The 115,343-nt window shown below is 60.0% G+C and carries 101 protein-coding genes and 1 tRNA gene (2 of these 102 running past the window's edge); 58 read left to right on the top strand and 44 right to left on the bottom strand.

Annotated features, from left to right (window positions below):
- On the bottom strand, window positions 1-23 hold the beginning of the coding sequence (locus ACQZ60_RS12670) for a LacI family DNA-binding transcriptional regulator (RefSeq protein WP_448735369.1). It extends 1,021 nt beyond the left edge of the window; only the first 23 of its 1,044 coding nucleotides appear in the window; its start codon is at window positions 21-23; the stop codon falls past the left edge of the window.
- Window positions 24-383: 360 nt separating this feature from the next.
- On the opposite strand from ACQZ60_RS12670, the gene ACQZ60_RS12675 reads away from it, so the two are divergent.
- The 12 genes from ACQZ60_RS12675 to ACQZ60_RS12730 all read left to right on the top strand — a co-directional run bounded on the left by ACQZ60_RS12675 (window position 384) and on the right by ACQZ60_RS12730 (window position 15,661).
- The gene (locus ACQZ60_RS12675) at window positions 384-1,295 is read left to right on the top strand and encodes an HNH endonuclease (protein ID WP_448735370.1); all 912 of its coding nucleotides are present in this window, start codon (window positions 384-386) and stop codon (window positions 1,293-1,295) included.
- 452 nt (window positions 1,296-1,747) lie between these two features.
- A complete protein-coding gene (locus ACQZ60_RS12680) occupies window positions 1,748-1,984 on the top strand; it encodes an acyl carrier protein (protein ID WP_448735551.1) in 237 nt (78 codons plus the stop codon).
- Window positions 1,985-2,331: 347 nt separating this feature from the next.
- Window positions 2,332-3,345 carry a substrate-binding domain-containing protein gene (locus tag ACQZ60_RS12685; RefSeq protein ID WP_078052169.1) on the top strand — a complete coding sequence of 338 codons (1,014 nt, stop codon included), beginning with the start codon at window positions 2,332-2,334 and terminating at the stop codon, window positions 3,343-3,345.
- Window positions 3,346-3,415: 70 nt separating this feature from the next.
- Window positions 3,416-4,936, top strand: coding sequence for a sugar ABC transporter ATP-binding protein (locus ACQZ60_RS12690; protein WP_448735371.1), 1,521 nt, complete (start codon window positions 3,416-3,418; stop codon window positions 4,934-4,936).
- Between the two features lie 12 nt (window positions 4,937-4,948).
- Window positions 4,949-5,950, top strand: coding sequence for an ABC transporter permease (locus ACQZ60_RS12695; RefSeq protein WP_035264951.1), 1,002 nt, complete (start codon window positions 4,949-4,951; stop codon window positions 5,948-5,950).
- A 41-nt stretch (window positions 5,951-5,991) separates the two neighbouring features.
- Window positions 5,992-6,966 carry a sugar-binding transcriptional regulator gene (locus ACQZ60_RS12700; protein WP_059757988.1) on the top strand — a complete coding sequence of 325 codons (975 nt, stop codon included), beginning with the start codon at window positions 5,992-5,994 and terminating at the stop codon, window positions 6,964-6,966.
- Complete coding sequence (locus ACQZ60_RS12705; protein ID WP_448735372.1) at window positions 6,963-7,961, top strand: aldo/keto reductase; 999 nt, start codon at window positions 6,963-6,965, stop codon at window positions 7,959-7,961. The genes ACQZ60_RS12700 and ACQZ60_RS12705 overlap by 4 nt, the downstream gene beginning before the upstream one ends.
- Before the next feature lie 120 nt (window positions 7,962-8,081).
- Window positions 8,082-9,803 carry an FAD-dependent oxidoreductase gene (locus ACQZ60_RS12710; RefSeq protein ID WP_448735373.1) on the top strand — a complete coding sequence of 574 codons (1,722 nt, stop codon included), beginning with the start codon at window positions 8,082-8,084 and terminating at the stop codon, window positions 9,801-9,803.
- A 2-nt stretch (window positions 9,804-9,805) separates the two neighbouring features.
- Window positions 9,806-10,648: a class I fructose-bisphosphate aldolase gene (locus tag ACQZ60_RS12715; RefSeq protein ID WP_269831165.1), complete on the top strand. Its 843-nt coding sequence runs from the start codon at window positions 9,806-9,808 to the stop codon at window positions 10,646-10,648.
- The gene (locus tag ACQZ60_RS12720; RefSeq protein ID WP_448735374.1) at window positions 10,641-12,140 is read left to right on the top strand and encodes an FGGY-family carbohydrate kinase; all 1,500 of its coding nucleotides are present in this window, start codon (window positions 10,641-10,643) and stop codon (window positions 12,138-12,140) included. The genes ACQZ60_RS12715 and ACQZ60_RS12720 overlap by 8 nt, the downstream gene beginning before the upstream one ends.
- A gap of 285 nt (window positions 12,141-12,425) precedes the next feature.
- Complete coding sequence (locus ACQZ60_RS12725; protein WP_448735375.1) at window positions 12,426-14,630, top strand: methyl-accepting chemotaxis protein; 2,205 nt, start codon at window positions 12,426-12,428, stop codon at window positions 14,628-14,630.
- Window positions 14,631-14,755: 125 nt separating this feature from the next.
- Window positions 14,756-15,661: a LysR substrate-binding domain-containing protein gene (locus tag ACQZ60_RS12730; RefSeq protein ID WP_059757973.1), complete on the top strand. Its 906-nt coding sequence runs from the start codon at window positions 14,756-14,758 to the stop codon at window positions 15,659-15,661.
- A 63-nt stretch (window positions 15,662-15,724) separates the two neighbouring features.
- On the opposite strand, the gene ACQZ60_RS12735 is transcribed toward ACQZ60_RS12730, so the two are convergent.
- Together ACQZ60_RS12735 and ACQZ60_RS12740 are read right to left on the bottom strand one after the other, a co-directional pair.
- Entirely contained in the window at window positions 15,725-16,417 is a 693-nt protein-coding gene (locus ACQZ60_RS12735; RefSeq protein ID WP_448735376.1) for an SDR family NAD(P)-dependent oxidoreductase, read from the bottom strand.
- Between the two features lie 10 nt (window positions 16,418-16,427).
- Entirely contained in the window at window positions 16,428-17,630 is a 1,203-nt protein-coding gene (locus ACQZ60_RS12740) for a pyridoxal phosphate-dependent aminotransferase (RefSeq protein ID WP_035225097.1), read from the bottom strand.
- A 448-nt stretch (window positions 17,631-18,078) separates the two neighbouring features.
- On the opposite strand from ACQZ60_RS12740, the gene ACQZ60_RS12745 reads away from it, so the two are divergent.
- From ACQZ60_RS12745 to ACQZ60_RS12760, 4 genes are read left to right on the top strand one after another with little or no spacing between them, the layout of a single operon-like run.
- A complete protein-coding gene (locus tag ACQZ60_RS12745; RefSeq protein ID WP_245285064.1) occupies window positions 18,079-18,993 on the top strand; it encodes an ABC transporter permease in 915 nt (304 codons plus the stop codon).
- Window positions 18,990-19,793, top strand: a complete 804-nt coding sequence (locus ACQZ60_RS12750) for an ABC transporter permease (RefSeq protein WP_035264929.1) — start codon at window positions 18,990-18,992, stop codon at window positions 19,791-19,793. Before ACQZ60_RS12745 ends, ACQZ60_RS12750 begins: the two co-directional genes overlap by 4 nt.
- A 25-nt stretch (window positions 19,794-19,818) precedes the next feature.
- On the top strand, window positions 19,819-20,895 hold the full coding sequence (locus tag ACQZ60_RS12755) for an ABC transporter substrate-binding protein (RefSeq protein WP_059757965.1): 1,077 nt from the start codon (window positions 19,819-19,821) through the stop codon (window positions 20,893-20,895).
- A 9-nt stretch (window positions 20,896-20,904) separates the two neighbouring features.
- Window positions 20,905-22,008, top strand: coding sequence for an ABC transporter ATP-binding protein (locus ACQZ60_RS12760; RefSeq protein ID WP_035225084.1), 1,104 nt, complete (start codon window positions 20,905-20,907; stop codon window positions 22,006-22,008).
- 152 nt (window positions 22,009-22,160) lie between these two features.
- Here the strand turns inward: ACQZ60_RS12760 and ACQZ60_RS12765 are convergent, their stop codons facing one another.
- The 6 genes from ACQZ60_RS12765 to accB are packed head-to-tail and all read right to left on the bottom strand — an operon-like array spanning window position 22,161 to window position 26,948.
- Window positions 22,161-22,928 carry a 5-oxoprolinase subunit PxpA gene (locus tag ACQZ60_RS12765; protein ID WP_080819634.1) on the bottom strand — a complete coding sequence of 256 codons (768 nt, stop codon included), beginning with the start codon at window positions 22,926-22,928 and terminating at the stop codon, window positions 22,161-22,163.
- 25 nt (window positions 22,929-22,953) lie between these two features.
- Window positions 22,954-23,952: a 5-oxoprolinase subunit C family protein gene (locus tag ACQZ60_RS12770; protein ID WP_448735377.1), complete on the bottom strand. Its 999-nt coding sequence runs from the start codon at window positions 23,950-23,952 to the stop codon at window positions 22,954-22,956.
- A complete protein-coding gene (pxpB, locus tag ACQZ60_RS12775) occupies window positions 23,949-24,662 on the bottom strand; it encodes a 5-oxoprolinase subunit PxpB (protein ID WP_035264918.1) in 714 nt (237 codons plus the stop codon). Before pxpB ends, ACQZ60_RS12770 begins: the two co-directional genes overlap by 4 nt.
- Window positions 24,659-25,099 (bottom strand): acetyl-CoA carboxylase biotin carboxyl carrier protein, encoded by a 441-nt coding sequence (locus ACQZ60_RS12780; protein ID WP_448735378.1) that lies wholly within the window; start codon window positions 25,097-25,099, stop codon window positions 24,659-24,661. Before ACQZ60_RS12780 ends, pxpB begins: the two co-directional genes overlap by 4 nt.
- Entirely contained in the window at window positions 25,096-26,487 is a 1,392-nt protein-coding gene (gene accC / locus ACQZ60_RS12785; protein ID WP_448735379.1) for an acetyl-CoA carboxylase biotin carboxylase subunit, read from the bottom strand. Before accC ends, ACQZ60_RS12780 begins: the two co-directional genes overlap by 4 nt.
- The gene (gene accB / locus ACQZ60_RS12790; RefSeq protein ID WP_448735380.1) at window positions 26,484-26,948 is read right to left on the bottom strand and encodes an acetyl-CoA carboxylase biotin carboxyl carrier protein; all 465 of its coding nucleotides are present in this window, start codon (window positions 26,946-26,948) and stop codon (window positions 26,484-26,486) included. Before accB ends, accC begins: the two co-directional genes overlap by 4 nt.
- A 193-nt stretch (window positions 26,949-27,141) precedes the next feature.
- Here accB and ACQZ60_RS12795 point away from each other — a divergent pair, with 193 nt between their 5' ends.
- Complete coding sequence (locus tag ACQZ60_RS12795; protein WP_448735381.1) at window positions 27,142-28,068, top strand: DMT family transporter; 927 nt, start codon at window positions 27,142-27,144, stop codon at window positions 28,066-28,068.
- On the opposite strand, the gene ACQZ60_RS12800 is transcribed toward ACQZ60_RS12795, so the two are convergent.
- A complete protein-coding gene (locus ACQZ60_RS12800; protein ID WP_448735382.1) occupies window positions 28,037-28,978 on the bottom strand; it encodes a DMT family transporter in 942 nt (313 codons plus the stop codon). The two genes, ACQZ60_RS12795 and ACQZ60_RS12800, sit on opposite strands and share 32 nt — an antisense overlap.
- Before the next feature lie 186 nt (window positions 28,979-29,164).
- On the opposite strand from ACQZ60_RS12800, the gene ACQZ60_RS12805 reads away from it, so the two are divergent.
- From ACQZ60_RS12805 to ACQZ60_RS12875, 15 genes are all read left to right on the top strand, one after another.
- Window positions 29,165-30,052, top strand: a complete 888-nt coding sequence (locus tag ACQZ60_RS12805; protein WP_448735383.1) for a LysR family transcriptional regulator — start codon at window positions 29,165-29,167, stop codon at window positions 30,050-30,052.
- A gap of 94 nt (window positions 30,053-30,146) precedes the next feature.
- Complete coding sequence (locus tag ACQZ60_RS12810; protein WP_448735384.1) at window positions 30,147-31,100, top strand: tripartite tricarboxylate transporter substrate binding protein; 954 nt, start codon at window positions 30,147-30,149, stop codon at window positions 31,098-31,100.
- Between the two features lie 96 nt (window positions 31,101-31,196).
- Window positions 31,197-31,865 carry a 4-carboxy-4-hydroxy-2-oxoadipate aldolase/oxaloacetate decarboxylase gene (locus ACQZ60_RS12815; RefSeq protein WP_448735385.1) on the top strand — a complete coding sequence of 223 codons (669 nt, stop codon included), beginning with the start codon at window positions 31,197-31,199 and terminating at the stop codon, window positions 31,863-31,865.
- A 71-nt stretch (window positions 31,866-31,936) separates the two neighbouring features.
- Window positions 31,937-32,389, top strand: a complete 453-nt coding sequence (locus ACQZ60_RS12820; RefSeq protein WP_003519679.1) for a tripartite tricarboxylate transporter TctB family protein — start codon at window positions 31,937-31,939, stop codon at window positions 32,387-32,389.
- Complete coding sequence (locus tag ACQZ60_RS12825) at window positions 32,386-33,897, top strand: tripartite tricarboxylate transporter permease (RefSeq protein WP_448735386.1); 1,512 nt, start codon at window positions 32,386-32,388, stop codon at window positions 33,895-33,897. The genes ACQZ60_RS12820 and ACQZ60_RS12825 overlap by 4 nt, the downstream gene beginning before the upstream one ends.
- A 43-nt stretch (window positions 33,898-33,940) precedes the next feature.
- On the top strand, window positions 33,941-34,927 hold the full coding sequence (gene denD, locus ACQZ60_RS12830; RefSeq protein WP_448735387.1) for a D-erythronate dehydrogenase: 987 nt from the start codon (window positions 33,941-33,943) through the stop codon (window positions 34,925-34,927).
- On the top strand, window positions 34,924-35,679 hold the full coding sequence (locus tag ACQZ60_RS12835) for an SDR family oxidoreductase (RefSeq protein WP_448735388.1): 756 nt from the start codon (window positions 34,924-34,926) through the stop codon (window positions 35,677-35,679). Before denD ends, ACQZ60_RS12835 begins: the two co-directional genes overlap by 4 nt.
- A 9-nt stretch (window positions 35,680-35,688) precedes the next feature.
- Window positions 35,689-36,624, top strand: a complete 936-nt coding sequence (locus ACQZ60_RS12840) for a 2-hydroxyacid dehydrogenase (protein ID WP_448735389.1) — start codon at window positions 35,689-35,691, stop codon at window positions 36,622-36,624.
- 169 nt (window positions 36,625-36,793) lie between these two features.
- Entirely contained in the window at window positions 36,794-37,594 is an 801-nt protein-coding gene (locus ACQZ60_RS12845; protein ID WP_059757916.1) for an SDR family oxidoreductase, read from the top strand.
- Window positions 37,591-38,298, top strand: coding sequence for an amino acid ABC transporter permease (locus ACQZ60_RS12850; protein ID WP_448735390.1), 708 nt, complete (start codon window positions 37,591-37,593; stop codon window positions 38,296-38,298). The genes ACQZ60_RS12845 and ACQZ60_RS12850 overlap by 4 nt, the downstream gene beginning before the upstream one ends.
- Window positions 38,295-39,056 (top strand): amino acid ABC transporter permease, encoded by a 762-nt coding sequence (locus ACQZ60_RS12855; protein WP_035225052.1) that lies wholly within the window; start codon window positions 38,295-38,297, stop codon window positions 39,054-39,056. Before ACQZ60_RS12850 ends, ACQZ60_RS12855 begins: the two co-directional genes overlap by 4 nt.
- The gene (locus ACQZ60_RS12860) at window positions 39,053-39,817 is read left to right on the top strand and encodes an amino acid ABC transporter ATP-binding protein (protein ID WP_035264886.1); all 765 of its coding nucleotides are present in this window, start codon (window positions 39,053-39,055) and stop codon (window positions 39,815-39,817) included. The genes ACQZ60_RS12855 and ACQZ60_RS12860 overlap by 4 nt, the downstream gene beginning before the upstream one ends.
- Window positions 39,818-39,848: 31 nt before the next feature.
- On the top strand, window positions 39,849-40,685 hold the full coding sequence (locus tag ACQZ60_RS12865; protein ID WP_035264884.1) for an ABC transporter substrate-binding protein: 837 nt from the start codon (window positions 39,849-39,851) through the stop codon (window positions 40,683-40,685).
- An 89-nt stretch (window positions 40,686-40,774) separates the two neighbouring features.
- On the top strand, window positions 40,775-41,449 hold the full coding sequence (locus ACQZ60_RS12870; protein ID WP_003519667.1) for a 4-carboxy-4-hydroxy-2-oxoadipate aldolase/oxaloacetate decarboxylase: 675 nt from the start codon (window positions 40,775-40,777) through the stop codon (window positions 41,447-41,449).
- Between the two features lie 65 nt (window positions 41,450-41,514).
- Window positions 41,515-42,546, top strand: coding sequence for an L-idonate 5-dehydrogenase (locus ACQZ60_RS12875; protein WP_035264882.1), 1,032 nt, complete (start codon window positions 41,515-41,517; stop codon window positions 42,544-42,546).
- 73 nt (window positions 42,547-42,619) lie between these two features.
- Here the strand turns inward: ACQZ60_RS12875 and ACQZ60_RS12880 are convergent, their stop codons facing one another.
- Window positions 42,620-43,561, bottom strand: a complete 942-nt coding sequence (locus ACQZ60_RS12880; RefSeq protein ID WP_448735391.1) for a bifunctional helix-turn-helix transcriptional regulator/GNAT family N-acetyltransferase — start codon at window positions 43,559-43,561, stop codon at window positions 42,620-42,622.
- A 235-nt stretch (window positions 43,562-43,796) separates the two neighbouring features.
- Between ACQZ60_RS12880 and ACQZ60_RS12885 the strand changes: the two genes are divergently transcribed.
- Entirely contained in the window at window positions 43,797-44,141 is a 345-nt protein-coding gene (locus ACQZ60_RS12885; RefSeq protein WP_059757900.1) for a hypothetical protein, read from the top strand.
- A 38-nt stretch (window positions 44,142-44,179) separates the two neighbouring features.
- On the opposite strand, the gene ACQZ60_RS12890 is transcribed toward ACQZ60_RS12885, so the two are convergent.
- The 9 genes from ACQZ60_RS12890 to ACQZ60_RS12930 all read right to left on the bottom strand — a co-directional run bounded on the left by ACQZ60_RS12890 (window position 44,180) and on the right by ACQZ60_RS12930 (window position 55,107).
- Window positions 44,180-45,325: an alpha-hydroxy acid oxidase gene (locus tag ACQZ60_RS12890; RefSeq protein ID WP_448735392.1), complete on the bottom strand. Its 1,146-nt coding sequence runs from the start codon at window positions 45,323-45,325 to the stop codon at window positions 44,180-44,182.
- Window positions 45,326-45,375: 50 nt separating this feature from the next.
- Window positions 45,376-47,043 carry an acyltransferase gene (locus tag ACQZ60_RS12895; RefSeq protein WP_448735393.1) on the bottom strand — a complete coding sequence of 556 codons (1,668 nt, stop codon included), beginning with the start codon at window positions 47,041-47,043 and terminating at the stop codon, window positions 45,376-45,378.
- 5 nt (window positions 47,044-47,048) lie between these two features.
- Window positions 47,049-48,914, bottom strand: coding sequence for a DUF2264 domain-containing protein (locus ACQZ60_RS12900; RefSeq protein WP_448735394.1), 1,866 nt, complete (start codon window positions 48,912-48,914; stop codon window positions 47,049-47,051).
- 70 nt (window positions 48,915-48,984) lie between these two features.
- On the bottom strand, window positions 48,985-50,265 hold the full coding sequence (locus ACQZ60_RS12905; RefSeq protein WP_003519651.1) for an ABC transporter substrate-binding protein: 1,281 nt from the start codon (window positions 50,263-50,265) through the stop codon (window positions 48,985-48,987).
- Window positions 50,266-50,313: 48 nt separating this feature from the next.
- A complete protein-coding gene (locus ACQZ60_RS12910) occupies window positions 50,314-51,018 on the bottom strand; it encodes a DUF624 domain-containing protein (RefSeq protein WP_448732405.1) in 705 nt (234 codons plus the stop codon).
- A 19-nt stretch (window positions 51,019-51,037) separates the two neighbouring features.
- Window positions 51,038-52,147, bottom strand: a complete 1,110-nt coding sequence (locus ACQZ60_RS12915) for an ABC transporter ATP-binding protein (RefSeq protein ID WP_425645862.1) — start codon at window positions 52,145-52,147, stop codon at window positions 51,038-51,040.
- Window positions 52,148-52,160: 13 nt separating this feature from the next.
- The gene (locus ACQZ60_RS12920) at window positions 52,161-53,333 is read right to left on the bottom strand and encodes a glycoside hydrolase family 88 protein (RefSeq protein WP_448735395.1); all 1,173 of its coding nucleotides are present in this window, start codon (window positions 53,331-53,333) and stop codon (window positions 52,161-52,163) included.
- Between the two features lie 4 nt (window positions 53,334-53,337).
- Entirely contained in the window at window positions 53,338-54,174 is an 837-nt protein-coding gene (locus ACQZ60_RS12925) for a carbohydrate ABC transporter permease (RefSeq protein WP_080854175.1), read from the bottom strand.
- Window positions 54,175-54,177: 3 nt separating this feature from the next.
- Window positions 54,178-55,107 (bottom strand): carbohydrate ABC transporter permease, encoded by a 930-nt coding sequence (locus ACQZ60_RS12930; RefSeq protein WP_416172225.1) that lies wholly within the window; start codon window positions 55,105-55,107, stop codon window positions 54,178-54,180.
- Between the two features lie 247 nt (window positions 55,108-55,354).
- Between ACQZ60_RS12930 and ACQZ60_RS12935 the strand changes: the two genes are divergently transcribed.
- Both ACQZ60_RS12935 and ACQZ60_RS12940 read left to right on the top strand, forming a co-directional pair.
- Complete coding sequence (locus tag ACQZ60_RS12935) at window positions 55,355-57,142, top strand: heparinase II/III domain-containing protein (protein ID WP_448735396.1); 1,788 nt, start codon at window positions 55,355-55,357, stop codon at window positions 57,140-57,142.
- Window positions 57,143-57,152: 10 nt separating this feature from the next.
- Window positions 57,153-57,950 (top strand): hypothetical protein, encoded by a 798-nt coding sequence (locus tag ACQZ60_RS12940; RefSeq protein WP_059757881.1) that lies wholly within the window; start codon window positions 57,153-57,155, stop codon window positions 57,948-57,950.
- Window positions 57,951-58,005: 55 nt separating this feature from the next.
- Here the strand turns inward: ACQZ60_RS12940 and ACQZ60_RS12945 are convergent, their stop codons facing one another.
- On the bottom strand, window positions 58,006-58,758 hold the full coding sequence (locus tag ACQZ60_RS12945) for a FadR/GntR family transcriptional regulator (RefSeq protein ID WP_020808597.1): 753 nt from the start codon (window positions 58,756-58,758) through the stop codon (window positions 58,006-58,008).
- 88 nt (window positions 58,759-58,846) lie between these two features.
- A complete protein-coding gene (locus ACQZ60_RS12950; protein ID WP_020808596.1) occupies window positions 58,847-59,761 on the bottom strand; it encodes a LysR family transcriptional regulator in 915 nt (304 codons plus the stop codon).
- 128 nt (window positions 59,762-59,889) lie between these two features.
- On the opposite strand from ACQZ60_RS12950, the gene ACQZ60_RS12955 reads away from it, so the two are divergent.
- Genes ACQZ60_RS12955 through pyk form a run of 4 tightly spaced genes read left to right on the top strand, consistent with a single transcriptional unit; the run spans window position 59,890 to window position 65,015 of the window.
- On the top strand, window positions 59,890-61,197 hold the full coding sequence (locus ACQZ60_RS12955; protein ID WP_031233358.1) for an MFS transporter: 1,308 nt from the start codon (window positions 59,890-59,892) through the stop codon (window positions 61,195-61,197).
- A gap of 27 nt (window positions 61,198-61,224) precedes the next feature.
- A complete protein-coding gene (locus ACQZ60_RS12960) occupies window positions 61,225-62,298 on the top strand; it encodes a tartrate dehydrogenase (protein ID WP_020808594.1) in 1,074 nt (357 codons plus the stop codon).
- A gap of 11 nt (window positions 62,299-62,309) precedes the next feature.
- Entirely contained in the window at window positions 62,310-63,578 is a 1,269-nt protein-coding gene (locus tag ACQZ60_RS12965; RefSeq protein ID WP_020808593.1) for a glycerate kinase type-2 family protein, read from the top strand.
- Between the two features lie 27 nt (window positions 63,579-63,605).
- Window positions 63,606-65,015, top strand: a complete 1,410-nt coding sequence (gene pyk / locus ACQZ60_RS12970) for a pyruvate kinase (RefSeq protein ID WP_031233357.1) — start codon at window positions 63,606-63,608, stop codon at window positions 65,013-65,015.
- A gap of 27 nt (window positions 65,016-65,042) precedes the next feature.
- Here pyk and ACQZ60_RS12975 read toward each other — a convergent pair whose 3' ends face one another.
- The 6 genes from ACQZ60_RS12975 to ACQZ60_RS13000 all read right to left on the bottom strand — a co-directional run bounded on the left by ACQZ60_RS12975 (window position 65,043) and on the right by ACQZ60_RS13000 (window position 75,881).
- Window positions 65,043-66,050: a 2-hydroxyacid dehydrogenase gene (locus ACQZ60_RS12975; protein WP_020808591.1), complete on the bottom strand. Its 1,008-nt coding sequence runs from the start codon at window positions 66,048-66,050 to the stop codon at window positions 65,043-65,045.
- Between the two features lie 60 nt (window positions 66,051-66,110).
- Window positions 66,111-67,733 carry an ABC-F family ATP-binding cassette domain-containing protein gene (locus ACQZ60_RS12980; protein ID WP_003519640.1) on the bottom strand — a complete coding sequence of 541 codons (1,623 nt, stop codon included), beginning with the start codon at window positions 67,731-67,733 and terminating at the stop codon, window positions 66,111-66,113.
- Between the two features lie 124 nt (window positions 67,734-67,857).
- Entirely contained in the window at window positions 67,858-69,096 is a 1,239-nt protein-coding gene (locus ACQZ60_RS12985; protein ID WP_448735397.1) for a vWA domain-containing protein, read from the bottom strand.
- 168 nt (window positions 69,097-69,264) lie between these two features.
- Window positions 69,265-70,143 carry a transglutaminase family protein gene (locus ACQZ60_RS12990; protein WP_448735398.1) on the bottom strand — a complete coding sequence of 293 codons (879 nt, stop codon included), beginning with the start codon at window positions 70,141-70,143 and terminating at the stop codon, window positions 69,265-69,267.
- A gap of 4 nt (window positions 70,144-70,147) precedes the next feature.
- Window positions 70,148-72,553, bottom strand: a complete 2,406-nt coding sequence (locus tag ACQZ60_RS12995) for a circularly permuted type 2 ATP-grasp protein (protein ID WP_448735399.1) — start codon at window positions 72,551-72,553, stop codon at window positions 70,148-70,150.
- Window position 72,554: 1 nt separating this feature from the next.
- The gene (locus ACQZ60_RS13000) at window positions 72,555-75,881 is read right to left on the bottom strand and encodes a transglutaminase family protein (protein ID WP_448735400.1); all 3,327 of its coding nucleotides are present in this window, start codon (window positions 75,879-75,881) and stop codon (window positions 72,555-72,557) included.
- Window positions 75,882-76,173: 292 nt separating this feature from the next.
- On the opposite strand from ACQZ60_RS13000, the gene ACQZ60_RS13005 reads away from it, so the two are divergent.
- A complete protein-coding gene (locus tag ACQZ60_RS13005; RefSeq protein ID WP_035260780.1) occupies window positions 76,174-77,982 on the top strand; it encodes an ABC transporter ATP-binding protein/permease in 1,809 nt (602 codons plus the stop codon).
- A 31-nt stretch (window positions 77,983-78,013) separates the two neighbouring features.
- On the opposite strand, the gene ACQZ60_RS13010 is transcribed toward ACQZ60_RS13005, so the two are convergent.
- Window positions 78,014-78,247 (bottom strand): hypothetical protein, encoded by a 234-nt coding sequence (locus ACQZ60_RS13010; RefSeq protein WP_078052121.1) that lies wholly within the window; start codon window positions 78,245-78,247, stop codon window positions 78,014-78,016.
- Between the two features lie 134 nt (window positions 78,248-78,381).
- On the opposite strand from ACQZ60_RS13010, the gene ACQZ60_RS13015 reads away from it, so the two are divergent.
- The 4 genes from ACQZ60_RS13015 to ACQZ60_RS13030 all read left to right on the top strand — a co-directional run bounded on the left by ACQZ60_RS13015 (window position 78,382) and on the right by ACQZ60_RS13030 (window position 83,171).
- A complete protein-coding gene (locus ACQZ60_RS13015) occupies window positions 78,382-78,771 on the top strand; it encodes an acyl-CoA thioesterase (RefSeq protein ID WP_035260778.1) in 390 nt (129 codons plus the stop codon).
- Window positions 78,772-78,941: 170 nt separating this feature from the next.
- Window positions 78,942-81,185, top strand: a complete 2,244-nt coding sequence (locus ACQZ60_RS13020; protein WP_035260776.1) for a polysaccharide deacetylase family protein — start codon at window positions 78,942-78,944, stop codon at window positions 81,183-81,185.
- 233 nt (window positions 81,186-81,418) lie between these two features.
- Window positions 81,419-82,459, top strand: a complete 1,041-nt coding sequence (locus tag ACQZ60_RS13025; protein ID WP_035260784.1) for a four-carbon acid sugar kinase family protein — start codon at window positions 81,419-81,421, stop codon at window positions 82,457-82,459.
- A 4-nt stretch (window positions 82,460-82,463) separates the two neighbouring features.
- Window positions 82,464-83,171, top strand: a complete 708-nt coding sequence (locus ACQZ60_RS13030) for a FadR/GntR family transcriptional regulator (RefSeq protein WP_035260774.1) — start codon at window positions 82,464-82,466, stop codon at window positions 83,169-83,171.
- Between the two features lie 45 nt (window positions 83,172-83,216).
- Here the strand turns inward: ACQZ60_RS13030 and ACQZ60_RS13035 are convergent, their stop codons facing one another.
- From ACQZ60_RS13035 to ACQZ60_RS13045, 3 genes are read right to left on the bottom strand one after another with little or no spacing between them, the layout of a single operon-like run.
- Window positions 83,217-84,344: an iron-containing alcohol dehydrogenase gene (locus ACQZ60_RS13035; RefSeq protein WP_035260772.1), complete on the bottom strand. Its 1,128-nt coding sequence runs from the start codon at window positions 84,342-84,344 to the stop codon at window positions 83,217-83,219.
- A complete protein-coding gene (pdxA, locus tag ACQZ60_RS13040; protein WP_059762517.1) occupies window positions 84,341-85,297 on the bottom strand; it encodes a 4-hydroxythreonine-4-phosphate dehydrogenase PdxA in 957 nt (318 codons plus the stop codon). Before pdxA ends, ACQZ60_RS13035 begins: the two co-directional genes overlap by 4 nt.
- Window positions 85,294-86,490: a sialidase family protein gene (locus ACQZ60_RS13045; protein ID WP_035262403.1), complete on the bottom strand. Its 1,197-nt coding sequence runs from the start codon at window positions 86,488-86,490 to the stop codon at window positions 85,294-85,296. The genes pdxA and ACQZ60_RS13045 overlap by 4 nt, the downstream gene beginning before the upstream one ends.
- A gap of 323 nt (window positions 86,491-86,813) precedes the next feature.
- On the opposite strand from ACQZ60_RS13045, the gene ACQZ60_RS13050 reads away from it, so the two are divergent.
- The 6 genes from ACQZ60_RS13050 (at window position 86,814) to ACQZ60_RS13075 (ending at window position 93,053) form a co-directional block, all read left to right on the top strand.
- The gene (locus ACQZ60_RS13050) at window positions 86,814-88,322 is read left to right on the top strand and encodes an ABC transporter substrate-binding protein (RefSeq protein WP_035262401.1); all 1,509 of its coding nucleotides are present in this window, start codon (window positions 86,814-86,816) and stop codon (window positions 88,320-88,322) included.
- Window positions 88,323-88,398: 76 nt separating this feature from the next.
- The gene (locus ACQZ60_RS13055; protein WP_035262398.1) at window positions 88,399-89,313 is read left to right on the top strand and encodes an ABC transporter permease; all 915 of its coding nucleotides are present in this window, start codon (window positions 88,399-88,401) and stop codon (window positions 89,311-89,313) included.
- A 15-nt stretch (window positions 89,314-89,328) separates the two neighbouring features.
- Complete coding sequence (locus ACQZ60_RS13060) at window positions 89,329-90,252, top strand: ABC transporter permease (protein ID WP_035262396.1); 924 nt, start codon at window positions 89,329-89,331, stop codon at window positions 90,250-90,252.
- Entirely contained in the window at window positions 90,245-91,888 is a 1,644-nt protein-coding gene (locus ACQZ60_RS13065) for an ABC transporter ATP-binding protein (protein ID WP_448735401.1), read from the top strand. The genes ACQZ60_RS13060 and ACQZ60_RS13065 overlap by 8 nt, the downstream gene beginning before the upstream one ends.
- Complete coding sequence (locus tag ACQZ60_RS13070) at window positions 91,885-92,766, top strand: dihydrodipicolinate synthase family protein (RefSeq protein WP_448735402.1); 882 nt, start codon at window positions 91,885-91,887, stop codon at window positions 92,764-92,766. The genes ACQZ60_RS13065 and ACQZ60_RS13070 overlap by 4 nt, the downstream gene beginning before the upstream one ends.
- Window positions 92,767-92,963: 197 nt before the next feature.
- Window positions 92,964-93,053: transfer RNA gene (locus ACQZ60_RS13075), tRNA-Ser, on the top strand.
- Window positions 93,054-93,150: 97 nt separating this feature from the next.
- On the opposite strand, the gene ACQZ60_RS13080 is transcribed toward ACQZ60_RS13075, so the two are convergent.
- From ACQZ60_RS13080 to ACQZ60_RS13115, 8 genes are all read right to left on the bottom strand, one after another.
- Window positions 93,151-94,866 (bottom strand): AIPR family protein, encoded by a 1,716-nt coding sequence (locus ACQZ60_RS13080; protein ID WP_233282930.1) that lies wholly within the window; start codon window positions 94,864-94,866, stop codon window positions 93,151-93,153.
- Between the two features lie 168 nt (window positions 94,867-95,034).
- Window positions 95,035-95,964: a sugar phosphate isomerase/epimerase family protein gene (locus ACQZ60_RS13085; RefSeq protein WP_448735403.1), complete on the bottom strand. Its 930-nt coding sequence runs from the start codon at window positions 95,962-95,964 to the stop codon at window positions 95,035-95,037.
- A gap of 55 nt (window positions 95,965-96,019) precedes the next feature.
- Entirely contained in the window at window positions 96,020-96,961 is a 942-nt protein-coding gene (locus tag ACQZ60_RS13090) for a sugar phosphate isomerase/epimerase family protein (protein WP_448735404.1), read from the bottom strand.
- An 81-nt stretch (window positions 96,962-97,042) separates the two neighbouring features.
- Window positions 97,043-98,215: a Gfo/Idh/MocA family protein gene (locus tag ACQZ60_RS13095; protein WP_448735405.1), complete on the bottom strand. Its 1,173-nt coding sequence runs from the start codon at window positions 98,213-98,215 to the stop codon at window positions 97,043-97,045.
- Between the two features lie 83 nt (window positions 98,216-98,298).
- Window positions 98,299-99,201 (bottom strand): sugar phosphate isomerase/epimerase family protein, encoded by a 903-nt coding sequence (locus tag ACQZ60_RS13100; RefSeq protein WP_142780802.1) that lies wholly within the window; start codon window positions 99,199-99,201, stop codon window positions 98,299-98,301.
- Window positions 99,202-99,225: 24 nt separating this feature from the next.
- Entirely contained in the window at window positions 99,226-100,047 is an 822-nt protein-coding gene (locus ACQZ60_RS13105; RefSeq protein WP_448735406.1) for an ATP-binding cassette domain-containing protein, read from the bottom strand.
- A 9-nt stretch (window positions 100,048-100,056) separates the two neighbouring features.
- Entirely contained in the window at window positions 100,057-101,061 is a 1,005-nt protein-coding gene (locus ACQZ60_RS13110) for an ABC transporter permease (RefSeq protein WP_031234566.1), read from the bottom strand.
- Window positions 101,062-101,168: 107 nt separating this feature from the next.
- Window positions 101,169-102,134, bottom strand: a complete 966-nt coding sequence (locus ACQZ60_RS13115) for a substrate-binding domain-containing protein (RefSeq protein ID WP_020813501.1) — start codon at window positions 102,132-102,134, stop codon at window positions 101,169-101,171.
- 148 nt (window positions 102,135-102,282) lie between these two features.
- Here ACQZ60_RS13115 and ACQZ60_RS13120 point away from each other — a divergent pair, with 148 nt between their 5' ends.
- Window positions 102,283-103,323, top strand: a complete 1,041-nt coding sequence (locus tag ACQZ60_RS13120) for a LacI family DNA-binding transcriptional regulator (protein WP_020813500.1) — start codon at window positions 102,283-102,285, stop codon at window positions 103,321-103,323.
- 9 nt (window positions 103,324-103,332) lie between these two features.
- Here ACQZ60_RS13120 and soxG read toward each other — a convergent pair whose 3' ends face one another.
- The 4 genes from soxG to ACQZ60_RS13140 all read right to left on the bottom strand — a co-directional run bounded on the left by soxG (window position 103,333) and on the right by ACQZ60_RS13140 (window position 108,437).
- Entirely contained in the window at window positions 103,333-103,881 is a 549-nt protein-coding gene (gene soxG / locus ACQZ60_RS13125; protein WP_020813499.1) for a sarcosine oxidase subunit gamma family protein, read from the bottom strand.
- Window positions 103,874-106,837: a sarcosine oxidase subunit alpha gene (locus ACQZ60_RS13130; RefSeq protein WP_448735407.1), complete on the bottom strand. Its 2,964-nt coding sequence runs from the start codon at window positions 106,835-106,837 to the stop codon at window positions 103,874-103,876. Before ACQZ60_RS13130 ends, soxG begins: the two co-directional genes overlap by 8 nt.
- Window positions 106,834-107,109 (bottom strand): sarcosine oxidase subunit delta family protein, encoded by a 276-nt coding sequence (locus ACQZ60_RS13135; RefSeq protein ID WP_020813497.1) that lies wholly within the window; start codon window positions 107,107-107,109, stop codon window positions 106,834-106,836. Before ACQZ60_RS13135 ends, ACQZ60_RS13130 begins: the two co-directional genes overlap by 4 nt.
- 77 nt (window positions 107,110-107,186) lie before the next feature.
- Window positions 107,187-108,437, bottom strand: a complete 1,251-nt coding sequence (locus tag ACQZ60_RS13140; RefSeq protein ID WP_020813496.1) for a sarcosine oxidase subunit beta family protein — start codon at window positions 108,435-108,437, stop codon at window positions 107,187-107,189.
- Between the two features lie 89 nt (window positions 108,438-108,526).
- Between ACQZ60_RS13140 and ACQZ60_RS13145 the strand changes: the two genes are divergently transcribed.
- The 7 genes from ACQZ60_RS13145 to purU all read left to right on the top strand — a co-directional run.
- A complete protein-coding gene (locus ACQZ60_RS13145) occupies window positions 108,527-109,501 on the top strand; it encodes a GlxA family transcriptional regulator (RefSeq protein ID WP_020813495.1) in 975 nt (324 codons plus the stop codon).
- Window positions 109,502-109,535: 34 nt separating this feature from the next.
- On the top strand, window positions 109,536-110,216 hold the full coding sequence (locus ACQZ60_RS13150) for a helix-turn-helix domain-containing protein (protein WP_020813494.1): 681 nt from the start codon (window positions 109,536-109,538) through the stop codon (window positions 110,214-110,216).
- A gap of 96 nt (window positions 110,217-110,312) precedes the next feature.
- Complete coding sequence (locus ACQZ60_RS13155) at window positions 110,313-111,218, top strand: class II glutamine amidotransferase (RefSeq protein ID WP_035261871.1); 906 nt, start codon at window positions 110,313-110,315, stop codon at window positions 111,216-111,218.
- A 37-nt stretch (window positions 111,219-111,255) separates the two neighbouring features.
- Window positions 111,256-111,942: a GltB/FmdC/FwdC-like GXGXG domain-containing protein gene (locus ACQZ60_RS13160; RefSeq protein WP_448735408.1), complete on the top strand. Its 687-nt coding sequence runs from the start codon at window positions 111,256-111,258 to the stop codon at window positions 111,940-111,942.
- A gap of 16 nt (window positions 111,943-111,958) precedes the next feature.
- The gene (locus ACQZ60_RS13165) at window positions 111,959-113,287 is read left to right on the top strand and encodes an FMN-binding glutamate synthase family protein (RefSeq protein WP_448735409.1); all 1,329 of its coding nucleotides are present in this window, start codon (window positions 111,959-111,961) and stop codon (window positions 113,285-113,287) included.
- Window positions 113,288-113,373: 86 nt separating this feature from the next.
- Window positions 113,374-114,681, top strand: coding sequence for a type III glutamate--ammonia ligase (gene glnT / locus ACQZ60_RS13170; RefSeq protein ID WP_149743296.1), 1,308 nt, complete (start codon window positions 113,374-113,376; stop codon window positions 114,679-114,681).
- A 189-nt stretch (window positions 114,682-114,870) separates the two neighbouring features.
- Window positions 114,871-115,343 carry the 5' portion of a formyltetrahydrofolate deformylase gene (gene purU / locus ACQZ60_RS13175; RefSeq protein ID WP_448735410.1) on the top strand. Its footprint extends 412 nt past the window's final position, so only the first 473 of its 885 coding nucleotides appear in the window; it begins with the start codon at window positions 114,871-114,873; its stop codon lies off the right edge, out of view.

Below are 115,343 nucleotides of genomic sequence, written 5' to 3' on the forward strand. Positions count from 1 at the left end.
CGTTGCGTCAAGCGCCTAACCATCGAAACCTCGTTTCCTGCCGACTGCTAATTCGTATTAGCTGCTTATGCGTATAAACAGGGTTTGCGAGGGGATGTCAAGAGTTGAGGTACTCCGCGAGGATGTGTTGGTTCCGGCACGGAGCATGGTGCCGCTATAGGCGGCACGCGAAATTGCAAGATGCGTGCTGAATGACTCTCGTGAGAGATGTGAAGAAAATTTTCGCTGCTTTTGGCAAACGCCGTCGGGCCTCGATCTATTGCCAAACTCTATCCCGGATACGCTCAGAAACGAGTGATGCGATCTGGAGATAACAGCTGATTTTGATTGATAATACAAAACCAGGTTGCACTTACCCGTCGCGTTGATGCTAATATTCGCACATGGGATTCGGGGTTTTCATTCATCGGTCAGATTCAATCTACGACGACAGTCCGGCGGAGCAATATCAGTTTCCGAGCCAATATCTCGGACGTGTGCAAGCCTGCGTCGGCGATTGGATCATTTATTACGAGCCGCGCAAGGTTGTAGCGACGCGTGGTTATTTTGCTGTCGCCAAAGTAGCCGAAGTCATTGCCGACCCCAAGGCTTCCGGGATGTATCTGGCTTTGATCGAGCCAGGAAGCTACCTCGACTTTGTCAATCCTGTTGCGTTCGGTGGGCAGGATGGAATTGTCGAGCGCGGGTTGCTGAATGATGAGGGCCGGATTTCCGGCCGTGCGCAGGCGGCCGTGCGCTCGATATCATCGGCAGATTTTAATCGCATCGTCTCTATTGGATTGGCGGAGCTTGAAGTGGAATTACCGCGGCTTGGTGAGCCGGAGGAAACGGGAGGCCTACTGGCGTTCGAAGACGAACCTCAGACGCCCTTCGTCTTGGAGGAAGAGCGGGAGCGTGTCACGATGCTCTCTTCGCGCCTTGTTCGAAACCGCCTGTTTCGCCGGCTGGTTTTGCAGGCTTATGACAAGAGATGCGCAATTACAGGCCTGAAGCTTATCAATGGCGGCGGGCGGGCAGAAGTTGACGCTGCGCACATACGTCCTGTCGAGGCAAATGGTCCCGACATCATAAGCAACGGTATCGCCCTTTCAGGCACGGCTCACTGGATGTTCGACCGCGGGCTGATCGGTCTGTCCGATAGCCTCGAAATTATCGTTTCCCGCCAGGCCAATGATCCGGAAAGCATTTTTCATCTGATTAACAAGTCTGGCCGGGCAATCGTGCCAGCTCGGTCATTCGAGAGGCCTCATCCACATTTCTTGCAATGGCATCGGGAGAACTGTTTTAAGGCCTAGGGCTCGGTGCGTGCAATCTGGAGGTTACTGTCCATTGCCCGTTCGGCAGGGCTAGGTCAGATATCGTAGACCTATTTGGTTCAGACCAAAGCGGTCTGCGCTACGTGGTGCCGGACCGGCATCCATTTCATTGTCTATGTCACCGGAGTGCGCCTGCGAGCCGGATACAATTCATGAAAGCCGGAAAAGTTCCGAGACAGAGAGCGGCCTAAAAGCCGGTTACGGGCAACAATAAATTACAAAATCTTCATTGCAGGTCACTCATTCCGAAGCTTAGATTTTATCGGGGGGAGAAATGAGAGAGCAATGTCGAACCTGGGTAGCCTCATATCCCTTTTTGTCTTCGCGATAGGCATTTTCGCCTTCTATCGATGGATGTCCGATGGCATCGGCACGGAAAACAGGAAGTCGGAATCGAGATGGTGAGTTTTTCGGTCCCGACAGACACCGCAGTGTCCGAGATAAGAAAACGGGTGGCGAAAATCATCGGCGAGCAGCTCGGAATAGCTGATGATAAAATAGTCGATACAGCCGATTTTTCCGAAGATCTGAATGCCGATTCGCTTGAGGTCGTTCAGATCGTCATGGAGATCGAAGAGGAATTTGGCATCGAAATTCCCGATGCTGCCGCAGACAGTCTTTCCACTGTCGGTGATGCCATTCGTTTTGTTCAGCTGGCAACGACGTAGTCGATCTGGAAAAGGCGCGTTCGATATGGCGATAATCCATCCCTTCATATACTTTCTTCCCGCCGTTGTCGGCGCCTATGTCCTCTATAAATTCATCCTCTATTTGCTCGGCGCCGATTAGGCGCCGGCCATCGCGTCCGTGCCTTGCGCCCCGGTTTGCGTCGAAGCTCCCTACGAGAAGCCGTATTCTCCATCCTACCGCATGAACTGAAATAAATTTCACGCTATAAAATAAAATTCAAACAGCATTGACGGCCGCTCGGTTTCCGGCTATCCCAAGCCGCATGCAATAAATTACATCGAATAAAATTTATTGCGGACTAAGTCATTGTCCTTGGGAGGGGAATATGTTGGCTTTTCTGAAATCGACCGCTGCCGCGGGTGTTTTAGCCGTGGCGATTGCCGCTGGTGCCGGTTCGCAGGCCGCTGCTGCGGGCAAGTTTGCCTGCGAGCCGGGTGAGACCTATGTGATGAACGTCATGGTTTCCAGTCACCCCTATTGGGTGCCGGTCTTCGAGGGGTTCAAGCAGGCCGCAAAGGCGCTCGGCTGCGAGGCCGTTTTCACCGGCACCCCGGAATATGACATCACCAAGCAGATCGCATCTTTCGAGCAGGAGCTGGTGAAGAAGCCGAAGGGCATCCTGCTGCACCCGATGCAGGCCGATCCCTTTATCGAACCGATCAACAAGGCAATCGGCTCCGGCGTTTCAGTGACGACTTTTGCGGCGGATTCGCCGAAGTCGAAGCGCACCGCCTATATTACCTCGGACAATGTTGCCGAGGCGAAATTTGCGGCTGACGAAATCGTCAAGAAGCTCGGCGAAAAAGGTGAATATGCCGTTCTGGAAAATCCGGGACAAAGCAATCACGATCTGCGCGTCACGGCCCTCATCGACTATATGGGGCGCACCTATCCGCAGATGAAGCTGGTCGGCCGCCAGGCGACCAATCAGGATTCGAACCTTGCCTACCAGGCTGTCGGCGCATTGTTGCAGGCCAATCCCAATCTGGGTGCCCTGTGGATTCCCGAAGCCGGTTCGGCCGAAGGCGCGACGGCTGCGGTCCTTGAGGCGAAGAAGAAGGTCCTGATCCTGCATGCGGATATCACCCCGGCCACGCTGGAGCACATCAAGCAGGGCAATATCTACATGTCCATCAATCCCAATCAGGGCGTTCAGGGCTTCATGGGTTTCATGAACACGTTTCTGGGCGCCCATTCGGACCTGATCGACCCGTTTAACGACTACAAGGTTTCCGGCTTCAACCCGATGCAGGTTCCTTCGATGGACAATGGTTTCGCTGTCATCACCAAGGCGAACGCCGCTTCCTTCGATCTCAACGACTATATGAAAGGGCGCTGACGCGTCGCTCTGGACCCGGCGAGGTTTGCGCCTCGCCGGCCACAAGGGGAAGCAGGTTCGGGAGGGCGTTATGGGTGAGGTCATCCTCAGCATGACGAATATTCACAAGGCGTTCGGCCCCGTGCGGGCGCTCCGCAATGCGGCACTCGAGTTGCGGCGCGGCGAAATCCATGCGCTGGCCGGTGAAAACGGCGCCGGCAAGTCGACGCTGATGCATATCATCGACGGTATTCTGCAGCCGGATGGCGGAGAAATCGTGCTGGATGGCAAACCGGTCAAGATATCCTCGCCCAATGCGGCGAACCGGCTCGGCATCGGTTTCGTGCATCAGGAGATCGCGCTCTGCCCGGAGATTTCGGTCGCCGAGAACATGTTTATGTCGCAGACGGGTCAGAGCCGCTCCTGGTTCATGAACTATCGCGATCTCGAAAAGCGGGCCGCAATTGTGCTGCGGGAAATCGGTGATATCGACCCCGCCCGTCGGGCCGGCGACCTGTCGATTTCGCAACAGCAAATCGTCGAAATCGCCAAGGCGCTGACACTCGATTGCCGCATCCTGATCCTCGACGAGCCGACGGCGGCTTTGACCGAAACCGAAGCGCAGACGCTTTTCAGGATCATGCACCGGCTGGCGGAACGGGGCATTGCCATCATCTATATCTCGCATCGTATGGCCGAGATTTTCGAACATTGCGACCGCATCACCGTCATGCGCGACGGTTGCCATATCAGGACGGAGAATATTGCCGATATCTCCCCCGAGGAAGTCGTCAACAGCATGGTGGGACGGGTGCTCGACAAGCTCTACCCGCCAAAGCTTTCGGAGGATGAAAAATCGGATGACGTCATTCTCTCGGTTCGGGGCCTGAATGAAGGAAAGCGGGTTTTCGATGTCGATTTCGATCTGCACCGCGGCGAAATTCTGGGGCTTGCCGGGCTGATCGGTGCGGGAAGAAGCGAGATCGCCCGGGCGGTTTGCCGGCTGGAGGGGAAGCCGAGAGGCGAGGTTACGCTGCGCGGCCGGCCGCTGAGGCTCAAGGATTATCGCGACAGCATCCGCGAGGGGCTGGTCTATCTGTCCGAGGATCGCAAAGGGGACGGGCTTTTCCTCAATATGTCCATTGCCTCGAATGTCTCCGCGCTCGATATCGGCAGGGTGTCGAACGGCATGGGCTTCATCGAACGGCGCAAAGAAATGAAGCGCGCCGATGAGTTGGGACGCCGGCTGAAATTGCGGGCGAACAGCATCGGCGATGCGGTATCGACCCTGAGCGGCGGCAACCAGCAGAAGGTGGCGCTGGCGAAGATGCTCTCGGTGGAGCCGGAGGTCATCTTTCTGGATGAGCCGACACGCGGGGTTGATGTGGGCGCGAAGGCCGAAATCCATCGCCAGATCCGGGAACTGGCGCGTGAGGGGGTCGGTGTGGTCGTCATCTCTTCGGAGCTGCCGGAACTCATCGGCGTCAGCGACCGCGTGCTGGTCGTGCGCGAGGGGCGCATCACGGGTGAGGTCGAGGGCGACGACATGACGGAGGAAAAGATCATGCAGCTCGCATCGATCAATATTGTGCATAGCCCGGAAAGGGCCTGAGGGAGCGGGAAAATGGCAACATCGGAAACACCTTCGGGCATAGCTGAGACGGCGGTTCGCCGCACCGCCTGGTGGGAGCCGGCGCTCAAGGCGCGGGAAACCGGGCTGATCGTCATCATCCTCGCGCTTTTTGCAGTGATGTCTTTCATATCCCCGTATTTCCTGACCGTGGACAATCTGCGGGCCATGGCCATGGTCTTCGCCATCGAAAGCATCGTCGTGGTGGGCATGACGATCCTGCTGATCTCTGGCGGTATCGACCTTTCGGTCGGCTCCGTCACCGCACTTGCGATGGTGGCGGCTGGCTGGCTGTTTCTCAATGGCGTCGACCCATGGGTGGCGGCGGGACTGGCGATCTGCCTTACGACCTTGATCGGCATGGCCATGGGATTCCTGACGACGGTGATCGGTCTGCATCATTTCATCGTGTCGCTGGGCGTCATGGTGATTGCGCGCGGTGTGTGCCTGCTGGCGACGGGCGGGCGGCCGCTTGGGCTCTATTCCCTGCCGCCGGAATTCAAGTTCATCGGTCAGGGCGCGCTTGGCGGCATTCCGCTGGTGCTGATTATCTTCGCGGTGGTGGTTGTTGCTTTCGATCTGCTGCTGCGGCGCACGACCGCCTTCCGCAAAGTGTTCTATACCGGCAGCAATCCGAAGGCCGCGGCCTATTCCGGTATCCGCGTCGGCCGGGTGGTGTTTGCCACCACCACGCTTTGTTCGATGTTGTGCGGTGTTGCAGGTGTTATCTATATGGCCCGCTTCGGTTCTGCCCAGCCCAGCTTCGGCGTCGGCATGGAACTTAACGTGATTGCGGCGGCGGTCATCGGCGGCGCGAGCCTTTCGGGCGGCTCGGGCACCATTCTCGGCGCGATCCTTGGGGCGATCCTTCTTTCGGTGGTTTCCAGTTCGCTTGCCTTGCTCAATGTGTCTGTCTACTGGCAGGACATCATCAGGGGCAGCATATTGCTGACTGCGGTCCTGTTCGACCACTATCTGGTCAGGCGCCGCCGTTGAGCGCCCTTCGCTCACCCGAGGGTAACTGGAGAAAGACGACCATGCTGGATATCAAGGACGATTTCGATCAACAGAGACAGATGTATTCCGTCCTGGTGCTGCATTTCATCGAGGGTGTGAAGCAGTCGGAAATCGCCGAGCGACTCAATCTTTCCCATACCAAGGTGAACCGCATGATTGCGGCCGGCCGCAAGGCGGGCATGGTGAAGATCACCATCGCCAGTCCTTATCAGAGGTTGGTGGACCTCGAAAACGAGATCACCCGCCGTTTCGGCCTCAGGCAGTCGGTGGTGACGCCGACGGTCTCCGATAATCCGGAAACCGCCTTGCAGATGGTGGGTCGGGTGGCCGCCAACCACTTGCTGGAAACCATTCGTGACGGCGATGTGATCGCGATTACCGGCGGCAAGGCGGTGAGTGCCGTTGTCGACAATCTGGAGGCGGAGCGTCGTTTCGATGTGCGGGTGGTGCCGCTGACCGGCGGCGTGCAGGGCAAGCACTATACGGATGTCAATCATCTCGCCACGCAACTGGCGGAGAAACTCGGCGGCAGCGCATCGCTCGTTCATGCACCGTTGTTTGCCGAGGATGAGGAACAGCGCGATCTGCTGATGAATGTCGCATCGATCCGCGAGGTCTTCGATCTGGCCCGGCAGGCGCAGGTGGCGCTGGTCGGCATCGGCTCCGTGGAGGCTCCCGGCTCCGGTTATTACGATCTTCTGCCGGATGCGGCCCGTGGTGGGCAGGCGCTGGTGGATGCGGGCATTGCCGGCGAGTTTCTCGCCCATCTCACCATGGCGGACGGGCAACTGGCGCGCATCGATCTCAACTCGCGCGTGGTGGCGCTGGACCCCGGGCAGCTTGCCCGGTGCCCGAATATTATCGGTGTGGCGGCAGGCGCCATCAAGGCCGGACCGGTGGCGGCCACGCTTGCCGGCCGCTATCTGACCTCGCTCGTCGTGGACGAGGCGATAGCCGGCTATTTACTGGATCATGAAGGAGGGGAAACCGCGTGACGGACAATGCAATATTGACCCGGACGATCGGCAGAAGCGGCATCGGCGCATCCGCCGTGGGGCTCGGCACCTGGGCCATCGGCGGCTGGATGTGGGGCGGCACCGACGAGCGGCAATCCATCGCCGCCATCCAGGCCTCCATCGATGCGGGTATTTCCCTGATCGATACGGCACCAGCCTATGGCATGGGGCTTGCGGAAACCATCGTTGGCAAGTCAATTGCCGGCAGGCGCGAGAAGGTGGTGCTGGTCACCAAATGCGGGCTCGTCTGGCATGTGAATGAGGGTGCTTATTTCTTCCATCAGGATGGCAAGCCCGTTTACCGTTATCTCGGTGCCGCTTCCATCCGGCACGAGGTCGAAGAGAGCCTGAAACGGCTCGGAACCGACTATATCGATCATTACGTGACCCATTGGCAGGACGCCACGACGCCGATTGCCGAGACGGTCGGGGCTTTGGTGCGGCTGAAAGAGGAGGGGAAGATCCGCTCCATCGGGGCAAGCAACGTCTCGCCCGGCGATCTTGAGGCTTATATCGCCACCGGCGCGCTGGATGCCATTCAGGAAGAATATTCCATGGTGAAGCGCGATATCGAGACGACGCTGCTGCCGCTTTGCCGAAAGAATGATGTCTCGGTCCTCAGCTATTCGTCGCTGGCGCTCGGTCTCCTCTCGGGCAAGGTCGGGCCTGAACGGGTCTTTGCGGAAGACGACCAGCGCCACGGCAACCCGCGCTTCAGCCAGGCGAACCGTCAGAAAATCGCGCGGTTGATGGGCGTGCTGGAACCGGTGGCGGCTGCCCATGGAGCTTCGGTCGCACAGGTGGTGATTGCCTGGACGATTGCCCAGCCGGGCATAACATTCTCGCTGTGCGGCGCGCGCGATCCGGCTCAGGCGGTCGAAAACGCCGCGGCCGCACGTCTTCGCCTCACGGAGAGTGAGCTGGCGCTCATCAGCGCCGGTGTCGCGGAGCATCTTGTGGGGCTCGATACCTGATTATGTAGGCTGAGACGGGACTTCAGGCGAACAGCGCATCATTTTCGTCCCGTCTCTCACGTCGTTTTAAACGGTCAACAACATTGGGACGCTGGTCATCAGCCGGCGAACGGTATTTCTATGCCCAGTTTTCGCGAGGACGCTCTGCGCCGTATCCGGCTCGATGGTGATTTCGATGCCGTCGTTATCGGCGGCGGTATCAACGGAATTGCCGCCTATCGCGATCTCGCCTTGCAGGGGCTGCGGGTGCTGCTGGTCGAGCGCAACGATTTCTCCTCCGGTTGCAGCGCCGCACCCTCACGCATGATCCATGGTGGCCTGCGTTATCTCGAAAACGGTGAATTCGGCCTCGTGGCAGAATCGTTGCGCGAGCGGGATGCGCTTCTCAGGCTTGCGCCGCATATGGTTCATCCGCTGCCGACCACGATCCCGATCTTTTCGACTTTCAGCGGCCTGTTCAACGCGGCGGCAACCTTTGCCGGTTCCGGCGGAAAACCCGCAAGCCGGGGCGCTCTCGCCATCAAGGCGGGTCTGATGCTCTATGATTTCGTCACCCGCAAAAACCGTATCCTGCCCCGTCACGCTTTTCGTGGTGCGCACGGGACTTTGCAGCATTGGCCGGATTTGACGCCGGAGATCAGGTACTCGGCCACCTATTACGATGCGTGGATCAGCCAGCCCGAGCGGCTGGCTCTGGAGCTTCTGATCGACACCCGTGCCGATGCGCCGCAAAGCATTGCGCTCAACTATGCGGAGCTTGTCCGTCTCGGTGACGAGTATCGTCTTCGACTGGAGGGCGTGGATGAAGCCCTGCCCATCCGCCCAAGGATCGTCGTCAATGCGACCGGCGCCTGGATCGACGAGACGATTGGCGCGCTGGCTGCACCCCCGGCGGAGACAGCAAAACCGACCGTCTCCGGAACCAAGGGATCGCATCTGATCATTGCCAACGAGGCGCTTTTGAAGGCCCTGAACGGCCATATGATCTTCTTCGAGAATGACGATAATCGCGTCTGTATCCTCTTTCCCTATCTCGGCCGGGTTCTCGCAGGCTCAACCGATATCAAGGTGGATCGCCCCGAGCGGGTGCGCTGCGAGCCCGAGGAACGGGATTATATTCTGGACGCGATCCGGCAGGTCTTTCCGCAGATTGCCATTACCCATTCCGACATCGTCTTCAGTTTCAGCGGCATACGCCCGCTGCCGCGCAGCGACGCCGCCTTTACCGGAAGAATTTCCCGCAGCCATTTCATCCACCGCGTTGCGGGCGATCCACCGCAGCTCTGCATGATCGGCGGCAAGTGGACCACTTTCAGGGCTTTTGGCGAACAGGTGACCGACGAGGTTCTGGCCTTTCTTGGACGCCGGCGGCTGACCGGCACCATGGACCGCCCGATCGGCGGCGGCAGGAATTTTCCCACCGGTGCCAGCACCCTGCCCGCCTTGCTGTCGGAGGAATTTTCGATTGCCGGAGACCGGGCGGAGCATCTGGCTCTGGCTTACGGCTCCCGTGCCTTCGATCTGATGGGCTTTTGCCGGGGCCGTGCGGATGATGTGCGGCTTTCAGAAAAATCGCCGATCACGGCCGCGGAGGTGGTCTGGCTGATCCGCTTCGAACACGTGCGACACCTGACCGATCTCGCCCTGCGGCGCACGACGCTCGCCATCACCGGCGTCATCGACGCCGATCTGATCGACGCGATCCTCGCCGTTGCGGCCCGCGAGCTTGGCTGGCCGGCCACCCAGGCGGCGGCGGAACGGCAGCGGCTTATCCATGAGCTGGAGACTTTTTATGGGGTCACGCCGGCAATGCTTCAACACAGATGCAAGGAGAATGCATGATGATGCGGATTTCGAAAAAGGCGCGCATGAACCGGCTGTTCCGCAATGGCGGCTGCCTGGATGTGGCCATCGATCACGGGGTTTGCAACGAGCCGAGCTTCCTTGTCGGGCTGGAGGATATGGCGCAGACCGTGGACAGGCTGGTCGAGGCCGGTCCCGATGCCATACAGATGGCCTATGGGCAGGCGGATCTGCTGCAGCAGAGGCCGGAGCGCGACAAGCCGGCCCTCGTCATGCGTATCGACATGGGTAACCCTTACAATTCCACGCGCCACAGAACCATGTGGTCGCAGCTCCAGAACCATCAGGACCCGATCATCGGTGCGCTGGAAATGGACGCCGCCTGCGTCGTCGTGAACCTGTTCATGCTGCCGGATGAGCCGGAGCTGTTTCGTCAATGCGTCGAAAACATCAGCCGCGTGCGGGCAGATTGCCATCGTTTCGGTATGCCGCTGATGATCGAGCCGCTGGTGATGCTGCCCAATGATGTGCGCGGCGGTTATCAGGTGGATGGCGACGCCGAAAAGATCGTCACGCTGGTACGCCTTGCCTCGGAAATGGGAGCCGATATCATCAAGGCCGATCCGACCAGCGATCCGCATGATTTTCACAAGGTGATCGAAGCCGCGCGGTGCCCGGTGCTGGTGCGGGGTGGGGGACGTGAGGACTTGCGTAACGTGCTTACGAAATCGGCGGCTCTAGTGGCCGAAGGTGCGAACGGGATGGTTTACGGGCGCAATATTTACCAGCACGACAATCCCAAGGCCGTCGTTGCGGCGTTGATGGCCATCATCCATCAGGGTGCGGGTGGCGAGGAAGCATGGGATATCTATAATCGTGGCTGACAAAAATCACATACTGGGTCTCGATGTCGGCAACACGGTCATCAAGGCCGTGCTGTTCGACACGGAAGGCCGGCAGGTTGCGCAACACGCCATCGACGGACAGTCGACATTTCCGCAGCCTGGCTACGTCGAGCGCGATCTCGAGGAATTATGGCGGAACGGCTGCGAGGCGATCCGCCAGCTTCTGGTGAAATCGTCCGTCGATCCCCGCAGCATCCTGGCAGTGGGCTGCGCCGGCCACGGCAATGGCCTTTACCTTCTGGACAAGGACCGGCAGCCCCTGATCGGCATCCAGTCGCTCGACAGCCGTGCTGCCGATGTGGCGGCCGAGCTTGACCGGAAAAGCGGAGCGCAATTGCAGGCCCGTTGCCTGCAGCGGCCATGGCCTGCGCAAACACCCAGCCTTCTGGCTTGGGTGAAGCGACATGCCCCCGATCTCTATGCCCGGACCGGTACGGTCCTGTTCTGCAAGGATTTCGTCAATTTCCGCCTGACGGGGTGCCTTGCCAACGATATTTCCGATCTCAGTGGCGCGGGGCTGCTTGCCTTGCCGGAAGCGCGGCTCGACCGCGAGCTTCTGTCGCTTTACGATCTTGAGGACGCGTTCGAGTTCTTCCCCCGTCGCGTGGAATCGGCTGACATCGTTGGCCAGGTGACGGGCGAGGCTGCGGCTATGACGGGACTGTCCGAAGGCACGCCCGTCATCGGCGGTTTCTTCGATGTGGTCTCCAGTGCCATGGGGTCGGGGGTCATCAATGCCGGGGAAGCTTCCATCATCGCCGGCACCTGGAGCATCAATCAGGTTTTCGCGGACAAGCCGGTCATCAGTCCCGATGTCTTCATGGTCACCACCTTCGGCCGTGACCGCTATGTCAATATCGAATCCAGCGCCACCTCCGCCGCCAACCTCGAATGGTACGTGCACCGTGTTCGCGGCGACCATGGCGACCATGCTTTCGAGCGCTGCAACGAATTGGTCGGCTCGGTCACACCGCGCGCCGACGATCCGTTCTTTCACCCGTTCATTTTCGGCTCGCGGCTGGGTGCGGAATTTCGTGGCGGCTTTTACGGCCTCGCGGGATGGCACGGCGAAGGTCACATGCTGCGGGCCCTGTTCGAAGGGGTGTGTTTCGAACATCGCCGCCATATCGGCGTCCTGCGCGAAGCGGGATTGCCGGTGGAAAGCGCCGTGATGTCCGGCGGCGGTTCCCGCAGCCAGCATTGGCCGCAGATCATGGCGGATGTTCTGGAAATTCCCCTGCGTGTCGCGGAAGCCCGCGAGACGGGCGCGCTCGGCGCGGCCATTGGCGCGGCCGTGGCGATTGGGCTTTATCCTGATTATGAGGAGGCGGTTGCGGCGATGACACGGGTTGCGAATGCTTACCGGCCCGATGCTGCGCAAGTCTCGCACTATGGGCGGCGCTACGGTCTCTATGCAGAATTGACCGCGCAGTTGCGTGGCTTCTGGAGCGCTTTGCGGTTACCGCAATAGTCTCCGGTTTCTGCAGGGCGCAATCGCGCGCCCCGCATCAATCAGAGCCCCTGCGCAGAGAGAAAGTATCTGTGCAGGGGGTGAGGATATCGCGCAATAGTTTGTATATACTTTAATATTGCAACTTTATAAAGTATTGATGTTTGTTTATGGCGCTTGAAAAATAGAATTGAAAGTAAATTTTAAACATAACTTCTTAATCTCACCCTCCAGCCCGGTCGCCAACAGTTGCGCACGCACCCGTAACTCTCGCCACCGTCGCAGCATAGTTTTGGGGGATGGGATATGCTTTTTAAATCGACAACGGGTCGGAATATTTTTGCGGTCGCCGCATGCGGCGTCTTTGCGACAATCGCGGCCTCGGCCATGCTGCTTTATCGGTCCATTGAGGATACCAGGGCCAACAATCTCGAGCGTATGCGGCAGATCGCCCATAGCGAAGCCCTGGCGACCGAAAAGAATATCGGCGGCACGATCCATATCGTCAACAGCCTCGCCTCGGTTCTGGAATCGATGAAGCAGTCAGGCGATGCCGATCGTGGTAAGGCCGATCAGATCATTCACCACATGCTGGCAAACAACCCCGATGTGCTCGGTCTCTGGACCGGATGGGAGCCAAACGCGTTTGACGGCAAGGATGCGGATTTCGCCAACAGGGAAGGGCATGACGCGACCGGCCGGTACATACCCTATTGGGTGCGCAGCGGGGGCAAAATAGGCAACACCGCTTTGACGGACTATGCCACCGCAGGCCCGGGCGATTATTATCAATTGCCCTTCACCCTGAAGAAAACGGTTGTCGTCGAGCCCTATTCCTATGCAATCGACGGCAAGGAAGTCCTGATTACCTCGATTGCCAAGCCGGTCATGGTCGATGGTAAACCTCAGGGGGTCGCCGGCCTCGACCTGTCGCTCGATGAAACAAGCAAGGCGCTTTCGGCGGTGCGGCCCATGGGAACAGGTTTCGTCAGCCTAGTCAGCGGCGGCGGCAAGATCATCAGTCATCCCGATGCGGCGATCATGGGAAAAAGCCTCGCGGACGGCGGTGCGCAGACCGCTGGCTGGGACCAGTTGATTGCAAATCCCGGTGCGGAGCGCGAGATCACCGCGCAGGATGGAACGGCGTCCTTCGCCATCGCCTTGCCCGTCATGCTTACCCAGGACATGAAATGGTACGCAATCATCTCGGTGCCGGAAGAAACGGTGTTTGCGCAGCTGCATGCCATGATGCGTGACGCCGCTTTGACCATCGTGACGGCCACCGTGCTGCTGGCCCTGGCGGGATGGTTCATCGCGCGGCGGTTCATCGGGCGCATTGCAAACATCATCGATGAGACCGCCAAGATTGCACAGGGAAATCTTCATCTGACACTGAAGGATATCGGGACAAGGGACGAAATCGGCGATCTTGCCCGCTCTCTCGATGTTCTGCGCGAAAACAATCGACAGAAGGCCTCGCTGGAACAGGAGGCCGAGACCAACCGCACGCTTGGCGAAGAAGAGCGTGCTGCCCGGGAACGCAGGGCCGTCGATGAGGCGGTCAGCATCCGCTTTGCCGTCGACAGCCTGGCTTATGCGCTGGCGAAGCTCGCTGACGGCGACCTTTCCTGCCGTATCGACAATCCCTTTGTCGAGCAGCTCGACGCGGTGCGTGGCGATTTCAACGGCTCGGCCGGGAAATTGCAGGACGCGCTTCTGCGGGTATCGGAAAACGCCTCCGGCATCGACGCCGGCGCCAATGAAATCAAGTCGGCGTCCGATGATCTGGCGCGGCGAACGGAGCAGCAGGCGGCGGCCGTTGAAGAAACCGCTGCGGCCCTTGAAGAGATTACGACAACGGTAAAAGACGCCGCGAACCGTGCGCATGAGGCGGGCCGGCTGGTTTCCCGCACGCGCATCGGCGCGGAACGGTCGGGTGAGGTCGTGCGTCAGGCCGTGATGGCGATGGAGCGGATCGAAAAATCGTCGAACGAAATTTCCAGCATCATCGGCGTGATCGATGAGATTGCCTTCCAGACGAATTTGCTGGCGCTGAATGCCGGGGTAGAAGCGGCGCGTGCCGGTGAGGCGGGCAAGGGTTTTGCCGTGGTGGCGCAGGAAGTGCGCGAGCTTGCCCAACGCTCCGCCGCTGCGGCGAAGGAAATCAAGTCGCTGATCACCAAGTCAAACCAGCAGGTCGAAGAGGGCGTACATCTTGTCGGCGATACAGGCAAGGCGCTCGATGTCATCGTTGCCGAAGTGCAGGAGATCAACCAGCACGTCGCCGCGATCGTGGAATCCGCGCAGGAACAGTCATCCGGCCTCCAGCAGATCAACGTCGCCGTTAACCAGATGGATCAGGACACGCAGAAAAATGCCGCGATGGTCGAGGAGATGACCGCCGCAAGCCACACGCTGGCAACGGAGGTCGATGCGCTGAACCGGCTGCTCGGTCAGTTTGAGCTCGGTCAGGGAACAGGTGTGCATCGGGGGTCTCTGAAGGCGGCCTGATTGGGCGCCCTGAGCGGCTGTGTCCATCAGCACCGATGGGCACGGCGGGGAAATGGAAGATGGACTTTGTCTGCAAATTGAGCATCTTATTTCCTGCAAGCAAGTAATGGGATGATCAACAGCAGATGGATATCAGGCGCCTGAAATCGTTTATCACGATTGTCGATATGGGTAGCATAACAAGAGCGGCCGATGTGCTGCATATTGCCCAGCCGGCGCTCAGCCAGCAATTGGCAAGCATCGAGGAGCATTTCCGCCAGAAACTGCTGACCCGAAGCCAGCAGGGCGTGGTCATGACCGATGCCGGCAAGGTCGTCTACAGGCATGCGCAGGTCATTTTGCGGCAGATGGAGCAGGCGCAGGCGGAGGCGCTCGAAGCGGGCGCTGTGCTTTCCGGCAAGGTATCGGTGGGTCTTGCGCCCTTCAGCAGCGCCGCCACGCTTTCGCTGCGTCTGATGGAGGAAACCAAGCGGCTTCATCCCGGCATTCTGCTGCACATCACCGAAAGCGTCAGCCAGCCCTATAGCCAGATGATCATGAACGGCCGTCTGGAAATGGGTTTGATCCACGGCGTCGGGCCGATCCGGGGTGTCAAGTTCACGCCGCTGTTGCGTGAGGAATTCGTTCTGGTCGTACATCGCAGCTTCGGCGTGGAACCGGGCGATGCGCCGATCACGGTCGCCGATCTGGCGTTTTTGCCCTTCCTTCTGCCGCCGACCTATAATTTCGTGCGCCGCGCCATCAATCTTGCCTTCACCCGCAGCCGCAAAGATCTGATCGTGATGGCGGAGCTGGAATCGGTAAGGACCATCGCGCGCGGCGTGGATGCAGGGCTTGGCGCGACCATAACGCCCAAGGCCATCGCCGACCGTATCGTGGCGGAATCCAATGAGGACATCGTCGTCAGGCAGATCGCCAGCCCGATGATCGAGGAAACGCTGTCCTTCTGCGTATCGGACAATACGCCGCTCTCCGAGCCGGCGCTTGCCGTGAAGGAGATATTGCTGCAACTGGCGGAGACCCTGAAATAGAAGTGTCAGGCCGGTTTTAAAGCCACGCGCAGCATCGTTTGTCGGTGCCGCGCGCAGAAAAGATCAAAGCATTGCTTCCTTGCGGCAATTCACCAGCAATTCCGCCACCGAAAGATTGTTCGGCAGGCGGAGCAGGGTTTCCACCATTTCGGCGAGATCGTCCGGCTGGGTCATATCCTCGCGGCTGACTTCCGTTTCGCCAACGGTCATATCGGTTGCGATATAGCCGGGGCAAAGCGCGGTGGCACGCACGCCGCTGTCCCACAACTCCTGCCGGATACCATGGGTGAGGGCGACGACGGCGAATTTCGTCATCGCATAACCCACATTCGACCCCACGCGGCGTCCCGCCAGCGAGGCGACATTGAAGACCCTGCCCTGTCCGGTTTTTACGAGATGGGGAATGGCGGCACGCGTGACCCTCAGCGGACCCTTGACGTTGATGCGCCACATCTGGTCGAGGCTTTCTTCGCCCGTATCCATGACTTTGACTTTGGGGTTGATGCCGGCGCAATTCACCAGCCCGTCGATCCGGCCATATCTGGCGGCAACCGCCTCAACCCAGGCCTCTGCCGAGCCAGCCTCTTCCGCATCGTAGCGATCGGCCGAAAGCCGGTCCTTCACCGCAACGGCGGCCGGATTTCGCGCTCCCGCCGCGACGGTAAAACCGGCTTCGTGAAGCCTTTTGGCGATCGCAAGGCCAAGGCCCCGCGATGCGCCGGAAACCATGATGACACGGCCACTTCCTCCCAACATGCTGTTCTCCCTATTTCATTCCATTGCAGAATTCGGCGATGCGGGCGCAGCCTTCGGCAAGGTTCTCCATGCTGGTGGCATAAGAAAGCCGGAAGAAGGGGCTCAGGCCATAGGCCGCACCCTGCACTGTCGCAACATGATGTTCGGCGAGAAGCGCCATGACGAAATCGGTATCGTTCTCGATCTTCGTGCCGCCCTTCGTCGTCTTGCCGATCAGCGCGGCAATGTTCGGGAAGATATAGAAGGCGCCTTCCGGCTTGTGGCAGCGAAGCCCCTCGATTTCCGAAAGCTTGCCGAGCACGAAGTCGCGACGCGTCTTGTAGATATCGGCGCGCTCCTTCAGCAGATCCTGCGGGCCGTCGAGAACCGCGACGGCGGCAGCCTGCACGATGGTTGCGACACCGCCGCTGTTCTGGGTATTGACGTTGCTGATGGCCTTGATGAGATCCTTCGGGCCGCCGCAGAAGCCGAGACGCCAGCCGGTCATGGCATAGGCTTTCGATGCGCCGTTGACGGTCAGGACCCGATCATAGAGGCGCGGCTCGACTTCGGCGATGGTGCAGAATTCGAAGTCGTCATAGATCAGGTGCTCATACATGTCGTCGGTCATGATCCAGACATGCGGGTGCCGCAGCATGACCTCGGCGATTTCCTTCATTTCCGCGCGGGAGCAGGCGGCGCCCGTGGGGTTATTGGGGAAGTTGAAAAGCAGCCACTTGGTCTTCGGGGTAATGGCGGCTTCGAGATCTTCGGCGCGCAGGCGGAAACCGTTATTCTCCGGGCAAACCACCGGCACGGGCACGGCGCCCGCGAACTTCACGATATCGGCATAGCTGATCCAGGACGGCGCGGGAATGACGACTTCATCGCCCGGGTCGCAGGTGGCCATGATGGCGTTGAAGATGATCTGCTTGCCGCCGCCCGCCACCAGAATCTGGCTCGGATCGTAATCGAGATTATTGTCGCGCTTGAACTTCCGTTGGATCGCGGCCCGTAGCGCCGGCGTTCCGTCGGCGGGCGGATATTTCGTGTCGCCGGCAAGGGCCGCCGCATGCGCCGCCTCGACCGCGTGGGCAGGGGTCGGGAAATCCGGTTCGCCGGATGACAGGCTGATGACCTTGATGCCCTGAGCGGCAAGATCGCGGGCTTTCTGGGTCATGGCGAGCGAAGCTGACACGGTGACGTTGTTAAGGCGTTGGGCGATGGTGGGCATGGATTATTTCCGATTGTAACGGTGAAGACAGGCATCGTCGCGACGCCAGTGCATGACAAGGAGGTTACGGGAATTTTCGGCCGTTTCCCCAATACGACTTCGATGTGAGGTCATACGGGATTTTGATGCATCGCCACCAAAATGGGGTGGGCAGTCCATATGCGTATGCGATGACCTCAGAGGAATAAAATATTATGCAGCCCGTCGGCTTAGCCCCTAAGCTTGGCGCAACAACAAGGGAACGACGCGTCGGGCAATGTTACCCAAAGAGGTAACCGGCGCGAAAATGCAGAAATATGCGACAGGCGCCGGCAAAAGACCGGATGCCTCGACAGGGAGCACACCCAGCAAATTCTAGTCATAGGGCCTGGACGATCTCGTTCGGCTCAAAGCGATGCCTCGTGCCGTATTCAACGCGACGGGAGTATAGATGTCGGATATTGCGATCATGGAACCACATGCCCCGCCACGCCGTGGAGTTTCCGGCTGGAAGGCCCTCGAGCGTCGGCTGTTTTCGCCCGGCATCCTCATCCTGCCGCTGCTGATCTTTCTGCTGATCTTTTTCTTCTGGCCGGCGGTTCGGCTGATGAGCTTCAGCGTCATGACCCAGAATTCGCAGGGGCTGATCGGTTCCCCCTTCACGCTTGCCCATTATGTCAGGTTTTTCGAGGTGGATCTTTACCAGAAGGTCCTCTGGGCGACGATCCGCATCAGCCTGATCACCTCGGTTCTTGCGGCGATACTGGCCTATCCGGTTGCGACCGTTCTCGTGCGCGGCAATATCGTCACGACCCGTATCATCACGTTGATCGTGATCGCGCCGCTTGCCGTCAGCGTCGTGGTGCGCGCCTATGGGTGGCAGCTCATTCTCGGCAACGGTCCGACCGGCCTTTTGAACTACGTTCTGATGAATCTGGGCATCATAGACAGTCCCATGACGCTGCTGTTTTCGGATGCCGCCGTGGTTATCGGCTCCCTGCACATTTTCTTCCCGATGATGGTGCTGCCGCTGTCCTCGGCTCTCGGAAAGATCGATCCGAATCTGCAGCAGGCCGCCAGGACTTTGGGCGCGCCGGCATGGAAAGTGTTCCTGAGGATCACCTTCCCGCTCAGCCTTCCCGGTCTGTTAGCGGGTTTCACGCTGGTGTTCTCGCTCGCTTCCGCATCCTACGTCATTCCTGCCCTGATCGGCGGTCCCGGCTCGCAGATGCTCGGCAACATGGTCGAACAGCAGGTTCTCGCGGTCTATGACTGGCCGTTCGGCGCCACGATTGCCACCATCCTCGTCTTCATCGTCATTCTGATCAACGCCGTTTCGATGAGGTTGCTCGGCGGGCGTCGTATCAAGGCAAGCGCGTCATGAACAACAAGCTGACCGGCACTCCCGCGATCGTCCTTTATGCGATCACCGCCGCCATGATGGTCTTCATCCTGGCTCCTATCATCCTCGTCGTCGCCATCTCGTTTTCCGACAGTTATTTCGTCACCTTCCCGCCGCAGGGTTTCACGTTCCGCTGGTATGCGGCGGTAATGCAGAACGAGGAATTTACCGCCGGCCTCACCTTCAGTGCAGCACTGGCGGTGGCGACCACCATTCTTTCACTGGCGCTCGGCGTTCCGGCAGCCTTCGCACTCTCCCGTGGAAAATTCATCGGCCGCTCGTTGATGAAGGGGCTGCTGCTTTCGCCGCTGATCTTTCCCGTGCTGGTGACCGGCCTGGCATTGCTGCAGCTTTTCTCCGGCTATGGCTGGATGGATACCAAGCTGAAGCTTCTGATCGCCCACACCGTCGTGACGTCGCCCTATGTGATCCGCACGGTGCTGACCAGCCTTCAGCTCGTCAATGTCAGCCTCGAGGAGGCGGCGCGCACGCTTGGTGCTACACGCTGGAAGACTTTCACGCGGGTGATCTTTCCGCAGATCGCGCCCGGCGTCGCCTCCGGCTCGATCTTCTGCTTCATGGTTTCTTTCGACAATTATCCCGTTTCGATGTGGCTGGCGGATTCCGCGAACCTGCCGGTGCCCATCGTTCTCTATCGCCAGATCGGCACGGTCTTCGATCCTTCGGTCGCGACCATGTCCACCATCATCATCCTTCTGGCGGTGACCGTCGTGCTCGTCCTCGACAGGCTGGTGGGTCTGCGCCGGGCAATGGCTATGTAAATCAACAACAAGAGGGGTACCGGAAATGACAGACAAGACCATCATCATGAAACGGCGCAGTTTCCTGACAGTCACCGCAGGCGCGCTCGCCACACCCTATTTCTACACCGCGGCTTCCGCACAGGACCGCACCATGTATGTCGGCGTCTATAATTCGGCGCAGGGCGGGCTGATCAAGAAGGAAGTGATCCCGGCTTTCGAAAAGGAATATAAGTGCCGGGTGCTGACGACCGAAGGCGCGACGCTCGCCAATATCGCCACGCTGCGCGCCACCCGCGAAAATCCGCAATATAGCGTGATGTCGATGGACGATGTCGGCGTTCCGCAGGCCAAGGAGGAAGGCCTGATCGAGCAATTGCCGGCGGACGAAATCCCCAACCTCAAGAACGTCTATTCGCGCTATCTTTTCGAAGACAATTTCGGCGTCGGTTTTGCAATCTCGATTGCCGGCCTGTTCTATAATCCGACGACGGGCAAGCCGTTCGAAAGCTACGAACAGATGTTCGACAAGAAATATGCCCGCCGCATGCTTCTCAACACACCGAAGAACACCCAGAGCGTTCTGATGCTGATGGTGGCGGCCGCCCTTGCGACCGGCAAGCCGCTGAAAGAGGCGCAATATGATACGGATGCCGGCTGGGCGAAACTCGCCGAGCTGAAGCCGAACGTGCTCTCGATATACGACGCGGAAGCGCAGACGATGATGGTGGCGCAGGGCCAGGCGGATTTCGGCGGCATCGAATATTCCAAGGCGGTTTATCCGCACACCAAGAAGGGCGTGCCGCTGGACATGACCTTCCCGAAGGAAGGCGCATTCACCGGCATCAATTCCATCGCGCTGGTAAAGGGCGGACCGCACCGCGATCTCGCGCTTGCCTATATCAACCGCATTCTCGATCCGGGCGTGCAGAAGATGCTTTCGGAAGCGACGCTGAGTGCCCCCTCCGTCAAGGGCATCGAGTTCGGCGCAGATACGGCGAAGTTCCTTGCCTACCCGGAAGCGAAGATGGAATCGCTCAACCTCTTCACGCCGGACTGGAAATACATCATTCCGCGCCGCGCCCAATGGCTCGAAAAATACAACCAGACCTTTAACGGCTGAGGAACGCTGATGAAATCCGTAGAAGTCCGCCTGGAAAGACTGACCAAACATTACAGCGGTCAGGTCGTTGCTGTCGATGATGTTTCGCTTACCGTCAAGGCAGGGGAAATCCTGGCGCTTCTCGGCCCGAGCGGATGCGGGAAAACGACCTGCCTGCGCATGATTGCGGGGCTTGTCGATCCCACCTCGGGTGAAATCGTGGTCGGCGGCAAGCCGACCACGCGCACCCCGGTTCACCGCCGCAATGTCGGCATGCTTTTCCAGAACTACGCCCTGTTTCCCCATATGACCGTTGCCGAAAACGTCGCCTTCGGTCTGGAGATGCGGGGCATCTCGAAGGCCGATCGTGAAGGGCGCGTGAAACAGGCGCTCGATCTCGTTCAGCTGCACGCCTTCGGCGACCGACTGCCGGTGCAGCTTTCCGGCGGTCAGCAGCAGCGTGTGGCGCTGGCGCGCGCGCTGGTGATCGAACCGTCGATGCTGCTTCTCGACGAGCCGCTCGGCGCACTCGACAAGGGCCTGAGAGAAAGCATGCAGGTCGAGATCCGTAGCCTGCAGCAGCGGCTTGGCCTCACCACCATCATGGTGACGCATGATCAGGACGAGGCCCTTACCATGGCCGACCAGATTGCCGTGATGCGGGATGGCAATCTCGAGCAGATCGCACCGGCTGGCGAAATCTACCAGAAGCCGTTGACACGCTTCGTCGCGGGTTTCATCGGCGCCTCGAACTTCTTCGAGGCGAGCGTGGCGGAGCGCAATGGTCGTTCCGCAAGACTGGTCACCGGTTCCGGCGTGCGGCTCGATGTCGAGGATATGGGGGCGGTTCAGGGCGATAAGGTCGTCGTCACCGTTCGCCCCGAAGCGATCTCGGTCTCACCGCTTGCGGTGGACGCAGGTGAAAACGCCAGCAATTCCACCACGGCGCGGGTGGAGCAGGTCGTCTATCGCGGTTTCATGCTGCATTATTACCTGCGTCTGGACAATGGCGAGCCTATGATCGCCTACCGGCAGACCCAGACGGAAGGTTTCACCAATGCCGTCAGCGCCGCTGGCGACCGGGTGAGACTGAGCTGGACGAGCGACAGCAATCACGTGATCCAGCTGAATTGATGAATTCGCGGCCGGGTCGCTCAGGCGGCCCGGCTGGCGACGGATCGAAATCCGTTTCGTATTCCATAGCCGACAAAATTACGGCACCGCGCTCCTGACATGGAATGCGGTGCCGTGCTTTTTGTGCTTCAGGATATGAGGCGTATGCCGCTTCAGGCGACCACTTCGCGAGCCGGCACGACACTACCGCCGCAGGCTTCCACTTCGCTGCGCACCGTGCGCGCAAGCTCCAGCGAGCCAGGTGTATCGCTATGAACGAGGATCGATCTGGCGCGAACGGGGATGGTCTCGCCCTCGATGGTCGTGACCGTGCCTTTTTCCAGAAACTGGCGCACGCGTGCGCGAACTTTTCCCTCTTCCTTGATGACGGAATTGGGCAGCTTGCGTGGCACGAGCTGGCCCTTCACATCATAGGCGCGGTCGGCGAGAAAGAGGTTGAGCACTTTCAGCCCGCAATCCAGAGCCGCCTTTTCGATCAGCATGTCCGGCATCGAAAAGACGATGAGATCGGGGTCGACCGCTTTGATCTTTTTCATGATCCGCTCCGCAAGCGCCGCATCGCGGTTGATCATGTTGCCCATGGCGGCATGGAAGCTGATATGGGAGAGCGCAACCTCCTGCGCCCTGGCAATCGCCGAGAGCGCGCCGAGCTGGTAAAGAACCTGCTGTTCCATTTCTTCCGCATCGACGGGAATTTCGCGGCGGCCGAAGCCAAGACGGTCGGCAAGGCCCGGATGGGCGCCGACGCCGACGCCGTTCTGTTTGGCGAGACGCACCATGCGCGCCATCATTTCCGGATCGCCGGCATGGAATCCGCAGGCGATATTCGCCGAAGAGACGACTTCCATAAGCTTCTCGTCGTCGCAGACCTTATAGACGCCGAAACCTTCGCCCATATCGGAATTAACATCGATCTTCATGGTTCCCTCTCCGTGTTTTTCAGGATTATCGTTTTGTCAGCGTGCCGAGTGCGGCGGTAACCAGCGGCAGGGTTTTGCGGATACCCGCGAAATAGGCGTCGATCGCCTTTTCGACCTCCAGCGCCTCGTGCACCGTTGCCTGCACGAAGCGGATGCGGCTGCCGATGCGCGCCTGTCCGAGCCGCCAAAGATCGCTGTCGATGATACCCGCCATCTTGGGATAGCCGCCGGCCGTGTTGGCGTCGCTCATCTGGATGATCGGCTCGCCGCCCGGCGGCACCTGAACCACGCCCGGAATGACGCCATAGGAGCGCAACTCGACGGGAGCCGAAAGCATAAGTGGCGTGCCGGCAAGCCGGTAGCCGGTGCGGTCGCTTTGCGAGGTGATTTTCCAGGCTTCGGACCAGAAACGTTCCGCACCTTCGCCAAAAAGATCATGTTCGGCGGCGGGAATGGCTCTCAGCAGCAATTCGCCCTTGTCGGATACCGGAAACATGTCCGGCATCGCCTCGGCAAGCGGCATGACGCCGAGGCCGCTTGCCGGCAGCGCCGGTGGTGCGGATGGCAGAACGGACAGCCTGTCGCCGGTGGTGAGATGGCGTCCCTCATGGCCGCCGAAGGAGCCGCGAAGCGAGGTGCTTCGTGATCCCATGACCACGGGGACGTCTATGCCGCCCTGAAGGCAGAGATAGGCGCGCGCATTTTTCATGGGCGTCGAAAGCTCAAGGGTTTGCCCCTTCTCGGCTCTAACGCACCAATAGGGCGGCAGATCGGCACCATTGAGCCGGGCAGCGCAATCCGCACCGGTTACGGAGAAGGTCAACGCCTCTTCGAATTCAATGCGGAAAGGAAAGGTCTGGATTTCAATCGCGGCGGCATCCTCGCCGTTGCCGACGAGAATATTACCGACCCTGAGCGCGATTGGATCCATCGCGCCCGTGGCGGTGATGCCGATATTGCGGTAACCGGCGCGGCCGAGGTCCTGCACGGTGTTCAGCGGACCGCAGGCAAGAATATGGATCATAGTTCGATCCTTTCAGGAAGGAAACGAACGCGATCACCGGGCGCCAACACCGCCGGCTGTTCGGCGGTGGCGTCGAACATGGTGATTTCGGTGAAGCCCAGCGAGTTCCAGCCATTCGGCCCGGTCAGAACCGAGATGCCGGACTGCATGCCGCCGATCGTCACCATGCCCTTCAACATGCGAAGCGACGGAACTTTTTTGCGAGGCATGAAAATGCGCGGATCGAGACCGCCGAGATAACCGAAACCCGGCGCACTGCCGACGGCAAAAACCGTATAGGTCCGCTCGAAATGCAGGCGCACGACTTCCTTGTCCGGCAGGCCGGAATAATCGCAGATCGCCGCAAGGTCGATGGCGTGTTCACCGCCATAGGTGGTCGGCACCTCGATGGTCTTGCCCAGAAGATCGAGCTCCGCCGTCCTTTGCCAGATGTCGAGAAGCTCGTCCTGCAAACGCCCGGCATCTTCAGGCGTGCTGCGCAGCACGATCAGGAGGTTGGTCATGCCGGGTATGAGTTCCAGCACCTCGGGGCGGTCCTTCAATGCGCGCGTCAGCGCCCAGATACGCCGCTGGGCGGGCAGGTCCAGCTCGCCGGGCGCTTCGATCAGAAAGGTCTTGTTGCCGATCATCGAGATTTTCGGCAGGCCCAGATGGGCGGGGGTGAGGTGGGGCGTTTTCAGCGGGAGGTTGCTCATCGACGTCACCATCATGTTTCGGTCTTGAGAAGGGTGGAGCCATAGCCGACAAGCGCGCCGGCTTCCGTCACGATTTCGCCGACGGTTCCGGCTTTTTCGGCGATGACCGGAACAAGCACGGGTCCGGCCGCGATGAATGCGATGATCTCGCCTTTCGCTACGGATTGTCCTGCCCGAACCGCCCGGTCGGGGCGCTGCGGATGCGCAGGCGTGAAGATGCCGGCCATCGGTGCACGGGCAAGAATATCGCCCGCCTTTACCGGCGCTTTGGCCGCTTCAATGGGCCGCTGTGCGACAGGGGCCTGACCGCCTGCCATGGCGACGATCTTCAATGATCCATCCGGCGTCTCTATTTCAATGGCGGAGATGTTATTGCGTTCGAGGTGAGCGGCAAGATCGGCAATCGTGCCGGGCTCGCTGTAGCGGGATATGGAAACAGGCTGTCGCTTCACTTTGCACTCCGCGCTGCAAGCCAATGCTCGAGGTAATGAATATCCGTGCCGCCTTCGGAAAAGGCCGGGTCCTGCAATATTTCCCGGTGCAGCGGCAGGTTGGTGGAAACGCCTTCGATACGCATTTCGCCAAGTGCGCGCCGCATGCGCAGGATTGCCTGTTCGCGGGTCGGCGCATGGACGATGAGCTTGGCGATCAACGAATCGTAATGTGCCGAAACCCGATAACCTGCCGTCACATGGGTATCGACCCGCACGCCGGGGCCGCCCGGCAGGTGAAGCGCCGTGATCAGGCCGGGGCAGGGAATGAAGCTATAGGGGTCTTCGGCATTGATGCGGCATTCGATCGAATGGCCCTCGCAGACGATATCCCCCTGCGAAATCTCGAGCGGATGGCCAAGAGCGACGAGAAGCTGCTGGCGCACCAGATCCACGCCCGAGGTCATTTCCGTGACCGGATGTTCGACCTGCAGGCGGGTATTCATCTCGATGAAATAAAATTCGCCATTCTCGTAAAGAAACTCGAAGGTGCCGACCCCGCGATAACCGATCTGGCGGCAGGCTTCGACGCAGCGATTGCCGACGAAAGCCGCGACATCCGACGGGATGCCGATGGCCGGGCCTTCTTCGACGACCTTCTGGTGTCGGCGCTGCATGGAACAATCGCGCAGGCCCACCCAGACGCCGCCACCCTGACCATCGCAGAGAACCTGAATTTCGACATGGCGCGGATGGTCGAGGAACTTCTCGATATAAAGTTCCGGCGTCCCGAAGGCCCGGCTTGCCTCCTCGCGCGTGACGAGAACGGCATCCTGAAGGGCGGAGGCCTCGTGCACGACACGCATGCCGCGTCCGCCGCCGCCGCCGGCCGCCTTGACGATGACGGGGTAGCCGATTTCGGCGGCGATTTTCGAGACTTCGGCCATGTCATCCGGCAGGGCGGAATCGGGGCCGGGCACGCAGGGCACGCCGGCCTCCATCATCGCCCGCTTCGCGGCGATCTTGTCGCCCATGGTGCGGATGGCGTCGGCGCTCGGGCCGATGAAGACCGCTCCCGCCGCCTCCACGGCTTCCGAAAAAGACGCTCTTTCGGACAGGAAACCATAGCCGGGGTGAACTGCGCCAGCGCCGGTCAGCTCCATCGCAAGCAGTATGGCCGGCACGTTGAGATAGCTCTGGGCGGGAGAGGCCGGGCCGATACAGATGGCGGTATCGGCCGCCTTCAGATAGTCGGCGTCCTTATCGGCTTCCGAATAGACCATGACGGTCTTCAGACCGAGTTCACGGCAGGCGCGCTGCACCCGCAAGGCAATCTCGCCGCGATTGGCGATCAGGACGCTGTCGAATGCTCGTGTCTCAGCCACCTTTGGGAGTGTCGCATCCATCATTCGAACTCCAGCACCGGCTGTCCGAGTTCGACGTCTTCGCCGTCATTGGCGATAAATCTGGCGATCCTGCCGCTTCGTTCGGCCCTCACGGTGTTGAACACTTTCATCGCCTCGATGATGAAGAGTTCCTGTCCTTCCTTCACCTCGTCACCGGCTTCGGCGAAAGGCGCCGCACCCGGGCTCGGGGCGCGATGGAAAAGACCGAATGAGGGTGCTGCGACGATGCCGGATGACGCCGGTGCGGCTGCGGCGGATGCCGGCGCCTTTTCTTCGGCGCGGGGTGTCTCGGATGCCGTTTCGGCTACCGCAACGGGCCGCGGCAGCGACGATGGCGTCTGCGACGAAACGGTATTGTTTTCGCGAGTGATCCGGACCGTGGTTCCCTCCTGGCTCACGGTCAATTCGGATACTCGCGAAGAGCCGACGAACTCGATCAGTTTCTTGATCTTTTCCAGATCCATATTGGTTTCCAACGTCTTTTTTGTCCCCACGGGGGCAGGCGGGCGGAGCGGAATCCGCACCCTGTCCATCAGCAATAGCTACCATGGGGGCGGGATTGATGGGGTCAGACGAAGTTCCTATGGACATTGCTTTCCGGTTTGATATCCCGCCGCCGCGTGGTGAAACGGTTCGAAGACTCCGAAGGAACGAACCATGGATTCCCGCAAAGGCATTCTCCTCAAAATCTCCGCAGCACTCGCTCTGGTGCTGATGGGCGCCTGCATCAGCAGCCTCAGGGGCGAAATACCCATCGGGCAGGTGGTCTTCTTCAGATCGGCGGTGGCCATGCTGCCGCTCTGTCTGTGGATGGCGGTTCAGGGCGGTTTTCGAAGGCAGGTGGCAACCAGCCATATTGGTGGCCATCTGGTGCGGAGTTTTTCCGGCACCGGCGGCATGGTCTTCAGCTATCTGGCGCTGGCCTATATTCCGCTGGCCGACGCGACGGCCATCAGCTACGCGACACCGCTCTTCACCGTCATTCTGGCGGTGTTGCTTTTGAAGGAAGTCGTCAGGATTTACCGCTGGACGGCGGTGGTCGTCGGGCTCTGCGGCATCGTGCTGATCCTGTCGCCGCATTTTTCCTTCGATGTTTCGGATGTCGCTTCCGGTTCCGGCGTCGCCATGCTCGGCGGCCTGTTCGGTCTGGCGGCGGCTTTTTTCTCCGCTATATCGATGATCCAGATTCGGCATTTGACGCAGACGGAAAATACCGGCGCAATCATCTTCTATTTCACCCTGCTTACAACACTCATCGGCTTTGCCAGCATCGGCATGGGCTGGAAAATGCCGACCGCGTGGCAATGGACCCTGCTGATCGGCACCGGTCTTATTGGCGGGACCGCGCAGATATTGGTGACGCTCAGCCTGCGTTATGCCGAGGCCTCGCTGCTGGCGCCGTTCGACTATACGACGATGATCTGGGCGCTGTTGATAGGTTATGCCTTCATGGATCAGGTCCCGGCCCTGACGACCATTCTGGGGGCTTCCATTGTGGTTGCCGCCGGTTTGTTCACGCTGTGGCGGGAAAGGCGGCTGCACAAAAAGCGTGTCACGGAACAGCTGACGCTGTCGGCTCCCTGACAGCCTGTTTCGCCAGCCGGTTTTCGCGCCACATCGCAAAAAGGCCTGCGGCGATGACCGTCAAGGCGCCAATGATGGTCGCACCTGTCGGCACTTCGGCCATGAAGAGATAACCGAGGGCGATTGCCCATATCATGGTGGTGTAATCGAACGGCGCGAGCAGCGAGGCCTGGGCGTGGCGCAGACTGAGCGTCATGGCGATCTGGCCGATGCCGCCGGCAAGGCCGCCGCCAGCGAGCAGCAGGAACTGGTGAAAATCCGGCATCTTCCATCCAAATCCGAGCGTGGCGAGGCCGGCCACCACACCCGTCAGCGTATAGATGAGCACGATGCGGGACGGCTTTTCGATACTGTTCAGATGGCGGACGGCGATGGAGGAAAAGGCCGCGCAAAGCGCACCGGTCAGCGCCAGTGCGGTTCCGATCATCGCGACGCTGTCGATTTGAGCGGGGCCTGAGGCGGTATCGAAGATCAGTTTCGGCGAGAGCGTGATGAAGACACCGATGAAACCGGTCAGCACGGCGGACCAGCGATATATCCGCACTTTTTCGCCTAGAAGCAGCGCTGCCAGCATGATGGTGAAAAGCGGTGTCGTGTAGCTCAGCACCGTCACATTCACCAGCGGCAGATAGGCGAGCGCCAGAAAGCCGAAGAACATGCCGCCAAGACCGGCCGAGCTACCCGCGAGCAGGCTGCCGATGTTCTTTGCGGCCGGAACGGTTATCCGCTCCGAGGAGGCGATGAACCAGAGACAGAGGGGGATGAGGGCAAAAAATCCCCGGCAGAAGACGACTTCGCCGACGGGTATCGCCCCGTCCAGGCCCTTCACGCAGGCGGACATGACTGTGAATGCCAGCATGGCCGTCAGCTTGAGCAAAATTCCGGTCTTAGGATTCATCCCGCTCCCCATCGCAGCCCAAACCGTGTCATGGGGAAGAAGCGGAGAAAAGCCTTAGCCGGCTGTCATAAGAATCTTGTCTTACCCCATCACTCCCCTGAAGACCGGCAGGACCACCGGACGGCGCTTTTCCCCTAGGCCCCTGCGGTGATTTGGTGTCATGATCGCATCTCGAACCGGCGGGAGGTTTAAGCGGGCATGTTGGATTTGCGCAGGCTGCGATATCTGGTCGCGATTGCCGATTGCGGCTCCATGTCGGCGGCGGCGCGGCAATTGGGGATCGCCCAGCCGGCGCTCAGCCATCACATTACGGAACTGGAGCGGCTGGTGGGTTTTCCCGTGCTGCACCGGCTGGCGCGCGGCGTGAAGGCGACGGAAAAGGGTGAAGTCCTGCTCTCCCACGCGCGGGAGATTACCGAGAAGGTGCGGCAGGCGGAGGCGGAAATCCGGGCCATGGCCTATCTGGATGAGCGGGTGATCCGGCTGAGCCTCATTCCTTCCTGGGCGACCGCCTTTGCGCCGAGCATTATCAGCGAGGTTGCCGCTTCGATGCCCAAGGTTTCGCTGCGGCTGATAGAGGCGCGCAATGACGAATCCCTGCGGCTCATCCGTCTCGGCAAGGTGGATATGGCCGTTGCGCTGGTCGGTGCGGAGGACAAGGCCGACGATCTTATCGTCAAGGAGAGCCTGTTTGCCGTTTCTTCAAGGCCTATCGGTCGGTCGATGCCGCTTGAGACTGCGGCAGGGCTCAACCTGATCCTGCCGCCGAAAGACAATCCGCTCCGCATATCGATCGACGAGGCCGCCGCCCGCGCCGGGATAACACTGAACGTGACCATGGAGATCGACGGGCAGGATACGATCAAACGCGCCGTCAGCGCTGGCATTGGTGCGACGATCCTGTCATGGAATTCGGTGCAGCAGGAACAGGAAGCCGGTCAGCTTCAGGCCGCCCATATCACCGAGCCCGTCATTTATCGCTCCATCCATCTGCTGAAGGGCAGGGAGGTGGATGAGCGAACGTTCAGGCTGTTTCGCGACCTTTTGCGGGCCGTCGCGAGACGCGAACCGGTATCCAACCCATAAACGATCTGTATGGGTAAATTGAAAACTCGGTATTTGTATTGTTGATGGCTTCTTCCTAGCCTCCCCGGTGAAAGCGTATCGGGGAGGAAAAGATATGCGTTTGAAGACATCTCTGTTTGGCATGCTGGCGGCGGCGGGAATCCTGGCTGCGGGAGGGGCGGCGGCGGAATATCCGGAGCGGCCGGTGACGCTCGTCATCGGTTATCCGGCCGGCGGCGGCACCGATATCCAGTCGCGGGCGCTGGTGCCCTATCTCGAAAAATATCTCGGCACATCCGTCGTGGTAGAAAACCGCGAAGGGGCGGGCGGGCTGATCGGCGCGACCTATATCGCCAATGCGAAGCCTGACGGTTACACCATCGGAGCGCTGAATTTCCCATCCATGTATTCGCCGATCGTGCAGGGAAATGCCAGCTATAAGGAGGACGCCTTCACGCCGCTCGCAAACCAGATCGGTGGAGATCTGGCGCTGACGGTCAACAAGGTGTCGCCGATCAAGACCGCCAAGGAATTCGTGGAGGCGGCCAAGGGGAACCCGGTCGTTGTTGGCGTGACGGGCATCGGTCATCCGAGCCAGATCACCGCTTTGCTGTTCGAAGAGGCGGCGGGCGTGAAGCTCAATTTCGTGCCCTTCAATGGCGGCGGGCCGGCACGGCTTGCCATGCTCGGCAACCACGTCACACTCGGTTTCATGAATCTCAACGAGGTCTTCGCCGACAATCGTTCCGGCGCGCTGCGTGTGCTGGCGACCTCCGGTGCCGAGCGTTCGCCGCTTTCGCCTGATGTGCCGACCTTCAAGGAAGCCGGCTACAATGTTCAGTTCAGCCTGCTGGCGGGCTTCGGCGCGCCGAAGGGCTTGCCGGCGGATGTGGAGGCAAAGTTGGTCGATGCCTTCCAGAAGGCGCTGAAGGACCCGGATTATCTTGCCGCTGCCAAAAAGCGCGAGCTGACGATGCTGCCGCTGACACAGGCCGAATTTGCCGAGGCACTCAAGAAGGGCAACGCCAATCTGGCCGAGCTCTGGAAAAGCAAGCCCTGGACAAAATAAGCGGCCGGTACGACCGCTTCTCTCACCCTCAACCAAAATGACGCCTGGGCCGGCCTGCGGCCCGGCTATGACCCACTGTTGAAAGGAATCCGGCCAATGGCCCATGTCATCCGCAATTTCCAGCGCCCTTCCAGAGCCGATATCGAGGCGATCAGCAAATTCAGCCCCGCCACCATTCACGAGGCACAGGGCAAGCTCGGCGCTCTCGATTATCGCATCAAGCCGATCAAGCCCGGCCTGAAAATCTGCGGCCCGGCGATCACCGCGAAATGCCATATTGGCGATAATCTGATGATCTTCGAGGCAATCAATCTGGCGAAGCCCGGCGATGTGCTGGTCATCGATGGCGGCGACAACCCCAATCAGGGCGGCTTCGGCGATGTGCTGGCTGCCGCCTGCATCGGCAAGGGCATTGTCGGTTTCGTGGTCAGCGCCGCCGTGCGTGATGGCAAGGGGCTGCGTGAGATCGGTTTCCCGGTGTTCTCGCTCGGGCTTTGCATGAAAGGCACCTCTAAGGACACGCTCGGCACCATCAACCATCCGGTCGTGGTCGGCGGTGAACTGATCAGCCCCGGCGATATCGTCTGCGGCGATGATGACGGTGTCGTCGTCGTTCGCGAGAAGGATATCCCGAAGCTCGTCAAGGCCTGCCAGGAGCGCGACGAACACGAGAACCACATGATGGAGCTGCACCGGCAGGGCAAGATGGATATCGAGGATCGTTACGACATGATGCGCTCGAAGGGATGTGTCTGGGCCGATTGAGCCAGTGATTAAACGTTGGATACGCCGTGTCGGGAGGCGCGGCGTATTTTCGATGAGGAGGGGAGATAATCATGGCCGAACACGGCTCGAAACTGACGGCGAATATTCTATCCGGGGCTTTCTTTCTGGTGGCCGCCGCCGGGCTTTATTACGGCGCGCGGCCGCTGAGCATGGGCACTAATTTCCAGCCCGGGCCCGGCTATATGCCGACGGTCATCGCGGCATTGATGTTTGCACTGGGTATCGCGCTGCTCTTGCAGGATCTGCTGGGAAAGACACCGTCCGAAGCCTGGGTGGCGCCGAAAATGCGCCCGTTTCTGGCGGTGGCCGGCATTGCCGGTTTTGCGCTGCTGATCGAGCCATTGGGCTTTATCGCCGCTGCCTTCGTGCTGATCGTGCTCGCCTGCATCGCTTATGGCAGGATCCGGCCGGTAGAGGTTCTGCTGCTTTCCGCCGTGCTCATCCTCGCCTGCATCCTCATTTTCGTTGTGGGCCTCGGACAGAGGATACCGTTGCTGCCATGACCGATCTTCTTTCCAATATCGTTCTCGGTTTTGGCGTGGCCGTCACACCCGTCAATCTTTTCTATTGCCTGCTGGGTGTCACACTCGGCACGATGATCGGCATCCTGCCGGGCATCGGCCCTTCCGCCACTGTCGCACTGCTTCTGCCCATCACCTATACCATGCCGGATACGGCGGCACTGATCATGCTCGCGGGCATTTTCTACGGTGCGCAATATGGCGGTTCGACCACGGCGATCCTTGTCAATCTGCCGGGTGAATCCTCATCCGTCGTCACCTGCATCGATGGCTATGCCATGGCCCGGCAGGGCAGGGCGGGTGTGGCGCTGGCCACGGCGGCGCTCGGGTCGTTTTTTGCCGGCACGGTGGCAACCGTTTTGATCGTCGTGGTCGCAAAGCCGCTTTCCGCCATTGCGCTTGCCTTCGGCCCGGCCGATTATTTCAGTCTGGTGATCTTCGGGCTGCTATTTGCCGTGTTCCTGTCCAGCGGATCGCCGGTCAAGGCGGTCGGCATGGTCGCCTTCGGTATCGCGCTCAGCCTCGTCGGCATCGATCCTACATCGGGCGAGCAGCGCTTCACCTTCGGCATGGCGGAACTGTTCGACGGTATCGATTTCGTGGTGCTGGCCATCGGGCTGCTAGGCGTCAGCGAAATCCTCTTCAACCTGCAGCAGGGCGTGGAGCGGGATGCGGGAGCGGTAAAGACAGGATCGCTGATGCCGACGCGGGAGGATTTCAAACAGGCCTTTCCAGCCGTGCTGCGCGGCACCGCGCTCGGTTCTTTCCTCGGCGTGCTGCCCGGCGGCGGTGCGATCATGAGTTCTTTCGCGAGCTACGCGCTGGAACGCAAGATCGCCAAGGATCCATCCCGTTTCGGCAAGGGCGCAATCGAAGGGCTCGCAGGGCCGGAAAGCGCCAATAATGCCGGCGCGCAGACCTCCTTCATTCCGCTTCTGACGCTCGGTATTCCCGCCAACGGCCTGATGGCGCTGATGGTCGGTGCGATGATGATCCAGGGCATCACACCGGGACCGGAAGTCATGCAGTCGCGGCCCGATCTCTTCTGGGGGCTGATCGCCAGCATGTGGGTGGGCAATCTTTTGCTCCTGGTGCTGAACCTGCCGCTGATCGGCATCTGGGTCCGTCTTCTTGGCATTCCCTATCGCTTCTTGTGCCCCGCCATTCTGATGTTCTGCGCCATCGGGGCCTATGGCCTGTCCTACAGTGTCGTGGATGTTCTGTTCTGCGCGGTCTTCGGCATTGTCGGCTTCTTCCTGCGCAAGATCGGCTGCGAGCCGGCACCGCTGGTGCTGGGCTTCGTTCTCGGTCCGCTTCTGGAGCAGAACATGCGTCTCGGGCTGCTGATTTCGCAGGGAAGTTTCTCGACATTCGTCACCCATCCGATCAGCGCCACCCTGCTCGCCTTGTCCGGCATGGTCGTTATCATGATGGCGATGCCGGCGATCATGCGCCGTCGCGAGGTGGTGTTTCAGGGTGATGACGACTGACGATCAATCGAGCCGGCGCGGCCGGCCAAACAAAGGTGAAACAATGCATATTCTGATAATCGGCGCGGCCGGAATGATCGGCCGCAAATTGACGCAACGTCTCGCTTCTGACGGAACGCTTGGCGGTGCGGCGATCACCGAAATGACGCTGACGGATGTTTTCGAGCCGGTTGCGCCGAAAGGCTTCGGCGGCGCAGTGACCGTCGAGCGCAGCGATCTTTCGAATGTCGGCGTCGCCGAAAAGCTGATCGCCAAGCGACCGGATGTGATCTTCAACCTCGCCGCCGTGGTTTCGGGAGAGGCGGAGGCCGATTTCGAGAAAGGTTATCGCATCAATCTCGATGGCGGACGTTCACTGTTCGAGGCCATCCGGCTGGAGCATCAGAAGGATGGATACCGGCCGCGGGTGGTCTTCTGCTCGTCGCTCGCCGTGTTCGGATCGCCATTCCCCAAGGTGATCGGCGACGAGTTCCTGCCAGCGCCGTTGACCAGCTACGGCACGCAGAAGGCGATCGTGGAGCTGTTGCTTGCGGATTATAGCCGTCGCGGTTTCTTCGATGGCGTCAGCATCCGCCTGCCCACCATCTGCATCCGCCCCGGCAAGCCTAATGCGGCCGCCTCCGGCTTCTTCTCCAATATTCTGCGCGAGCCGCTGGTGGGCCAGGAGGCGGTGCTGCCTGTCGCGGATACCGTGCGCCACTGGTTCGCCAGCCCGCGCTCGGCCGTCGCCTTCCTGCTGCGCGCCGCGAGTGTCGATCTCTCCGGGCTTGGCGTTCGCCGCAATCTCATCATGCCGGGGCTTTCGGCCACTGTCGCCGATGAGATCGAGGCCCTGCGTGCCTTTGCCGGGGAAAAGACTGTGGCGCTTATCAAGCGCGTTCCCGATGAGCGGATCATCCGGATCGTCGACGGCTGGGCCGAGGATTACGATCCGCAGCTGGCTCTGTCGCTCGGCTTCAGGGCGGAAACGTCCTTTGCCGAAATCATTCAGGCGCATGTGGAAGATGAGCTGGAGGGGAAAGCAGCATGAGTGATGGAAAGATCGCGCTCGTCACGGGCGGAGGAACAGGAGTCGGCAAGGCGATTGCCAAGGCGCTTCTGGAAGAGGGTTACAGCGTCGCGATTACCGGGCGGCGGCGTGAGGTTCTGGATGCCGCCGTCGGCGAATGGCGCGAACATCGAGACCGTGTTCTGGCCGTCGCGGCCGATATTTCCGTTCCGGCCGATGTCGAACGGCTGTTTGCGGAGGTCACCGAACGTTTCGGCCGCCTCGACCTTCTGGTCAACAATGCCGGCATGTCAGCGCCGGCTGTCCATATCGAAGATGTGCCGTTCGAAACCTGGAACGCGGTGGTCGGGGCCAATCTCACGGGCGCCTTCCTCTGCACCCAGGCGGCATTTCGCCAGATGAAGGCGCAATCGCCGCAGGGCGGGCGCATCATCAATAACGGCTCGATTTCGGCCACCACGCCGCGGCCGCGTTCGGCGCCCTATACCGCGACCAAACACGCGATTACCGGCCTTACCAAGTCGGCCGCGCTGGATGGTCGGGCATTCAACATCGCCTGCGGGCAGATCGATATCGGCAATGCCAGCACCGAGATGACGCGCGCCATGGCGACCGGTGTGCTGCAGGCGGATGGCAGCACCGCCATCGAACCCACCATCGATGCGAGTATCGTCGCCCGGGCCGTGGTGCATATGGCCTCGCTGCCGCTGGAAGCGAATGTGCTGACCATGACGGTGATGGCGAGCGGCATGCCTTTCGTCGGTCGCGGCTAAGGAGCGCGCATGAAGCCCGATCTTCTGCAAACCTACCCGCTTCAGCCACAGATAGAAGCCGAGCTGCAAAAGCGCTTCCGGGTCCACCGCTGGCACGAAATATCCGACAAACAGGCGTTTCTGCAGGCGGAGGCGGCTTCGATAAAGGCTGTCGTCACCGGCGGCCATATCGGCCTTGCCCATGATCTCGCCGCCTGCCTGCCCGCTCTCGAAATCGTCGCCATCAACGGCGTCGGTTTCGACAAGGTCGATCTCGATCAGGCCCGCGCGCGTGGCTTCAGGGTCACGAACACACCGGACGTGCTGACCGAGGATGTCGCCGATCTCGCCATCGGCCTCTCCATCATGTTGCTGCGCCAGCTCGTCAGCGCAGATCACCATGTCCGCTCGGGGGAGTGGAAAAAAGCCGAGATGCCGCTTGGCAACAAGGCCTCGCGGCGGCGTTACGGGATTTACGGGCTTGGCCGCATAGGCCGCGCCATCGCGGCGCGGCTGGAAGCCTTCGACGCGGAGATTTCCTATTTCAGCCGGCGGAAACAGGACGTGGCCTATGGCTATCATTCAACGGCTGTGTCGCTCGCAAGCGCCTGCGATGTCCTGATCGTCGCGGCGGCGGCGACGCCGGAGACCAGACACGCGATCAACCGCGAGGTGCTGGCGGCGCTGGGGCCGGACGGCGTGCTCGTCAATGTCGCCAGAGGATCGCTGGTGGATGAAAAGGCGCTGGTCGATATTCTGATGGCAGGCGGGCTGAAGGGTGCGGCGCTCGATGTTTTCGAGAACGAGCCGCATGTTCCCGAGGCGCTGGTCGGCATGCGCAATGTCGTTCTTGCTCCGCATATTGGCGCTGCGACCCATGAGACGCGGCTTCAGATGGGCGCTCTGGTTCTCGCCAATCTGGACGCGCATTTCGCAGGACAGGACCTGCCGACGGCGGTGGTCTAGAATGTACCGGTGGCCGGCATGGGGGATGCATGCCCCGCCGGCTGGGTTGCCGCATCGCTGAAAGTGGCGCAATCACCATCCATACAAGTTGCTTATTACTCCAAAAAAAATCGGTCTTAGGCAAGCGATGAAAGCTTCACTAATGTTTGCTCAACGATAGGGGACAAACATGCCATTCTCAGACTACAAGACCGCACTCGTAACCGGCGCATCTTCCGGAATTGGCGCCGCCGTCGTGGAGCGCCTTTGCCGCGAAGGGCTGGAAGTGCATGCGGTTGCCAGAAGCGCGGACGCTCTCAACAAGCTGGCGAAGCGCACGGGCTGCTTCGCCCATGCCATCGATGTGACGGACCGGCCGGCGCTTGCAAAGCTCACCAGTGAGGTAGCGTTCGATGTCCTCGTGAACAATGCCGGCGTCGACCGCCCGAAGAAGTTTCTGGAAGCGGATGAGAGCGATATCGATCTCCTGATCGATGTGAACCTGCGCGCCGTGCTGCATCTGTGCCGCATGGTGGTGCCGGGCATGGTGGCGCGAGATCGCGGCCATGTCATCAACATCTCCTCCATTGCCGGCAATTACAATTTCGGCGGCAATTCCACCTATCACGCCAGCAAGGCCGGCGTGGCGATGCTGTCCAACCAGCTGCGTATCGATGCTTTCGGTAAACGCGTGCGGGTGACGGAAATCTGCCCCGGCCGCGTCGCAACCGACATTTTCAACCATGTGCACGGCGACGATCCGAGCATTCGCGAACGTTTCATCGATGGTTTCGAACTGCCGCAGGCTTCCGATATCGCCGATGCGATTGCGTTTGCCATCGCCGCACCCGTGGCCATGAATATCGGTCACATGGAAATTACCCCGACGCTTCAGGTCATGGGCGGGCTGCAGACGGCCAAGCCCCAAACGGTTGAAAATCGGCCGGCTGAAAAGGTCGCGGCGGGCGGAGCCGGAGGAAAAGTCGCGTGAGCGGTTTTGACCTCGGCGCAATCTTGAACAATTCGGACTACGTCTCGATGCTTCTGCATGGCATCCAGATGACGTTCATCATCTATGCCGGCTCGTGGCTGCTCGCCATGTCGCTCGCCATCGTGCTTCTCGCCATCCGCCTCTCGCCTTTCCGCTTCGGCGATCCGCTGGTGGCGGCCTATGTGTCCTATCACCGCAATGTGCCGACGCTGGTGCAGCTGATGCTCTGGTATTTCGGCGTCTTCACGCTGCTGCCGAGCGGGCTGGCCAGCTGGCTTTCCAGCCACAATGCGGAAGCGATCTTCGCCATTATCGGCCTCGGTCTCTGTCAGGCCGCCTATTTCAGCGAGGATCTGCGTTCGGGCGTTCGCTCCATCAATCCCGGCCAGATGGAGGCGGCGCGTGCACTCGGGCATAGCTATGTCTCGGCCATGCGGTTCGTCATTATGCCGCAGGGCGTTCGCAACGCGTTGCCGCCGCTCATCAACCACAGCACCTCGCTGTTCAAGAACAGCAGTCTCGGCGTTCTGATTGGCGCACCGGAACTGACCCATGCGGTCAAGGAAGTCGAAAATCTGAGTTTCCGGACGTTTGAGGTCTATCTGGTCGCCACCGTGCTTTATCTGTTCTTCTCGCTGCTGATCATGGGTCTCGGAGCCTATATCTCCATGCGTGCCGATCCTTTGAGGAGGGCACGCGCATGATCCACGACATGATCGCAATCATCCAGGATTACTGGTTGCTGCTCCTGATCGGCCAATATCCTAACGGCCCGCTCGGCGGCCTTGCCAACACGCTCATCCTGTCGGCGCTCAGCATTGCGCTCGCCTTTCCCGTCAGCATCCTGATGGCGCTGGCGCGGCTGTCGAAATGGCGGGCCCTGCGCTGGCCGGTGACCGCGGTGGTCTATTTCACCCGTGGCGTGCCGCTGCTGATGCTCATCCTCTGGAGCTATTTTCTCGTTCCACTCTGGACCGGCGCCGATGTGCCGAGCTTCGTCACCATGCTCACCACGCTCGTCATCTATCAGGGCGCTTTCATGAGTGAAGTCGTCCGCGCCGGCATCGTATCGTTGGGCACGGGACAGATGGATGCGGCACGCGCGCTCGGCCACGGTTATTTCGGTGCAATGCGTTATGTCATCCTGCCGCAGGCGCTCTACAACATGATCCCGAGCCTGATCTCGACTTTCGTATCCACCATCAAGGATACGACGCTCGGTTACGTCATCAATGTGCCGGACCTGACCTTTGCGGCAAACCAGGTGAACAACCAGCTTCTGACCCAGCCCTTCCAGGTCTTCCTCATTCTGGCGCTGGTTTATTACATCATCTGCTGGTCGCTCACCCATGTCGCCAATCTTCTCGAGCGGCGTATCGCCCGCCGCCGGGCCGGCCCGCGCGGCAAGCTTGCCGCAGACACGGCACCGGCCCCCGCCAATATCGCTACGGAGCAGCTATGACCGCGCCAGTTTCCGCCACTCAGGACTACACCATCACGCTTTCGCAGGTCTGCAAAAGCTATGGCGACTATCAGGTGCTCAAGGATGTCAACGAAAACGTCACCCGTGGCGAGGTCGTGGTCATCTGCGGGCCGTCGGGCTCCGGCAAGTCCACCCTCATCCGCACGATCAACCGTCTGGAAGAGATCAGCAGCGGTTCGATCATGCTGGATGGCAGGAACATCCATGCCCAGATGCGCGCAAAGGAGCTGAACGCGCTGCGCAGCCGTGTGGGCTTCGTCTTCCAGAGCTTCAACCTCTTCCCGCATCTTTCGGTGGTGGAGAATGTCTCCATGTCGCCGATCCGGGTGAAGGGCGTTTCTCCGGCCGTCGCCCATGATAAGGCGCTGAAGCTTCTCGATCGCGTCGGCCTTGCCGATAAGGCCGGTTCCTATCCCGCCCAGCTTTCCGGCGGTCAGCAGCAGCGCGTCGCCATCGCGCGGGCGCTCGCCATGGAACCGCCGGTCATGCTGTTCGACGAGCCGACCTCAGCGCTCGATCCGGAAATGGTCGGCGAAGTGCTCGCGGTCATGAAGAGCCTCGCCGCCGAAGGCATGACCATGCTCTGCGTCACCCATGAAATGGGCTTTGCCCGGGAAGTGGCCGACCGCATCTGGTTCATCGATGCCGGGCGCATTCTCGAAACCGCAAAACCGGACGAGTTTTTCAAAAATCCGCAACATCCGCGTGCCCAGCGGTTTCTTGCCGATCTGAGACACTAGACCCAACCTCTATAATAACGGGAGAACTGAAATGAACTGGAAGTGCATTACTCTTACCGCCATATTGGCAACCTCGGCTGCGGTCATTCCGGCCAAGGCCGACCAGCTCGACACGATCATTGCCAACAAGACGCTGCGTTGCGCGACATTCGCCGATGTGCCGCCTTTCGCCTCGCCGGACCCGAAGACCCGCGAAATGGCCGGCTTCGACGTCGATCTGTGCGGCGCCATCGCCAAGGAACTCGGCGTCAAGGCGGAGGTCAAGCCGGTGTCGGTCGAAGCGCGCGTTCCCGAAGTCAAGCTCGGCCGCGTCGACCTCTCGGTCGCCAACCTCGCTTACACCCAGAGCCGCGCCGAACAGATCCAGTTCAGCGATCCATATTACCTGGCTAAGGAAATGCTGATCGTTCCGGTTGACGACCCCGGCACCAAAAAGTCCGACTTCGTCGGCCAGCGCATCGCGTCCAGCAAGGGCTCGACATCGGAACTTTCCGTCAAGCTCAACAAGTCCGAGCCGCTGACGTTCCAGGATACGGCATCCGCCTATCTCGCCGTCCAGCAGGGCAAGGCGCGCGGCATTGTCGGCAACACCATGACGATGACCAAGTTCGTCAATGAATCCAAGACCAAGGGCAAGCAGATGCGCATGATCGAAGAGCCGATGCTCTTCCAGCCCATCGGCATCGGCATGGCCAAGGACAACCCGGCGCTGACCGCGAAGATCAACGAAATCCTGCGCAAGCTCGATGCGGATGGCGAAATCAACCGCATCTGGGACAAGTGGCTTGGCCCGAACACCGAATACAAGATGACACGCACCGACAAGGTCGTGCCTCTGTCCGAACTGAAGTTCGACCCGATCCCCTGAGCTTCGGCTCAGCCTCGGCAATTTCCAACTCTTCAACACTATCGGTCGGCGAGACGCTCTCGCCGACAGCTTCAACGTGGGAGGTTTTCATGATCCACATTAAAGATATCGCGCAGCGTCCGGCCAAGGCGGATGTCGACGCCCTTGCCAAATTCTCTCCCGCCACGATCCATGAGGCACAGGGACGCCGCGGCGCATTGTCTTCGCGGCTGAAGCCGGTCGATTATCGCATGAAGCTTTGCGGCCCGGCCTTCACGGTCAAATGCGCGCCGCGTGACAACATCATGCTGCAGCTGGCCATCAACTATGCCAAGCCGGGTGACATCATCGTCGTTTCCGCCGGCGAATATGAAGAAGCAGGCTCCTTCGGCGACGTGCTCGCCAATGCCTGCCTTGCAAAAGGCATCGGCGGCCTGGTAACGGATACCGGCGTGCGCGACACGCTGCAGCTGCGGGACCTCGGCTTTCCGGTCTTCTCGCTCAGCGTTTGCATCAAGGGCACGGTCAAGGAGACCATTGCTGCGGTCAACGATCAGGTGATCGTCGGCGGCGAGATCATCAATCCGGGCGATATCATCGTCGGCGACGCCGACGGTCTCGTCGTCGTCAGGCGCGAGGAAGCGCAGGAAGCGGCCAAGCTTTCGCAGGCCCGCGAAGACGCCGAGGCCGGATACATCGAAGCCTACAAGCAGGGCAAGTCGGTGATCGAGGTCAGCAAGCTCGAGCCGGTTCTGAAAGCCAAGGGCCTCGTGGTCGATATCTGAGAAAATCTAGGGAAAGGGCGTGGCGGCAATTGCCGCCACGCCGAACCCTCATGGGAGGAGAGACTATGAAAGCGGTTGTCATCCACGCGGCGAAGGATCTGCGGATCGAGGAACGGGAGACCGAGCAGCCCGGCCCGGGGCAGGTTGATGTCGCCATCGAAGCGGGTGGCATCTGCGGCTCCGATCTGCATTATTACAATCATGGCGGCTTCGGCACCGTGCGCGTGCGGGAGCCGATGATCCTCGGCCATGAGGTGGCCGGCACCATCAAGGCTTTGGGAGAGGGTGTCTCCGGCCTCGCCGTTGGCGACCGCGTTGCCGTATCGCCGAGCCGGCCCTGCAACCATTGCGAATTCTGCCTGAAGGGCCAGCAGAACCAGTGCCTGAACATGCGTTTTTATGGCTCCGCCATGCCCATGCCGCATATTCAGGGCGCGTTTCGTCAGCGTCTCGTCGCCGAGGCCTATCAGTGCCACAAGGTGCGGGATGGCATCTCCATTCATGAAGCTGCCATGGCCGAACCCTTCGCGGTAACGCTGCATGGCGTCAACCGCGCCGGTGCCTTGACCGACAAACGCGTTCTGGTCACCGGCTGTGGGCCGATCGGCGCGCTTGCCATCATCGCCGCCCGCGCCCATGGCGCCCGGGAAATCGTCGCAACCGATGTCATGGATGCGGTTCTGCAAAAGGCGCTCGCCATCGGAGCCGACCGTGTCATCAACGTCGCCAGCGAGGCCGATGCGCTCTCTGCCTATTCGGCAAACAAGGGTTATTTCGATGTGCAATTCGAGGCGTCCGGAAATGAAAGAGCCGTCCGTTCGGGTCTCGAAGCACTGAAACCGCGTTCCACCGTGGTTCAGCTCGGTCTTGGCGGCGATGTGTCCATTCCGCAGAATATGGTGGTTGCCAAGGAAATCGAGATGAAGGGCACCTTCCGGTTCCATGAGGAATTCGGACTTGCCGTCGATTTCATCAACCAGCGCCGTGTCGACCTGAAGCCCCTGCTGACTGGAACCTTTCCGCTAGAAGAGGCAGTTGCGGCATTCGAAGCCGCCGGCGACCGAAGCAGGTCGATGAAGGTTCAACTCGCCTTTTAACGGGTGCCGATATCTGATTTCGAAACGGCCGCAGGAAGATTCCGATTGCGGCCGTTTATATGTGGTTGAAAGATCATTCGGGCCTTGGCCGGACAAAGCGCTGTTCCAGAACCTCGCTTCCCCACTGGCTGCCCGGATGTTCCTCGACGCATGCGAAACCATGGGCTTCATAAAGGTGCCGTGCGGCCAAGAGGCCGTTGAATGTCCAGAGATGGGTTTCGGCAAAGCCTTTTTGATCGACGAATGCCAGTGCGGTTTCCAGCAGCCTGCGTCCGACACCGCTACCGCGCACCCCGTCATCAACGATGAACCAGCGCAGATGCGCAATATCCGCTCCGAGATCTTCGCCATCGATAGCGACGGAGCCGATGATCTCCTGTCCGCGCATTGCGACCCAGATCGCATTCTTCGGGCTTTCGAGCCGATTGCAAAAAGCGGCGAGGCCTTCGGCGACAACGGATTCGAAGCGTTGGCCGAAGCCGGATGTCCGGGCGTAGTAGAGCGCATGCATCTGTGTGATCCGGGCAATGATGCCCGGCCTGTATCCCTCCAGGATCTCTATGGAGGGAGTAACGGCATCGGTCCTGTCTCCCAGCGCATCGGCGTAAAGACGGAGCCCCTGGAGGATCGTGTCGGCATCCGCCGACGTAAGCTGCGTCAGGGCACCGGAAACCTGCCGGTTCGCGAAGCCATGAATGGCGCCCACCTGTTCTTGTCCCTGACCCGTCAGACGCAGCCGCTTGATGCGGCTGTCCCCTTCATCCGTTTCTTCACGAACATCGCCTGAGAGGACGAGCTTGCGCAGCATGCGGCTGACGCTCGATTTTTCAAGCCGCAGAAGTTTTCCCAGATCCCGCGCCGTGATGTCGGGGCGCGCCTCGATCTCGATCAGGGCATGCACGGCGGAGGGCGGCAGATCGGTGCCGGCAAAGTCTCCCCCCATGAAGCCGAGTTCGCGGACGAGTCGGCGGGAGGTGGAACGGATGTCGTTTATGGGGAAGGGTTGTTGGGGCACGTTCAATCCATTATGGTTGCATCATGCAACCATAATCATATTCCGCTTGACTTGCCAAGATTGCTCCCGACGTAAAGGGCTGGCTTTCTCAGCAAAAGCGGGCAATCTGCTCTTCCGGTCGCCGACAATGGCGGCTAAACCGATATTATCGGCAAGATGGATATTCGCTGAGATCGCGCGGCGGGACTTTACCTGCGCCGTTTGCGGCAGTTGATTATCCGGCTATGGAGCAGGCATGCCCGACACGCCCCGATTTTTCCGTTACGCGGTTTTAGCGGCCATGTTTCCCGTGGCCGTCCTCGGCCTGGTGGCAACCCCGAACGAATATCGCGCCATCGGCGTCGAGGCCGTCGATTGCGATGGCCCCATATCCGTTCTGATTGCCGCCGTGCCGGCGCTTGCGGCCTATGCAATTATCGGCTGGATGTTTCTCTCTGGAGCCAAGCGCCATCGCTCGTTGATTTCAGCCTGTTTTTGCGGGCTCGTTTGCCTGGCGCTCGTCTGGAACATCGGCATGGCGCTTCAGGAGCAGCGGCGAAACGCGGCTGAAATGGCATGCGGTTTCAGTAGTCGGTTGTGACCGCGCTCCGCCCCAGCTCTTCCCTAACGCCCGCCTGTTCAACGGAACCGAAGGTTCCGGCGTGTGAGCTGATCGACGGAGGTGCAGCCCATCAGCTTCATGCCGCGCTCGATTTCGATGCGCATCAGTTCGAGCGCCCGTTCCACGCCCGGTTGCCCGGCAGCAGCCAGGGGGAAAAGGTAATAGCGGCCGAGCCCCACAGCTTTTGCGCCGAGAGACAGTGCTTTCAGAACATGGGTGCCGCGCTGCACGCCGCCATCCATCATCACATCGATCCGGTCGCCAACCGCATCGACGATCTCGGCCAGTTGATCGAAGGCGCTGCGGGAGCCATCCAGCTGACGCCCGCCGTGATTGGAAAGCACGATGCCGCTGCAGCCGATCTCCACGGCGCGTCTGGCGTCATCCACCGACATGATGCCTTTTAGGCAGAACGGCCCGCCCCATTCGCGCACCATCTGCGCCACGTCGTCCCAGTTCATCGAAGGGTCGAGCATGTCGGTGAAATAGCGGCTGATGGAAAGAGCGCCGCCGTCCATTTTAATGTGGTCGTCGAGCTGCGGTAGGCTGAAGCGCTCATGCGTCAGGTAATTGATGCCCCAGGCCGGCTTGATGGCAAATTGCGCGATGCCGGCAAGATTGAGCTTGAACGGAATGGCAAAGCCGGTGCGCTTGTCGCGCTCGCGGTTGCCGCCGGTAATACTGTCCACCGTCAGCATCATCGTCTCGACACCGGCGCTCTTGGCGCGCGCCATCATATCGCGGTTGAGGCCACGGTCCTTGTGGAAATAGAACTGATAGACCTGCGGGCCGCCGCTGATCCGGCGCGCTTCTTCAAGGCTCGTGGTGCCGAGCGAGGAGACGCCGAACATCGTACCGTATTTCCCCGCCGCTGCCGCAACCGCCCGTTCCCCCTGATGGTGGAAGAGGCGTTGCAGCGCCGTCGGCGAACAATAGACCGGCATGGACAGCTTCTGCCCCATGACGGTGACCGACATATCCACATCTGCCACGCCCCGCAGCACATCGGGAACGAGATCGCATTTTTCGAAGGCGGCCGTGTTTCGCCGATACGTCACCTCGTCATCGGCGGCGCCGTCTATATAATTGAAGATCGGTCCGGGCAGACGCTGTTTGGCCATGCGGCGAAAATCGTGGAAATTATAGCAGTCTTTGAGTTGCATCTTTTACTCGACCGGTCCGGTTTGAAAGCTTTCAAAAGAGTGTCGGAAACCTATACCGGAGATTTAGAGCGGGCAATCAGGCCACGGACGATTTCCGCAGGCTCGAAGCGATGGATGCCGTGAGGTTGGAACGGCAGGAGATGTTCCGCACCGAGAAGCTTCGCTGAAAGCCAGAGAACCGACATCCACATTTCCGTGCCCTGCAACCCGGCCGGATGCCCCTCGGCGAAGGCAAAACCCCTGTTTCTTTGCCAGCGTCCCTCATTTCGGCGCAGAATTTCGCGGGCGATTTCCTTCGCCTCGTCCTGCCGGTGATCCGTCTGTTTCAGGCACAGAAGAAGCGGATGGATCGTATCGAGCAGGTTGCAGGCATTAAAATCCTCGCCATGGAAACCGCCATAGGCACGATAGTTGGCGATAACGGAGTCAATTGCTGCTTCCGGATAGGGAAGGGGCAGGCCGAACTGTGCGTAAGAGCCGCGGGTAAGCCGGTAAAAGCCGTTGACCGGTTGCAGCAGGCCCTGCGCGGCAGTCGGCTCACCCCAAAGCCCGGTGGTTTTACCCACATTCATCGCCAGCCAGCCGAAGAGAACGGTGAGATTGTCGCCGGATGTGAAATAGCGCCTGTTGAAATAAAGCGCGGTGGCGATGGCGTCTATGGTGGCGCCGCAATGCCATGCACGGCTTTGCCACGGCAATTCTTCCAGCAGGAGGATGAGTTCGTCGGCGCGCAGACGCTCCACGAAAGCGATCGGCTGTTTTGGCGCAGCACCGAAACATTCAAGCGCATATCCGACAGCCAGAATATTATAGAGGACGGCAGGGTCCTTCTCGGGAGGCGTCGAGGTGCGGTGGTGACGGTTAAGAAACAGCCCCGTTTCCTGGGCCTGCAAGTCCTGAAGACTGGCCACGGTTTTTCCGGCATCGAAAGCGATCTTTTCCTGTCCGAAGGCTGCTGCGATCTCGATGGCATCGCACAGGTGCCTGACGCTTTCGACCTCACGTCCGGATGCATCGGCGGAACGATAGATGCCATCCTCGCCATAGGAGCGGATGGCGGCAAGCCAGTCGTCGGCAATCTCCTTACCGAGTTCTTGCAGCAGGTCATCGGGCTCCATCAGCTTCGGCGCGGCCGCTTTTTCTCCGCGATATCGCAGAACCCGGGCGGGAACGCCACCTGCAATGGCCATGGCGGGAATGTCCTTCGCCACCACCGCGCCTGCGGCGATAATTGCGCCGCTCCCTATCTTCACGCCATCAAGCACAACCGCATTGGCGCCGATCCAGACGTCGTCGCCGATCTCTATCCCGCGCGAGGTCAGCGGCTGGCGATAGATCGGAGTTTCAATGTCGTCGAAGCCATGGTTGAAGCCAACGATGCTGACATGTGAGGCGATGCGCACGCCGTTGCCGATTGTCACCTTACCGGAAAGACAGGCATAGGGGTTGATCGAGACATTTTCGCCGAGTTCGATATCGCCGCGCACGATTGCGTAACCGGCGATCCACGACTGCGCACCCATAAGGAGTCTATCCGCATGTACCTCGGCCCTGGCGGCAATGTAGACGCCCTGCCCGAAAACGGCGTTTCCAGAGCGCTCGAGGCCACGCAGCCGCGCCTGATGGTCGGGGCTGTCGATATCCTCCCCTCTCCGCTCCCAGGTCAGGATGTTCAGCCGATCCGGTCTCTGGGAAACACCCGGTGTGTCGTCGGTCATCTCCGTCAGCCTGCGCGGTTTTCATCGAGAGCATAGGCGGAAACGCGCCGCCCCTCCCGCTTGAACATCTCTTCCAACCTCGGGAGATCGGGACTTTCGGGGAGGACAGCCAATGCGGCCTCTGCTTCTTTGCCGGTTGGCAGTGCCATGGCCGCCGTCACGAGCAGCGTTTCGCCGGAGGCGATGGCGCCGCGCAATTGCGGAACAAGCGTTCTGGCGTGAATGAGGTTGGTATTGGCGATTGCCTGATGGCACACGCCTTCGCGCCTTATGTCAGCCGAAAGATCGGCGATGAGGCTGATGTCAGTCTGTCCGTAACAGACAGCGCGACCTTCACTCGCCTCGGTGCGGTCGCGGTTGAAATCGGCGCGTTCTATGGCGAATCCGCCTTCCGACGTTTGCAGCGGGCGCGGGCTGCGGATGCGGTGCAACCTTATGTGCCAGGGGTTTTGCGGCACGAGCCAGGTCTCGATCTCGACATCCGCCCATGGCCGCCAGCGGGAATAGAGGCAATCCCTGGCGATCAACGCCTCTTCCATCGTCTCGCGGGTGCGGAAGTGCACGCCGTCGTCGGAAAGGCCGAGCATGCCATCGAAACTCGCGGCGGCGAAATGCCGGTCATCCGCCTCGACATTGAAGGCATAACGGGTGGAATAGACGAATTTCGAATATTTTTCCTGCGCGCCGCGCATCCTGTCGTGCTGCTGACCGGAGGACAGGACGACGATATTGCCTGGCGTATGAAAGGCCACCATACCGGGCTCCGCCAAGGGAACCGGTTGGGTAAAGTCCTGCGGTTCGGCCTCCTCCGCAGTCCAGAACGGGTGATCGGCGGGCAGCGCCAGCGGCAGGAAAAATTTGAGCGCCCAATAGGGCGAGCAGGGAGAATTGTAGCTCTCGCTCATCAGAAGGTTTGGATAGGCGTATCCGACCGACAGGACGCCGTCGCGGTCCGCGATAGGCCGCTTCGACCACCAGCGGATATGGCGCATGTAATAGCCCTTGATCTCCGGCCACGGCAGCGCTTCCAGACCGGAAAAGGAAAGAGCGCCCCAGAAACCGCCAGCCGCAAAACGGTAGGTCTGGCTGCGCCCGAAGGCGAGCGACGCCCCGTCAGGCCCGAACCAGTGGCGTATGTCACGCGCGAAAATGCGGGAGCGTTCGAGCAAGCGTGTCTTTCGCGTGTCATCACCTTTTGCCAGCACCGTATAGATCAGGCCGTAAAAATGCATGGCGAAGGGAATATAATGGTCGACCCGGCGCACCGGCCCGTCGCGATACCAGCCGTTGCCGATATCGAAAGCCTCGAGTTCATCGAGATAGGTTTGGGTCTTGGTCCGGTCGAATTCCACGCCGACCCGCTCCAGCCCAAGATCGATCAGAACGCGGAAGAATTTCCAGTTATTGTCGACGAATTCCCGCTCGCGGGCGGCCAGAAGATAGGCGGCGACAGCCTGCCTGTCCGTTTCGGCAAGCGGCTCCCAGATATGTTCGGGAACCATGGCGAGCGCAAATCCTATCGCCGCCAGTTCGACCAGCCGCTGGTGCCGATCAGCCGTATCGCCCCAATATTCGGAGTGGGCGGGGTTGGCGCCATTGGCCAGTCCACGCCTGTAGAGATCCCAATGGGGAAAGTCATAACCGCCGGCGGCAAGCGGAACGATGCCCCATAATGGCCGGGCAAAACCCTCCAGTTCCGCCGCAGGAAAATCGAAAATCGCCCCCGTTGCTCCGAGTCGGACGCGCGCGCCGCCCGGTGAAAAACAGGCAAGCAGCGGGTTGAAGAGATCGATCACCGCCTTTGCGAGATCGTCCCTGCCGAGAAGCGGATTGTGAAAGAGCGGATTGGCTGTGGCGGTGTCGTGAGGCACGGGTACAAATGTCCGGAATTCATGATCTAAGGAAAGGGCCGCAGGCTCATCGCCCGCGGCCCTGTGGCAATTATTTGATGGCCTTGACGCCGTCATTCATGTCCTTGATGCCGTCATCGATGGAAATATTGTCGGTCATCAGTGCGTCATGCACGCGGTTCAGAACGACTTCGATCTTGGCCGCATTCGGGTTGACCGCCATTTCCAGATAGGCCTTGCCCGCCTGCAGCGCGTCCTTGCTGTTCTGGTCCTGCGGGAAGCCCGGCAGCGCCGCGATCTTCTCGGCCACATCATCGGTTCTGAGCGCAGGGAAAGTGCCGGTGGAGGCGATGATCGCCGCACCCTCAGGCCCGGTGACGAAGTGGATGAAGTCCAGCGCCGCTTCCTTGTGGCCGGAATTGGCATTGACCGACAATCCGGCAATCTGCGCGGCCGTCGCGCCGGCCGCCACCCCATCCGGATGGGGGAATTTCACGATACCCCAATTGACGCTTTTCGACTCGCCGGATTTCACCTTGGCGATCTGGGTGCCGACAAACCATGTGCCCATGGGCAACATGCCGATCGTTCCGTTGAAGAACAGAGCGGAATAATGGGTGTTCGAGGTTTTCAGCGAGGCGTAGGACGGTATCGCGCCGCTCTTCTGCAGGGCAAGCGCACGCTCATACCAGGGTTTCAGGAATTCATAATTGCCGTCCACCAGCGTGTGCTTGCCATCCTGAATACCGGGCAGCTGCACCGTCGAACGCCAGGTGTGCAGCAGTGCGCCATAGGTGCGGTTGGCACCCATGCCGCCCTTCAGCTTGCCGGCGATTTCATCGAACTGCGCCCAGCTCATGTCGTTGGTGGGGTAAGGCACGCCGGCCTTGTCGAAAATATCCTTGTTGTAATAGACCACCCAGAAATCCGAGCGGAACGGCAGGGCGTAAATCTTGCCGTCGATGGTCAGCTCCTCGATCAGGCCGCCATAGGGGGCCGTCTCGATCTTCTGGTCCTTGATGAAGCCGCTGAGATCGGTGATGTTGCCGGCGCGCACCAGATTGGCGTAGCCGGGCACATCCTTGATGGTGACGACATCGATATCCTTGGAGCCACCCGTGAGCTGCGTGGATATCATCTGCGTATAATCCTGCGAGCCGAGATCCACCACCTCGAACGTCACATTCGGATGCTTCTGCTTGTAGGCCTCCATCAAGGGCTTGAAATAAGCGCCCTTGTCCAGATCCCACAGCGCCCATTTCAGCGTGACGGGCGCATCGCCCGCAGCGAACGCCGTTCCTCCCATGCCCATGGCAATGCCGAGACCGGCGGTTGCGAGAGCGAATGCACGTCTGGTTGTCTTAAACTCCATAGCCCGTTTCTCCTTCCCTGACTGATGTCGTTTTGATTTCGGTCTGTTTTAGGCGCCGCTCCCCGCCGGTTCGGGCATCCGCGCGCGTGTTTTTGCGGCGGCGTTTCTCGCTGCGAAACAGAGGGCGAACATGCCGAGCGAAAAATTGATGGTGGCCGGCATGAACACCGACACCGGATAAAATAGGATATGCGCGAGCCAGAGCGCTGCGACGAAGCCGAGCGCCGCAAGCATCGGCAATGGCCTGGTGAGCGCCAGAAACGCCGCCTGCCGCAGGGTTTCCGAAAGCGGCAGGTCCCGCTTGGCTAGAACAACGCTGGCATAGGCGCTGAGGAGGATGAGAAACAGCGTGACCGCCAGGCTGATCGCAAAAGGCAGGCTATAGGCGAGCTGAAGCCGCGCGGCCCCGGCATAGCTGACAGTCGCGTAAACACCGGCGCTCACCAGCAGCGCGCTTAAAACCACAAGCGCGGTGCCGCGCAGGGCGAATTTCTGCAAGGCCTCGAGAAAGTCGCGCAGCAGATAGGTATTCTCGTCATTTGCGAAGGAAATAGAGACACGGGCCATGGCCAGCATCGCCGCCGGCATCGTCACCACCGGCAGGCTGACGATGATGAAGAGGAGGTTGAGCTTCACCATCTCCCACCATTCGCGCTTGATGATATCGAGGAACAGGGCAAGGCCGGTCAGCGGCGGGGCGTTCTTGTCGATCCCGGCCCCTTCCTTTGTCCATAACCCTTCCAGCCATTGCATCGCGTTTCTCCCCGTCGCCTCAATAAAGGATCGATCGCTCGGTGGCGGGATCGAAAAGCTGCGCATTCGTCAGATCGGCCACCAGTTCGACGGGATCGCCGATCTTCGCCCTGAAACGCGGTGAGACGCGCGCAACAAGGTTTCTGCCGCCGGAGACGAGGTTGAGATGCACTTCCGATCCCATCGGTTCCGCCAGTTCCACCGTCGCCCGGAAGGGTGCGACATTGGCGGCATCGATATCCGCCGGGGCGAATTCGTGGAAGTTTTCCGGACGGATACCGAGAACGATGTCCTTTCCTTCATGGGGGAGCAGGCTTGCGGTATCGATGCCTGCCGGCAGAGGCAGCGGATTGCCGTCGAACAGGGCGGTGAAGCGGTCACCGTCGCGGCGCAGCGTGACTGGCAGCATGTTCATCTGCGGCGCGCCGATGAAACCCGCAACGAACATGTTGATCGGCCGGTCGTAAAGATTTTGCGGCGTATCCACCTGCTGGATATGGCCGTCCTTCATCACCACGATGCGGTCCGCCATGGTCATGGCTTCCACCTGATCGTGGGTGACGTAAATGAAGGTGGCGTCCAGCCGCTTGTGCAGCTTGGAGATTTCCGAACGCATGGTGCCGCGCAGCTTGGCGTCGAGATTGGAAAGCGGCTCATCGAGCAGGAACACTTCCGGATTGCGCACCATGGCGCGGCCGAGCGCAACACGCTGGCGCTGGCCGCCGGAGAGCGCTTTCGGCTTGCGGTTCAAAAGATGGGTGATGTCGAGAATTTTCGCCGCATCCTTGACCTTGGTGTCGATGAGATCGCGCGGCGCCTTTCTGAGTTCCAGACCGAAGGCCATGTTTTTGTAGACCGTCATATGCGGATAAAGCGCATAGTTCTGGAACACCATGGCGATGTCGCGATCCTTGGAGGGCACATCGTTCATCACGTCCTCGCCGATGCGCAATTCGCCGCCGGAAATTTCCTCCAGCCCGGCGATCATCCTGAGCGTCGTGGATTTGCCGCATCCGGAAGGGCCGACCAGAATGATGAATTCCTTGTCGGCAATATCCAGATCGATATCGTGAACCACCTTGAGCGCGCCGAAGGTCTTGTTGAGTTTTTTCAGGGAAATGCTAGCCATCTGTTCCTCGCGCTCACCAATAGGAAGACCAGTTGCGCGAAAGCCGGATCAGCGCTTCCAGATAATAATAATCGCCCCAGGAGACGCACTCATCGACGCCTTCGCCCCGGCAGGTATTATGGGGCGTCTTCTTGGAATAGGTGCCGTGCAGAAGCTGCCCGTTGGAGATCGCGGGATCGCGAACCGAATAGATATCGGCGAGGCTTTTCACCATGCGGCTTGCCAGATCGCGATATTCCGCCGCCTTTTCCGGCGTCTCCAGCTCCGCCATTTCCAGAAGGCCGCAGGCGACGATGGCCGCTGCCGAGCTGTCGCGCGGTTCGCCATCGCCATCCGCAAAAATCAGATCCCAATAGGGTACGAGATCGTCGGGCAGGCGTTTGAGATAGAAGGCGAGAAGCCGCTCGAAGGTGTCGCGATAGGCGGGCAGGCGCTCATATCGATAGGAAATGGCCATGCCGGCAATGCCCCAGGCCTGTCCGCGGGCCCAGTAGCTCTCATCGCTGTAACCCTGTTTTGTGACGCCGCGCACCGGCGCGCCGGTCTCCGGGTCCATGTAAAATGTATGATAGGTGGAAGCGTCCGGCCGGACGGAATGGGCAAGCGTGGTGCGGGCATGGGCAAGCGCCACGGTGCGGTAGTCTTCCCGGCCCGTTTCGCGGCTCGCCCAATAGAGCAGCGGCAGGTTCAAAAGGCAGTCGATGATATAGCGATATTCGTTGGGATTATCCCTGCGGCCCCAGGCCTGGATGAATTGCCCGACTGGCTGGAACCGCTCCATCAACTGGTCCGCCGCCATCAGCGCCGCGCGTCTTCCATCCTCATCGCCCACCAGTTTCCATGCGGCGATGCAGGAGGGCGAGTAGAGAAAGCCCATATCGTGATGATCGGTCTCGATGCGGTTTTCGATACGGTGCAGGAAACTCTGCACCTGAATTTGCGCCGCATGCTGAAAGGTCCTGTCGCCGGTGTGTTCGAAGGCGAGCCATATCTGGCCTGGCCAGAAACCGGCGGTCCATTGGTCGTTGGCGACTGCCGGGTAAAAGTTCTTCACGCTCGAATGGTTCTGCGCCGCATAGGTAAATTGCGGCAGGTTGCGCCTGACCTGCGCGACGGCCACGGCCAGCGCCGCGGCGATTTCGGCGTCTGTGATCGCGGTTGGGAGAGACGTGGTCAAATCGAGCATGAAATCAACCCTTGAGGCCGGTGGAGGCGACGCCTTCGACGAAGAAGCGCTGCAACGCCAGGAAAACGACGAGAACCGGGATAAGCGCCACGACCGAGGCGGCCATGATCAATCCGTATTCCGCCGAATATTGCGAAATGAACATGCGCAGGCCGATCTGGATGGTCTTCAGCTCGGTCTTGGTGAGATAGATCATCGGGCCCATGAAGTCGTTCCAGGTCGTGACGAAGGTGAAGATCGTCAAGGTGGAGAGCGCCGGTTTGGAAAGCGGCAGCATGATCTTCGCCCAGATCTGGTATTCGTTCATACCGTCGATGCGTGCCGCCTCGCAGAGCTCGTTCGGGATCGACATGTAAAACTGCCGCATCAGGAAAACGCCGAAGGCGGTGAAAGCCTGCAGGAAAATCAGGGCGAGATGGGTGTTGTTGAGCCCGAATTCGCGCATCAGCAGGAATTGCGGCACCATATAGACCTGCCAGGGCATGGCGATGGTGGCGATATAGCCGAGAAACAGCGTGTTCTTGTAGGGAAAATGCAGCTTGGCGAAGGCGTAGGCCGCAAAGCTTGAGGTCAGCAATTGCAGCAATGTGACGATGATCGTCAGCTTCGACGTGTTGTAGATGAATAGCGCCAGCGGGATTTTCGTCCAGATTTCCACGTAGTTTTCCCAGCGCGGCTGCGAGGGGATCCATTCGATCGGGAACGCGAAGACATCGCGGCTGAGTTTCAGCGACGCCGACAGCATCCATGCGAAAGGCAACAGCATGACGATGGTGACGACGATCACCGTCAGATAAATACCGATCGTGGCGGCGGGGATTTTGCGGCCCATGATGCGCATGGATCAATCCTCCCGCTGCCGTTTGAACTGGACGATGGTGACCATCAGGACGAGGAAGAAAAGGACGAGCGCGATCATGCTGGAATAGCCGAGATCCCAGGAGATGAAGGCCTCATTGTAGATGTGATAGACGAGAACCAGCGTCGAAGTGCCGGGACCGCCCTGCGTGATCATATAGACCTGATCGAAAACCTTGAAGGACTGGATCGTCAGCATGACGGTCACGAAAAAGGTCGTCGGCGCAAGCTGCGGCAGGGTGACGTGGATGAATTTCTGCCAGGCATTGGCGCCATCCAGCCCCGCGGCTTCATAAAGCTCCGAATTGATGCCCTGCAGCCCGGCGAGATAGATGACCATGTAATAACCCATGCTCTTCCACACGCCGAAGAGAATGACCGTGACCATGGCCCAGTGCCGGTCCGCCGCCCATCCCGGCATGTCGGCGGGATCGAGGCCGAGCGTATAGAGCAGCATGTTGACCGGACCCATCTCCGGATTGAAAATCATGTTCCAGACGACGGCCACGGCGACCAGCGATGCGACATAGGGAAAGAACATGGCCGTGCGGAAGAAATTGCGGCCGCGGATTTTCTGGTTGAGCAGGATCGCAAGGCCGAGTGCGCAGGCGAGCGTGGCCGGCACCGACGCGACGGTGTAGATGACCGTGTTCCAGAAGGCCGCGATGAAGGCCCTATCCTCGAAAAGCCGCCAGAAATTATCGAGACCGGCAAAACGCATGGCATTGGAGCCGTCCCAATGCATGAAGGCCAGCGCAAAGGCAAAGAGGATCGGTCCGAGCGTGAAAATCGCAAAGCCGAGAAAATTGGGCGCAATGAAGGAATAGGCGACGAGCGCATTTTCTATTCTGCGCCGCCGTTTGGAGACGATGCGGAGTTTTTTCCTGCGATACGGAGTCGCCTGCTTGTCGGACATGGTCGCGGTTGCGATTGCCACAGCATATCTCCCATTGCCGCCGTTTCACTGTTTCATCGGTGCCGGCTGCCTGCATTTTCCATTGCGGTCCGGGTCTTCGCCCTGCCGCCTCCCGCGCTCTGGATAACACAATATCGATATTGGTCAAACAACTTTGCATAAAGTCAGACAAATTTTCTGGTTTTTCAAAAATACGTATGATAGGAGGCCCATATCGGATTGCGGAACGCGCGGGAGGTTTGAGGGCGTGTTTGTCGAAATGATGCGGCTTCTGCCAGAACGGTTCGCCGATTTCGGCGCGGAACTGACGGCGCAGAAAATACGGTCTTCAGCACCGGGCGCGGTTTCCCGTAGTCTCATCGAGGCGGCGGAACAGACGCTTGACGAGCCTTGGTCCACAATTCTGGCGGGCGACTACCGGGAATATAGCCGCACCGGCAATCGCGATCGTTTCGAGGCGCTTTATTTTTCCCGACGACTGAAGCTGAACGCGCTGGTTCTTGGAGAATGCGCCGAGGGGCAGGGTCGCTTTCTCGATGCCATCATCGATGGTCTTTGGCTGATATGCGAGGAGAGCGGCTGGCAATTGCCCGCCCATAATTCCCATATTCGCGGCGGCCCACGAGATCCTCTGCCCGATCCGCGAGACCCGGTGATCGACCTGTTCGCTGCCGAAACGGGTGCCAATCTCGCTTTGTGCCTGCATTTGCTGGCACCGGAACTGGAAAGGGCAAATGTAAACCTCGTTTCCCGCGTCCGCGCCGAGATCGACCGGCGCATTACAAAGCCCTATCTCGCCCGGCATTTCTGGTGGATGGGGAATGGCGACGAGCGGATGAACAACTGGACGGCCTGGATCACCCAGAACGTCCTTCTCTCGACCCTGCTATTGCCCACCGACCAGTCGACGAGGCGTACGGTCGTGGAAAAGGCGCTCAAGAGTCTCGATGCGTTTCAGAAGGATTATGCGGAAGACGGCGCCTGCGAAGAGGGCGTTCTTTATTATGGCCATGCGGCACTTTGCCTGTTCGGGGCGATGAGCATTCTCGAAGCCTCAGCGCCCGGCTTCATGGCGCCGCTCTTTCATGCGTCGAAGCTGCGCAGCATGGCCGAATTCATTTTCAACATGCACGTGGCGGAAGACCGGTTCTTCAACTTCGCCGATGCGCCGGCGAAGGTCGATACATCCGGCGTGCGGGAATATCTTTTCGGCAAGGCCGTTTCTTCGCCACGGCTTCAGGCTTTCGCTGCCGCCTGCTGGAACCGCTCACCGGACCGGCTGATGTGCAGGGAATGGAATCTCTGGTATCGGGTCCAGGCGGTTCTTACCATCCCGGGATTGTCCTCGCTTATTCCTGCGGAACCGGCAAAGACCGACATCGCCTATCCCGGCATCGGTCTGGCGATTGCCCGCGATGGGGTTTTCGATCTTGCCGTGAAGGCGGGCAATAATGGCGAGAGCCACAACCACAACGATGTCGGCAGTTTCACGCTTTATAAGAACGGCCGGCCGTTCATCATCGATGTCGGGGTGGAAACCTACACCGCAAAAACCTTCTCGCCGCAGCGCTACGACATCTGGACGATGCAATCGGCCTTTCACAATCTGCCGACTTTCGGCGGCGTCATGCAGGCCGCCGGGGCAGAGTTTACGGCGAGAGATTTTATGACAGAATTCTCTGAAGAGCAGGCGGAAGTCTCTTTCGATATAGCCGGAGCCTATCCCGCCGTGGCTGGCGTTGAATATTATCGTCGCTGCGTCCGATTGCTGCGTGGCAGCCATGTGGAAGTCCTTGACGACTATCAGGGCGGGCAGGAGGCGGTTCTGTCGCTGATGGCTGCCGAGAAGCCCGTCGTCACGCCGGGCGGCCTGATCTTTGCGGGGCTGGGAGAGATAGCCTGCGAAGGTGCAGGAGAACCCGCCATCGAAGCCATAACAATCGACGATGCCCGCCTTCGCCAGTCTTGGCCACCGGTGATCTATCGCATTCTCATCCCCATCGCAGCCCAGCGTCTGTGCCTGACGATCAGTTAAGGAAGTGCCGATGAAGCTTATACTCAAGGTCGTCAATGCGGTGGGTGATGTTCTGGCGAAAGCCGGAGCGGAGGACGAAGCTTTGCTCGTCTATCGCGCGGAATATTGCGAGGGCGACAGGCTTGTCGTTGAGGTTTCGCAGCCCGGTCATATCTGGCTTGCGCTCGACGCCGGCATGCCGCCGACGCTGGTTTTCCTGCACGGAAACGAATTCATCCTGCCCATTCCTTCCGCGGCGAAACGCAAATCCTATCCGCCGCAGGCTTTCAGCGGTAACCTTCACCGGATCGCCGCGCGCCGCACACTTGCCGGTGAAATCGGAGTTCGCAGGAATCTGGCCCTCAACCCGTTTGACGATCATGAAAACACCTCGCTGTTTCCGCACGTTTATGCGAGCACGGAAACGCGCGGGGAGGCGGCTTTCGCAGCCCGCAATGTCATCGATGGTGAAAAGGCGAGCGCGGGCCACGGCTTCTGGCCCTATACAAGCTGGGGCATCAACCGCGATCCCGAAGCTTCGCTGACCCTCGTATTCGGCCGCGCAGTCCTCATCGACCAGCTGACTTTTTACCTGCGGGCGGACTTTCCCCATGATGCCTGGTGGGAAAAAGCGAGCGTCACTTTTTCCGACGGCGAAAGCGCAAGCTTTTCCCTGCAAAAAACCGGAGCTGCCCAGAGTTTCCCGGTCGCACCGCGCCAGGTGGAATGGATTCGTCTGCATGATCTAAAAAAAGCCGACGATCCTTCGCCTTTTCCCGCGCTGACGCAGATCGAGGTCTGGGGAGCGGATCTGCGGGAAGCGCCGTAGCTCCTGATCGCCCCTTTCGGGCACAGAGCTACGACCCGGTTTTACTGAAAACCCTTTAGCTGTGCGCGATGCCGCGCAGATCGCGCATCATGTCGCGGTAGCGGTGCTGGCTGCCGCGCAGATGCGCCTGCATCGCCAGCTTCGCGGCCTGTTCGTTCCGGTCCGATATGGCGATGACGATGGCTTCATGTTCCTTGTGGATCAATCGCCGGTAAGCTGTCTGGTCGTTCTCGCCGGTTTCGGAAACCACGCGCGATTGTGGAATCACGGCCTGACCGTGCAGCTCGAGGAACTGGGTGAAAAGCGGATTGTTGGTGGCGGCCGCAATGGCCAGATGCAGCGCCAGATCCGCCTCGCGAATGGAGCGGTTCTCCTCGATACATTGCAGAAGCCGGGCGTGACAGTCGAAAATCGCTTCCTCCTGCGATGGCGAACGACGAAGGGCGGCGAGCCCCGCCGCTTCGATTTCGAGCGGCGTTCTGATTTCCAGCACCTCCAGATCGGAAGAGAGCCGGGCGCGGTCGATACCGGGTGTGGGCGACGCGTCCTTTTCACGCTTCAGCACGAAAATGCCCGCCCCCTGACGCACCTCCACCAGCCCGTCGCAGCGTAGCGCCGTCACCGCCTCGCGCACCACGGTGCGGCTGACGCCATGGGTTTCCGTCATCTCGATTTCGCTGGGCAGGCGGTCACCGGGTCCATATTGCCCGGAGGCAATCGCATTTCTCAGGCTGAGGCTAACTCTGCTGACCAGAGAACCGGAGGATTTGCTGCGCTGTTTTTGCTGTTCAGGCACGTCGGTCACCATGCATTGAAATCGAGGCAGGCGTGAAGCCTGTCAAATATGTATGATGAATTTCAATAAAACTCAATGATCATACCAATTTTACCCACTTTCATGCAAATGTTTCATATCTTGCAAGATTGGCGTTGAGCACCTCCATGATGGCGTCTCGTGCCGGATCGCGCGCATTCTTCAACCAGGCGACCGAAAGCGGCAATTTGCTGATCATGGTTCCGGGTTCGACCGTCAGGGGAATGAAGCAGACGCCGCTGACTGCCAGCCGCGAGGTCCATTGGGGAACGATCGCGATGCCTATTTCCGCCGCCACCAGATTGACGATGGTCTGTTTCTCATCCGCCAGCTGGGCGATACGCGCCTGAAGCCCCGCTTCGGTGAAAAGCTTGATCGTCAGATCATGGCTGTGCGGCCTCGACCGGCGTTCCGGGACAATCAGCGGTTCGTCCGCAAGTTCCCTGATGCACAGGCTTTCCCGTTTCGCCAGCCGATGATTGACGGAGACGGCGACAACCGCCGTTTCGTGAAACAGCCTCTGCGTCTTGATATGGCGGTCGATGATATCAGGCGGACGGATGAAGGCTAGGTCTATCCTGCCGGAAAGCAGGCGCGGAATGAGGCGTATCGTCTTGTCCTCGATCAGCTGGGTGGCGATTGAGGGATGGAGAACGCGCAGATCGTGCAGCAGCATGGGCAGAAGCCCGGCGGCAGCGCTGTCGATGGCTCCGATCCGGACGACTTTTTCACCCTCGCCGCCGGAGGCGCGAAAGCGCGCCACCAGTGCATCGGCCTTTTCCACGAGCTGCCGCGCTTCCGGCAAAAGCATCGCGCCATCCGTGGTCAAGCCAACATTGCGCGTGGTTCGCAGGACGAGCTTGGTGCCGAGCGCGTCCTCAAGCAGCCTGATGTGCCGGCCGAGAGAGGCCGGCAACATATCTAGCTTTTGTGCGGCCCGTCCGAAATGCAATTCTTCCGCAACGCAGACGAAGCATCGCAACTGGCCGAGTTCCATGGCGTTCTCCTTATTATATCAAAAAATTATATAATTTTCTGTCGATTGAGGTCAACGGCGTCCAGGAGGAAAAGGGTTGATCAGCGCAGGAGGTGCGCTCATCGATTTCAAACTGGGAGGAAAATGCCGTGGCCAGCGAGCTGGAAACGCGCGTCTTGCGCAAAATTACATTCCGCATCGTACCCTTCATCATGCTGCTCTACTTCATCGCGTTCCTGGACCGCGTGAACATCGGTTTTGCGGCCTTGACCATGAATCAGGATCTTGGTTTCTCATCCACCGTGTTCGGCATCGGCGCCGGCATTTTTTTCCTCGGCTATTTTCTGTTCGAGGTTCCCTCCAACCTGATCCTGAACAAGGTCGGCGCCCGTATCTGGATCGCGCGGGTAATGATCACCTGGGGGTTCATTTCGGGGGGCATGGCCTTCGTCCAGGGCATTCCGAGCTTCTATACGCTGCGGTTCCTGCTCGGAATTGCCGAAGCCGGCTTTTTCCCCGGCATCATTCTGTATCTGAGCTTCTGGTTTCCTGCCCGCCGCCGCGCCGCCGTGACCGCGATCTTCATGGCGGCCGCGCCGCTATCGACGGTGCTCGGTTCGCCGATTTCCGGTGCGCTGATGGAAATGCACGGGTTGCTGGGTCTTGCCGGCTGGCAGTGGATGTTCCTGATCGAAGCCGCACCCGCCGTCATTCTCGGCGTTGTCGTCCTGTTTTATCTGACGGACCGCCCGGAAAAAGCCAATTGGCTGACGACGGAGGAGCGGGACTGGCTCGTCAAGACCATGAACGAGGAACAGGCATCGAAGGCCGCCAAGTCGAGCTATAGCATCTGGGCAGGTCTTGCGGACATGCGTGTCCTTGCGCTTTCGCTCGTCTATTTCGGCACGTCCGCCGGGCTTTATACGCTTGGCATCTGGGCGCCTCAGATCATCAAGCAATTCGGCCTTTCGTCACTTCAGGTCGGCTTCATCAATGCCATTCCCGCCATTTTCGCCGTAGTGGCGATGGTTCTCTGGGCACGCCATTCCGACAGGACAGGCGAACGCACATGGCATGTCGTCGGTGCATGCCTGTTGGCGGCGGTGGGTCTTGCTTTTGCAACCGGCGCCGCCTCGGTCTTTGCCGTCCTCATCGCGCTGACGCTGGTCAATATCGGCATCAGCTGCTCGAAGCCGCCTCTCTGGAGCATGCCCACGCTGTTCCTGTCCGGGCCGGCTGCGGCCGCCGGCATCGCCACCATCAATTCCATCGGTAATCTCGGCGGTTTCGTCGGCCCCTCCGTCATCGGCTGGGTCAAGGACCAGACCGGAGGTTTCAGCGGCGGCCTCTATTTCGTCGCCGGCCTTCTGCTTCTGTCGGCCGTTCTTACCCTCATCCTGTCGAAGACAAGCCAAAAAAGCGCCGAAGCCGCCAATGCGGCAAGCCAGCGCCCTTAACCAGCAATATCGTAACGGAGACCAGACATGCGCGAATATTCCATAGCCACCATCCCGGCCGACGGCATCGGCCCTGAAGTCATCGCCGCCGGCACCCGGGTGCTTGCGGCCATCGAAAAGCGGGACGGCGGCATCAAGTTCAATTTAGAGAATTTCGATTGGGGTTCCGACTATTACAAGAAGAACGGTGTGATGATGCCGTCCGACGGCCTGTCGAAGCTGAAGAAGTTCGACGCGATCTATTTCGGCGCCGTCGGCGCGCCGGATGTGCCGGATCACATCACGCTGTGGGGCCTTCGCCTGCCCATCTGCCAGGGTTTTGACCAATATGCCAATGTCCGGCCCACGAAGATTCTGCCGGGCATTACGCCGCCGCTGCGCAATTGCGGTCCCGGCGACCTTGACTGGGTCATCGTCCGTGAAAATTCGGAAGGTGAATATTCCGGACATGGCGGTCGCGCGCATCGCGGCCTGCCCGAAGAGGTCGGCACCGAGGTCGCGATCTTTACCCGTGTCGGCGTCACCCGCATCATGCGTTACGCGTTCAAACTGGCGCAGTCGCGGCCGCGCAAGCTGCTGACGGTCGTGACCAAATCCAATGCGCAGCGTCACGGCATGGTCATGTGGGACGAGATCGCGGCGGAAGTCGCCGAAGAGTTTCCAGATGTGACCTGGGACAAGATGCTGGTGGACGCCATGACGGTTCGCATGACGCTCAATCCGAAGAGCCTCGACACCATCGTCGCCACCAATCTTCATGCCGATATCCTGTCTGACCTTGCGGGCGCGCTGGCCGGCAGCCTTGGCGTGGCGCCAACCGGCAATATCGATCCCGAGCGGCGTTTCCCGTCGATGTTCGAACCGATCCACGGTTCCGCCTTCGATATTACCGGCAAGGGCATCGCCAATCCGGTCGCCACGTTCTGGACGGCGGCGCAGATGCTGGATCATCTCGGCGAAGCCGACGCATCCGCCCGGCTGATGCGGGCGGTGGAACGGGTGACGGGCTCGGGCATCCTGACCCCGGATGTCGGCGGCACGGCAACGACAAACGACGTGACCGACGCCGTTGTCGATGCCATTTATTCCTCCAACGTGTGACCGGATCGACCATGCGCTGGACGGATGAGACCGCGAGAGACCTGCTGCGCCGGATGTTCGACGCGGCCGTGGCAAGCGCCAATCCGCAGGAAGCGGTGATGCGGCACCTGCCGCCGAAACCGCAAGGGCGGTGTATCGTGGTCGGCGCCGGAAAAGCCTCGGCGGCGATGGCGGCGGCACTCGAGGCGGCATGGCCCGACGTCGACGTTTCCGGCGTTGTCGTCACGCGATACGGCCACGCCGTCCCGGCTGGCCGCATCCGCATCATCGAGGCGTCTCATCCGGTTCCCGACGAGAGCAGCCTGGAGGCCGGGCGCGCCGTGCTGGATGCGGTTTCCGGACTGTCGGAACGCGATCTGGTCATAGCCATGATCTCCGGCGGCGGTTCCGCCCTCCTCGTTGCGCCCGCTGGCGATATGTCGCTTGCGGACAAGCAGGCGGTGAACAGGGCGCTGCTGGCAAGCGGGGCGACCATCCGGGAGATGAACGCGATCCGCAAGCATCTGTCCATGATCAAGGGTGGACAGCTCGCCAAGGCGGCCGAGCCCGCCCGCCTTGTGACCATGGTGATTTCCGACGTGCCGGGCGATGATCCTTCCGACATTGCGTCGGGTCCGACCGTTGCCGACGACAGCACCATCGCGGAGGTCCGGGAAATCGTTCGCCGGCACGGCATAGCCTTGCCGCCATCGGCACTAGCCGTCCTCGAAAGCGGCCATGAGACGCCCAAATCTCACGACATGGCAAGCGATGTGCGGATGATCGCGACACCTTCGCTTGCTCTTGAGGCGGCGGCGGAGGTGGCGGCGGCGGCCGGACTGCGAACGCTGATACTGGGCGATGCGCTGGAGGGTGAGGCGCGGGAACTCGGCACGGTATTGGGCGGCATCGCGCTTTCCGCCGTTACCAGGGGGCATCCGCTGAAAGGCCCCGCGGTTATCCTCTCCGGCGGTGAGGCGACTGTCACCATCGGTTCGGGCGGTGCCGGTCGCGGCGGGCGCAACACGGAGTTTCTTCTCGCCCTTGCGGCCACCTTGAATGGTCGGACGGGACTATGGGCCATCGCCTGCGATACGGACGGTATCGACGGGACGGAAGATGCGGCGGGTGCGATCGTTGCGCCGGACACGCTTGTAAGAGCGGCGGCCCTGAACCTCGACGCGAAGGCCTATCTCGCCTCTCACGACAGCTATCGTTTTTTCGAGCACCTCGGTGACCTGGTGAAAACAGGTCCCACCCTGACCAATGTGAATGATTTCCGCGCAATTCTCGTATTTTAAAGGGCGGCGAAAGCCGATTGATTGATCATGCATCGTAAACGCCAAGCAAAAATTGTTGCGACGGTCGGGCCTGCCAGCGCATCGCCTGAAATGCTGAAAGCCCTGTTCCTGGCGGGCGTCGATACGTTTCGCCTGAATTTCAGCCATGGCTCGCATGAGGATCATGCCCGGGTTTTCCACGCGATCCGGACGATCGAGCGGGAAATGGCGATGCCCATCGGCATCTTGCAGGATTTGCAGGGTCCCAAGATAAGGCTCGGACGGATCGCGGGCGGGTCGGCCAGCGTGTCGGCGGGGGATGTCGTTCGTTTCGTTCTCCGTTCAGAGAGTGGGGAAACGTCGGCGATTCCCCTGCCTCACCCCGAAATATTCGCCGCCGTAAAGCCCGGCGACGATCTTCTGATCGATGACGGTCGCATACGTGTCCGTCTTTTGCGCGTGGGGGCGGATGAGCTGGAGGCTGAGGTGATCTTCGGCGGTGCGATTTCCGACCGCAAGGGCGTCAATATTCCGGGAACGGTGCTGGACATCTCGCCGCTCACGACGAAGGACCGCAGCGATCTCGCCTTCGGTCTCGATCTCGGTGTCGACTGGGTCGCGCTTTCTTTCGTGCAGAAACCCGGCGATCTCATCGAGGCGCGCGGCCTGATCGTCGAACGTGCGGGGCTGGTGGCAAAAATCGAGAAGCCGTCCGCTCTCGAGAAGATCGACGATATCATCAGCCTGTCCGATGCCCTGATGGTGGCGCGCGGCGATCTCGGCGTCGAAATTCCTGCCGAGGAGGTTCCGGGGCGTCAGAAAGAGCTTGTGCGCGCCTGTCGTCAGGCGGTGAAGCCAGTCATTGTCGCCACCCAGATGCTGGATTCGATGGTTTCGTCCGCATCACCCACACGCGCCGAAGCGTCGGATGTTGCCATGGCGATCTATGACGGCGTCGATGCGGTGATGCTCTCCGCTGAAACCGCGACCGGCAGATATCCCGTCGAAACCGTTGAGATGATGGACCGTATCATTCGCAGTACCGAAGGCCACAAGCTCTATAATTCGATCCTGCGGGCGACGGAACCGGCGCTGGAGCCAACACCCGCCCATGCGGTGGCCGGCGCGGCGGCCGATGTCGCCACCGCGATCGGTGCGCCGGCGATTGTAGCCTTCACATCGAGCGGCGTGACGGCGGCTCGCATAGCACGGGAGCGCCCGTCTTTGCCAATCGTGGCGATCACGGCGGATATGGCGGTGGCCCGCAGGCTTTGCCTTTTGTGGGGTGCAATCAGCCTCTATGACGAAGACCTTGGCATTGACGACAGGTTCGAACAGGCGGCACGGCTTGCGAAACATGTCGATCTGGCCCGTTCCGGTGACAATCTCGTCATCGTCAGCGGTATTCCGTTCGGTCAGTCCGGTACGACGAACAATCTGCGCGTGGCCCGGTTGTGACATATCGGACCTTATTGTTCGCGACTTTTAGGGGCCTGCTAGCTGCTCGGTGGAAACCGCATGTAGCGCCCTGCCGGTCCCGAAAAAGCTTTCGATATTGCCGATCGTGGTGTCCGCGATGTTCCTGAGGGCCTCCTGCGTGAAGAAGCCCTGATGGCCGGTGACCAGAACATTGGGGAAGGTCAGCAGCCGCGCGAAAACATCGTCGCGCAGCACATCGTTGGAAAGGTCCTCGAAAAAGAGATCGGCCTCTTCTTCATAAACATCGATGCCGAGACTGCCGATTGTGCCGTCTTTCAGACCCGCAATTGCCGCCTGCGTGTCGATGATGGCGCCGCGGCTGGTATTGACGAGCATCACGCCCTTTTTCAGCAGCGGCAGCGTCTCCCGGCGAATGAGGTGACGGGTCTCCGGTGTGAGCGGGCACATCAGCGCCAGAATGTCCGATGTTCGAAACAGTTTCTCGCGCGTGACGTAGACCATGCCCAGTGCTTCGCAATCTGGATTTGGCCGGACGTCATGGCCGACGAGACGGCAGCCGAAGCCGGCCGCAATGCGCGCGAAAATCGCCCCGATCTTGCCTGTACCGACAATGCCGACCGTCTTGCCGTGAAGGTCGAAGCCGAGAAGGCCATCGAGGGCGAAGTTTCCTTCGCGGACACGGTTATAGGCGCGATGGATCTTGCGGTTGAGCGACAGGATGAGCGCCATGGTGTGCTCGGCGACCGCATAGGGCGAATAGGCCGGCACGCGCGCAACGGTCAGGCCGAGCTTTTCGGCGGCGGCGAGATCGACCTGATTGAAACCGGCGCAGCGCAGGGCGATGAGCCGGACACCCATTTCCGCCAGCTTTTCAAGCACCGGCCGCGACAGGTCGTCATTAACGAAGGCGCAGATCGCCGCCGCTCCCTCCGCCAGCGCCACTGTCTCGAGAGACAGGCGTGCTTCGCAATATTGCATCCGCATGCCAGCGTGGGCGGCAGCGTCAAGGAACTGCCTGTCATAGGGTTTGGCGCTGTAGACCACGATCCGCATCTGTTTCTCCAGTCTCCAAACGAAAGCTGCCGTTACAGGGCGACGCGTCCGGCAGGTGGCTTAGCTGCGAAGGCCCGGCGCTTCCTGTCCCGTGCTTTCCACATATTCGGTATAGCCGCCGCCATATTGGTGGATGCCATCGGGCGTCAGTTCCAGCACCCGGTTCGACAGCGCGGCCAGGAAATGGCGGTCGTGCGAAACGAACAGCATCGTGCCTTCATAATCCGAGAGGGCTTTGATCAGCATTTCCTTGGTGTCGAGATCGAGATGGTTGGTCGGCTCGTCCAGCACGAGGAAGTTCGGCGGATCGAACAGCATGGCCGCCATGACGAGACGGGCCTTTTCACCGCCGGAAAGAACACGGCAGCGTTTTTCCACGTCGTCGCCGGAAAAGCCGAAACAGCCGGCAAGGGCGCGCAACGGCGCCTGCCCCGCCTTCGGAAAACGCTCCTCCAGCCATTCGAGAATGGTGCTGTCGCCATCCAGAACATCCATGGCGTGCTGGGCGAAATAGCCGAGCTTGACGCTGGCGCCGAGGGTGACATTGCCGGAATCCGGTTCCGCCGTGCCGGTCACCAGCTTCAGCAGCGTCGATTTTCCAGCGCCGTTGACACCCATGATGCACCAGCGTTCCTTGCGCCGCACCATGAAATCGAGCTCGCCATAGATCGTGCGGCTGCCATAGGCCTTGTTCACCTTCTTCAGCGCCACGACATCCTCGCCCGACCGGGGCGCCGGTGCGAATTCGAAAGCCACCGTCTGACGCCGTTTTGGCGGCTCGACGCGGTCGATCTTCTCGAGTTTCTTCACGCGGCTCTGCACCTGCGAGGCGTGCGAAGCGCGGGCCTTGAAGCGTTCGATGAACTTGATTTCCTTGGCGAGCATGGCCTGCTGGCGTTCGAACTGCGCCTGCTGCTGCTTTTCGTTCTGCGCGCGCTGCTGTTCGTAAAAGCCGTAATCGCCGGAATAGGTGGTGAGATTGCCGGCATCGATTTCGATGATCTTGGTGACGATGCGGTTCATGAATTCGCGGTCATGCGACGTCATCAGCAAAGCGCCGTCGTAGTTTTTCAGGAAATCTTCGAGCCAGATCAGACTTTCGAGATCGAGATGGTTCGACGGTTCGTCGAGCAGCATCACGTCCGGGCGCATCAAGAGGATGCGCGCAAGCGCCACGCGCATCTTCCAGCCGCCGGAAAGCTTGGAAACATCGCCGTCCATCATCTCCTGGCTGAAGCTCAACCCGTCCAGCACTTCGCGCGCACGGCCTTCAAGCGCGTAGCCGTCCAGTTCCTCATAACGCGCCTGCACTTCGCCGTAACGTTCGATGATGGTGTCCATCTCGTCCATCCGGTCGGGATCGGACATGGCGGCTTCCAGTTCCCGAAGCTCCGCCGCCACTTCGCTGACGGGGCCTGCGCCTTCCATGACTTCCGCGACGGCCGAGCGGCCGGACATTTCACCGACATCCTGATCGAAATAACCGACCGTCATGCCCTTTTCGACGACGACCTGGCCCTCGTCGGGCTGCTCTTCGCCGGTGATCATCCGGAACAGTGTGGTCTTGCCGGCACCGTTCGGGCCGACAAGGCCGATCTTCTCGCCGCGATTGAGCGCGGCGGAGGCCTCGATATAGAGAATACGGTGACTGTTCGACTTGCTGATGTTTTCGATGCGGATCATGACAGGGCCTGTGAATGGGAGCGGCCCTCCTATGCCACGGGCCGTCGCCGCTGTCACCTGCCGCACACGTCTTGTCAGTCATGCAGCCGACAAGACGCTCCGGAGCTGCAACTCCGGAAACAGATCAGTTGGTGAGCGTGGCTATGCTGCCAGCAGCCTTGCGGGCGATTTCGCCAAAGGCTGTGACGATCTGCTCCATGTTTTCCGGCGCGTAATAATTGTCGAGGCTCGATGCGCAATATTGCAACAGCGACTTGCCCTTGTCCGGCGCCATGAAGGCGACGCTGAAAATCTTGATCCCGTCTTTCTTGGCGGTCTCGCAGGTGGTGCGCACGGACTGGTCGATGCTGGAGTTCCACGAGGCGCTGTTGCCCGTCATTTCACCGTCGGTCATGAGAACAATATAGCGCTCGAAGGATTCGTTCCCCTGCGCTTTATGTGCTTTCGCTTCATCGGTGTTGGCTTTTTTTAGGGCGTTATAGGCGGCGGTCAGGCTGCTGCGGGCATCGGTGCCGCCGGTGGGGAATTCCGGGATTTGCTTGTCCACGTAGCTGACAACGCTGCCCGTACCCCAGCTGATGGGCTGGGCCGGATAGGTCTCATGCGTATAGACCGAGGCACCTGTGCGAACAAGCTCGGAACCGCCGCTCGCGGTATAGGTCGGGTCAGCCTTGTTCAATGTTGCGACAAGGAACCCGACGGCGGTTTTGAGCGACGTAGCCTTGTTGACATAGCAGGGACTGGACGTGACCTGCGCTTCGCTCTTGCCCCAATTGCTGGAAGTGTAGTTCGGGCACGATTTTTTCGCGGTATTGATGGTGTCCGTCTTGAATGACATCGAACCGGAACGATCAAGCGCCAGATACATGGAGATCGGTGCGCCCTTGTTGACGGTGCTCTTTGCTGTGCCTGTTACCGAAAGATCGAGTGTTTTTGCGCCAATGAACCCGAGCAGCGGATTGAGCTGTACGCGGTGGTTGATCGTGGTCTCAACGGTGTAGGTCTTGCCGCGGGCATTTTCCGTCGTCGTGATATTGGTCGGAGAATTCTGCTCCAGTTCCTTTTTCTCTTCTGCGGTCAGGTTCTTTTCCATCTGGGCCGCGATGAAGTTCTTGGCGATTTCCTTGATCTGCTCGTCCGTCAGGTCGCCCATTTTCAAACGGGCCTCGGTCGCTGCTGCAAGGGCTGCAGAATCCGCGGTATTCTGCATATCCGCTTTCACCTGCATCACATTCGCCAACTCCATGCCGGCGCCGGCAAAACCCAGCAACACCGGCAGCAGAATGGCCGTCATCATGCCGAAATTGCCGCTGGTATCGGCAAGAAAACGACGCTTCGGTTTTTGATGTGCAGAGGCGGTCATGACGGGCTCACGGATTAGAATATTCGACTGAGCACAGAAAAACCGCAAACGATGTAAAATCCGCTAACGTGATCGGTTCAATTTTACGCAGCGTTCAAATTGGAGCAGTTTTCGAAGTATTTTCAAGAATTGTTTGGCGCGATGGCCGTAATAATACACATCGTGTCATTATTGGACGGGGATGACGTCGACGGCCTGCTTTATCTGCTGGTTGCCATAGCTCTTCAAGACACCGATCACCGGGGCAACATCGGAATAATCCCGGCCGTAACCGACGACGATATGGTCGCTTCCGGCGACGATATCATTGGTGGGATCGAGTTCCAGATAACCGGCTGCTTCTCCGCACCAGACGCGAACCCAGGCATGCATTGCATCGGCGCCTTCAAGCCGTTCCTTGCCCGGTGGCGGAATGGTGCGCAGGAAACCGCTGACGTAACCGGCGGGAATGCCGAGGCTGCGCAGCGCCATGATCATGATATGCGAAAAATCCTGGCACACGCCGCGCTTTAGCTTGAAGGCTTCCGATGGCGTCGTATCGACGGTCGTCGCCTCGCCGTCATAGGTAAAGTCCTTGTGGATGCGTTTGCACAGAGAGAGCGCGATTTCGCGAATGGTCATTCCCGGTTTCAGCAATTCCCGGGCATAGGCGGATATTGCCGCATCCATTCCGATCCTCGGGCTCGCACCGATGAAGTGGTGCGGCGACTGGAAATCGAGCGACCATACATCGGCCAGGTCCTGCGGCAGGCGGGAAAGCTCGGGCGAAAAATCCGCCGTCAGCGCCGGCGCCTCCACCATCACCCGGGCCTGCATGCGGATATCCAGCTTCTCATGCGGCGCGCGCAGATGCACGGAGGTGGCCGGTTGATGAAAGAAATCCTCGAAGGTGGCACGTTCTTCCGGCACCGGCGAAACATCGATGGAGCCGGCGACAAGCCGCTGCCGGCCGGGGATGGAGAGCGGCAGGACACGGATGATGTGGCGCGCGCCGTGGGCCAGCGTGTCGTATGTGTAACCCATATGCAGGGAAAGATCGTAAAGCATAGGATTATCCGAGATAGGTCCGGGCCAGAACATCGGAGAGATGTTCCATGTCGGTTTCGAGCTGGCGATAGATCGCGCCGTTCATGTTTTCCGGCGTCATGACCGCAAGCCCGGAATGCAGGCGCATCGCCTCGCGGTAGAAGGGCGACATCTGACCGTTCACGAAGGCATTCGGCAGCTGTTCCACCTCGGTGCGGATCTCGTTAAGCTGGAACAGGATCGAGCGGGGATTGAGCGGGTCGAGCGCCAGAAGATCGGTCACGGTCAGGCCGGCCGTATTGACGTTGTAGCGGCGGCGATGGGTCATGACGCTGTCGCCTATTTCGAGCAGCATGTCATAGGAGCCGTCGGGCGCATCCGGGCCGGTCATATGGCCGAGAAGACGTGTCATATGCAGGCCGCGCTCCAGGTAACGGCCGATCGACAGGAAACGCCAGCCGGTGAAGCGATACATGTTTTCGTGCACGAGACCGGCAAAGCCCGCAAGCTTGCGCAGCAGGATCGTCATGGCATGGGTAGCGTCGTCGCCGGGGGCCACTTTCGCGTGGAAACGGCGGGCGGTCTTGGCAAGGTCGTTCAGCGCCAGCCACCCGTCAGGCGAAAAGCGGTCGCGGATATTGCTGGCGGAATAAAGCGCGCTGCTGATGTTGTTCAGCAGGCTTTCCGGCACGGCATCGCTCATCTCCACATCGAGCGCTTCGAGATAGCGTGTCACATGCGCGAGCAGAGGCTGGCGCGGATCTGCGGATTCGGCATAACGCCCGTGCCAGGCGCGCAGGATGCGCAGGGCGCCTTCCGAACGCTCGATATAACGGCCGAGCCAGAAGAGATTGTCGGCTGCGCGGCTCGGCAGGCTGCCCGGCATATTGCGGGTGAAGCTTTCTTCCGCCGGCAGTAGCGTGGTGCGTTCCACCGGTTTGTCGCTGACGATCCAGACATCCGCAGCGCTTCCGCCCGATTGCATGGCGATGGCGGAGACATCGTTGCTGCTGCCGATACGCGCGAAGCCGCCGGGCATGATCTGCCAGCCATCCTGGGTGCGCGCGGCAAAAACGCGAAGGCTCATCGGGCGCGGCACGAGCTTGTTGTCGATATAGGCCGGGGTTGTCGAAAGCGTCACCACTTCCTGTCCCACCAGCCTGTGGCCGTCGGAGGCGAGCCAGTCGCTGATCGATTCCTTCGCCGTTTCGCGCAGCGACGAGCCAAGCACGGATTGACCGTTATCGTCGAAAAAAGGAAGCCGGGAATAAGCGGGGCCGATGACCATGCCTTCGATATTGCCGGCGACATGGCGGCGTTCCGATTCCTGCCCGCACCACCAGGTGGCGATGGAGGGCAGTTTCAGCTCCTCGCCCAGAATGTGACGGCAGATGCGCGGCATGAAGGCGAGCAGCGCCCGCGTCTCGAGAATACCGCTGCCGAGCGCATTGACGACGGTGAGCGCTTCATTGCGTAGCGCCTGCACCATGCCCGGCGTGCCGATATGGGATTGCTGGTTCAGTTCCAGCGGGTCGGAATAGGAGGCGTCGAGACGCCGCCACAGAACGCCGACCGGTTTCAGTCCCGCTACGGTTCTGACCATGACGCGGCCGTTGACGACGGTGAGGTCTTCGCCTTCCAGCAGCATGAAGCCGAGATAACGGGCGATATAGGCGTGTTCGAAATAGGTTTCGTTGGCGGGGCCGGGCGTCAACACGGCGATCCGGTCGTCGGGGTGCTTTCTTTGCGCCTGCAGCGTGTCGCGGAAAGCGCCAAAGAACGAGGCCAGACGGTGCACATGGGTTTCGGCATAGATATCGGAAAGTGCACGGGTGGTGGCCACCCGGTTTTCGAGCGCGAAACCCGCACCGGAAGGCGCCTGCGTCCGGTCGGCCAGCACCCACCAGTTGCCGTCAGGTCCGCGCCCGATCTCGAAGGAACAGAAATGCAGATAATGGCCGCTTGCCGGTTTCACGCCGACCATGGGCCGTAGATATTCCGGATTGGAGGCGATCAGGGCCGGCGGCACGAAACCTTCCTTGACCAGCCGGTTTTCGCCGTAAAAATCGGCCACCATGGCTTCCAGAAGATTGGCGCGCTGTTTCAGCCCCTCGGAAAGAACCGCCCACTCCCTGTCGTCGATCAGCACCGGAATATGGGAGATCGGCCAGTTTCTTTCGCTGCTGCCCTTACCGTAATCGCGGTAGAACACGCCGGCATCGCGCAGATAGCGGTCGGTGCGGGCAAAGCGCTCGTGCAATTCCCGTTCCGACATGCGCGACAGGGCGTCGAGCAGGGTCTTCCAGACCGGCCTGACCTTGCCGTTGGTATCGAGCATTTCGTCGGCAACGCCCGGCAAGGGGGAATATTCGAGCCCGCGCGGTTGCGCGCTCGTTTCCGTCTTGCGTTCCGTTGCCGGGGCTTTGGACAATTTACACTCCGTAAGGCCGACGCAGATCGAGCGTCAGCGGAAATTCTGGCGACATGGTTTCCGCTTGTAGCGGATATTGCCCTGCCGTATGCCCCCATGGTTCGAAACGGGCGAGGCGGCGTGCCTCGGCCTCATTGCCGTTGACGGGAAACGTCTCGTAATTGCGCCCGCCCGGATGAGCAACATGGTAGATGCATCCGCCGATCGATCGCCTCGACCATGTATCATAAATGTCAAAGGTCAAGGGTGAATTGACGGGCAGAACGGGATGCAGGCCGGAAGCGGGCTGCCATGCCTTGAAGCGAACGCCGGCGACCGCGACGCTGCGGTTTTCAGTCGGGGTCAGCGGCACGGCGCGGCCGTTGCAGGCAACCGCGTAACGGGCGGGATTGGAGGTTTCCAGCCGCACCTGCAGGCGCTCGACGGAGCTGTCGACATAACGCACGGTTCCGCCGATGGCGCCCTGTTCGCCCATCACATGCCAGGGCTCCAGCGCCTGGCGCAGTTCCAGCTTCGCACCCTCATATTCCACTTCGCCGAAGAAGGGGAAACGGAATTCCTGCTGGGCAGTGAACCATTCCGGCTTGAGATCGAAGCCGTTTTCCCTGAGGTCGGCAAGCACGTCGAGGAAATCCGCCCAGATATAATGCGGCAGCATGAAACGGTCGGCGAGCGCCGTACCCCAGCGCACGAATTTGCCGGCGGCCGGGTTTTTCCAGAAGCGGGCGATGAGGGCGCGCACCAGCAATTGCTGGGCGAGCGACATGCGCGCGTTGGGCGGCATTTCGAAACCGCGGAATTCCACCAGCCCGAGGCGGCCAGTCGGCCCGTCAGGCGAAAACAGCTTGTCGATGCAGATTTCAGCGCGATGGGTATTGCCCGTCACATCCGTCAGAAGATTGCGGAACAGCCGGTCGACCAGCCATGGCAGCGGCGGCACGCCTTCTCCGGGGGCAGGCACCTGCGCAAGCGCGATCTCCAGCTCGTAGAGACTGTCGTGGCGGGCTTCGTCGATACGCGGCGCCTGGCTCGTCGGGCCGATGAAGAGACCTGAGAAGAGATAGGAGAGCGAGGGATGCCGCTGCCAGTGCAGAACGAGGCTTTTGAGAAGATCGGGCCGGCGCAGGAAGGGGCTGTCATTGGGGTTGGCGCCACCCACGACCACATGGTTGCCGCCGCCGGTGCCGGTGTGGCGGCCGTCGATCATGAACTTGTCGGCGCCGAGACGCGATTGACGCGCCTCCTCATAAACAGCCGTGGTGATGTCGACGCAATCCTTCCAGCCCGCGGCGGGGTGGATGTTGACCTCGATGACGCCCGGATCGGGTGCGACACGGATGACATTGACGCGTTCGTCATGCGGCGGCGCATAGCCCTCGATATGGACGGGCAAGCCAAGATCGGCGGCTGCCGCTTCCGCTGCTGCAATTAGTTCCAGATAATCCTCGATGCGCTCGACCGGCGGCATGAAGACGCAGAGCCTTCCGTCACGCGGTTCCACCGACATGGCGGTGCGCACCGCGCCGCCGATTTCGCCGAGCGTCTGTTCGATGCGCTCCTGCCCCGGGGCCTCGCTGGCATAGAAGGAGGCTTCGGGCATGGCGCGGCCCGATGGCGTCAGCACATCGGGAAGCGGACCGCGGGGGATCGAAGGATCGGCTTCATGAATATAGGGATAGGCGGATGGCGGCACATAGGGCAGGGTGCCGAGCGGCAGACGGTAACCCACCGGGCTGTCACCCGGAACGAGGAATATTTTACCGCGCCGCGTCTTCCATTTTTCGCTGATCCAGCGTTTGCCGGCGGCGCGCGCATTCCACGCCTGAACGGGAAGAATATAGCCGGTCGGTGTCGTCAGTCCCCGCTCGAAGACGCGGGCCATGCGGTTTCGCTCCTCCGGGTCTTTCAGCTTGGAATTGGACGGGTCGACATTGTCGGGAAGGCTGCCTTCCTTGATGATCCATTCGGCCGGATCTTCATAGGCCGGCAGCACCAGCTCAGGCTCGATGCCGAGATGGGAGGCGATGCCGCCCAGCAGTTTCTGCGCATCTTCCGCCTTGACGCCTGTATTTGCGCCCTCCTCCGCGATCAGCGCCGGGTTCTGCCAGATCGGCAGGCCGTCCTTGCGCCAATAGAGCGAGAAGGTCCAGCGCGGCAGGCTTTCGCCCGGATACCATTTCCCCTGCCCGTAATGCAGAAAGCCGCCCGGTGCGAAACGCTCACGCAGACGGCGGATCAGGGCATCGGCCTTTTCACGCTTTGTCGGCCCGACCGCGCCGGTGTTCCATTCGTCGGATTCGAAATCGTCGATGGAAACGAAGGTCGGTTCGCCGCCCATGGTCAACCGGACGTCATGGCTGTTCAGAACGTCATCGACCTCCTGGCCGAGCGCGTTGAGTTCCTCCCAGCTTTCATCCGAAAAAGGTTTGGTGATGCGCGGCGTTTCCGCAACCCGCCGGACCTGCATGTCGAAGGCGAATTCCGTATTGGCATGGCCGTAATAACCGCCGGAAATCGGCGCCGCATTGCGGTAATGCGGCGTTGCCGCCAGCGGAATATGGCTCTCGCCCGTCAGAAGCCCCGAGGTGGGGTCAAGGCCGATCCAGCCGGCGCCGGGCATATAGACTTCGGCCCAGGCGTGCAGATCGGTGAAGTCCACTTCGGTGCCGGATGGGCCATCCAGCGCCTTGAGATCGGGGGTGAGCTGAATGAGATATCCCGACACGAAACGGGCGGCGAGGCCAAGATGCCGCAGAACCTGCACCAGCAGCCAGCTGGTATCGCGGCAGGACCCCTTGCCGGAAGCAAGCGTTTCCTCCGGCGTCTGGACGCCCGGTTCCATGCGGATGACGTAACCGATCTCCTGTTGCAGGCGGGCATTGAGGCCAACGACCATATCCACCGTCTGCTGCCCCGGCGTGCGGTCGACGGTGGCCATGAAGGCGGCAAGCAGCGGGCCTGTCGGCTCCGGCTTCATGTAGATGGACAGGTCGTCGCGCAATTCCTGCGGATAGTCGAAAGGCCACTTTGTCGCCTCTTCCTCCACAAAGAAATCGAACGGATTGTAAACCGTCATATCGGCGACAAGATCGACCTCGATCTTAAATTCCGTCGCCGGCTCGGGAAAAACGAAGCGGGCGAGGTAATTGCCGTAGGGATCCTGCTGAAGGTTCACGAAGTGATTGGAGGGCGAAACCTTGAGCGAATGGCTGATAACGCGGGTTCTGGAGTGCGAGGCGGGCTTTAATCTTATGATCTGTGGTCCAAGGCGAACCGGATTGTCGTATTTATAATGCGTCAGATGATAGATGCTCGCTTTGATCGCCATTAATCTGCCTTGCCCGGTTTTCCGGCTTATGCGGTTTGTCCGCCCCTCTGAAATTATTCGGATTTTGTGCAATGCAGGAAAAGAAAGCAAGGATCATTTCCGGGGGCAACCGCATTGTTGGTCGAGGCCGCGATATTTGCCCGAGGTAAGAATTGTCCGGGCTTTTCAATCATCGCCACTGAGATTTCGCCGGGATTGTGGACAAGGTCGAACGGCGTGTTATTGCTTGGCAACGAAAGGCGCAGAATCGCGACCCGCTTTCTTTGCCGACTGACGTTTCGGAATGGAATGAATGGCAACAACGGTGACCGACGATCAGCGCAAAAGCGCGGCTAATCTTTCGGGTTTCGATCTCGATTTCCCGGCGCAGCTGCGCATGATGGGGCGTGCCTTCTGGACCTCGCCGGTGCGCACCCGGCTGATCTTGCTGTCGATAGCGCTGCTCACGGTGATATTGCTTACCGCCTATGGGCAGATCAGGCTCAATGAATGGAACGCGCCGTTTTACAACGCGCTGGAGCGGCGCGATCTTGCCGCCTTCATTCACCAGCTGGAGGTCTTCGCCATCATCGCGGGGCTGTTGCTTCTCCTCAACGTCATCCAGACCTGGCTGAATCAGATGACGGCGCTGAACATGCGCGAGGGCCTTGCCAAGGATATGGTGGATCAATGGCTGAAACCGGGGCGGGCTGCGCGTCTTGCCGGTTTCGGCACGATTGCGATCAACCCCGACCAGCGCCTGCATGACGATGTCCGCAATCTGGCTGAAAGCAGCACGGCGCTTTCCATCGGTCTCGTCAATGCGACGATCCTGCTCGTCAGCTTTATCGGCGTCCTCTGGTCGCTCTCGGCCGGCTTTGCCATCACCATCAGCGGCGATACCTATGCGATCCCCGGCTATATGGTCTGGGCGGCGATCCTTTACGCCGGTTCGGCTTCCCTGCTCAGCAATCTCGTCGGTTATCGGCTGGTGGGGCTGAATGCCGAGCGTTATTCCAAAGAGGCGGAGCTTCGCTTCTCACTGATGCGGGCCAGCGAAAATCTTGCCGCCATTGCCCTTGCGCGCGGCGAAAAGAACGAAAGGCGGCGGATAGGCATCGATATTGATGCGGTGCTCGGCGTCATTCGCGGGCTCGCCATGGCGCTGACGCATCTGACGTGGGTTTCGGCAGGATATGGCTGGCTGGCGGTGGTGGCGCCGATCCTGATCGCGGCTCCGGTTTATTTTTCCGGCAACCTCACCTTCGGCGGGCTGATGATGGCCGTCGGTGCGTTCAACCAGGTTAACACGGCGCTGCGCTGGTACATCGACAATTTCGGGCCGATCGCCAGCTGGAAAGCAACGTTGCAGCGCGTTTCGGTGTTCCGTAACGCGCTTATCCAGATGGACAGCGTCGAACAGCACGGCCTGGCGATCGATCTGCAACGCAGCGCGGAGAATGAAAAAATCCGTCTCCAGTCGGTAGTGATCTGCCGCGATGCGGGTGGGCAGGATCTGGATCGCGGCTTCCAGCTGCGCGAGAGCGAAGTCGAGATCGGGCTGGGCGAACGGCTGATGATCAATGGCGAGCAGGGCGTGAACCGAAGGTTGCTGTTTGCGGCCATGGCGGGCCTGTGGCCCTGGGGACAGGGCAAGATCGAGATGCCCGAGCAGTCCGACACGCTTTTCATTGCCCAGCACGGCTATCTGCCGGCGGGATCGCTGCGTGAAATCCTCGCCTATCCGCGCGCTCCCCAGCGTTTTACCGATACGGATTATGTCTCGGCGCTCACTGCCTGCGGGCTTGGCGAGATGGCATCCCGTCTCGAGGAAAATATTCGCTGGGATAAAAAACTGGATTCGGATGAGCAGGCCAGCATCCGGGTGGCCAATGCCCTGCTGCTGAAGCCGAAATTCCTCGTTATCGATGATTTGCTCGAAGGGCTGGAAAAACAGACGCAGGATACGCTGGCGGAAGTTCTGAACGGGATCGAGGGTGCGGCGATCATCTATATCGGCCGGTCGGAAACATTCCTGTCGGTTCTCGCTCCGGCTGTGGCACATCTCGACCATACCGCGCAGAAGGAAAATATCGCCAGGGCCGGGAGCGCTCCGGAATAGGTCATTGGGCCATTCGACTGTTCGGGGCCGACTAGAGCCGCAAATGCCATTTGTCCGAATCGAGTCGCTGCTGTTTGGCAAGGCTTATGGTGGTGTCCGGCTCCACCTGCGAACGCAGGGCAAGGGTGCCGGTCGCCAGGCTGATGGCGACGACGCTGGCGACCGCCAGGACGATACGGTCGTAGCGCTGCTGTATTGTGTTGTTTCCACTCCAGTCATAGGCCATTCGCACGCCCTCGCGTTTTTTGGAATCGTGCCTCATCATGGTTAACCGAAGCTTACGATGGCTCTGTGATTCCTTGCTGTTTTGGAAGGGCTGCCGCGACAAATCGGCTATTGGCGGATGGGGTGCGGTTGTTTAAGTCCGGCAGCGGGAGGCTTGTGAAAGGACTTTGAGACATGGACCAGCAACCGCCCGCCGATATGGAACTCACGCTCAGAACGCTTGCGATGCCCGCCGATGCCAACCCGGCCGGCGATATTTTCGGCGGCTGGGTCATGTCGCAGATGGACCTTGCCGCTTTCGTCCGCGCCAATGATGTGGCCGGCGGCCGCACCGTCACCGTCGCAGTCAATGAGATCGTCTTCAAGAAGCCGGTCAAGATCGGCGATACATTGTGTGTCTACACCAAAATCGAAAAGATCGGCCGCACCTCCGTCACGTTAAAGATCGAGGCCTGGACCCGCAGGCACTATCAGGATTCACGCGAAAAGGTGACGGAGGCCGTCTTCATCATGGTCGCGGTGGACGACAACGGCGATCCGCGTCCTGTCCGCAAGGAGGCGTGAGGCGGCTTCCGCTTTTTTTCAAAGCAATTCCGAAGCGCCTGTGAAAGATTAAAAGCATAGGCGTTTCGGATTTTTTACAATTCGATATCCGTCCGCTCAATACTTTAGAAATATCCAATTTATTTATCAATTTTTGCGATCAAGATATGGAATAGGACGGGGATCAGGCTTTGACCATTCCAGGTGTTGTTATTGTCGGCGGCGCTCACGGCACGCTCGCCCTTGCCCGCAGCCTCGGCGCCCTGAATGTGCCTGTTTATTACCTCACCCACGATTCCCCTTTGCCGGGTTGGTCGCGTTTCGTGCGGGAAACAATCCGCTGGGCCGGCCCGCATGATGCCGGGGCACTGCCGTTCCTGCGTCAAATGGCCGACAAGCATGGTTTGAAGGGCTGTCTGCTGGTGCCGTCCGGCGATGGAGAGGTCCAGCTCGTTGCGCAGCATCGTGAGGAACTGTCCTCGCTCTACAAAATCATCCTGCCGGATTGGACGGCGCTGCAATGGCTCTGCGAAAAACCGCTGCTTTATCAGCGCGCCGCAGAACTTGGCGTCAGTATTCCGCGAACCTATGCGCTGGCATCGGCCGCTGACATCGATACGCTGGACATATTGTTTCCCGTCATTCTCAAGCCGAATATGGGCGGTGGCGATACCACCATCGCCAGGGCGAAAGTCATTCGCGCCGATGACCGACATGCTCTGAAAACGGCTTTTGCCGATGCAAGTGGAGAGATCGGCGCCGGCAATGTCGTCGTGCAGGAACTCATTCCGGGTGGGGGAGAAAGCCAGTTCTCCTACGCGGCGCTCTGGCTGAACGGAGAGCCGGTAGCGGAATTCACCGCTCGGCGCGCGCGGCAATATCCCGTCGATTTCGGCTATACCAGCACCCGCGTCGAGGTCGTCGACAACGGGCAAGCGGTGGATGCGGCCCGAAAAATACTGAAATCGGCCGGCCATAGCGGGCTGGTCGAGGCGGAATTCAAGCTCGACGGCCGGGACGGGAAACTCAAGCTGCTCGATGTCAATCCGCGCCCATGGTCGTGGTTTGGCCTTTGCTCTGCGGCGGGCATCGACCTTGGCGCCCTGCTATGGCGGGTCGCCAATGGCGAGCCGGTCGGCCAGCCCGGCAATGTGCGACAGGGCGTTTCCTGGTCCTATCTTGTCCGCGATGCCGTTGCCGCCTTCACATTGGCCAGGAGGGGGCAGGCCAAAATCGGCGACTATTTCGCGTCTCTGGGCAATATCCGCAGCTGGGCCGCCTTTGCGCCGAACGATCCCTTGCCGGGCCTGATCGATCTGCCGCTGACGGTCTCGAGAGTCGTGAGAAAACGCCTTCTTCCCGGCCTGACATCAGGACAATCGGGGAGGATGTTTTTTCAGCCGATAAAACGCCTTGTGAAATATGGAGCCATAAGGGCGGGGCTGGAGGTGAGTTCTCTCCCGGCCGTCCGTTCGGCATTTCCGTCTTTCGCCGGGCGTGGTGTGATCTTCACGCTTCATCATGTGCGCCCCGGAAGGGCTGTTTCGGCTTTCGCACCCAATGTGCAATTGTCCGTGACGCCGCAATTTCTGGAAGAGGCGATACAGGCCGCTCTCGAATGCGGTCTCGTTCCAGTCCATCTGCACGATCTGCCGGCTCTGCTTGCCGATAATCACGAGGGCCGGTCGTTCTGCGCCTTCACGCTTGATGACGGCTATCGAAACAATGCCGACTATGCCGCGCCGATCTTCCGTAAATATGCCGTTCCCTACACGATTTTCATCACGCCGGGTTTTGTGGAGCGAACACGCAGCCTCTGGTGGGAAACCGCCGCTGCCCTGACGCAGAAAGCCGCGTCGTTCGAATTCGATTTCGGGGCGGGGCCGGAGCAGGTGGCATGCGCCAGCCCTTCGCAGAAAGCGGAGGCATTCACGCGGCTTGAAGATTTCGTCCAGAACTTTTCGGAGGACGAGGCCGTGGAAAGGATCGATCGTGTCGCGAGGCAGCATGGCGTCGATCCCATCGCGATCGTGGACGAACTTGTTATGGATGAAGATGAGCTCAGGGCGCTGGCGGAGGACCCTCTGGTGCATTTCGGCGCGCATACCATGACGCATGTGAATATGCGCAAGGTCGATGCGGCGCGTCTGGCTTATGAAATTGCGGAATCGACGCGCCGTGTGGAAGCTTATGCCGGCCATCGGCCACGGTCCTTTTCCTATCCCTATGGCTGGGTGAAGGCCGTGGGAGAACGCGAAGCGAAAGCGGTTCACGATGCAGGATTTTCCGCGGCCGTAACCACGCAGGCTGGCGTTATCGGTTCCCACAGCCTTGAAAAGCCGACGCAGTTGCCGCGCGTATCGCTGAATGGACGCTTTCAGAAAAAGCGCTTCGTCAAGGCGCTCATCTCGGGCCTGCCCTTCCGGTTCATCTAGCGCCGTTGTTCGTTCGTCATCGCTCGGCCGTCTCGCCATATATGGCTGCGGCCCGCGTTTGGCGTTCTCTTTTGCCGTTTACGATTTCTTCTCTCGTCCTTTGAGCCCCTTTGCGGCCGATTGGCCAGCCCGAAAAGCTGCGCCATAATTTTTGTTATTCACATCCATTTATCTATTGATTATAAATAAATTTATTGACGTAAAACATTACAACTTTTATGAAGGCCTCACCCGTGCTGCTGATTTTTGCCGATGATCTGACCGGAGCGCTCGATGCCGCCGCCCCCTTTGCCGGGCGTGGGCTGGCGACCGAGGTTGCGATAGGGCTTGACGGCGTGCGCGCGGCGCTCGCGGATGCGCCTGCCGTCCTTAGCGTCAATCTCGGCTGCCGCGATGGCGAGGCGGATGAAGCCCGGCTTCGCACGCAAGAACTGTTGGGGCTGGTTCCGGCCGATACTATCCTTTTCAAGAAGATCGATTCCCGCCTGAAAGGGCATATTGCGGCGGAAATGGATGCGATTTCCTATCGGCACGCGCTTGTGGCGCCCGCCATTCCGGATTTCGGACGCGTCGTTATGGGCGGAGCCGTTTCCGGCTTTGGTGTGGAAGCTGCCATTCCGGTTCATGAAAGGCTGGGCGCACATGCCGGCCGCTGCACGATACCCGACACGCGATCAAAGGGCGATATCAGGGAAGCTCTCGCCGCCGCGCAGGCGGAAGGGGCCGATCTTCTGGTCGGCGCGCGTGGACTTGCCGAGGTGCTGGCTGAAGCGATGACGGCGCAGGCTGTTCCTGAAGCGGCGTTCATTCCACCCGGCAAGGGGCTTTTTGTCATCGGGTCTCGCGACCCGATCACGGTGGAGCAGATTGACGTTCTCAAAAGCGTTGGGCCTGTCTCGATCGTGGAGGCGCCGAATGGCGTCATGCCACGACACACCGATGAGGGTGCCGGTCTGACGTTGGTTCAAGCGACGCAGGGTAAGGAAAATCTGTCGCCGCTTGCGGTTTCAGACCGGTTGGCGGAAGGCGTCGTGCCGCATTTGACCGTCAGGGCGGCAAGGCTGCTGTTATCGGGTGGAGCCACGGCAGAAGCCGTGCTGCGGGCCATGGGCATTTCACGTCTGCGTCTTGCCGGCGAATGCCTGCCGGGTCTCGGGGTAGGCTGGTCCGGAGATCAATGCATCATTGCGAAATCCGGCGGTTTTGGGCAAGCTGACACGTTGAAACGGATCGCGAAAATGATGCTTGGCGACAATGACGCTGGAGAGAGCTGACCAGATGGGGCTGATGAAAGAAACGGCGCGCAAGGCACTTCCGGACATTATTTTCGAGAGAATGCACCGGGCGATCAAATCCGGGGCCTACAAGCCGGATGAGCGGCTGCCGACAGAGCATGAACTCGCCATGGAATTCGAAGTGTCGCGACCTGTCGTGCGCGAGGCGTTGCGGCGGCTGCGCGAGCAGGGGTTCATTTATTCCCGCAGAGGCTCCGGCAGCTATGTCAGGGCTTTCGGCCTGCGCGAGCCGCTCGGCTTCGGGCAGCTTGAAAATGTCGCTGATCTTCTCAACTGTTACGAATTCAGGCTGACGCTGGAGCCGGCTGCGGCGGCTGCGGCAGCCTTGCGGCACGATGGCGAGAGACTTGCGGCGATCCGGAAGGCGCTCGAGCTGATGCGGGATGCGACCAATCGCCAGTCCCACCGCGAGGATGCCGATTATCAGTTCCACCTCGCCATCGCGCGGGCGGCGCGAAACAGTTATTTCTCCACCGCGATGGAAGCGCTCAAGGACCATATTGCAATGGGAATGAAGTTTCACGGCATGTCGGTGAAGCGGGAGGCGTCCGGCCTGACGCGTGTTTTCGCCGAGCATGAGGCAATCGCAAAGGCGATTGCCGATGGGGACGCAGAGGCGGCGCGCCAGTTGATGCTCCAGCACCTGACCGGATCGCGCGACCGCCTGTTCGAGTCTTCGCACGCGGATTAAGCGGGTGACCGAAGACCGATGCGCGTCCGCGCACCGGATTTTTGCTCAGAAGGCGTGGCGGTAAATGCCGAGCACGTCCTCGACGCTCATGTCGACGGGATTATTGTCCATCAGCCGGCGGATGGCATGCGCATCCTCAGCGTAGCGGGGAAGGTCGGCCTCAGTCGCGCCATGCCGTGCGAGCGACATTTCGATGCCGAGCCCGGCGCAGAAATCCGTTGCCGCCTTGCGCAAATCATCGGGCGAAAGGTGTTCGCGAAGCCCGAGCGCTCCCGCCACTTCCGCCGTCTTCGCCGAAACCGCAGGCTGGTTGAAGGCCAGAACATGCGGAAAGACGATGGCGTTCGCCAGCCCGTGCGGCAGGTTAAGAAGCGTGCCGAGCGGATAGGCGATGGCATGGCCGGCCGCCGTATTGACCGGGCCGAGGCAGATGCCGCCATAATAGGAAGCGAGCATCATGCCTTCCCGCGCTTCAGTATCCGCACCGTCGCGAACGGCGCGCGCCAGATATTTGCCGACCAGCGCAAAACCCATGCGGGCGAAACCGTCGATCATCGGATGGGCCTTGCGGTTGGTGAAGGCTTCGACGCAATGGGCCATGGCATCCACCCCCGTTGCCGCCGTAACGGCCGATGGCACGGAATAGGTGAGCTCCGGATCGAGCACGGCGAAATCCGCGATCAGATGAGGGCTTTCGACCGCGATCTTGTTGCCTTTCACCGGGTCTGTGATGAGCGAGCGGATGCCGGCCTCCGAGCCGGTGCCGGCGGTGGTGGCGATCTGCACCAGCCGTGTGTCGCGCCCGGCAACCCTGTTCGGCCCTGCCACATCCGCAAGCGCCTGGCCGGAATTCCAGAGGGCAGCGACCAGCTTCGCCACATCCATTACCGAACCGCCACCGAGGCCGATGACGAGATCCGGCTTGGCGGCGCGTGCTGCGGCAAGGGCTGCATCGAGCGTTGCGGTGTCGGGCTCGCCGGGAATGGCATCGAAGATCGTGAAAGGGCCCTGCAATTGCAGCCGTTCGGCAAATTTTGCCGTCAACGGTGTGGCGATAATGAGGGTCGATGCGGTTTTTCCCGCCCAGGTGCCGACCTGGGAAATGGTGCCAGCGCCGACGGCAAGCCGTCGTGGCTGGTGGATGAGAATGGGAGCTGTCGACATGGTGCTCATTCCTTCCGCTCCTTGCCCGCCACCAGCTTGCGCGCATAGGCGATGGCCGCATTCATGTTGCCGTGATTGGCGATGCCCTTGCCGGCGATATCGAAAGCCGTGCCGTGATCGACGGAGGTGCGGTCTATCGGCAGATCGACAGAGACATTGACGGCGGTGTCGAAAGCGACAAGCTTGATCGGGATATGGCCCTGATCGTGATATTGCGCGACGACGAGATCGAAAGCGCCGGAATAAGCCCGATGGAACACGGTGTCGGCGGAAATCGGTCCCTGCACCTCGATGCCTTCGGCGCGGGCAGCGGCGACCGCAGGTGCGATCTGGTCGTCATCCTCGGTGCCGAACAGGCCGTTTTCACCGCAATGTGGGTTGATGCCCGCAACCGCGATGCGCGGTCGATCGTAACCGATGCGTTTCAGATGCGCGTTGCCGGCGCGGATGGTTGCCAGCACCCGCTCCGTCGTCGCCCGGCGAATGGCCTCCTGCAGGGAGACGTGGGTGGAAACGTGAATGACCTTCAGCCGTTCGGAAGCAAGCAGCATATAGGCCGCCGAGGAGCCGGTGAGGCTTCGCAACATGCCGGTGTGCCCGTCATAATGATGACCGGCGAGATTCAGGGCTTCCTTGTTGATCGGCGCGGTGACGATGCAGCCGATTGCGCCCGCTTCGGCATCGCGAACGGCCTTTTCGATGAAACGGAAAGCGGCGTCTCCGGCCACTGGAGACAATGTTCCCCAGGGCAGCGGTGCGCCCTCCACAGGCAGGTCGACCACATGTTGAGTGAGATCGATATCAACGCCGAGCGCATCCCGCGCCGCTTCCAGCGTGGCGAGGTTGCCGTAAATCCGCGTCGCCGCACGATCCGGGGCAGACATTTCTGCGAGCGCCCGCACCGTGATCTCGGGGCCGACGCCGCAGGGGTCGCCCATGGTGATGCCAATGATGTTGCTCATCTTTGTCTCCCGTCGTTCTCGTTAGCCCAGCCGGGCGCCAGCCGGACATATTTGATTGCGCGGCGATGATAGGTGTAGCTCGCATGCAGCGTACCGTCCGGCGCTTCCAGAAGCCACGGATAGGACATTTCCAGATTGCGCCCATCGGTCGAATCGTTCGAAAGGCAGGTGCCCGGCCCGTCTTCGATCAGGATTCGGGCGGTAAAACTGCGCCCGTTATCGTCGGACAGGCAGATCGAAACCGGCGCGCGCGGCACGCCCCAGACCGGCACACAGCCGCCGCTCGGATCGGCATCCGGCCTGTCGTCGTCCTCTCCCAGCTCGTCATAAAGCGAGGCGCGGCGATCACTCGACTGCGCGGCGTTGACGGGGTTGCAGATCATAGCCAGCCTGCCATCGTTGAGACTGATCACGGCAATGGAGGAATTATTGTTGGGCACATCGGTCGGCTGCGGCTTTGACCATGAGCGGCCGCCATCGGCGCTTTCCGTGCGATAGACGAAATCAGCCTGACGACGGCGGAAGAAGGCGGCGTAGTCCGCATTCGTCACTGCGACCGGGCTCATATGCACGCAGCCGGTTGATTCCTCCAGCTCCTGCAATTGCCAAGTCGCGCCATTGTCCGTGGATATGCCGAGCGCTGCCGTATCATGGCTGCCGTTCCATTTCTGGCCGGGGCGCTGGATGCAGCGGAAGATCGGCAGCAGCCAGGCGCCGTCATCGCGGATGCGCAGCGGTGCTCGGATGAAGCAGCCTTTCGGAAGGTCGAGAAAGCGACCGGCCTCGGCGGACAGCTTTTCCGGTACTGCCGTGTCGCGTGTGACCCGCGCCATGCGAATGCGGCATTCATCCTGATTGCCGGAGGGCTGGGCTGTGTGAAACAGCCAAAGGACGCCATCCGGCGCGGTGAAGAGAACCGGGTTCTGTTCGGAATGGGCGGGGTCGTGGCTCAGGCGCTGCGGCGGTCCCCAGCGGGTTGCACCCGCTGTCAGCACGGATGCGAAAATCGAAATATCCGATTTTCCTTCCAGCGTGCCGCCGAACCAGGCGCAGAGCAGGGTGCCGTCATCCAGAAGGTGCAGGAAGCTCGCATGGTTCTGGATCATGGGTGACGGCAGGAACGCTTCCTGCCGGTTTTGCGACACGGCATGGATGGCTCCGGTCATGGCGTGAGCGATGTCATCAGGGGTCATCGTGGTCTCCTCTTGTTCCGATGAAAATGACATATTCGAAAAGTTGTCAAGTTTATTTGATAAAAAAAGAGGATCATATATTTTTGATTTTCTGAATTAAACCAATGTTTTTAAATGATAAAAATAAGAGATTTGGCTTGAATAAAAATTGTATTAGAAAAATAAATTGACAAAAAATGCGATACCGTCGATGCTCTGTCTACGGGTGGAGGAGACAATCATCCGCATGTCATGCTCCTCAATGCAGGAGATGGGGATTTTTCAGATGCCCCTTGCGGCGCGCCGCCATGTTGCTGAATTTCTGAATCTGGGAGGAGAACGGAATGAAGAAGTCATTGATTGCGGGCGCCCTGGTCTTGGGTTCCCTCAGCGCCGCGGTTTCGCCGGCGCTCGCGGCATCGGGGCCGATCAAGATCGTGCTGGCGGAAGAGGCGGACCTGCTTGAGCCCTGCATGGCCACCCGCTCCAATATCGGCCGCATCATCATGGAAAATGTCAGCGAGACGCTGACCGAGCTCGATGTGCGCGGCAAGAAGGGTGTTCAGCCGCGCCTTGCCGAGAAGTGGGAGCAGAATGCCGACGGAAGCTGGCGTTTCCACCTGCGTGAAGGCGTGAAGTTTTCCGACGGCACGGCATTTGACGCCAAAGACGTCAAGCACAGCTTCGAACGCATCATGAGCGACAAGAACGCCTGCGAGTCCCGTCGTTATTTCGGCGGCATGACGGTGACCCCGTCGATCGTTGATGATCACACGATAGACTTCAAGACCGACCCGGCGCAGCCCATTCTGCCGCTGCTGATGTCGCTCGTCACCATCGTTCCCGAAGAAACCAGGATGGAATTCATCCGCGAGCCTGTCGGCACCGGGCCTTACAAGCTGACCAACTGGACGCCGGGCCAACAGATTGTCCTCACCGCGCGCGACGATTATTGGGGCGTCAAGCCGCAGGTGACGGAAGCGACCTATCTTTTCCGCGCCGATCCTTCGGTTCGCGCCGCCATGGTGCAGACCGGCGAAGCCGATCTTTCGCCTTCCATTTCGCAGCTCGACGCTACCAATACGAAGACCGACTTTTCCTATCTCGACAGCGAGACGGTCTATATGCGTCTCGATCATAATATTGCGCCTCTGAACGATGTGCGGGTGCGCCGCGCGCTCAACCTCGCCATCGACAGGCAGGCCTTCCTCGGCACGCTGGTTCCGGAAGGTGCAGTGCTGGCCACCGCGCTCGTTCCGCCGACCACGCTTGGCTGGAACCCTGACGTCAAGGTCTTCCCCTATGACCCCGAGGGCGCAAAAAAGCTGCTCGAGGAAGCCAAGGCTGCCGGTGTGAAGGTGGATACGCCGATCACCATCATCGCGCGTACCGCTAACTTCCCCAACGTCACCGAGATCATGGAGGCGATCCAGCAGCAATTGCAGGATGTCGGCTTCAAGATCGACCTGAAATTCGTGGAAGTGGCCGAGCACGAAAGCTATTACTCCAAGCCCTTCAAGGAAGGCCGCGGACCGCAGATCGTCGCCGCCATGCACGACAACTCAAAGGGCGACCCGTCCTTCACCATGTTCTTCAAATATGCGACCAAGGGCACGCAGTCCGGTTTCTCGGACAAGAAGGTGGACGATCTGATCGAACGTGCATCCGCAGCGGTCGGCGACGAGCGCGCCAAGCTCTGGTCGGAACTCATCGCTTATCTGCACGACGATGTGGTGGCGGATGTGCTGCTGTTCCACATGGTCGGCTTCTCCCGCGTCTCCGAGCGGCTGGACTTCAAGCCCACCATCGCCACTAACTCGATGCTGCAGCTTTCGGAAATCGGCATCAAATAAGACCCCGCGTCTTGTCAATTGAGAAGCGGCGGCGCGGCGAAAGCTTCGCCGCCGCATTGAAAAACCGGAGGCAACCATGCTGAGCTTCATCCGAAAACGTTCCGTTGCAAGCCTGATCTCCCTGATCGGCCTCATCGTCATGGTTTTCTTCCTGTCCCGCCTGACGGGGGACCCGGCCGCCTTATTTCTGCCGGTCGAGGCGTCGGAAGAGTTGAAGCAGCAGTTCCGGGCGTTGCACGGGCTGAACGATCCGCTGATGGTGCAGTTCCTGCGTTATGCGGGCGATGTGATGACGGGTGATCTCGGAGAATCTCTCAGAAAAGCCCGCCCGGCGCTGGATGTGGTGCTGGAGGCTTTCGTCTGGACGCTGTGGCTTGCGGTCATCACCATGTCGCTCGTTACCACCGCCGCCATCGTCATCGGTTCGCTTGCGGCTTTCCGCTCCGGCGGCTTCTTCGACCGCATGGCCTCGAGCATCTCGCTCATCGGTGCATCCGTGCCTGATTTCTGGCTGGCGATCGTTGCCATCGTCGTCTTCTCCGTCAATCTCGCCTGGCTGCCCACGTCGGGCACGGGCTCCGTGCTGCACTGGATATTGCCGATCGCGGTCCTGTTCGTGCGCCCCTTCGGCATTATCGTGCAGGTGGTGCGCGGCTCGATGATCGGCGCTTTGTCTTCGGCCTATGTCAAAACGGCGCGCGCCAAGGGTGTGAAGTCGGGTCCGATCATCTTCATTCACGCTTTGCGAAACGCCATGCTGCCGGTCATCACCGTCATTGGCGATCAGGCGGCAAGCCTTCTCAACGGCGCGGTCATCGTCGAGACCATTTTCGGTTTTCCCGGTGTCGGCAAGCTGATGATCGATTCCATTCTGCAGCGCGATTTCAACGTCGTGCTGGCCGCCATTCTCGTGACCGCGCTGGCGATCTTCCTGATGAATCTTCTGATCGATATCGCCTATGCGCTCCTCGATCCGCGTATCCGGCACTGAGGAGGCCGTTCAGCCATGAGCCTTTCCAGCGCCGACACCGAGATCATCGCCGAGCCGTCCTTCGCAACACGCATGCTGCGCATGTTGTGGGCGGATAAATTCGCGCTCTGCGCCGCGATCTTCCTCATCATCGTCGTTATCTTCGCTTTTGTCGGCCCTGCCTGGCTTGGCGATCTGGCGACGAAACAGAACCTGCGCGGGCGCAACCTCGCCCCGTTCGACTGGCAGCGCGAGTGGTATTTCTGGCTGGGGGCGGATGCGCTCGGCCGTTCGCTTCTCGCGCGCATTGTCGCTGCCACGCAAAATACGCTGATGATCGCCGCCGGCGCGGTGCTTCTTTCCGCCATCACCGGCACCGTGCTCGGGCTGATCGCCGGTTTTTCCTCCAACCGTGTCGGCCAGATCATCATGCGGCTCGCCGATGTGATCATGTCGTTCCCGTCGCTGCTGATCGCGGTCATCGTGCTTTATCTGCTTGGCTCCTCCATCCTCAACCTGATGCTGGTTCTCGCCATCACCCGCATTCCCGTTTACATCCGCACCACGAGGGCGGAGGTGCTGGAGGTGCGCGAACGCATGTTCGTGCAGGCGGCAAGGGTCATGGGTGCATCGGGCAAACGCATCCTGTTCCGCCACATCCTGCCCGTCGTGTTGCCGACGCTGACGACGCTCGCCACGCTCGATTTCGCCTATGTGATGCTGGCGGAAAGCGCGCTGTCCTTCCTCGGCATCGGCATTCAGCCGCCGGAAATCACCTGGGGCCTGATGATTTCGCAGGGGCGGCAATATCTCACCAATGCCTGGTGGCTGTCGTTCTGGCCGGGACTTGCCATCATCCTCACCACCCTGTCGCTCAACCTGCTTTCCAACTGGCTGCGCATCGCGCTTGATCCCGTGCAGCGCTGGCGGCTGGAAATGAAAGGCCGCAAGCATGGCTGACCATCTTCTCGACGTGCGCAACCTTTCCGTGGAGTTCCACACCGCAAGCGGTGTCGTCCATGCGGTGAAGGATGTCTCCTACCATATCGACCGTGGCGAAACGCTGGCCATCCTCGGCGAAAGCGGTTCGGGCAAGTCGGTATCGTCCTCGGCCATCATGAACCTCATCGACATGCCGCCCGGACATATCAGCAGCGGCCAGATATTGCTCGACGGTCAGGACCTTCTGACCATGCCGGCCGAAGCGCGACGCGAGATCAACGGCCGGCGCATCGCCATGATCTTTCAGGACCCGCTCAGCCACCTCAATCCGGTTTATACCGTCGGCTGGCAGATTCGTGAGGCGATGACCACCCACGGCATGGACAAGGCAAAGGCCGAAGCGGAGGCGAGGCGGCTTGTCGCTCGCGTCGGTATTCCTGATCCGGACGGCGCCTTGAAGAAATATCCGCATGAATTTTCCGGCGGCCAGCGCCAGCGCGTCATGATCGCCATGGCGCTGGCGCTTCGGCCCGATCTCCTGATCGCCGATGAACCGACCACTGCTCTTGACGTGACGGTGCAGGCCGAGGTGCTTTCGCTGCTTAAGGAATTGCAGCGGGAAACCGGCATGGCCGTGCTCATCATCACCCACGATCTCGGCGTCGTTGCCGAAATTGCCGACCGGGTGGTGGTGATGGAAAAGGGCGTTCTGGTCGAAGCCGGCACCGTTCGCGAGGTCTATCGCAATCCGCAGCACCCCTATACCCGCAAGCTCATCAGCGCAGCACCCGGCAGGGGCGACATGCACGAGCCGCAGGCGGCGGGCGAAGCGCTGCTCAGCGTGCGTGATGTGCGCAAGCGTTACGGCGCCTTCGAGGCGCTGAAGGGCGTTTCCTTCGACCTCATGGAAGGCGAAACCATCGCGGTCGTCGGCGAAAGCGGTTCCGGCAAATCGACGCTGGCGCGTATTCTACTTCGCCTCGACGAGCCGGATGCGGGCAGCGCCTTGTGGAAGGGGCGCGATCTCTTCAAGCTTTCGCCTGCCGAACTCTTTGCGCTCCGGCGCGATTTGCAGATGGTGTTTCAGGACCCCACCCAGTCGCTCAATCCGCGCATGACGGTGTTTCAGCTGATTTCCGAGGCCTGGGTCATCCATCCGGAGATATTGCCCAAAGCAAGATGGCGTGAGCGGGTTGCGGAATTGCTGCATCAGGTGGGTCTCTCACCGGAACACATGCGCCGTTATCCGCACCAGTTCTCCGGCGGCCAGCGGCAGCGGATCGCCATTGCCCGCGCATTGGCGCTGGAACCGAAGCTCATCATCTGCGACGAGGCGGTCTCGGCGCTCGATGTCTCGGTTCAGGCGCAGGTTATCGCGCTGCTGGACAAGCTGCGCCGTGAAATGGGCCTCTCCTTCATCTTCATCGCGCATGATTTGCCGGTGGTTCGGGATTTTGCCGATCACGTCATGGTCATGCAGCGGGGAGAGGTGGTGGAGTTCGGCACCGTCCGACAGGTGTTCGAAGCGCCGCGCGAGGACTATACCCGTGCCCTTCTATCCGCGAGCCTCGATCCCGACCCCGATATGCAATCTCAGCGTCATCCGGCCGCCGCCGGCAACGGCATCGCAAATTCAAGCGGAGTTCTTTCATGAGCAAACAAGCTTTCGTCGCGCTCGTTACCTGTTTCAACGAGGACGAAACCATCAACTACGAAGCGACCCGTGCGCAGGTGCGCCGCCAGGTGGCGGCCGGCAACAACATCATGTGCGCCGGCACCAATGGCGATTTCACCGCTCTGACGCATGCGGAAAAAATCCGGCTGACGGAAGAGGTGGTGGACGAAGTTGCCGGCCGTGCCAAAGTCATCGTGAATGCCGGCATGCCTGCCACATTCGAAACCCTGCAACTTGCCAAAGCCTTCGACCGCATCGGCGTCGACGGTATCGCCGTCATCACCCCCTTCTTCATCGCCTGCACGCAGGATGGCTTGATCCGCCACTTCTCGACGGTGGCTGACGCCGTCGAAACGCCGGTCTATCTCTATGACATTCCCGCCCGCACTCAGAACCACATAGAGCCGGAAACCGCCCGCAAACTCGCCACCCATGGCAATATTGCCGGCATCAAGGATTCCGGCGGCGCGCAGCAGACGCTCGAAGCCTATCTTCAGGTGGCAAAGGAGATGCCCGGCTTCGAGGTCTATTCCGGCCCGGATCACCTTGTTCTCTGGTCGTTGCAGAACGGTGCCGCAGGCTGCATTTCCGGCCTCGGCAACGCGCTGCCGGATGTGCTCGCCGGCATTCTCAATGCTTTCAACGCCGGTGATATCACCGAGGCCGAACGCCAGCAGGCAATCTACACTGACTTCCGCACTGATCTCTACGCTCTCGGTTTCGCACCGGCCATGGTCAAACGCTCGCTTTATCTCCAGGACTCCTCCGTCGGCGCCAGCCGCCAACCTGCCCTTCTGCCCGATAGGGAGCAGGATGAAAAAATCCTGGAAATCTTGCGGCGTTATCAACGGATCTGACGCTGCTATCGAATGTGACGCGCACCCCTGCGGATCGTGCGCGTCACCTTAAAAATATTTGCGAAAACGGCCAGAAGCCGATGCATTTCCCCAGCCTCACCCATGACGAATAATTTGTGACACAAACACGAAATTCCCCTTGTCAGTCACGCCATTGATGTTTAAGAGGAGCGCGCAACGCAAGCGTTCGCGCATGCGGAGAGGTGGCAGAGTGGTCGAATGCACCGCACTCGAAATGCGGCATACCTGCAAGGGTATCGTGGGTTCGAATCCCACCCTCTCCGCCATTTACGAATAATTCCCATGTCGTCTCGATTAGAAGGTCTTCGAGGAGGCGGCTATCGGGGCGGCAATGCCCGCGTTTTTTTGCGCCGAGGCCTCCTGCTAAGCGAATGACGCATTTTCCTGCAATGCATCCACATTTGAAAGAATAGTAGCGGTTAGCGGCGGTGATTTCAGTAGATCCCGCGAGATGTCCGGATCAGGAATGGCTGCTGTGACCAAAGCGTTTAGTCGATCGAACCAGACACCTTCGTTTGCGGAAAATAAGCTATAAATGGCCTCGTTCTTTGTTTTGCAACCAAGATTTTTATAGTTCTCAGAGCAATATTTTGCAGCGGCACACATCAAATGCCAACGCAACTTAGAGTATCTGCCATCAAATTTCTTATTGGAAATAAGCATTTTTAGGCGATAGTGAGCAAAGCAAGCGGTGTAATAGGTTTCTTCTGGTGATCCTGGCTTGAAGACGTCGTTTAACAGTTCGCCCGTCAATCGATTTGGATAACGGCTTGCCAAATCCGGACGCATCATTGTGATCGCAGCGTAGCACCTCGCCGTCTCTCGCACGTCAAATACCCTAACAGGCACAACATTTTCCGGTGCGTATTGCCCCTTTCTGCGCTCAAAATATAAGCGGTTCGTTTCAGAAGCACCTCGAGCATTAAAATATTGCTCAAGTTTTCTCAGTACATCAAGAGTCGATATAAATTGCGCATCTTCGACTTTTGACTGTCTGTTTGTTGCTCTTACTATGTCATCGATTACAGAGGGCTCATCTGCTTCAATAAGCTTCACCATGAGGCTAACACTCGCGTCGACCTTTTCATCTAGCGAGATCAAAACGTTAGAAGTCTGGCAGCCATTGACGATTTGAAAATCGCGTATGAAGATTTCCTGGCCTGCTGGTCGTACGCTGGACGCGACGATCGTTATTCCGTTATTCATCAAGCCAAAGCGCGACTTTTTGTCTGCTTCATCAAGGGTACTGGCAATTTCAGAATTGACGTCTGCATCAACCCCAAGGAAGTCTCTAACATTTTCTTCGAAGAGTTTTTTTCTCGGCGTTCCGTCTGCGCTTTTTAAGACGGTGTCTATGAAGTTTCGGGCCTGAACTGTCGCAACATAGGCATTATTTATATTTGGTGCAGCAGGAAAGGGTGCGTATCCGATAGTTGGGAGCCGCGCTTCGACTGGTCCATCAGCAGAGAGCCAAAGATCGTGAATAAAGTCTCTGTGACCTTTGACATATCGCGTGTCATGGGCATAGCCCAGCTTCTTTAGTGAGTTTTCTCCTATCGAAAATGCCGCATTTATCTCAGGAGCATCCGTATCCGGTGCCGCTGTCAAAAAATAGACGTGTAGATCAGGGAGGCCATTTTTTATTCGGCCTATGTTATCGAAGACAGTTTTGAACATTGATCGAAATTCTGCAAGATGCGGTGCATGTGGCTGTGCAGGTTCATCCGAGAGAAGATCAACCACGGCGGCTATAAAGGAGTCTACCTCCATCTTGCTCCAAGAGGTCGATGATTTTACCTGTGTAAACACAACCGATACAGAATACTCGCGCCTTGAACCGTCAAATATCTCACTTAATTCGTCAAGAGACATTACGGCACGATCGTCAAGGTAAAGAAAAGCTCCGTCGATGCCCGGATCAGCGCCATCGTAGACAAGGTCAGAAATTTCAACACTATCGCCAGTATATTTTGAGAAAATACAATAATTTGCAAATGCTTCGAAATTCTTGCTGTCCGAGTATGGCGCGCCGAAGTTCTGACAAAAGGTGTTGAAATATGATTTTGTTACCAAATGCATAGTGCAGTGTCCTCATTGCGCAGCGATTCAATCTAAGTTCATGCAGCATATGATTTTAGCGCAAGGGTTGTAAATATCGGGAGTGAGTAAAAATCTCGCCGTTTTGCGGGGAAGCGCGTTGTCCCCGGAAGACAGAATGGCGTAACAAAGGCTATTTGGGGCTTGATATTAGAACCCACACTTGGCGAGAAATGCCCTGCTGGCCGCCAGATCGTCCAGAATGCCGCCGGCATTGCGCGGATCGCGCTCCTGTTCGATGGTGATATAGCCGCCATAGCCAAGTTCCGTCAGAAGGCTGCGGATGGCTGGATAGTCGATTGAGCCGCGACCGATAGGGCACATGACGCCTTTGGCGCAGGCGTCGAAGAAGCGGATGCGTTCTGCCATCACCTCTTCGAAAACCGTGGCGTCGATATCCTTGAAATGGATATAGTCGACACGGTCCCAATAGCGGCGAAGCGTGGTGACGGGGTTCATGCCGGAATAGGCCATATGGCCGGTATCGAGGCAGAGGCCTGCCAGATCGGCGGGAATGTCCTCGACGATCTGCTGCAACTCATCGGCAAATTCGATGTAGCCGCCAGCATGGGGGTGGATGGTGGCGCGCACGCCATATTTTTCGCGGGCGAGCGTTGCGATGGCGCGGATGTTCTCCACCATGCCTTTCCGTGCGCCGCCATCGAGGCGCGACGCGCGGTCGGAATGGCCGGCGGCATAATCCCGCTCGTCATGTCCCCAGTCCATCACCGTCAGATAGGGGGCGGAAAAGCGTTGGCCGGCATGGGTTTCCGGTTTCGGCAGGCGGGTGATCAGCGCGCAGATCTCGTCGGCCTGGCGCAGCAGATTGTCGCGGTTTTCCGGTGAGACCAGATCGTCGAAGATCGTGCCGGCGACGATCTTCAGGTCGCGCTCGTTCAGCGCCTGCGAAACACGCTCGAGGTCGAGCGGCAGATAACCGTAGGGGCCGAGTTCCAGGCCGCCGAAACCGGCGGCCTTCGCCTCGTCCAGCACCTTTTCCCAATGGGGCAGATGGGGATTTTTGACGTCGTCGACGCCCCAGCAGCAGGGAGCGGTGGTGATGGTGATCGGGTTGGTCATGGCATCCTCGTGGCGCAATTGACGCCGGGCCGCCTTCTGCGGCCCGGAGCGGGTTTCAGCGGCTGATGGTGGCTTGCAGGGCGTCGATGGAGGACTGGATGCCCGCCTCGGTGGACATGGTGAAATCCTCCATTTCCAGACTGACCCAGCCATTGTAACCGGCCATGCGCACCACGGAGAAAAACTCCTTCCACCATTGCAGATCATGGCCGGCGCCCACCGCCACATAGTTCCAGCTGCGGTTGGCGACGTCAGTCACCTCTTTAAGGTCCAGCAGGCCATTCACATCCGCCAGTCCGCGTTCGATGCGGGTGTCCTTGCCGTGGCAATGGTGGATCGCGCTGCCGAGTGCGCGGGCGGACGCGATGGGATCGGCCCCCATCCACATCAGGTGCGACGGGTCGAGATTCATGCCAACCGTCGGGCCGACCTCATTGCGCAGGCGGAACAGGGTTTCCGGGTTCCAGACGAGCATGGCCGAGAAATTCTCGAGCGCATATTTTTTGACACCCGCTTCCTTGGCGAGCTTCACAAGCCCGTGCCAGAGCGGAAAGGCGCGGTCTTCCCATTGGTAACGGTCGCGCTCCGGCATCTCGTTCGGCCAGCTCTTGGTGTAGACGAGCCAGTTCGGCACGGTGTCACCCGGCGCTGCTTCCGGCAGGCCGGACATGGTGACGATCTTCGTCACGCCGATTTCGCCCGCCAGCCGGACGGTGTCCTCGATCTCCTTCAGGTGGCGTTTGCCCATATCGCCGGGATCGAGCGGATTGGCGGAGCAATTCAGCGCAGCGATTTCGAGGCCACGGGCCTCGATTTCCTTGAGCTTGGATTTGAGCAGACCCTTATCCGCCAACAGTTCGTCGGCCCGGAAATGCGGGCCGCTGGACCAGCCGCCGCCGGTCATCTCGATGCCCTCGACACCGAGCGTGACGCATTTGTCGAGCATATCGGTGAAGGGCAGGCTTGCCATGACGTCAGTACAAATTGCGAGTTTCATCGTTCATCTTTCCGAGGAGGTATGGGGACGCACCTGAAGAGGAGGAGGACGGGAGAGTTGTCCGGCGCGCCCCCAAGCTGGTTAAGCGAAATCGACCCAGGCGGCGCCTGCATCGGCCGAACGGACGCAGTTTTCCAGCCAGCGAACGCCTTCGGTGCCGGCCGTGATGCCGGGATAATGGTGGGTCTTCAGGAAAGCCTTGTCACCGCGATTTGCCGCGTCGATTGCCTGAGCGATCCAGAGATAAATGTTCGACCAGCTATCGCCGAGACCTTCGGTATGCAGCGCGCCCATGCGGTCGATGGCGAGGCTTTCCTGTTCCAGATAGGGCATGCCGTGGTGCAGGATGCGGCCGGGTTCGCCCTGAACCTCGTAGATCAGCTGATCGGGATGGGAATCCGTCCATTCGAGCGACGCCTTGGAGCCGACGAAACGGTAACGCTGCGATCCCATATTGCCGGCATTGACGGAGGAAACCCAGAGGCGGCCGCGTGCGCCATTGTCGTAGTGCATCAGAACGGTGGCGTGATCTTCCAGCGGCGCGCGTGTGGGGATGAAGGCCTTGCGGTCGCAGAGCAGGCGTTCCACCTTCATATGCGGCAGCACGACTTCCGAGAGATAATAGAGATGCGTGCCGATATCGCCCAGCACGAAGGTCGGACCGGCAGTGCGGGGATTGGTGCGCCATTTGACGGCCTCGCCCGCGCCCACATCGTCACCGGCATTGAAACCATGGGTATATTGCAGGTCGACGATGCGGATGTCGCCCAGCATTCCCTTTTTGACCATGGCCGCCATCTGGTGGACGAGCGGATGCCCGGTAAAGCCATAGGTGACGCCGACGATCAGGCCCTTCTGTTCGGCCAGCCGCGCCACCTCATCGCATTCGGCCACGGTGAAGAAAAGCGGCTTTTCGCAGATGACGTGCAGCCCGGCTTCAAGGCAGGCCTTGGTGATCTCGCAATGGGTGAAATTGGGGGTGGCGATGGAGACGACGTCCACGCCGTCTTCGCGTGCCGTCTCGCCGGCAATCAGCGCCTTGTAGTCTGCATAGCAGCGTTCCGCCGCCACGCCGAGATTAACGCCGAAGTCTCTGCCTCTTTCGGCATCGAGGTCGAAGGCGCCCGCAACGAGCTGGTAGTTGCCGTCGCGCAGGGCGCCGGTGCGGTGCTTGTAACCCACCTGTCCCGTGCGTCCGCCGCCCACCATGGCCCAGCGCAGCGGGCGCGAAATCAGTCTTTCTCCGTTGATCATGTCAGTCGTCTTTCCATTTGATGTTGCGAATGGCCGCGGCGGGAGGCGGGGGTCTGCCTCGGGCTCAGCGCCGGTTTGCCGCGTCATTTCTTGAAATAGAGGTCGATGTAGTCCTGCATCTTGGTGCGCATGAACCGGCTCGATTCATCGGCCCTGTCCTCCCAGGCGAAGACGCAGGAGGTCATGATGCCGTCAAAGCCGATTTCGGAAAGCGTGCCGAAGAAATCGTCCCACGGCACTTCACCCTGGCCGATATTGAGATGCTGGTGCACCCGCGCCTGCGTGCCCGGCGGATTGAGGATATAGCGCAGCCCGGAGCTGGCCTTGTGGTTGAAGGTATCCCCCACATGCACATGGGCGAGCACGTCCTTGGCTTCGCGCAGCATCGCCTTGGTGTCGTCGCCGAAATAGAAGGTGTGCGGTGCGCAATAGAGGAACTTGACGTTCTTCGAATTGACGGTGCGGATGATGTCCAGCGCCGGTTGCAGCGTTTCGCACCAGTCTTCCGGATGCGGCTCGACATGCAGGTTGATGTTTTCGCGCTCGAAGATCGGCACCAGTTCTTCCATCGAGCGCCACCAGGCATCCTCGCAGGCCTCGATCATCGAGCCGGTATGGCAGCAGTAGCAGGAACCCTTGTCGGGATGCGGTCCGCGGCCGAATTCGGAGTTCATCGTGTCGACCTCGAGTTCGATGGCGATCTCGATGGCGCGTTTCCAGTGTTTTACCGCCGCCTGCCGTTCGGTCTCGTCATTGGAGGCCCAGCGATACATCGGCAGCAGCGAGGCGATGCCGACATCGGCGTCTTTCAGCGCCTTCTTGAAAGACCTGATCCGCTCGGGAAAGACGCGCGGCGCCTTGAACCATTCGAGGAAATCCGCGCGCGGGCTGAGTTCGATCCAGTCGTAGCCGAGTTCCTTCACTTTGGCCGGAAGCTGATCGAGGCTGGTGAAACGATGCATGTGGGGGTCGATGGCGATTTTCATCGGTCTTGATCCTTGCTTTAAGTCTTAATTCGAGGGTGGCTGCGGCGGATGGCCGTCATGGCTGGCCATGTAATTTTCCACCTCCGCGCCGAGGTCGGCGAGCGCTTCACCGCCGGCCATCAGATCGGTGATTTCCTCGCGGGATTTTTCACCCTTGCGGAAGTTTGCGGCGACCGCGCCGCGAATGAGCACGGCGAAATGGTCGCCGACGGCGATGGCATGGGTGACCTGATGGGTGATGAAGATCACCGCGATGCCCCGCTTGCGCGCCTCCAGCACGATGCGCAGGACGTGGGACGCCTGTTTCACGCCCAGCGCTGCCGTCGGCTCATCGAGGATCAGAACGCGTGCACCAAAATGCACCGCGCGAGCGATGGCGAGCGATTGCCGCTCACCGCCGGAGAGCCCGCCGATCAGGCGGTCGCCGTCATCGATGCGGGTGATGCCGAACTCCTGCACCGCCTTGACGGCGATTTCGTTGGCTTTTTTGCGGTCGTAGATCCGGAAAGGCCAGAAACCTTTGGTCGGTTCCGCGCCGATGAAGAAGGAGCGACCAATGCTCATCAGCGGAAAGGTTCCGCCGAACTGGTGTACGGTGGAGATGCCCATGCGCTGCGCATCGCGCGGCCCGTCGAAATTGACCGGCTTTCCATCCATCAGCACTTCGCCGGAGCTCGGCTGGTAGACGCCGGCCAATGTCTTGATCAGCGTGGATTTGCCCGCGCCATTGTCTCCCAGCAGGCAGAGCACCTCGCCGGCGCGCACTTTCACCGAGATATCGTGCAGAACATCGATCGGGCCGAAGGATTTGTTGACGTTTTTAAGTTCGAGAATGGGTGTCGACATCGTCTTGCCTCACTTCTTCTTCGGCGAATAGGTGAGCGCCATGACGCGGAAAGTGTTGTTCATCAGCACGGCCAGGAGCAGCATGACGCCGATGATGAGGCTCGACCAGTTGCGGTCAAAGGCGGTGAAATAAATGCCCTGATTGACGATGGCGAAGGTGATGGTGCCGAGAAAAATACCGATCACCGAACCGAAGCCGCCGGTCAGCAGCACCCCGCCCACGACGACCGCGATGATGGAGTTGAAGATGAAGGTCATGCCGGCCGAAACCTGGGCGACATTGAACAGGATTGCCTGACAGACCCCGACGAAGGAGGCGCTGACGGAGGAAAGGACGAAAAGCGTCACCGTCAGCTTGTCGGTGGGAATGCCGGCGTTGCGGGCACTCACCCGGTCGCCGCCCATGGCGAAAATCCAGTTTCCGAAGGGCGAATAATGGACATAGAAGATATAGATCGCCGTCAGCAGCAGCCACCAGACGATGCTGACCTGAAAACTGCCGCCGATGAACTGTCCGAACAGGAATTTGGCGACGGGGCCGGATTGGGCAGGGCTCAGCGCCACGCTGGTCGTGCCGGTCAGAAGCACGGAAAAGCCGAGGATCAGACCCTGCACCGCAAACAGCGTGCCGAGCGTGACGATCAGTGAGGGCACCACGGTCCGTATCACCAGAAAGCCGTTGATCAGCCCGACAAGCAACCCAAGGCAAAGCGCGCCGACAATGCCGAGCCAGATCGGCATGCCGTAATAACCGGAGATAATGGCGACCGTCAGCGCGCCGGCTGGGATCATCGCGCCGATGGAAATATCGAGCTCGCCGGAAATCATCAGCAGCCCGACGGGAATGGCGACGATGCCGAGATTGGCGGCGACATTCAGCCAGCTTGCGGCGCCGGCGGGTTTCAGAAAATCGATGCTGCCGAAGATGACGAAGAAGGCAAGAACGAAAACAAGGCCGAGAAAGGCGCCTGATTCCGGGCGGCGCAGAAGGTCGCCCAAAGAGAGATTTTTCACGTCGTTCACTCCAATATTGGCCCTAAGCGCCGAGGGATGATATCCTCTGCCCGTCAAACCCCGATCCCCGGTTTCGCCGGAGATCGGAGGCGGGTACGGATAACCGCTCAGCGCGCTCCCTTGGCGACGCCGGCAAGCGTGGTCTGGATGTTGGATTTGTCGACGATGTTCGGTCCCGTCAGCAGCGGGGCGGTCGGCAGATCGGTTCCGAAATCGATGGCCGAGGCCAGAAGCGTTACCGCCAGCAATGATTGCAGGTAGGGCTGCTGGTCGATTGCAAAACCCTGTGTCCCATCCTTGATCCGGTCGAGGCCGGACTGGTTGAGATCGAAAGTGCCAAGCAGGGCGGTTTCGGTCTTGCCGGCCTGCATGATGCCGATGGCGGCGGAATCCGCATCGCCAGCCGAAATGGTCAGGACGCCGTCGATCTTACTGTCCTGTAGCAATGTCGCCTTGATCGCCTCGGCGACGGCGGTGGCGTCGCCGAAACTGGTGGCGGGAAGCGGCAGTTGCTTGCCGGCGCCGCCGGCCTTGGTGATGCCGTCGATGACGCCCTTGCAGCGCGCCTCCTGATTGGCGGCGCCCGGAACGGTGTTCACGCAGATGACGTTCTTTTTGCCCTGTTTCGCGAAATATTCGCCGCCGGCGACGCCGGCAATATATTCGTCGGAGCCGACATAATTGATCGCGCCGAGTTCCTTGGCCTTTTCGTGCCCACCGGCATTCATGAGAATGACCTTGATACCGGCATTGATGGCTTCCCGGATCGCCGGGTCCTCGCCTTCCGGAACCCAGTTCGGAATGACGAGACCATCGACCTTCTGGCTGATGGCGGTCTGGATCAGCTGCACCACATCGGGCGCGAAATTGTCATAGGTCTGCAAACGCAGGTAATTGACCTTGCCGCCATTCGCCTCGACCACGAGGCGCGCGTCATCGACACCCTTTTTGATGAGGTTCCAGAACGCATCGTCGTTCTTGCCGCCGACAACGGCAATATTGGCCGCGAACGCGCCGGATGCCATCACGAGCGAGATAGTGCCCGTTGCGAGAAATTTCCTGAAAAATGCCATTGCTTCCTCCCTGCCCATTCTCCCGACGGGCCCTAATGACAGGGTGATTTATATCTTTCATTTTCATGGGAATGGAATTTATATTTCATTTAATGTTGCATTTAATATCATTTCATGTCATTCATGAATGATACGATTGTGAGGCGTCATGAACAGACCGACCATTACCGATCTTGCGAAAGCCGCCGGTGTCAGCATCTCCACGGTCAACCGGCTGCTGCACGGTTCGACCGCCGTGCGCCAGGATACGATCGACCAGATACTCAAGGCGGCGGAGGAGATCGGTTTTTATGGTCTCGGCACCATCAAGGACCGTCGCCGCGAGGCCATGCCCCATCACCGGCTCGGCTTTCTGTTGCAGCAATCCCACCGGCCGCTTTACCGGCTTTGGGCGGAAGGGATCGTTGCCGCCGCACGCCAGCGGCCGGATAGCATCATCGAGCCGGATGTCGTTTTCGAGGACGATCTTTCACCGGAGGCCGTGTCCGCCAATCTCTTGAAGATGGGACAATCCTGCGGCGCAATCGCGGTGGTGACGGCCGATCATCCGCTCGTCAGCCAGGCGATCGACGAGCTGCGGGGCAGGGGCGTTCCGGTGGTGACTTACGTATCCGATCTATCGGCGGCAAGTCGCGCGGGCTTTGTCGGCACCGACAGCTGGAAACGCGGCCGCACGGCGGCATGGTTCCTCAGCCAGACGGTAAAGGGCGAGGGCGTGGTCGTGCCGCTGATCGGCAGCAATCGGTATCAGTGCCAGGATGTTTCTGACGCCAGCTTCCGCTCCTATATGCGCGAGAACACACCTGAACTTCAGGTCGCGGAAACGCTGCTGACCCACGAGGAGCCGGAAAATGCCTATGTCATCGTGCGGGATATGATTGCGGCCGAACCGGGCCTTCGGGGGATTTATGTCAATGGCGGCGGCATATCGGGTGTTCTGCGCGCGCTCAGGGAACTGCCTGCCGAGCGGCAGCGCGACATAAAAATCATCTGTAACGATATCGGGCCGGAAACACGAAAAGGCCTCAACGAAGGACTGATCACCGCCTCTCTGCCGCTTCCCCTCGACAGGATGCCGCAGCAATTGATCGACGTGATGTTACGGCGCATCGAGAATGGAGATTCGTCTTCCGTTGAACAGCGGATCGTGCCCTTCGAAATCCTGACGCCCGAAAGCATCTGGACCTGAGCGACACGATCACTGGAATTCGAGGCTCATCCGGGCAAGGTCGTCCCACAGGCTTTCGGCAAAACCGCGCAGTACGATGACTTCGAAGACCTGTCCGTCGACACGGGTGAGGTGGGCGGCGATGTGGCCGATCAGCGTCGCGGCGGAATGTCCCACCGGGAAGGCTGCTAGAGACAGGTCGACCGCCGTGCCTTTGGCCAGAACCCGCTCGGCCATCTTGCCTTCTATGCGGATGCGAACGCGTCCCTGGCTCTGGTCGACACCCGTTGCCTGAGGCTCGAGCGCTGCAAGAAGCGCCTTCATATCGGCATGAGACAAAGGGTGTTCACCGACGATGAACCATTGGCCCGGTGAGACCGCGCGTATATCGCCTTTGGCAAGGTCGCGAAGGCGGGCTTCCAAATCCGTTGCGCCGGGTGCGGCCAGAACGTGGATGATCGCGCCTTCCGGCAGCGGAGAGAGCTTGATGGCGGTGGAGGCAATCGCTCGCTTCGCGCCCAGCACCGGGCGGAGCGTCGGCCGGAAGCCGGATTTGAAGTCAGACTTGAAATCAGACATGGAGTTTCTCGTTTTGAGGATCGACAAAAACCGGGTTGCAAAGGCGGGCTTGGGTAAATTCGTTGCGCAGGCCGTTCCAGACCACGATTTCCTCGCCATGCCGCGCAGGGCCATTCTTGACGAGGGCGAGACCGATGGTCGAACCCAGATGCGGTGAGAAGGCGCTGGAGGTCACATAACCCTGATCGTTCTCCAGCGTTGCCGCGGCCTCCTTCGCAAGAATATGCGAGCCGGTGCGGAAGGACTGTTTTGGATCAAGCGGCACGACGCCGACGAGGCTCGGACGGTTGGCGTCGGAAAGCCCCTCGCGCTCCAGCATCCGTCGGCCGATGAAATCGGCCTTCGCGGTGGAGACCATTTTGCCGAAGCCAAGATCGGCGGGCGCCACCGTGCCGTTGATTTCATTGTGGGTGACATGGCCCTTTTCAATGCGCAGCACGCCAAGCGCCTCGACGCCATAGGGCATGATATTCTCCGCCTCGCCGGCTTCCATCAGGGCATCGGCAACGCTTTCACCGTAACCGGCCGGGACGGCAAGCTCGTAGGCCAGTTCGCCGGAGAAGGAAATCCGGAACAGGCGCCCATGCAGTTGCCCGCCAAACAGGGAGACTTCCCGGGCTGCAAGGAAGGGAAAGGTCTCGTCGGAAATATCTTCATCGACGATCCTCTGGAGAATGGTGCGTGCCTTCGGCCCGGCAATCGCCATCTGCGCCCACTGGTCGGTGACGGAGGCAAGCCGCACATCGAGATCCGGCCAGAGCGCCTGCGCGCAGAATTCAAGATGGTTCATGACGCCCGCCGCATAGGCGGTGGTGGTCGTCATGAAGAAGCGGTTTTCCTCCAGCCGGCTGGTGGTGCCGTCGTCATAGATCATGCCGTCCTCACGCAGCATCAGGCCATAACGCGCCTTGCCGACCGGCAATTTCAGGAAAGCGTTGCAATAAACCCGGTTCAGGAATTCGGCGGCGTCCTTGCCACAGATTTCGATCTTGCCGAGCATCGATACATCGCAGAGCCCGGCATTCTTGCGCACATTCAGAACCTCACGGTCGACGCTTTCCCGCCAGCCGCTTTCGCCTTCGCGCGGAAACCAGGAAGAGCGATACCAGAGACCGGTTTCGACGAAGACGGCCCCGTTTTTCTCGGCCCAGCCATGCAGCGGCGATTTGCGCACCGGCTGGAAATGCTGGCCATGATAGGCTCCGGTCAGTGCGCCGAAGGAGACGGGCGTATAAAACGGCCGGAACGTCGTGGTGCCGACATCCGCCGGGGAGATACCGCGCGCTTCGGCCAGCAGCCCGATGGCGTTGACATTCGAAAGCTTGCCCTGATCCGTCGCCATGCCGTTGGTGGTGTAGCGTTTGGCGAGTTCGACATGGCCATAACCTTCACGGATGGCGAGGCCGAGATCCTTGCGGTGAACGTCGTTCTGGTAATCGACAAAGGCTTTCGCCTTGATGCCGGGGATGGACCAGAGCGGTTTTGCGGGCGGGGCTACGATATCGTTTTCCACCGTGCCGAATGTCGGTGCAGCTGATGCAAAGCCGAGCTCTTGTGCCAGCGCTGCGCCCTTCCGCGCGCCATCCTCAAGGCAGGCGGCGATACCGTTGATCGCGGAAACCGCACCGGCGAGTTCCAGCCCCTTGAGATTGCCGGGTGCCAGAAAAGCGGCATCGTCTTCCGACCAGACCGGCTTGCCGCCGCGATGGCAGGCGAGATGGATGATGGGGCTGAAGCCGCCCGACATGGCCAGCGCATCGACATTCAGGCTCTCCGCGCGGCCATTCGCAAAAACCTCGATGGCGGAAAGCGCCTTGCCGCCCTTGGCATTCGAGACGACGCCACCCTTGATGACGCGCGCCTTGCCTTCGTAGCCCGGATTGCCCTGTTCACGGCTGTCGATGATGGCGGCCAGAGCGACACCCTGCGCCTCCAGATCGCGGGCGAGTGCATAACCGCTGTCATTGGTGGTGAAAATTGCCGTCGCCGTGCCGGGGCTGACGGCATAGTGGTTGAGATAGCTGCGCATGGCGCCGGCCATCATCACGCCGGGAACATCGTTGCCGCCGAAGACCAGCGGCCGTTCTTCCGCGCCGGTGGCAAGCAGCGCTCGTTTGGGGGCGATGCGCCACAGGCGCTCCACGGGCACATGGGCTTTCGGATGTGGCAGATGTTTTTGCACCCGCTCCACCGCACCAAAGACATTGCCGTCATACCAGCCGAAAGCTGTGGTCCGCGTCAGCACCGTCACATTCGGCAGGGCTTCAAGTTCGGCTACGCATTGCGCCGCGAAATCCGGAGCGCTCTTGCCACCGATGGTTGCCGTTTCGGAAAGAAGCCCACCGCCTGCCACGGAATGTTCATCGACAATGATGACGCGCGCGCCGGCGCGTCCTGCGGCAAGCGCTGCGGCCAGACCCGCCGCGCCGGAGCCGATCACCAACAGGTCGCAATGCGCCCAGCATTTGTCATAGGCATCCGGGTCAGCCTCGTAGCTCGCCTTGCCGAGGCCGGCCGCTTTGCGGATGAAGGGCTCATAAACCTTTTCCCAGAAGGCGGCAGGCCACATGAAGGTCTTGTAGTAGAACCCCGCACCGAGGAAGGGAGACAGAAGGCCGGTCAAGGCGCCGATATCGAAATCGAGAGAGGGCCAGCGGTTCTGGCTGCTGGCTTCCAGCCCGGCATAAAGCTCCTGCATGGTGGCGCGGGTGTTCGGCTCCGTGCGGCCGCCGCGGCCGATGGTCATCAGCGCGTTCGGCTCGGCTGCACCCGCCGTCAATATGCCGCGCGGGCGGTGGTATTTGAAACTGCGGCCGACGAGTTTCTGGCCGTTGGCGAGCAGGGCGGAGGCGAGGCTGTCGCCCTCAAAGCCTGACATCGGCTTGCCGTCGAAGGTGAACGAAAGCGGTTTGGAACGGTCGATCAGACCGCCGGTCTTCAGGCGGTTGGCGCTCATGCGTTTGTCACTTTCGTCTTGTCGGCGGCGTCGCGGCAGGCGGATATCTCATGGGTGGCGGTATCGCGGGTGACGACCAGCCAGCGGCGGCAGCCGGATGTGTGGTGCCAATATTCCTCGTAGGCTCCACGCGGATTGTCGCGCAGATAGACATAATCGAACCATTCCTCCGCGCCGGCATCGGCGGCGGGCCTTTGAAGGGCTGCGCCCTTGATGGTGAATTCTTCCCTGGGTCTTGGCCCGCAATGCGGGCAGGGCACGAGACTTGCCATTTCAGATGTCCTTGATCCGCCAGATAGCGGGATGGTGAAAACTGTGAGCGATTTCCGCCTGAAATCCCGCTACAGATTTAGTGAAGGTTGGGCTGGGCGCCCTGGCCCTTTTCATCGATGAGATAACCGCGCCGGAAGCGGTCCAGCCGGAAGGCCGTTGCCGTTTCCTGCGGTGCGCCGCGCGCCAGAAGATGGGCGAAGCAGAAACCGGAAGCGGGCGTCGCCTTGAAGCCGCCATAACACCAGCCGGCATTCAGGTAGAGATTGTCGATCGGGGTCTGGTCGATGATCGGCGAACCATCCATCGACATATCCATGATGCCGCCCCAGGAGCGTAGCACCCGGACGCGCGAGAGCGCCGGTATCATCGCCTTGCCTGCCTCCGCGACATGTTCGACCGTCGCCAGATTGCCGCGCTGGGCATAGGAGTTGTAGCCGTCTATATCGCCGCCGAAGACGAGGCCGCCCTTGTCCGATTGCGAGACGTAAAAATGGCCGGCCCCGAAGGTGACCACGCCATCGATGAAGGGCTTCAGCCCCTCAGACACGAAAGCCTGCAGCACATGGCTTTCGATAGGCAGTTTCAGCCCGGCCATGGCGGCCACCTGCGAGGAATTGCCGGCTGCCGCGAGCGCCAGCTTGCCGCAGCCGATGAAGCCCTTGGCGGTCTCCACACCCACGACCCTGCCGTTTTCGCGGCGAATGCCGGTTACCTCGCAGCCCTGAATGATATCGACGCCGCGGCTGTCCGCGCCGCGCGCATAACCCCAGGCGACGGCATCGTGACGCACGGTGCCGCCGCGTCTTTGCAGCAGGCCGCCCTGCACCGGAAAGCGGGCATTTTCGAAATCGAGAAACGGCAGCATCGCCTTGACTGCGGCGCGGTCCAGCAATTCGGCGTCGACGCCGTGCAGCCGCATCGCGTTGCCGCGCCTTGTATAGGCGTCGCGCTGCGCATCCGAATGATAGAGGTTCAGCACGCCGCGCTGGGAAACCATGGCGTTGAAATTGAAATCCTGCTCCAGCCCTTCCCACAGCTTCATCGAAAGTTCGTAGAAAGGATTGTTACCCGGCAGCAGATAATTAGAGCGAATGATCGTGGTGTTACGGCCGACATTGCCGGAGCCGATATAATTCTTTTCCAGCACCGCGACATTGGTGACGCCGAATTCTTTCGCAAGATAATAGGCCGTCGCCAACCCGTGTCCGCCGCCGCCAACGATGATGACGTCATAATGCGGTTTCGGCGACACGTCCCGCCAGGCGGGTTTCCACGCCTTGTTGCCGAAAAGGCCGTTCTTGAAAATGGAAAAGGCGGAATAGCGCATCTGCGTACCTCGAACGATATCGCGCAAGCTTACCGGCGTCGTGCGAAAGGGAATTGCAAATAAAGGACATAATGATTTAAAAAAGAGACATGACGATCATTGAGCAGAAGAATGTCCAGCGCATTGGTTTCATCCTGGTTCCGAATTTCGCGCTGATGTCCTACGCCTCGGCCGCGGAGCCATTGCGGGCCGCCAATCTGATCGCCGGAACCGATCTTTACGATGTGGTTCCGCTTTCTTTCGATGGCGAGGCCGTCAGAAGTTCTTCCGGCATCATTGTCGGCTGCGAGGCACTCGCCACCGCAGGCGAGAGATGCCACACGATCTTCGTCTGCGCAGGGGGCGGGCCGCAGGATTGGACCATTGCGGAAAATTCCTATGGGATGTTAAGGCGGCTGGCGCGGCAGGGTGTCCGGATCGGGGGCATTTCCAGCGGCGCTTATGTGCTGGCGGCGGCGGGATTGCTGGAAAATCGCGATTTCACCATTCACTGGGAGCATGCGCCGGTGCTGAAAGAGGCCTTCGGCCACCTCACGCCCCGGCAGGCGCGGTTCGTTTTCGATGGAGACCGCATCACCTGCGCCGGCGGCGTCGCGCCCCTCGATATGATGCATGCGATGATTTCGCAGAGAATGGGTGCTCATTTCGCACGGCGTGTCAGCGACTGGTATCTGCACACGGCCGTGGCCGAACCCGGCGCGCCGCAAAGGGGTTCCGCCGCCGAGCGCCATGGCACCAACCATCCGGCCCTGCTGACCGTGCTGGAAAAAATGGAAACGACCATAGAAAGCCCGCTCGACCGGCAGACCATGGCGAAACTGGCGGGAACCAGCGCGCGCCACCTCGACCGGCTTTTCGCAACTCATCTGAAAACGACGTTTCTGGAAACATACCGCGCGATCCGCCTCGATCATGCCCGGCGGCTGCTGGAGCAAAGCCCGCTCTCCATTGCCGAAGTGGCCTTCGCCACCGGCTTCTCGAGCGCCGGGCATTTTTCGGGAAGCTTCAAGGCCCGGTTTGGCCATACCCCAAATACACTGCGGCAAAGATTTCCTCCGAATTAAAATAGTTTTCCTGTAAGGAAGGGAAAACACGATAATGCCGGAGGACCCCATGGCGAAGGATACCACCAAGACCGAAACTGCGCAGTTCCTGTCGCAGGATCCCCATGCCATCCGCGAGCCAAGGGTCAATAATCTGGAAATGGCGATTGGCCATGAGGTGCGCGCCTATCGCAAGAAACTCGGCATCACGGTCACCGATCTTGCATCGGCCACCGGCGTTTCCGTGGGCATGCTCTCCAAGATCGAAAACGGCAATATCTCGCCGTCGCTCACCACGCTGCAGACGCTTTCAAAGGCGCTGGGCGTGCCGATCACGGCCTTCTTTCGCGGTTTTGAGGAACCGCGCAGCGCCACCTTCGTCAAGGCGGGGCAGGGCGTGAATATTGAGCGCAGGGGCACGCGCGCCGGTCATCAATACAGCCTGCTCGGCCATATCGACAACAATACCAGCGGCGTCACCGTCGAGCCCTATCTCATCACGCTGACCAAGGATTCGGACGTGTTCCCGACCTTCCAGCATGAGGGAATGGAGTTTCTCTACATGCTGGAAGGCGAGGTGGTTTACCGCCATGGCGAGCAGCTTTTCACCATGCAGGCCGGCGACAGCCTGTTTTTCGACGCCGATGCGCCGCACGGGCCGGAGGAATTGGTGAAGCTTCCTGCGCGTTATCTGTCGATCATTTCCTATCCGCAAAGGCGACTGGGCAATGACTGATAATTTGCCTTAGAAGAAAAAAATATTCCTGATAGTTGACGGAATGGAATTCCATATGTTAGCCCTTCATTCAGAAACGAATGGAGGTGCCTGTCGATGTGCGGCATTGTTGGACTATTCCTGAAAGACAAAAGCCTTGAACCGCAGCTGGGTCAGCTGCTTTCGGACATGCTCGTCACCATGACCGATCGCGGCCCGGATTCGGCCGGCATCGCGATCTACGGAAGCGCTGCCAATGGCCGGGCGAAAGTGACGATCCAGTCGGGCGATCCGGCCGCCGATTTTTCCGGCCTCGCCGACGCGCTGAAGGAAAGCGGCGTCGATGCCGCGGTCACGGTAAAAAGCACGCATGCTGTTCTCGATATTCCCGCCGAGAAGCTGGATGGTATCCGCGCGGTTCTTTCCGCAATCCGCCCGAATGTGCGCGTGATGGGTTCCGGCGACAGCGTCGAAATCTACAAGGAAACCGGCCTGCCGAAGGATGTCGTCACCCGTTTTGACGTGCGTTCCATGGCGGGCACCCATGGCATCGGCCACACCCGTATGGCGACGGAATCGGCGGTGACGACGCTTGGCGCGCATCCCTTCTCCACCGGCGCCGACCAGTGCCTGGTGCATAATGGTTCGCTTTCCAACCACAATAATCTGCGCCGCGAACTGGTGCGTGAAGGCATGACGTTCGAGACCCAGAATGACTCGGAAGTCGCTGCCGCCTATCTCACCGCGGAAATGGCCAAGGGCAAGGATCTGGGCGAGGCGCTGACCGGCGCGCTCGACGATCTCGATGGTTTCTTCACTTTCGTCGTCGGCACCAAATCCGGTTTCGGCGTGGTGCGTGATCCCATCGCCTGCAAGCCTGCTGTCATGGCCGAGACCGACCAATATGTCGCTTTCGGCTCTGAGTATCGCGCGCTGGTCAATCTGCCCGGCATTGAAAATGCCCGCGTATGGGAGCCGGAACCGGCGACCGTCTATTTCTGGGACCATGAAAAGGCCGCCTGAGACCCGTGATCGGCGCCTGTTTTGAAAGTCATAATCCATGCCAGTTTTCGATCTCTCCCACACGCCGCTACGTGAACTCAACAAGGCGCTCCACGCTCTTTCCTCGGGCGCGAACGACACCGAATTCGAAGTCGTCAATCCGCGCGGCCACCATGCCGTGGCGGTCGGCATCGACAGCCCCGTTACCGTCGATGTGCACGGTTCGGTCGGTTATTATTGCGCCGGCATGAATGATGGCGGCAACGTCACCGTGCACGGCTCGGCCGGGCCGGGTGTCGCTGAGAACATGATGTCCGGCACGGTCGTCATCGAGGGCGACGCCTCGCAATATGCCGGCGCCACAGGCCGCGGCGGGCTTCTGGTCATCAAGGGCAATGCCGCCTCCCGCTGCGGCATTTCCATGAAGGGCATCGATATCGTCGTGAAGGGCAATATCGGCCACATGTCGGCCTTCATGGGCCAGTCCGGCCATCTCGTCGTCTGCGGCGATGCGGGCGATGCGCTTGGCGATTCCCTTTATGAGGCGAAGCTTTTCGTGCGCGGTTCGGTGAAGAGCCTCGGGGCCGATTGCATCGAGAAGGAAATGCGGCCCGAACATCTCGAAAAGCTTGCCGAACTTCTCGACAAAGCCGGCGTCACGGATGTCAGCCCTGACGAGTTCAAGCGCTACGGCTCGGCCCGCACGCTCTACAATTTCAACATCGACAACGCCGACGCGTATTGAGGCGAGGGATATTCCGATGAGCTATCACAACCCCTTCACCCCGCCGCGCAAATCCGCAACTTTCGACGACCATACGCTGGCGGAAATCCGCCGCGCGGCCGCGACCGGCATCTATGACATTCGCGGTGCGGGCACCAAGCGCAAGGTGCCGCATTTCGACGATCTCCTGTTTCTCGGCGCGTCCATCTCGCGTTATCCGCTCGAGGGTTATCGCGAGAAATGCGATACGACCGTGACCCTCGGCACGCGCTTCGCCAAGAAGCCAATCACGCTGAAAACGCCGATCACCATTGCCGGCATGAGCTTCGGTGCTCTGTCAGGCAACGCCAAGGAAGCGCTCGGCCGTGGCGCAACCATCGCCGGCACCTCCACCACGACGGGCGATGGCGGCATGACGGATGAGGAGCGTGGCCACAGCCAGACGCTGGTTTATCAGTACCTGCCCTCGCGTTACGGCATGAACCCGAAGGATCTGCGCCGTGCGGACGCCATCGAGGTCGTCGTCGGCCAGGGCGCGAAGCCGGGCGGCGGCGGCATGTTGCTCGGCCAGAAGATTTCCGATCGCGTCGCCAATATGCGCAACCTGCCGAAGGGCATCGACCAGCGCTCCGCCTGCCGTCATCCCGATTGGACCGGCCCCGACGATCTCGAAATCAAGATCCTCGAACTGCGCGAAATTACCGACTGGGAAAAGCCGATCTATATCAAGGTTGGCGGCGCGCGGCCCTATTACGACACGGCGCTGGCGGTGAAGGCCGGTGCGGATGTGGTGGTGCTGGATGGCATGCAGGGCGGCACGGCGGCCACGCAGGATGTCTTCATCGAAAATGTCGGCATGCCCACGCTTGCCTGCATTCGCCCCGCCGTGCAGGCGCTTCAGGATCTCGGCATGCACCGCAAGGTGCAGCTGATCGTCTCCGGCGGCATCCGTTCGGGTGCGGATGTCGCCAAGGCGCTGGCGTTGGGTGCGGATGCGGTCGCCATCGGCACGGCGGCACTGGTGGCGCTCGGCGACAATGATCCGAAATGGGAAGACGAATATCAGAAACTCGGCACCACGGCCGGCGCTTACGATGACTGGCACGAGGGCAAAGACCCCGCCGGCATCACCACGCAGGATCCGGACCTTGCCGCACGCCTCGATCCCGTCGCCGCCGGTCGTCGGCTTGCCAATTATCTGAAGGTCATGACGCTCGAGGCGCAGACCATCGCACGTGCCTGCGGCAAGAACCATCTCCACAATCTGGAGCCGGAAGATCTGGTGGCGCTGACGATGGAGGCTGCCGCAATGGCGCAGGTTCCGCTGGCGGGAACGAACTGGTTCCCGGGCAAAGGCAGCTTTTAAGCCATAAAGAACGGACGGGCGCATTTGGGAGGATGTGCCCGTCTTTTTTCGATGAAGTGTCTGATATTCAAAAAAAGGGGAATGACGTGACACTGGACCTCTCCAAATTTGCTGCCGAAAAGGGCATCAAATATTTCATGATCAGTTATACCGATCTCTTCGGCGGCCAGCGCGCCAAGCTGGTTCCCGCAGAAGCGATTGCCGATATGCAGAAGGATGGCGCGGGTTTTGCGGGCTTCGCCACCTGGTTCGATCTGACGCCCGCCCATCCCGATCTTTTCGCCGTGCCCGACGCCTCTTCGGTCATTCAGCTTCCATGGAAAAAGGATGTCGCCTGGGTCGCCGCCGATTGCGTGATGGAAGACCAGCCGGTGGAGCAGGCGCCGCGCGTGGTGCTGAAAAAGCTCATCGCTGAGGCGGCTGGCGAAGGGCTCAGGGTCAAGACCGGCGTGGAGCCGGAATTTTTCCTGATTTCGCCGGATGGTGCGAAAATCTCCGACGAATACGACACGGCGGAAAAGCCCTGCTATGACCAGCAGGCGGTGATGCGCCGTTATGATGTCATTGCCGAGATTTGCGATTACATGCTGGAGCTGGGCTGGAAGCCCTACCAGAACGACCATGAGGATGCGAACGGCCAGTTCGAGATGAACTGGGAATATGACGACGCACTGCAGACCGCAGACAAACATTCCTTCTTCAAATTCATGGTCAAATCCGTCGCCGAAAAACACGGGCTGCGCGCCACCTTCATGCCGAAGCCTTTCAAGGGCCTGACCGGCAATGGCTGCCATGCCCATATTTCGGTCTGGGACCTCGACGGCAAGGTCAACGCCTTTGCTGACAGGGAAATGCCGTTCGGTCTGTCGGCCAAGGGCAAGACGTTTCTCGGCGGCATCATGAAACATGCGTCGGCGCTTGCGGCCGTCACCAATCCGACGGTCAATTCCTACAAACGCATCAACGCGCCGCGCACCATTTCCGGCGCGACCTGGGCGCCGAATACAGTGACCTGGACCGGCAATAACCGCACCCATATGGTGCGCGTGCCGGGGCCGGGACGGTTCGAACTGCGCCTGCCGGATGGAGCCGTGAACCCCTATCTGCTGCAGGCCATCATCATCGCCGCCGGCCTTTCCGGTGTCCGTTCCAAGGCCGATCCCGGTCCGCACTACGATATCGACATGTACCGCGAGGGCCACAAGGTCACGGATGCACCGAAGCTGCCGCTCAACCTTCTCGATGCGCTGCGAGAATATGAGAAGGATGCGGAATTGCAGCAGGCGCTCGGCACTGAATTCTCCAAGGCCTATCTGAAGCTCAAGCAGGGCGAGTGGAACAGCTATTGCTCGCAATTCACCGCCTGGGAGCATCAGACCACGCTCGACGTCTGAGCCCGGTTTTCCCCGCCGCCCTTGCGGCTTTTCCTCGCGCTGATCAAAAGCGCGGGGTTTTTCACTAAAGCGCGTCGCGTCCAATCTGGTTCATGCCGCGCGCTTTAGATCTTTGTTTTTAAGCATGTCTCCCAAAACCGCTGCACACTTTTGGGCGACATGCTTTATCGATGACAGAAAGAGTGCCAGATGACGAACTTCGTCCTGACCGTGACATGCAAATCCACCCGCGGCATTGTCGCCGCCCTTTCAGGCTTTCTCGCTGAGAAGGGATGCAACATCGTCGACAGTTCGCAATTCGACGATCTCGGCACCGGCCGTTTTTTCATACGCGTGGGTTTCATTTCCGAGGAGGGTGCGACGCGCGACGCGTTGATGGCCGGGTTGGCGCCGATCTCGCAAAAATTCGGCATGGAGGTGGCGCTGCACGATCAGGCAGAGCGGATGAAGGTTCTTTTGATGGTGTCGCGCTTCGGCCATTGCCTCAATGACCTGCTCTACCGCTGGCGCATCGGGGCGCTGCCGATCGACATTGTCGGTGTGGTTTCCAACCATTTCGATTATCAGAAGGTCGTCGTCAATCACGACATTCCGTTCCACCACATTCCGGTGACGAAAGAGAACAAGCCGCAGGCCGAAGCCCGGATCATGGAGATCGTGGA

Source organism: Agrobacterium sp. 22-223-1 (assembly GCF_053522385.1).

What these genes read in the sequence shown, in the direction of transcription:
- ACQZ60_RS12675 (WP_448735370.1), top strand. Translation starts at nt 384, where the DNA reads ATGGGATTCGGGGTTTTCATTCATCGGTCAGATTCAATCTACGACGAC.
- ACQZ60_RS12685 (WP_078052169.1), top strand. Translation starts at nt 2,332, where the DNA reads ATGTTGGCTTTTCTGAAATCGACCGCTGCCGCGGGTGTTTTAGCCGTG.
- ACQZ60_RS12690 (WP_448735371.1), top strand. Translation starts at nt 3,416, where the DNA reads ATGGGTGAGGTCATCCTCAGCATGACGAATATTCACAAGGCGTTCGGC.
- ACQZ60_RS12695 (WP_035264951.1), top strand. Translation starts at nt 4,949, where the DNA reads ATGGCAACATCGGAAACACCTTCGGGCATAGCTGAGACGGCGGTTCGC.
- ACQZ60_RS12700 (WP_059757988.1), top strand. Translation starts at nt 5,992, where the DNA reads ATGCTGGATATCAAGGACGATTTCGATCAACAGAGACAGATGTATTCC.
- ACQZ60_RS12710 (WP_448735373.1), top strand. Translation starts at nt 8,082, where the DNA reads ATGCCCAGTTTTCGCGAGGACGCTCTGCGCCGTATCCGGCTCGATGGT.
- ACQZ60_RS12715 (WP_269831165.1), top strand. Translation starts at nt 9,806, where the DNA reads ATGCGGATTTCGAAAAAGGCGCGCATGAACCGGCTGTTCCGCAATGGC.
- ACQZ60_RS12725 (WP_448735375.1), top strand. Translation starts at nt 12,426, where the DNA reads ATGCTTTTTAAATCGACAACGGGTCGGAATATTTTTGCGGTCGCCGCA.
- ACQZ60_RS12730 (WP_059757973.1), top strand. Translation starts at nt 14,756, where the DNA reads ATGGATATCAGGCGCCTGAAATCGTTTATCACGATTGTCGATATGGGT.
- ACQZ60_RS12735 (WP_448735376.1), bottom strand. Translation starts at nt 16,417, where the DNA reads ATGTTGGGAGGAAGTGGCCGTGTCATCATGGTTTCCGGCGCATCGCGG.
- ACQZ60_RS12740 (WP_035225097.1), bottom strand. Translation starts at nt 17,630, where the DNA reads ATGCCCACCATCGCCCAACGCCTTAACAACGTCACCGTGTCAGCTTCG.
- ACQZ60_RS12745 (WP_245285064.1), top strand. Translation starts at nt 18,079, where the DNA reads ATGGAACCACATGCCCCGCCACGCCGTGGAGTTTCCGGCTGGAAGGCC.
- ACQZ60_RS12750 (WP_035264929.1), top strand. Translation starts at nt 18,990, where the DNA reads ATGAACAACAAGCTGACCGGCACTCCCGCGATCGTCCTTTATGCGATC.
- ACQZ60_RS12755 (WP_059757965.1), top strand. Translation starts at nt 19,819, where the DNA reads ATGACAGACAAGACCATCATCATGAAACGGCGCAGTTTCCTGACAGTC.
- ACQZ60_RS12760 (WP_035225084.1), top strand. Translation starts at nt 20,905, where the DNA reads ATGAAATCCGTAGAAGTCCGCCTGGAAAGACTGACCAAACATTACAGC.
- ACQZ60_RS12765 (WP_080819634.1), bottom strand. Translation starts at nt 22,928, where the DNA reads ATGAAGATCGATGTTAATTCCGATATGGGCGAAGGTTTCGGCGTCTAT.
- ACQZ60_RS12770 (WP_448735377.1), bottom strand. Translation starts at nt 23,952, where the DNA reads ATGATCCATATTCTTGCCTGCGGTCCGCTGAACACCGTGCAGGACCTC.
- pxpB (WP_035264918.1), bottom strand. Translation starts at nt 24,662, where the DNA reads ATGATGGTGACGTCGATGAGCAACCTCCCGCTGAAAACGCCCCACCTC.
- accC (WP_448735379.1), bottom strand. Translation starts at nt 26,487, where the DNA reads ATGATGGATGCGACACTCCCAAAGGTGGCTGAGACACGAGCATTCGAC.
- accB (WP_448735380.1), bottom strand. Translation starts at nt 26,948, where the DNA reads ATGGATCTGGAAAAGATCAAGAAACTGATCGAGTTCGTCGGCTCTTCG.
- ACQZ60_RS12795 (WP_448735381.1), top strand. Translation starts at nt 27,142, where the DNA reads ATGGATTCCCGCAAAGGCATTCTCCTCAAAATCTCCGCAGCACTCGCT.
- ACQZ60_RS12800 (WP_448735382.1), bottom strand. Translation starts at nt 28,978, where the DNA reads ATGGGGAGCGGGATGAATCCTAAGACCGGAATTTTGCTCAAGCTGACG.
- ACQZ60_RS12805 (WP_448735383.1), top strand. Translation starts at nt 29,165, where the DNA reads ATGTTGGATTTGCGCAGGCTGCGATATCTGGTCGCGATTGCCGATTGC.
- ACQZ60_RS12810 (WP_448735384.1), top strand. Translation starts at nt 30,147, where the DNA reads ATGCGTTTGAAGACATCTCTGTTTGGCATGCTGGCGGCGGCGGGAATC.
- ACQZ60_RS12815 (WP_448735385.1), top strand. Translation starts at nt 31,197, where the DNA reads ATGGCCCATGTCATCCGCAATTTCCAGCGCCCTTCCAGAGCCGATATC.
- ACQZ60_RS12820 (WP_003519679.1), top strand. Translation starts at nt 31,937, where the DNA reads ATGGCCGAACACGGCTCGAAACTGACGGCGAATATTCTATCCGGGGCT.
- ACQZ60_RS12825 (WP_448735386.1), top strand. Translation starts at nt 32,386, where the DNA reads ATGACCGATCTTCTTTCCAATATCGTTCTCGGTTTTGGCGTGGCCGTC.
- denD (WP_448735387.1), top strand. Translation starts at nt 33,941, where the DNA reads ATGCATATTCTGATAATCGGCGCGGCCGGAATGATCGGCCGCAAATTG.
- ACQZ60_RS12835 (WP_448735388.1), top strand. Translation starts at nt 34,924, where the DNA reads ATGAGTGATGGAAAGATCGCGCTCGTCACGGGCGGAGGAACAGGAGTC.
- ACQZ60_RS12840 (WP_448735389.1), top strand. Translation starts at nt 35,689, where the DNA reads ATGAAGCCCGATCTTCTGCAAACCTACCCGCTTCAGCCACAGATAGAA.
- ACQZ60_RS12845 (WP_059757916.1), top strand. Translation starts at nt 36,794, where the DNA reads ATGCCATTCTCAGACTACAAGACCGCACTCGTAACCGGCGCATCTTCC.
- ACQZ60_RS12855 (WP_035225052.1), top strand. Translation starts at nt 38,295, where the DNA reads ATGATCCACGACATGATCGCAATCATCCAGGATTACTGGTTGCTGCTC.
- ACQZ60_RS12860 (WP_035264886.1), top strand. Translation starts at nt 39,053, where the DNA reads ATGACCGCGCCAGTTTCCGCCACTCAGGACTACACCATCACGCTTTCG.
- ACQZ60_RS12865 (WP_035264884.1), top strand. Translation starts at nt 39,849, where the DNA reads ATGAACTGGAAGTGCATTACTCTTACCGCCATATTGGCAACCTCGGCT.
- ACQZ60_RS12870 (WP_003519667.1), top strand. Translation starts at nt 40,775, where the DNA reads ATGATCCACATTAAAGATATCGCGCAGCGTCCGGCCAAGGCGGATGTC.
- ACQZ60_RS12875 (WP_035264882.1), top strand. Translation starts at nt 41,515, where the DNA reads ATGAAAGCGGTTGTCATCCACGCGGCGAAGGATCTGCGGATCGAGGAA.
- ACQZ60_RS12885 (WP_059757900.1), top strand. Translation starts at nt 43,797, where the DNA reads ATGCCCGACACGCCCCGATTTTTCCGTTACGCGGTTTTAGCGGCCATG.
- ACQZ60_RS12890 (WP_448735392.1), bottom strand. Translation starts at nt 45,325, where the DNA reads ATGCAACTCAAAGACTGCTATAATTTCCACGATTTTCGCCGCATGGCC.
- ACQZ60_RS12895 (WP_448735393.1), bottom strand. Translation starts at nt 47,043, where the DNA reads ATGACCGACGACACACCGGGTGTTTCCCAGAGACCGGATCGGCTGAAC.
- ACQZ60_RS12905 (WP_003519651.1), bottom strand. Translation starts at nt 50,265, where the DNA reads ATGGAGTTTAAGACAACCAGACGTGCATTCGCTCTCGCAACCGCCGGT.
- ACQZ60_RS12910 (WP_448732405.1), bottom strand. Translation starts at nt 51,018, where the DNA reads ATGCAATGGCTGGAAGGGTTATGGACAAAGGAAGGGGCCGGGATCGAC.
- ACQZ60_RS12915 (WP_425645862.1), bottom strand. Translation starts at nt 52,147, where the DNA reads ATGGCTAGCATTTCCCTGAAAAAACTCAACAAGACCTTCGGCGCGCTC.
- ACQZ60_RS12920 (WP_448735395.1), bottom strand. Translation starts at nt 53,333, where the DNA reads ATGCTCGATTTGACCACGTCTCTCCCAACCGCGATCACAGACGCCGAA.
- ACQZ60_RS12925 (WP_080854175.1), bottom strand. Translation starts at nt 54,174, where the DNA reads ATGCGCATCATGGGCCGCAAAATCCCCGCCGCCACGATCGGTATTTAT.
- ACQZ60_RS12930 (WP_416172225.1), bottom strand. Translation starts at nt 55,107, where the DNA reads ATGTCCGACAAGCAGGCGACTCCGTATCGCAGGAAAAAACTCCGCATC.
- ACQZ60_RS12940 (WP_059757881.1), top strand. Translation starts at nt 57,153, where the DNA reads ATGAAGCTTATACTCAAGGTCGTCAATGCGGTGGGTGATGTTCTGGCG.
- ACQZ60_RS12945 (WP_020808597.1), bottom strand. Translation starts at nt 58,758, where the DNA reads ATGGTGACCGACGTGCCTGAACAGCAAAAACAGCGCAGCAAATCCTCC.
- ACQZ60_RS12950 (WP_020808596.1), bottom strand. Translation starts at nt 59,761, where the DNA reads ATGGAACTCGGCCAGTTGCGATGCTTCGTCTGCGTTGCGGAAGAATTG.
- ACQZ60_RS12960 (WP_020808594.1), top strand. Translation starts at nt 61,225, where the DNA reads ATGCGCGAATATTCCATAGCCACCATCCCGGCCGACGGCATCGGCCCT.
- ACQZ60_RS12965 (WP_020808593.1), top strand. Translation starts at nt 62,310, where the DNA reads ATGCGCTGGACGGATGAGACCGCGAGAGACCTGCTGCGCCGGATGTTC.
- pyk (WP_031233357.1), top strand. Translation starts at nt 63,606, where the DNA reads ATGCATCGTAAACGCCAAGCAAAAATTGTTGCGACGGTCGGGCCTGCC.
- ACQZ60_RS12975 (WP_020808591.1), bottom strand. Translation starts at nt 66,050, where the DNA reads ATGCGGATCGTGGTCTACAGCGCCAAACCCTATGACAGGCAGTTCCTT.
- ACQZ60_RS12980 (WP_003519640.1), bottom strand. Translation starts at nt 67,733, where the DNA reads ATGATCCGCATCGAAAACATCAGCAAGTCGAACAGTCACCGTATTCTC.
- ACQZ60_RS12985 (WP_448735397.1), bottom strand. Translation starts at nt 69,096, where the DNA reads ATGACCGCCTCTGCACATCAAAAACCGAAGCGTCGTTTTCTTGCCGAT.
- ACQZ60_RS12990 (WP_448735398.1), bottom strand. Translation starts at nt 70,143, where the DNA reads ATGCTTTACGATCTTTCCCTGCATATGGGTTACACATACGACACGCTG.
- ACQZ60_RS13000 (WP_448735400.1), bottom strand. Translation starts at nt 75,881, where the DNA reads ATGGCGATCAAAGCGAGCATCTATCATCTGACGCATTATAAATACGAC.
- ACQZ60_RS13005 (WP_035260780.1), top strand. Translation starts at nt 76,174, where the DNA reads ATGGCAACAACGGTGACCGACGATCAGCGCAAAAGCGCGGCTAATCTT.
- ACQZ60_RS13010 (WP_078052121.1), bottom strand. Translation starts at nt 78,247, where the DNA reads ATGATGAGGCACGATTCCAAAAAACGCGAGGGCGTGCGAATGGCCTAT.
- ACQZ60_RS13015 (WP_035260778.1), top strand. Translation starts at nt 78,382, where the DNA reads ATGGACCAGCAACCGCCCGCCGATATGGAACTCACGCTCAGAACGCTT.
- ACQZ60_RS13030 (WP_035260774.1), top strand. Translation starts at nt 82,464, where the DNA reads ATGGGGCTGATGAAAGAAACGGCGCGCAAGGCACTTCCGGACATTATT.
- ACQZ60_RS13035 (WP_035260772.1), bottom strand. Translation starts at nt 84,344, where the DNA reads ATGAGCACCATGTCGACAGCTCCCATTCTCATCCACCAGCCACGACGG.
- pdxA (WP_059762517.1), bottom strand. Translation starts at nt 85,297, where the DNA reads ATGAGCAACATCATTGGCATCACCATGGGCGACCCCTGCGGCGTCGGC.
- ACQZ60_RS13045 (WP_035262403.1), bottom strand. Translation starts at nt 86,490, where the DNA reads ATGACCCCTGATGACATCGCTCACGCCATGACCGGAGCCATCCATGCC.
- ACQZ60_RS13050 (WP_035262401.1), top strand. Translation starts at nt 86,814, where the DNA reads ATGAAGAAGTCATTGATTGCGGGCGCCCTGGTCTTGGGTTCCCTCAGC.
- ACQZ60_RS13055 (WP_035262398.1), top strand. Translation starts at nt 88,399, where the DNA reads ATGCTGAGCTTCATCCGAAAACGTTCCGTTGCAAGCCTGATCTCCCTG.
- ACQZ60_RS13060 (WP_035262396.1), top strand. Translation starts at nt 89,329, where the DNA reads ATGAGCCTTTCCAGCGCCGACACCGAGATCATCGCCGAGCCGTCCTTC.
- ACQZ60_RS13065 (WP_448735401.1), top strand. Translation starts at nt 90,245, where the DNA reads ATGGCTGACCATCTTCTCGACGTGCGCAACCTTTCCGTGGAGTTCCAC.
- ACQZ60_RS13070 (WP_448735402.1), top strand. Translation starts at nt 91,885, where the DNA reads ATGAGCAAACAAGCTTTCGTCGCGCTCGTTACCTGTTTCAACGAGGAC.
- ACQZ60_RS13080 (WP_233282930.1), bottom strand. Translation starts at nt 94,866, where the DNA reads ATGCATTTGGTAACAAAATCATATTTCAACACCTTTTGTCAGAACTTC.
- ACQZ60_RS13085 (WP_448735403.1), bottom strand. Translation starts at nt 95,964, where the DNA reads ATGACCAACCCGATCACCATCACCACCGCTCCCTGCTGCTGGGGCGTC.
- ACQZ60_RS13090 (WP_448735404.1), bottom strand. Translation starts at nt 96,961, where the DNA reads ATGAAACTCGCAATTTGTACTGACGTCATGGCAAGCCTGCCCTTCACC.
- ACQZ60_RS13095 (WP_448735405.1), bottom strand. Translation starts at nt 98,215, where the DNA reads ATGATCAACGGAGAAAGACTGATTTCGCGCCCGCTGCGCTGGGCCATG.
- ACQZ60_RS13100 (WP_142780802.1), bottom strand. Translation starts at nt 99,201, where the DNA reads ATGAAAATCGCCATCGACCCCCACATGCATCGTTTCACCAGCCTCGAT.
- ACQZ60_RS13105 (WP_448735406.1), bottom strand. Translation starts at nt 100,047, where the DNA reads ATGTCGACACCCATTCTCGAACTTAAAAACGTCAACAAATCCTTCGGC.
- ACQZ60_RS13115 (WP_020813501.1), bottom strand. Translation starts at nt 102,134, where the DNA reads ATGGCATTTTTCAGGAAATTTCTCGCAACGGGCACTATCTCGCTCGTG.
- ACQZ60_RS13120 (WP_020813500.1), top strand. Translation starts at nt 102,283, where the DNA reads ATGAACAGACCGACCATTACCGATCTTGCGAAAGCCGCCGGTGTCAGC.
- soxG (WP_020813499.1), bottom strand. Translation starts at nt 103,881, where the DNA reads ATGTCTGATTTCAAGTCTGACTTCAAATCCGGCTTCCGGCCGACGCTC.
- ACQZ60_RS13130 (WP_448735407.1), bottom strand. Translation starts at nt 106,837, where the DNA reads ATGAGCGCCAACCGCCTGAAGACCGGCGGTCTGATCGACCGTTCCAAA.
- ACQZ60_RS13135 (WP_020813497.1), bottom strand. Translation starts at nt 107,109, where the DNA reads ATGGCAAGTCTCGTGCCCTGCCCGCATTGCGGGCCAAGACCCAGGGAA.
- ACQZ60_RS13140 (WP_020813496.1), bottom strand. Translation starts at nt 108,437, where the DNA reads ATGCGCTATTCCGCCTTTTCCATTTTCAAGAACGGCCTTTTCGGCAAC.
- ACQZ60_RS13145 (WP_020813495.1), top strand. Translation starts at nt 108,527, where the DNA reads ATGACGATCATTGAGCAGAAGAATGTCCAGCGCATTGGTTTCATCCTG.
- ACQZ60_RS13150 (WP_020813494.1), top strand. Translation starts at nt 109,536, where the DNA reads ATGCCGGAGGACCCCATGGCGAAGGATACCACCAAGACCGAAACTGCG.
- ACQZ60_RS13155 (WP_035261871.1), top strand. Translation starts at nt 110,313, where the DNA reads ATGTGCGGCATTGTTGGACTATTCCTGAAAGACAAAAGCCTTGAACCG.
- ACQZ60_RS13160 (WP_448735408.1), top strand. Translation starts at nt 111,256, where the DNA reads ATGCCAGTTTTCGATCTCTCCCACACGCCGCTACGTGAACTCAACAAG.
- ACQZ60_RS13165 (WP_448735409.1), top strand. Translation starts at nt 111,959, where the DNA reads ATGAGCTATCACAACCCCTTCACCCCGCCGCGCAAATCCGCAACTTTC.